This is a genomic window from Aquimarina macrocephali (assembly GCF_051627225.1).
GTDB classification, from domain to species: Bacteria; Bacteroidota; Bacteroidia; order Flavobacteriales; family Flavobacteriaceae; genus Aquimarina; species Aquimarina macrocephali.
The window spans coordinates 230,685-346,027 of the sequence record NZ_CP151795.1 but is presented as its reverse complement, the minus strand read 5'-3'; the positions used below and the strand labels follow the sequence as shown (position 1 = coordinate 346,027).

Annotated in this window: 99 protein-coding genes and 1 other RNA gene (1 of these 100 only partly in view); 57 read left to right on the top strand and 43 right to left on the bottom strand. The window is 32.6% G+C overall.

All coding sequences use genetic code 11. The features are described 5' to 3' along the window. Nucleotides 1–261 precede the first annotated feature (261 nt). From AAFU52_RS01495 to AAFU52_RS01480, 4 genes are all read left to right on the top strand, one after another. Nucleotides 262–753, top strand: a complete 492-nt coding sequence (locus tag AAFU52_RS01495) for a TlpA disulfide reductase family protein (protein WP_241461458.1) — start codon at nucleotides 262–264, stop codon at nucleotides 751–753. A gap of 37 nt (nucleotides 754–790) precedes the next feature. Beyond that, nucleotides 791–1,417, top strand: a complete 627-nt coding sequence (locus AAFU52_RS01490) for a thioredoxin family protein (RefSeq protein ID WP_024772870.1) — start codon at nucleotides 791–793, stop codon at nucleotides 1,415–1,417. Between the two features lie 119 nt (nucleotides 1,418–1,536). Further along, the gene (locus tag AAFU52_RS01485; protein WP_024772869.1) at nucleotides 1,537–1,854 is read left to right on the top strand and encodes a rhodanese-like domain-containing protein; all 318 of its coding nucleotides are present in this window, start codon (nucleotides 1,537–1,539) and stop codon (nucleotides 1,852–1,854) included. Between the two features lie 11 nt (nucleotides 1,855–1,865). Then, nucleotides 1,866–2,261 (top strand): rhodanese-like domain-containing protein, encoded by a 396-nt coding sequence (locus tag AAFU52_RS01480; protein WP_035093614.1) that lies wholly within the window; start codon nucleotides 1,866–1,868, stop codon nucleotides 2,259–2,261. A 47-nt stretch (nucleotides 2,262–2,308) separates the two neighbouring features. Here AAFU52_RS01480 and AAFU52_RS01475 read toward each other — a convergent pair whose 3' ends face one another. The 7 genes from AAFU52_RS01475 to AAFU52_RS01445 form a co-directional block, all read right to left on the bottom strand. Then, nucleotides 2,309–3,220: an ROK family protein gene (locus AAFU52_RS01475; protein WP_024772867.1), complete on the bottom strand. Its 912-nt coding sequence runs from the start codon at nucleotides 3,218–3,220 to the stop codon at nucleotides 2,309–2,311. A 268-nt stretch (nucleotides 3,221–3,488) separates the two neighbouring features. Further along, on the bottom strand, nucleotides 3,489–5,831 hold the full coding sequence (locus tag AAFU52_RS01470; protein WP_438424922.1) for a GH92 family glycosyl hydrolase: 2,343 nt from the start codon (nucleotides 5,829–5,831) through the stop codon (nucleotides 3,489–3,491). Nucleotides 5,832–5,919: 88 nt separating this feature from the next. Further along, nucleotides 5,920–7,218, bottom strand: coding sequence for a sugar MFS transporter (locus tag AAFU52_RS01465; protein WP_438424921.1), 1,299 nt, complete (start codon nucleotides 7,216–7,218; stop codon nucleotides 5,920–5,922). A gap of 99 nt (nucleotides 7,219–7,317) precedes the next feature. Then, nucleotides 7,318–8,232 (bottom strand): ROK family protein, encoded by a 915-nt coding sequence (locus tag AAFU52_RS01460; RefSeq protein ID WP_024772865.1) that lies wholly within the window; start codon nucleotides 8,230–8,232, stop codon nucleotides 7,318–7,320. A 109-nt stretch (nucleotides 8,233–8,341) separates the two neighbouring features. Further along, entirely contained in the window at nucleotides 8,342–11,341 is a 3,000-nt protein-coding gene (locus AAFU52_RS01455; RefSeq protein ID WP_438424920.1) for a GH92 family glycosyl hydrolase, read from the bottom strand. Between the two features lie 160 nt (nucleotides 11,342–11,501). Further along, a complete protein-coding gene (locus AAFU52_RS01450) occupies nucleotides 11,502–13,178 on the bottom strand; it encodes a RagB/SusD family nutrient uptake outer membrane protein (RefSeq protein WP_024772864.1) in 1,677 nt (558 codons plus the stop codon). Nucleotides 13,179–13,287: 109 nt separating this feature from the next. Continuing rightward, complete coding sequence (locus tag AAFU52_RS01445; protein ID WP_438424915.1) at nucleotides 13,288–16,443, bottom strand: SusC/RagA family TonB-linked outer membrane protein; 3,156 nt, start codon at nucleotides 16,441–16,443, stop codon at nucleotides 13,288–13,290. Between the two features lie 484 nt (nucleotides 16,444–16,927). Here AAFU52_RS01445 and AAFU52_RS01440 point away from each other — a divergent pair, with 484 nt between their 5' ends. Continuing rightward, nucleotides 16,928–17,389: an Lrp/AsnC family transcriptional regulator gene (locus AAFU52_RS01440; protein WP_024772862.1), complete on the top strand. Its 462-nt coding sequence runs from the start codon at nucleotides 16,928–16,930 to the stop codon at nucleotides 17,387–17,389. Between the two features lie 87 nt (nucleotides 17,390–17,476). Here AAFU52_RS01440 and AAFU52_RS01435 read toward each other — a convergent pair whose 3' ends face one another. Beyond that, the gene (locus AAFU52_RS01435; protein ID WP_438424913.1) at nucleotides 17,477–20,563 is read right to left on the bottom strand and encodes a basic secretory protein-like protein; all 3,087 of its coding nucleotides are present in this window, start codon (nucleotides 20,561–20,563) and stop codon (nucleotides 17,477–17,479) included. Between the two features lie 1,014 nt (nucleotides 20,564–21,577). Here AAFU52_RS01435 and AAFU52_RS01430 point away from each other — a divergent pair. From AAFU52_RS01430 to AAFU52_RS01405, 6 genes are all read left to right on the top strand, one after another. Further along, entirely contained in the window at nucleotides 21,578–24,787 is a 3,210-nt protein-coding gene (locus AAFU52_RS01430; RefSeq protein WP_438424911.1) for a SusC/RagA family TonB-linked outer membrane protein, read from the top strand. Between the two features lie 4 nt (nucleotides 24,788–24,791). Continuing rightward, the gene (locus tag AAFU52_RS01425; protein WP_438424910.1) at nucleotides 24,792–26,228 is read left to right on the top strand and encodes a SusD/RagB family nutrient-binding outer membrane lipoprotein; all 1,437 of its coding nucleotides are present in this window, start codon (nucleotides 24,792–24,794) and stop codon (nucleotides 26,226–26,228) included. A 258-nt stretch (nucleotides 26,229–26,486) separates the two neighbouring features. Further along, a complete protein-coding gene (locus tag AAFU52_RS01420; protein ID WP_106794818.1) occupies nucleotides 26,487–27,416 on the top strand; it encodes a dihydrodipicolinate synthase family protein in 930 nt (309 codons plus the stop codon). An 81-nt stretch (nucleotides 27,417–27,497) separates the two neighbouring features. Beyond that, complete coding sequence (locus AAFU52_RS01415; protein WP_438424907.1) at nucleotides 27,498–29,081, top strand: aldehyde dehydrogenase (NADP(+)); 1,584 nt, start codon at nucleotides 27,498–27,500, stop codon at nucleotides 29,079–29,081. A 278-nt stretch (nucleotides 29,082–29,359) separates the two neighbouring features. Beyond that, nucleotides 29,360–30,652: an aminopeptidase P N-terminal domain-containing protein gene (locus AAFU52_RS01410; protein WP_438424906.1), complete on the top strand. Its 1,293-nt coding sequence runs from the start codon at nucleotides 29,360–29,362 to the stop codon at nucleotides 30,650–30,652. A 23-nt stretch (nucleotides 30,653–30,675) separates the two neighbouring features. After that, nucleotides 30,676–31,896 (top strand): M24 family metallopeptidase, encoded by a 1,221-nt coding sequence (locus tag AAFU52_RS01405; RefSeq protein WP_438424905.1) that lies wholly within the window; start codon nucleotides 30,676–30,678, stop codon nucleotides 31,894–31,896. 66 nt (nucleotides 31,897–31,962) lie between these two features. Here AAFU52_RS01405 and AAFU52_RS01400 read toward each other — a convergent pair whose 3' ends face one another. Then, on the bottom strand, nucleotides 31,963–33,027 hold the full coding sequence (locus AAFU52_RS01400; protein ID WP_438424903.1) for a proline racemase family protein: 1,065 nt from the start codon (nucleotides 33,025–33,027) through the stop codon (nucleotides 31,963–31,965). Beyond that, the gene (locus tag AAFU52_RS01395; protein ID WP_438424901.1) at nucleotides 33,020–33,979 is read right to left on the bottom strand and encodes an ornithine cyclodeaminase family protein; all 960 of its coding nucleotides are present in this window, start codon (nucleotides 33,977–33,979) and stop codon (nucleotides 33,020–33,022) included. The genes AAFU52_RS01400 and AAFU52_RS01395 overlap by 8 nt, the downstream gene beginning before the upstream one ends. A 143-nt stretch (nucleotides 33,980–34,122) precedes the next feature. On the opposite strand from AAFU52_RS01395, the gene AAFU52_RS01390 reads away from it, so the two are divergent. Continuing rightward, nucleotides 34,123–35,421 carry a S28 family serine protease gene (locus tag AAFU52_RS01390; protein WP_438424899.1) on the top strand — a complete coding sequence of 433 codons (1,299 nt, stop codon included), beginning with the start codon at nucleotides 34,123–34,125 and terminating at the stop codon, nucleotides 35,419–35,421. Between the two features lie 108 nt (nucleotides 35,422–35,529). Here the strand turns inward: AAFU52_RS01390 and AAFU52_RS01385 are convergent, their stop codons facing one another. Both AAFU52_RS01385 and AAFU52_RS01380 read right to left on the bottom strand, forming a co-directional pair. After that, entirely contained in the window at nucleotides 35,530–37,782 is a 2,253-nt protein-coding gene (locus AAFU52_RS01385; RefSeq protein ID WP_438424896.1) for a S9 family peptidase, read from the bottom strand. A 297-nt stretch (nucleotides 37,783–38,079) separates the two neighbouring features. After that, on the bottom strand, nucleotides 38,080–39,522 hold the full coding sequence (locus AAFU52_RS01380) for a glycosyltransferase (RefSeq protein WP_438424893.1): 1,443 nt from the start codon (nucleotides 39,520–39,522) through the stop codon (nucleotides 38,080–38,082). 528 nt (nucleotides 39,523–40,050) lie between these two features. Between AAFU52_RS01380 and AAFU52_RS01375 the strand changes: the two genes are divergently transcribed. From AAFU52_RS01375 to AAFU52_RS01310, 14 genes are all read left to right on the top strand, one after another. Beyond that, nucleotides 40,051–40,752, top strand: a complete 702-nt coding sequence (locus AAFU52_RS01375; protein ID WP_438424891.1) for a DsbA family oxidoreductase — start codon at nucleotides 40,051–40,053, stop codon at nucleotides 40,750–40,752. A gap of 324 nt (nucleotides 40,753–41,076) precedes the next feature. Next, nucleotides 41,077–41,397: a hypothetical protein gene (locus AAFU52_RS01370; protein ID WP_438424888.1), complete on the top strand. Its 321-nt coding sequence runs from the start codon at nucleotides 41,077–41,079 to the stop codon at nucleotides 41,395–41,397. Nucleotides 41,398–41,782: 385 nt separating this feature from the next. After that, nucleotides 41,783–43,027: a tyrosine-type recombinase/integrase gene (locus AAFU52_RS01365; protein ID WP_438424886.1), complete on the top strand. Its 1,245-nt coding sequence runs from the start codon at nucleotides 41,783–41,785 to the stop codon at nucleotides 43,025–43,027. A gap of 4 nt (nucleotides 43,028–43,031) precedes the next feature. Beyond that, nucleotides 43,032–43,910, top strand: coding sequence for a hypothetical protein (locus AAFU52_RS01360; RefSeq protein WP_438424883.1), 879 nt, complete (start codon nucleotides 43,032–43,034; stop codon nucleotides 43,908–43,910). Between the two features lie 73 nt (nucleotides 43,911–43,983). Then, nucleotides 43,984–44,256, top strand: a complete 273-nt coding sequence (locus tag AAFU52_RS01355; RefSeq protein WP_438424881.1) for a helix-turn-helix domain-containing protein — start codon at nucleotides 43,984–43,986, stop codon at nucleotides 44,254–44,256. Nucleotides 44,257–44,341: 85 nt separating this feature from the next. Beyond that, entirely contained in the window at nucleotides 44,342–45,349 is a 1,008-nt protein-coding gene (locus AAFU52_RS01350; RefSeq protein WP_438424879.1) for a replication initiation protein, read from the top strand. A gap of 182 nt (nucleotides 45,350–45,531) precedes the next feature. Beyond that, nucleotides 45,532–46,413: a toprim domain-containing protein gene (locus AAFU52_RS01345; protein ID WP_438424877.1), complete on the top strand. Its 882-nt coding sequence runs from the start codon at nucleotides 45,532–45,534 to the stop codon at nucleotides 46,411–46,413. 170 nt (nucleotides 46,414–46,583) lie between these two features. Continuing rightward, nucleotides 46,584–46,946 (top strand): BfmA/BtgA family mobilization protein, encoded by a 363-nt coding sequence (locus AAFU52_RS01340; protein WP_438424875.1) that lies wholly within the window; start codon nucleotides 46,584–46,586, stop codon nucleotides 46,944–46,946. Beyond that, nucleotides 46,943–47,899 (top strand): DUF5712 family protein, encoded by a 957-nt coding sequence (locus AAFU52_RS01335; protein WP_438424873.1) that lies wholly within the window; start codon nucleotides 46,943–46,945, stop codon nucleotides 47,897–47,899. Before AAFU52_RS01340 ends, AAFU52_RS01335 begins: the two co-directional genes overlap by 4 nt. A 25-nt stretch (nucleotides 47,900–47,924) precedes the next feature. Continuing rightward, nucleotides 47,925–49,631 carry a type IV secretory system conjugative DNA transfer family protein gene (locus AAFU52_RS01330; protein WP_438424871.1) on the top strand — a complete coding sequence of 569 codons (1,707 nt, stop codon included), beginning with the start codon at nucleotides 47,925–47,927 and terminating at the stop codon, nucleotides 49,629–49,631. 22 nt (nucleotides 49,632–49,653) lie between these two features. After that, complete coding sequence (locus tag AAFU52_RS01325) at nucleotides 49,654–50,301, top strand: conjugal transfer protein TraO (RefSeq protein ID WP_438424870.1); 648 nt, start codon at nucleotides 49,654–49,656, stop codon at nucleotides 50,299–50,301. A 12-nt stretch (nucleotides 50,302–50,313) separates the two neighbouring features. Beyond that, nucleotides 50,314–51,396 (top strand): hypothetical protein, encoded by a 1,083-nt coding sequence (locus tag AAFU52_RS01320; RefSeq protein WP_438424868.1) that lies wholly within the window; start codon nucleotides 50,314–50,316, stop codon nucleotides 51,394–51,396. Nucleotides 51,397–51,743: 347 nt separating this feature from the next. Further along, nucleotides 51,744–52,409 carry a hypothetical protein gene (locus AAFU52_RS01315; RefSeq protein ID WP_438424865.1) on the top strand — a complete coding sequence of 222 codons (666 nt, stop codon included), beginning with the start codon at nucleotides 51,744–51,746 and terminating at the stop codon, nucleotides 52,407–52,409. A 5-nt stretch (nucleotides 52,410–52,414) separates the two neighbouring features. After that, on the top strand, nucleotides 52,415–52,945 hold the full coding sequence (locus tag AAFU52_RS01310) for a metallophosphoesterase family protein (protein WP_438424863.1): 531 nt from the start codon (nucleotides 52,415–52,417) through the stop codon (nucleotides 52,943–52,945). A gap of 336 nt (nucleotides 52,946–53,281) precedes the next feature. On the opposite strand, the gene AAFU52_RS01305 is transcribed toward AAFU52_RS01310, so the two are convergent. From AAFU52_RS01305 to ssrA, 12 genes are all read right to left on the bottom strand, one after another. Beyond that, nucleotides 53,282–53,845, bottom strand: coding sequence for a hypothetical protein (locus AAFU52_RS01305; protein ID WP_438424862.1), 564 nt, complete (start codon nucleotides 53,843–53,845; stop codon nucleotides 53,282–53,284). Beyond that, a complete protein-coding gene (locus tag AAFU52_RS01300; RefSeq protein ID WP_438424860.1) occupies nucleotides 53,842–54,687 on the bottom strand; it encodes a hypothetical protein in 846 nt (281 codons plus the stop codon). Before AAFU52_RS01300 ends, AAFU52_RS01305 begins: the two co-directional genes overlap by 4 nt. Before the next feature lie 197 nt (nucleotides 54,688–54,884). Next, nucleotides 54,885–55,160: a hypothetical protein gene (locus AAFU52_RS01295; protein ID WP_438424858.1), complete on the bottom strand. Its 276-nt coding sequence runs from the start codon at nucleotides 55,158–55,160 to the stop codon at nucleotides 54,885–54,887. 48 nt (nucleotides 55,161–55,208) lie between these two features. Then, nucleotides 55,209–55,577: a hypothetical protein gene (locus tag AAFU52_RS01290; RefSeq protein WP_438424856.1), complete on the bottom strand. Its 369-nt coding sequence runs from the start codon at nucleotides 55,575–55,577 to the stop codon at nucleotides 55,209–55,211. Nucleotides 55,578–55,599: 22 nt separating this feature from the next. Beyond that, a complete protein-coding gene (locus AAFU52_RS01285) occupies nucleotides 55,600–55,875 on the bottom strand; it encodes a DUF6166 domain-containing protein (RefSeq protein ID WP_438424854.1) in 276 nt (91 codons plus the stop codon). Between the two features lie 17 nt (nucleotides 55,876–55,892). Next, complete coding sequence (locus tag AAFU52_RS01280) at nucleotides 55,893–56,030, bottom strand: hypothetical protein (protein ID WP_438424852.1); 138 nt, start codon at nucleotides 56,028–56,030, stop codon at nucleotides 55,893–55,895. A 70-nt stretch (nucleotides 56,031–56,100) separates the two neighbouring features. Then, nucleotides 56,101–56,751: a hypothetical protein gene (locus AAFU52_RS01275; protein WP_438424850.1), complete on the bottom strand. Its 651-nt coding sequence runs from the start codon at nucleotides 56,749–56,751 to the stop codon at nucleotides 56,101–56,103. A gap of 44 nt (nucleotides 56,752–56,795) precedes the next feature. Beyond that, nucleotides 56,796–57,491 (bottom strand): competence protein CoiA, encoded by a 696-nt coding sequence (locus tag AAFU52_RS01270; RefSeq protein ID WP_438424848.1) that lies wholly within the window; start codon nucleotides 57,489–57,491, stop codon nucleotides 56,796–56,798. Between the two features lie 633 nt (nucleotides 57,492–58,124). Next, a complete protein-coding gene (locus tag AAFU52_RS01265) occupies nucleotides 58,125–60,050 on the bottom strand; it encodes a UvrD-helicase domain-containing protein (protein WP_438424847.1) in 1,926 nt (641 codons plus the stop codon). 4 nt (nucleotides 60,051–60,054) lie between these two features. Further along, nucleotides 60,055–62,253, bottom strand: coding sequence for an ATP-dependent endonuclease (locus tag AAFU52_RS01260; RefSeq protein WP_438424845.1), 2,199 nt, complete (start codon nucleotides 62,251–62,253; stop codon nucleotides 60,055–60,057). A gap of 161 nt (nucleotides 62,254–62,414) precedes the next feature. Further along, the gene (locus AAFU52_RS01255) at nucleotides 62,415–62,576 is read right to left on the bottom strand and encodes a hypothetical protein (RefSeq protein ID WP_438424844.1); all 162 of its coding nucleotides are present in this window, start codon (nucleotides 62,574–62,576) and stop codon (nucleotides 62,415–62,417) included. A 457-nt stretch (nucleotides 62,577–63,033) separates the two neighbouring features. Beyond that, nucleotides 63,034–63,431, bottom strand: a transfer-messenger RNA (tmRNA) gene (ssrA, locus tag AAFU52_RS01250). Nucleotides 63,432–63,581: 150 nt separating this feature from the next. Here ssrA and AAFU52_RS01245 point away from each other — a divergent pair. The 3 genes from AAFU52_RS01245 (at nucleotide 63,582) to AAFU52_RS01235 (ending at nucleotide 66,721) form a co-directional block, all read left to right on the top strand. Then, nucleotides 63,582–64,790, top strand: a complete 1,209-nt coding sequence (locus tag AAFU52_RS01245) for an NAD(P)-dependent oxidoreductase (protein ID WP_438424842.1) — start codon at nucleotides 63,582–63,584, stop codon at nucleotides 64,788–64,790. 24 nt (nucleotides 64,791–64,814) lie between these two features. After that, nucleotides 64,815–65,627 carry an orotidine-5'-phosphate decarboxylase gene (pyrF, locus tag AAFU52_RS01240; protein WP_024772119.1) on the top strand — a complete coding sequence of 271 codons (813 nt, stop codon included), beginning with the start codon at nucleotides 64,815–64,817 and terminating at the stop codon, nucleotides 65,625–65,627. 308 nt (nucleotides 65,628–65,935) lie between these two features. Further along, entirely contained in the window at nucleotides 65,936–66,721 is a 786-nt protein-coding gene (locus AAFU52_RS01235) for an ABC transporter substrate-binding protein (protein ID WP_438424839.1), read from the top strand. Nucleotides 66,722–66,786: 65 nt separating this feature from the next. Here AAFU52_RS01235 and AAFU52_RS01230 read toward each other — a convergent pair whose 3' ends face one another. Both AAFU52_RS01230 and AAFU52_RS01225 read right to left on the bottom strand, forming a co-directional pair. Then, nucleotides 66,787–66,963: a Lacal_2735 family protein gene (locus AAFU52_RS01230; RefSeq protein WP_152538641.1), complete on the bottom strand. Its 177-nt coding sequence runs from the start codon at nucleotides 66,961–66,963 to the stop codon at nucleotides 66,787–66,789. Nucleotides 66,964–67,100: 137 nt separating this feature from the next. Further along, entirely contained in the window at nucleotides 67,101–67,814 is a 714-nt protein-coding gene (locus tag AAFU52_RS01225) for a DUF4197 domain-containing protein (RefSeq protein ID WP_024772121.1), read from the bottom strand. Between the two features lie 122 nt (nucleotides 67,815–67,936). Between AAFU52_RS01225 and AAFU52_RS01220 the strand changes: the two genes are divergently transcribed. Next, nucleotides 67,937–68,893: an MBL fold metallo-hydrolase gene (locus AAFU52_RS01220; protein WP_024772122.1), complete on the top strand. Its 957-nt coding sequence runs from the start codon at nucleotides 67,937–67,939 to the stop codon at nucleotides 68,891–68,893. A 201-nt stretch (nucleotides 68,894–69,094) separates the two neighbouring features. Then, complete coding sequence (locus tag AAFU52_RS01215) at nucleotides 69,095–70,558, top strand: ankyrin repeat domain-containing protein (protein ID WP_438424836.1); 1,464 nt, start codon at nucleotides 69,095–69,097, stop codon at nucleotides 70,556–70,558. Between the two features lie 71 nt (nucleotides 70,559–70,629). On the opposite strand, the gene purU is transcribed toward AAFU52_RS01215, so the two are convergent. Further along, a complete protein-coding gene (purU, locus tag AAFU52_RS01210; RefSeq protein ID WP_438424835.1) occupies nucleotides 70,630–71,484 on the bottom strand; it encodes a formyltetrahydrofolate deformylase in 855 nt (284 codons plus the stop codon). Nucleotides 71,485–71,768: 284 nt separating this feature from the next. On the opposite strand from purU, the gene AAFU52_RS01205 reads away from it, so the two are divergent. The 3 genes from AAFU52_RS01205 (at nucleotide 71,769) to AAFU52_RS01195 (ending at nucleotide 78,203) form a co-directional block, all read left to right on the top strand. Then, complete coding sequence (locus AAFU52_RS01205; protein WP_438424833.1) at nucleotides 71,769–75,203, top strand: methylmalonyl-CoA mutase family protein; 3,435 nt, start codon at nucleotides 71,769–71,771, stop codon at nucleotides 75,201–75,203. 240 nt (nucleotides 75,204–75,443) lie between these two features. Beyond that, on the top strand, nucleotides 75,444–76,562 hold the full coding sequence (locus AAFU52_RS01200; protein WP_024772126.1) for a helix-turn-helix transcriptional regulator: 1,119 nt from the start codon (nucleotides 75,444–75,446) through the stop codon (nucleotides 76,560–76,562). Nucleotides 76,563–76,655: 93 nt separating this feature from the next. Next, entirely contained in the window at nucleotides 76,656–78,203 is a 1,548-nt protein-coding gene (locus tag AAFU52_RS01195; RefSeq protein ID WP_438424831.1) for an alanine/glycine:cation symporter family protein, read from the top strand. 41 nt (nucleotides 78,204–78,244) lie between these two features. Here AAFU52_RS01195 and AAFU52_RS01190 read toward each other — a convergent pair whose 3' ends face one another. Next, nucleotides 78,245–78,628, bottom strand: a complete 384-nt coding sequence (locus AAFU52_RS01190; RefSeq protein ID WP_024772128.1) for a hypothetical protein — start codon at nucleotides 78,626–78,628, stop codon at nucleotides 78,245–78,247. 250 nt (nucleotides 78,629–78,878) lie between these two features. On the opposite strand from AAFU52_RS01190, the gene AAFU52_RS01185 reads away from it, so the two are divergent. From AAFU52_RS01185 to AAFU52_RS01175, 3 genes are all read left to right on the top strand, one after another. After that, nucleotides 78,879–79,343: an Lrp/AsnC family transcriptional regulator gene (locus AAFU52_RS01185; RefSeq protein ID WP_024772129.1), complete on the top strand. Its 465-nt coding sequence runs from the start codon at nucleotides 78,879–78,881 to the stop codon at nucleotides 79,341–79,343. Nucleotides 79,344–79,733: 390 nt separating this feature from the next. Then, nucleotides 79,734–80,270 (top strand): sigma-70 family RNA polymerase sigma factor, encoded by a 537-nt coding sequence (locus tag AAFU52_RS01180; protein WP_438424829.1) that lies wholly within the window; start codon nucleotides 79,734–79,736, stop codon nucleotides 80,268–80,270. Between the two features lie 75 nt (nucleotides 80,271–80,345). Next, nucleotides 80,346–81,767 carry a hypothetical protein gene (locus tag AAFU52_RS01175; protein ID WP_438424828.1) on the top strand — a complete coding sequence of 474 codons (1,422 nt, stop codon included), beginning with the start codon at nucleotides 80,346–80,348 and terminating at the stop codon, nucleotides 81,765–81,767. Between the two features lie 299 nt (nucleotides 81,768–82,066). Here the strand turns inward: AAFU52_RS01175 and AAFU52_RS01170 are convergent, their stop codons facing one another. Next, entirely contained in the window at nucleotides 82,067–82,828 is a 762-nt protein-coding gene (locus AAFU52_RS01170) for a DJ-1/PfpI family protein (protein ID WP_438424827.1), read from the bottom strand. A 24-nt stretch (nucleotides 82,829–82,852) separates the two neighbouring features. Continuing rightward, nucleotides 82,853–84,067 carry an MFS transporter gene (locus AAFU52_RS01165; protein ID WP_024772133.1) on the bottom strand — a complete coding sequence of 405 codons (1,215 nt, stop codon included), beginning with the start codon at nucleotides 84,065–84,067 and terminating at the stop codon, nucleotides 82,853–82,855. A 133-nt stretch (nucleotides 84,068–84,200) separates the two neighbouring features. Between AAFU52_RS01165 and AAFU52_RS01160 the strand changes: the two genes are divergently transcribed. Further along, complete coding sequence (locus AAFU52_RS01160; RefSeq protein WP_035093047.1) at nucleotides 84,201–84,815, top strand: DUF1684 domain-containing protein; 615 nt, start codon at nucleotides 84,201–84,203, stop codon at nucleotides 84,813–84,815. A gap of 49 nt (nucleotides 84,816–84,864) precedes the next feature. Here AAFU52_RS01160 and AAFU52_RS01155 read toward each other — a convergent pair whose 3' ends face one another. The 5 genes from AAFU52_RS01155 to AAFU52_RS01135 all read right to left on the bottom strand — a co-directional run bounded on the left by AAFU52_RS01155 (nucleotide 84,865) and on the right by AAFU52_RS01135 (nucleotide 89,495). After that, on the bottom strand, nucleotides 84,865–85,977 hold the full coding sequence (locus AAFU52_RS01155; protein WP_438424822.1) for a porin: 1,113 nt from the start codon (nucleotides 85,975–85,977) through the stop codon (nucleotides 84,865–84,867). A 173-nt stretch (nucleotides 85,978–86,150) separates the two neighbouring features. Continuing rightward, nucleotides 86,151–87,263 carry a porin gene (locus tag AAFU52_RS01150; RefSeq protein WP_438424821.1) on the bottom strand — a complete coding sequence of 371 codons (1,113 nt, stop codon included), beginning with the start codon at nucleotides 87,261–87,263 and terminating at the stop codon, nucleotides 86,151–86,153. Nucleotides 87,264–87,584: 321 nt separating this feature from the next. Continuing rightward, nucleotides 87,585–87,923: a P-II family nitrogen regulator gene (locus AAFU52_RS01145; protein ID WP_024772136.1), complete on the bottom strand. Its 339-nt coding sequence runs from the start codon at nucleotides 87,921–87,923 to the stop codon at nucleotides 87,585–87,587. Nucleotides 87,924–87,965: 42 nt separating this feature from the next. After that, nucleotides 87,966–88,331 carry a fluoride efflux transporter CrcB gene (crcB, locus tag AAFU52_RS01140; RefSeq protein WP_024772137.1) on the bottom strand — a complete coding sequence of 122 codons (366 nt, stop codon included), beginning with the start codon at nucleotides 88,329–88,331 and terminating at the stop codon, nucleotides 87,966–87,968. Between the two features lie 129 nt (nucleotides 88,332–88,460). Beyond that, nucleotides 88,461–89,495, bottom strand: a complete 1,035-nt coding sequence (locus tag AAFU52_RS01135; RefSeq protein WP_438424818.1) for an SRPBCC family protein — start codon at nucleotides 89,493–89,495, stop codon at nucleotides 88,461–88,463. A gap of 92 nt (nucleotides 89,496–89,587) precedes the next feature. Between AAFU52_RS01135 and AAFU52_RS01130 the strand changes: the two genes are divergently transcribed. Further along, nucleotides 89,588–91,639, top strand: coding sequence for a dipeptidyl-peptidase 3 family protein (locus tag AAFU52_RS01130; RefSeq protein ID WP_438424815.1), 2,052 nt, complete (start codon nucleotides 89,588–89,590; stop codon nucleotides 91,637–91,639). A gap of 56 nt (nucleotides 91,640–91,695) precedes the next feature. Here AAFU52_RS01130 and AAFU52_RS01125 read toward each other — a convergent pair whose 3' ends face one another. From AAFU52_RS01125 to AAFU52_RS01105, 5 genes are all read right to left on the bottom strand, one after another. After that, entirely contained in the window at nucleotides 91,696–92,130 is a 435-nt protein-coding gene (locus AAFU52_RS01125; protein ID WP_024772140.1) for a hypothetical protein, read from the bottom strand. A gap of 7 nt (nucleotides 92,131–92,137) precedes the next feature. After that, nucleotides 92,138–92,863, bottom strand: coding sequence for a hypothetical protein (locus AAFU52_RS01120; RefSeq protein WP_024772141.1), 726 nt, complete (start codon nucleotides 92,861–92,863; stop codon nucleotides 92,138–92,140). Between the two features lie 145 nt (nucleotides 92,864–93,008). Then, nucleotides 93,009–93,635, bottom strand: a complete 627-nt coding sequence (locus AAFU52_RS01115) for a response regulator transcription factor (protein ID WP_438424811.1) — start codon at nucleotides 93,633–93,635, stop codon at nucleotides 93,009–93,011. Further along, the gene (locus AAFU52_RS01110) at nucleotides 93,632–95,530 is read right to left on the bottom strand and encodes a sensor histidine kinase (protein ID WP_438424809.1); all 1,899 of its coding nucleotides are present in this window, start codon (nucleotides 95,528–95,530) and stop codon (nucleotides 93,632–93,634) included. Before AAFU52_RS01110 ends, AAFU52_RS01115 begins: the two co-directional genes overlap by 4 nt. Then, nucleotides 95,531–96,139, bottom strand: coding sequence for a hypothetical protein (locus AAFU52_RS01105; RefSeq protein ID WP_024772144.1), 609 nt, complete (start codon nucleotides 96,137–96,139; stop codon nucleotides 95,531–95,533). A 120-nt stretch (nucleotides 96,140–96,259) separates the two neighbouring features. On the opposite strand from AAFU52_RS01105, the gene AAFU52_RS01100 reads away from it, so the two are divergent. Then, nucleotides 96,260–97,021, top strand: a complete 762-nt coding sequence (locus AAFU52_RS01100) for a caspase family protein (RefSeq protein WP_024772145.1) — start codon at nucleotides 96,260–96,262, stop codon at nucleotides 97,019–97,021. Nucleotides 97,022–97,030: 9 nt separating this feature from the next. Here the strand turns inward: AAFU52_RS01100 and AAFU52_RS01095 are convergent, their stop codons facing one another. Continuing rightward, a complete protein-coding gene (locus AAFU52_RS01095; protein WP_035096817.1) occupies nucleotides 97,031–97,222 on the bottom strand; it encodes a hypothetical protein in 192 nt (63 codons plus the stop codon). Between the two features lie 44 nt (nucleotides 97,223–97,266). On the opposite strand from AAFU52_RS01095, the gene AAFU52_RS01090 reads away from it, so the two are divergent. After that, the gene (locus AAFU52_RS01090; protein ID WP_024772146.1) at nucleotides 97,267–97,653 is read left to right on the top strand and encodes a nucleoside triphosphate pyrophosphohydrolase family protein; all 387 of its coding nucleotides are present in this window, start codon (nucleotides 97,267–97,269) and stop codon (nucleotides 97,651–97,653) included. Between the two features lie 70 nt (nucleotides 97,654–97,723). Here AAFU52_RS01090 and AAFU52_RS01085 read toward each other — a convergent pair whose 3' ends face one another. Then, the gene (locus AAFU52_RS01085) at nucleotides 97,724–98,791 is read right to left on the bottom strand and encodes a branched-chain amino acid aminotransferase (RefSeq protein ID WP_438424805.1); all 1,068 of its coding nucleotides are present in this window, start codon (nucleotides 98,789–98,791) and stop codon (nucleotides 97,724–97,726) included. 322 nt (nucleotides 98,792–99,113) lie between these two features. Between AAFU52_RS01085 and AAFU52_RS01080 the strand changes: the two genes are divergently transcribed. The 3 genes from AAFU52_RS01080 (at nucleotide 99,114) to AAFU52_RS01070 (ending at nucleotide 101,479) form a co-directional block, all read left to right on the top strand. Further along, nucleotides 99,114–99,620 (top strand): DUF4920 domain-containing protein, encoded by a 507-nt coding sequence (locus AAFU52_RS01080; RefSeq protein WP_438424803.1) that lies wholly within the window; start codon nucleotides 99,114–99,116, stop codon nucleotides 99,618–99,620. An 11-nt stretch (nucleotides 99,621–99,631) separates the two neighbouring features. Next, the gene (gene mnmD, locus AAFU52_RS01075) at nucleotides 99,632–100,312 is read left to right on the top strand and encodes a tRNA (5-methylaminomethyl-2-thiouridine)(34)-methyltransferase MnmD (protein ID WP_438426618.1); all 681 of its coding nucleotides are present in this window, start codon (nucleotides 99,632–99,634) and stop codon (nucleotides 100,310–100,312) included. Nucleotides 100,313–100,561: 249 nt separating this feature from the next. Then, nucleotides 100,562–101,479 (top strand): TIGR01777 family oxidoreductase, encoded by a 918-nt coding sequence (locus AAFU52_RS01070; protein ID WP_438424799.1) that lies wholly within the window; start codon nucleotides 100,562–100,564, stop codon nucleotides 101,477–101,479. Nucleotides 101,480–101,538: 59 nt separating this feature from the next. Here the strand turns inward: AAFU52_RS01070 and AAFU52_RS01065 are convergent, their stop codons facing one another. Then, nucleotides 101,539–102,210 carry a YceI family protein gene (locus tag AAFU52_RS01065; RefSeq protein WP_438424797.1) on the bottom strand — a complete coding sequence of 224 codons (672 nt, stop codon included), beginning with the start codon at nucleotides 102,208–102,210 and terminating at the stop codon, nucleotides 101,539–101,541. A gap of 161 nt (nucleotides 102,211–102,371) precedes the next feature. Here AAFU52_RS01065 and AAFU52_RS01060 point away from each other — a divergent pair, with 161 nt between their 5' ends. The 13 genes from AAFU52_RS01060 to AAFU52_RS01000 all read left to right on the top strand — a co-directional run. Next, entirely contained in the window at nucleotides 102,372–102,917 is a 546-nt protein-coding gene (locus AAFU52_RS01060) for a nucleotide exchange factor GrpE (RefSeq protein ID WP_024772152.1), read from the top strand. A gap of 6 nt (nucleotides 102,918–102,923) precedes the next feature. Further along, nucleotides 102,924–104,036, top strand: a complete 1,113-nt coding sequence (gene dnaJ, locus AAFU52_RS01055; RefSeq protein WP_438424795.1) for a molecular chaperone DnaJ — start codon at nucleotides 102,924–102,926, stop codon at nucleotides 104,034–104,036. Nucleotides 104,037–104,357: 321 nt separating this feature from the next. Then, nucleotides 104,358–105,287, top strand: a complete 930-nt coding sequence (locus AAFU52_RS01050) for an ABC transporter ATP-binding protein (RefSeq protein WP_024772154.1) — start codon at nucleotides 104,358–104,360, stop codon at nucleotides 105,285–105,287. After that, nucleotides 105,280–106,578: an ABC transporter permease gene (locus tag AAFU52_RS01045; protein WP_024772155.1), complete on the top strand. Its 1,299-nt coding sequence runs from the start codon at nucleotides 105,280–105,282 to the stop codon at nucleotides 106,576–106,578. Before AAFU52_RS01050 ends, AAFU52_RS01045 begins: the two co-directional genes overlap by 8 nt. A gap of 4 nt (nucleotides 106,579–106,582) precedes the next feature. Continuing rightward, entirely contained in the window at nucleotides 106,583–107,470 is an 888-nt protein-coding gene (locus AAFU52_RS01040) for a mechanosensitive ion channel family protein (protein WP_438424794.1), read from the top strand. A gap of 39 nt (nucleotides 107,471–107,509) precedes the next feature. After that, the gene (locus AAFU52_RS01035; RefSeq protein WP_024772157.1) at nucleotides 107,510–108,406 is read left to right on the top strand and encodes a hypothetical protein; all 897 of its coding nucleotides are present in this window, start codon (nucleotides 107,510–107,512) and stop codon (nucleotides 108,404–108,406) included. Next, on the top strand, nucleotides 108,406–109,569 hold the full coding sequence (locus AAFU52_RS01030) for a sigma-54-dependent transcriptional regulator (protein WP_438424793.1): 1,164 nt from the start codon (nucleotides 108,406–108,408) through the stop codon (nucleotides 109,567–109,569). The genes AAFU52_RS01035 and AAFU52_RS01030 overlap by 1 nt, the downstream gene beginning before the upstream one ends. A 116-nt stretch (nucleotides 109,570–109,685) precedes the next feature. Next, complete coding sequence (locus AAFU52_RS01025) at nucleotides 109,686–110,207, top strand: hypothetical protein (protein WP_438424791.1); 522 nt, start codon at nucleotides 109,686–109,688, stop codon at nucleotides 110,205–110,207. A 135-nt stretch (nucleotides 110,208–110,342) separates the two neighbouring features. Next, nucleotides 110,343–111,221 carry a PPK2 family polyphosphate kinase gene (locus AAFU52_RS01020; RefSeq protein ID WP_024772160.1) on the top strand — a complete coding sequence of 293 codons (879 nt, stop codon included), beginning with the start codon at nucleotides 110,343–110,345 and terminating at the stop codon, nucleotides 111,219–111,221. Between the two features lie 52 nt (nucleotides 111,222–111,273). After that, nucleotides 111,274–112,629: a M20/M25/M40 family metallo-hydrolase gene (locus AAFU52_RS01015; protein WP_241461444.1), complete on the top strand. Its 1,356-nt coding sequence runs from the start codon at nucleotides 111,274–111,276 to the stop codon at nucleotides 112,627–112,629. A 192-nt stretch (nucleotides 112,630–112,821) separates the two neighbouring features. Next, complete coding sequence (locus tag AAFU52_RS01010; RefSeq protein WP_024772162.1) at nucleotides 112,822–113,370, top strand: hypothetical protein; 549 nt, start codon at nucleotides 112,822–112,824, stop codon at nucleotides 113,368–113,370. A 239-nt stretch (nucleotides 113,371–113,609) separates the two neighbouring features. Then, entirely contained in the window at nucleotides 113,610–114,980 is a 1,371-nt protein-coding gene (locus AAFU52_RS01005; protein WP_438424786.1) for an MATE family efflux transporter, read from the top strand. 150 nt (nucleotides 114,981–115,130) lie between these two features. Continuing rightward, nucleotides 115,131–115,343, top strand: partial view of an OmpA family protein gene (locus tag AAFU52_RS01000; RefSeq protein ID WP_084050528.1) — the 5' portion only. It continues 873 nt past the right edge of the window; only the first 213 of its 1,086 coding nucleotides appear in the window; it begins with the start codon at nucleotides 115,131–115,133; the stop codon falls past the right edge of the window.

Here is a 115,343-nt window from a genome sequence, read left to right as displayed (position 1 = left end):
TATTTGTCTATACAAATGTATGTTAATTTTTATTTCGAAAATTGTAAATTGTTATTAATTCTTTGTTAAATTCGGGTTTTGAGATCAGGTTTAATGGTATTATTGTCATTCAGAAAAGTATCGTTATTGAGTTAAACAATTGTGAAAAATTCTGAAAATATTTAGATAAAATATAGAAACCTTGTTAATTTTCTTTTGCAGAATTAAAGGTTTTGATACATTAGTATGATGTCGAGATTAATTTTATATACCGTATTTATAGTGCTTTTTACTAAATGTAAAGGAGAGCAACAGACTGTAGCTCTTGATGCAACAGATGTTTTCGAAAGTAAAGGTATAGAGATACCTGTATATGATTTTGAGAGCTTTAAGCCATTATTAAATATCAATGACGGAAAAATAAGAGTGATTAATTTCTGGGCTACATGGTGTAAACCATGTGTAGCCGAGTTGCCTTATTTTGAATTGATCAACAGTAGGTATCCTAAGGATAAGGTTGAGGTGATTTTGGTAAGCCTGGATTTACCCAGTCAGGTAGAATCTAAATTAATTCCATTTGTTAAAAAACAAAAGATAGGAAGTAAATTGATTTTATTAGATGATCCAGATGCAAATAGTTGGATTCCAAAAGTTAACAGTGATTGGTCTGGTTCTATACCGGCAACAGTAATATATAAAGATGGTGATAGTAATTTTTATGAAAGATCTTTTACTTATAATGAATTAGAAAAAGAGCTTAAAAAAATGCTGTAAATACTAATTAACAAAAAAGCAATAAAAAATTAAACAGATGAAAACTTTAAAAATTCTGGTAGGAGTAGCCTTTGTGATTGCGATAAGCGCATTTGCATTGGATAAAGTGTCTGGTGCTAAAATTGAAGGAGGATATTCGATTGGAGATGTTGCTACAGATTTTAAACTAAAAAATATTGATGATACTTTAATATCATTGGCAGATTATAAAGATGCCAAAGGGTTTATTGTAATCTTTACATGTAACCACTGCCCATATTCTGTAGCCTACGAAGATAGAATAATAGCATTAGATGTTGCTTTTAAAGAAAAAGGATACCCTGTTGTAGCTATAAATCCTAATAACCCAAAGGCTTATCCAGATGATAGTTTTGATAATATGCAGATAAGAGCAAAAGAAAAAGGATTTACTTTTCCGTATTTATTTGATGACGGACAACAAATATACCCTCAGTATGGAGCTACAAAAACTCCTCATGTCTATGTTCTAGAGAAAACATCTAATGGCAATATCGTTCGATATATAGGTGCAATTGATAATAATTATAAAGATGCATCGGCTGCCGATCAGAAATATGTCGAAGATGCTGTTAATGCCCTACTAAAAGGAGAAAAAGTTCCTGTAGAAATTACAAAAGCTATCGGTTGTAGTATTAAAGCATAGTATTTTTCCAAATTTTTAATAAATTGAAGGCGTAGTTTTAATACAATTAATGAACTACTCTTTATATTTGTAGGGAATATAAAAAACAAAAGTCCAATTTTAGTAGAACACATTTTATAATGGCAGAAGATATCACTCAAGAAGAATGGCAAGAGCAAATTGCTAATGACAATAATGCAGTAATTTTAGATGTAAGAACAGAAGAAGAAGTAGAGGATGGTTATATACCCAATATGCTTAATGTAGATATTCGTCAGGGACAAGGTTTTCTTGATGAGATAGGAAAGCTGGATAAAACCAAAAACTACTATGTATACTGTCGCTCTGGGGCACGTAGTGCTCAAGCGTGTATGTTAATGAATCAAATGGGATTTGGAACTACATATAATTTGGTTGGAGGCTTCATGAATTGGGAAGGCGAAATTGTAGAAGATTAATATACTATCTTATGAAAATCAAATCATTTTTAATAATCATTTTTATTTCTTCAGTATTGCTTAATTGCAAACAGGTTGAAGAAAATTCTGTAGTAGAGTTAATTACAGTTGAAGAAATGGATTCATTATTAGAAATGAGTAAAGTGCAACTTATTGATGTAAGAACACCTGGTGAGTATACTCAAGGATATATCGAAGGAGCTATAAATATCGATTTTAGAAATGAAAATTTTGAAGATCTAATTTCTAAAATTGATAAATCGAAACCCGTAATTGTATATTGTGCCCGAGGTGGAAGAAGTAATAAATGCTCTAGCTATATGAAAAAAGCAGGATTTACTAAAATCTATGATCTCGATGGAGGTATCACAGAATGGAAGTTTAAAAAGAGAAAAGTAATTAAATAAAGCTTATTTTTTTATACTTATTTAATTATATATAAGATATATTTTTATTAAAAAGCCAGCCCTTTATAGAAAGTATCATTAACTAATCTTGCACTACCCAATAATATTGCTTTTTCCTGAAGTTCACTTTTGTGTATTTTCACAAGACAATCTTGAGCATTTATTTTTTTCTCTAGCTCATTAGCAAAAAAAGGCCATGCTTTGGCAATATTACCTCCAATAACTATAGCTTCTGCATTGTAAGATTTTAACCAGGGACTTAAAAATTCGGCTAGATTTTCAGAAAACTCATTAAAAACTTGTTGCACCGCAACATCGTTTTTTAAAGAAGCTTCTGTAAGTTCTTTAACATTATCGATTGTAGTGTCGGTAATCTCTTTATATCTTTTAATAAACCACCGGGTAGAAAAATAATCATCAGCGATTCCATCTTTATATGGGATGTGATATAACTCTCCATCTTTTGGGATTCCATCTCCAGAAAGGATTGGAAGCCCGTGAAAAAGAAAAGAAGCACCAAAACCTGCACCCAATATTATCCCTAGCCCTCTTCGAATTGATTTAAGCTTTCCTTTCCATACTTCACCAATACCAAAGCAAGCAGCATCATTATAAAACCGTATAGGAATATCATCAGATAGTTGTAATTTTTTCTTCAGTATTTCTTTAATATTTATACAAAAAAGAGAAGCATATTTTTGCTGCATTTTGAAGGCAAAAATTCCATTATAATAATCAAATGGTCCAGGTATAGCTATACCAATTCCTTCTAGAGGATCATCTACAAGAGTATCGATAACTTTCTGCAGCGCAAATAACCACCGTTCTAATATTTCATCAGCTTCAGCTGTATTATCTACCGTAATAGAAACTAGATTAGCTTCTGATAATTTGTTTGTTTTGGTGTCTATTCCAGCTACAGTAATATAATTACCTCCAATATCTACTCCTAATATCATTTGTTGTATATAGTCTATTTAAGTAACACTAACTAAAAAAATAGCTAGCCGCTAAAATTACAATTTAAAATAGTTTTTGCTTTGATTATTATTAATTATTCTTCCTGTAAATTGTATCACATAGTAAACCCCAAGTCAAAGCCTTGGGGTCTCTTTTATTCTTTTTCTTAAGATATATTTAAACCTTACGGTATTATATATATGAAATTTAACAATGCATTTTATACACTAGATAAATTTCAATAAGATGAAAAACTTATGATAAGCGTTATTCTGTAATCTTAGGAGTGTTTTGCATTTCAAAAATAATCTCTCCACCATTTATAATATCATTATGCGAAAGAGTAACATTATTTATGACTCTACCATTTACGGTAACTTGATTTACGTAGATGTTATCTTTACTTTGATTTTTTACTATAATCGTTAGATCTTTTCCGTTTTCCAGATGAAGTACCGCTTCTTTAACCAGAGGGCTTCCTATTGCATAATCGGGTGATCCAGGTGTAACGGGATAAAATCCTAAACTACTAAATATATACCATGCGCTCATTTGTCCTGCATCATCATTACCACACAATCCATCTACTGTAGGACCATACATAGTATTCATGATCATACGAACACGCTCTTGGGTTTTATGTGGTTTTCCTGTCCAGTTATATAAATAAGGAATATGATGACCGGGTTCATTGCCATGTACATAATTGCCTATAATTCCGTCTCGAGTAATGTCTTCATGTTTTTCTATAAATTTGTCTTCTAATTTCATAGTAAACAAAGAATCCAGATGTTGACTAAATCGTTCATTTCCTCCCATCATTTTCACCATTTTTTCTAATTGATGAGGTACATATAATCCATAATTCCATGCATTTCCTTCAATAAACCCTTGCCCGTGTGTATCTAAAGGGTCAAATTCTTTTCTAAATTCGCCATTAGATAATTTAGGGCGCATATATCCAATTTTGGGATCATACACATTATTATAATACTCTGATCTTTTTAGAAATTGATCCGTAGCTTTTTTATCTCCCGTACTATTTGCAATCTGTGCAATACACCAATCATTGTAGGCTAATTCTAGTGTTTTAGAAACCGAAGAGTGGCTTTTATCATCAGGTACGTATTGATATCTGATATAATCCCCTAAACCATCAAAATAAGAAACATTGGCAGTACTTACGGATGCTGCAAGAGCTTTATTTTTATCAAAATCTCCAACATCTTTGGCGATAGCATCTGCAATTACCGAAGTCGCATGATAGCCTATCATACACCAGTTTTCATTAGCATAATGACTCCAGATCGGTAACATATGATGTACACTTTGTTCTTGATGAGCCAGCATCGATTTGATCATATCGTTGTTACGACCAGGTTGTGTAATATTAAACAAAGGATGTAAGGCCCTATACGTATCCCAAAGAGAGAAAACCGAGTAGTTTGTGAAATTTTCGGAAACATGAATGTTTTGATCCAGCCCAAGATAACTACCATCTACATCTTCATAAATAATTGGACTAAGCATTGTGTGATATAGTGCAGTGTAGAATGTAGTCTTGTCTGCTTCAGTAATCGTTTTTACTTCTATTTTTGATAATTCATTATTCCATTTGCTTTCGGTTTTCTGTTTCGTTTTCTCAAAATCCCAATTAGGTAATTCGGATTTTAGGTTTTTTAATGCCCCATCGGTACTAACAGAGGATAGTGCAAATTTGATATTGATTTTTTCGTTAGCCTTTGTGTCAAAATTAAAATATGCGCGAATATCTTTTCCTGCCATTTCAGGGAAATTTTCCTGTTGCTCAAAACGACGATAAAACCCATCATATTTTACAGTATCGTACTTTTTGTGACCATAACTACTGAAAGGTTTAGAGAATTGCATAGCAAAAAACACTTTTTTGGTTCTTGCCCATCCTTTGGTTTGACGATAACCGGTTACTAAGGAATCATTTTCTACTCGTAAGAATGTCCATACGTTTTTGTCATCATGATGATAAACATTATAAACTAAATCCAAAATAATGTGTGCGTCTTTTGTTTCTGGAAAAGTATATTGATGAACCCCTACACGTTCTGTCGCAGTAAGTTCTGCAGTGATGTTATAATCTTTTAGTTTTACTTTGTAATATCCAGGTGAAGCATACTCGTTATCATGAGAAAACGTAGAATAAAACCCTTTAGAGCCTTCAGTTGTTTTTATGGGATCGAGCACTAAGCTCCCGGTTGTTGGCATTATTAAAAAATCCCCTAGATCAGAGTGCCCCGTACCACTTAGGTTAGTGTGAGAAAAACCTATTATTGTAGAATCTCTGTATTGATAACCAGCACAATATTCATAAGTTTCTTTATTGTAACTACCATCCTTGTTAAACATTACTTCAAAATTCGTTTGTGGGCTTACTTGTACCATCCCGAAAGGCGCTGTTGCTCCTGGGTAGGTATGTCCCATTTTGCTGGTGCCAATAAATGGATTAACATATTTTGTGAAATCTGTTTTTTTGATAGTTTTTGATACAGGATTCTGGGTTACCGGACCTATAGAATCTTTCTTGCACGAAGAAAAACAAAGTATTACTGTTATTAGAATTGATAGATATTTCATTAATGTATGATTTTTGTTTTCACTTTTTACAAAGAGTTTGATGTTTAAACACTTTTTATATAGAGTGATGTGAGTTTATTTTTATGTTTTAAGAATTAGCCTTTCTTCTACCATAAAAGACTATATAAATATAGCAGATTAAAACTAGGATAAATGCAGTCTTAAATCCTGTTTGATCAGAAAGTAATCCAAATAAAGGAGGAATTATTGCTCCACCTACAATCATAGTGCATAAAACACCGGATGCCTGTGGTTTTAGATCATCTAATCCTTCTATTGATAAGGAAAATATGGTAGGGAACATAATGGAGTTAAATAACCCTACTGCCAGAATACTCCACATAGCTATAAAGCCAGAAGTTGATATAGATATCAAAATCAATATAGTAGCTCCAATAGCAAAGAAGCTTAAAACCTTTGCGGGTTTTATGATTTTGGTTAAATGTGCTCCTATAAACCGGCCAATCATAGCACCACTCCAATAAAAGGTAACAAAAGCACCTACTATTGCTTTATTGTCCAGTGTTTGGCTATCAGCTCCCAGAATCCCTTCAGAAATACTCCTCATGAATGTGCTTTCTTTGATTAGAGTAGCAAGGTTCATATCTAAAAAATAATTGATTAGATAACTGCCTATTGCAACTTCGGCTCCAACATATACAAATATCCCAATAGCTCCCATAACCAAAGACTTATTTTGTAAAACTTTTACGTATCCGCCTTTCGGACTATCTTTTATTAATTTAGGAAGTTTGATAAAAATAAAAGCAAAGGCCAGGATGGCTACAAATATGGCAATTCCTATGAAAGGAGATTGAACTGCAGCAGCTTCAGAAATATAATAGTTTTCTTTATCTAGAGTATTTAAGGCAGCAATTTCCTGAGGGTTTTTAACTTTATCACTTAAAATAAACATAGCTCCGATAGCTGGAGCAATAGTTGTACCTAATGAATTAAAGGCCTGTGACAAATTGAGTCTGCTTGAAGCACTTTCCTCAGGGCCTAATACTGCTACATATGGGTTAGCAGCAACTTGTAGAATAGTAATCCCACTTGCTACTACAAAGTATGCTAACATAAAAATACTAAATTCACGATAAGATGCAGCGGGGTAAAATAATAAACACCCTGTTGCGAGTGTTAACAAGCCTAATATGATTCCTTTTTTATAACCAATTTTAGATAGAATAAATCCAGAAGGTATTGATAATAAAAAGTAAGCTCCAAAAAACGCAAATTGAACTAATCCAGCCTGAAAGTAATTTAAAGTAAAAACTTCGCGAAGTCTAGGAATTAGAGAGTCGACTAGTACTGTTGTAAATCCCCACAAAAAAAATAAGGTGGTTAAAAATATAAAAGCACTTTTATATGTTTTACTGTTTTTCAAAATAGTGTTTTTTTTAGATTATAATATGTTTTATCTTTTAATATTGAGTATTTTAAACTAGAGTTTAATCTTTTGCTGATATGCTCGGTTTATATGATTTCAAAAACAGAGACTTTCATAAAATATATTGTTAACCAAACGTGCCCCACCTAGTAAAATAGCTTTTTCTTTTAATTCACTTTGGTATATTTTTGTATTGCATCCTTGGTTTTTTAATTCTGTGTTAAGATTATCTGCAAAAGAATTCCATGCTTTAGATATATTTCCACCTATAACTACAGCATCTACATTAAATCCTTTTAACCAAGGAGATAGAAAAATGGCTAAATTTCTAGAAAACTCCTCGAATATTTGATCTGTATGTGGGTTGGATTTAAAATCAGTAATTAGATCTTTTACACCACTTATAGTAACCCCTGTTGCCTCCTTGTATTTTTTAATAAACCAGCGGGTAGAGAAATATTCATCTGCTATTCCGTTTTTAAAGGGAATATTGTACAGTTCACCATTTTCGGGAACACCATCTCCAGAAAGCATAGGGAGTCCCTGTGATAAGAAGGTGGCTCCAAAACCAGTACCTAAAGTTATAGCCAATGCTTTTTCTGCAGATTTAAGTTTCCCTTTCCAAAATTCTCCTATACCAAAACAGGCTGCATCATTATAAAACCGTAAAGGTATAGTGTCTGATAAAGCTAATCGTTTGATAATTATTTTCTTGATATTTATACCTAACAGAGAAGTGAATTTATTCTCCATTTTATATGCAAAAATACCCTGGTAATAGTCAAAGGGACCTGGTAATGCAATGCATATTCCTTCTAGAGGTTCTTTATCTTTATTAAGAGAGTCTATACTTTTTTGTAAAACCTGGATCCATTGATCAATAATTTCAATTGCTTGCGCGGTGCTGTCTACCTCTGTCGAAATTAAATTAGAGTCGGGTATTTTATGGTTTTTGGTGTCAACACGGCCTACAGTAATGTGACTACCTCCTATATCTACTCCTAATATCATTGTTTATTCTACAGTTTTTTTATTTAGTTAATTATTAGTTCTTTTTTATTAGCAATCAAGTATAGTTTTGATATTAACTTAAAATATGTGTTTTACTATCTTTTGAAAGTTATGGATTAGATACATCTCCATTTTGATCAACCATATGATAAAGATAAGAAGTGTCAATTTCTGTTTTCTTAAAATCAGGGCCACTCCATAATGCTTTTAGACCGATATTATCCGAACATTGAAAATATCGAATAGTAAATTTATGTAATCCTTTAGATAGAATGATATCATTCTTTTGAGTGAAGCTAAACGATTTCCTTCCATCACTTTCAAACAATTCTTTATTATCAATTAATAATTGAGCGCCATCATTGGCAGAAATTTCAAAATTATATACCCCATTTTTTGGAATATTTATAAATCCATCAAATTCGAAACCTATCCATTCATCTCTTAAGCGGGATTCTATATTGATATTTGATACTTCTCCTTTTTGTATGGGGTCTTCTTGTGAAAAATCATAAACAGATCTAAAAATACCTTCGTAATATTTATACGAAAGCCCGTTTTTAAGTTTGGTTCTTAGTTTCCTCGGATCTATACTCTCTAGTTTTTCTAGGAATAATGTTGTTGTATAACTAGATCTTAAATCTTTTTTGAAAGCTTTGATTTTTAGTTTTGTAGATTTTTTAACCTCGAAAGGAGAATTATATCGTAAACTATTTTCTGTGGGTTCGCTACCATCGATTGTGTAATACATATTGGCATTTTCTGTATCACAATCTAAAACGATTGTTTTGGTATCTAAAAATGTGGTGTGATCAGATTTTAGATACGGTATACTTACTGTTTTTTTAGTGTCTGATAAAGGTCTGTTTGATGGATGAATACCCCAATTTTTATTTGGGATATCTGTCATTTCAAAAACCAATTCACCTCCTTTTACAATGTCTTCGTGTTTTAGATATGTATTAGGGTATTCTTTACCATTAAGTTTCAAGGATGAAAAGTGGATGTTTTTTTCACTGGTATTATTGGCTATTATGGTAAAAGTATTTCCATTATCAAGTTTGATTTCGGCCTTTTCAAACGAAGGGCTTCCAATAACATATTCTGGGGCTCCCGGAGTAACAGAGTAAAATCCTAAACTGCTCAATACGTACCATGCAGACATTTGTCCGCAATCATCATTTCCGCAGAGCCCATCAGGTTCAGAAGTATACATTTCATTTAATATTTTGTGAATGGTTTGTTGTGATTTCCAAGGTTTACCGGCATAGTTGTATAAGTATGCAAGATGATGACTTGGTTCGTTTCCATGAGAATATTGTCCTAATAGCCCCGAGACATCAGAATCTTCACTAATTTCTTCATCAAAATTTTTAGAGAAAAGGTTGTCTAACCATTGGTTAAAGTTTTTATCACCCCCAACCAAGTCAATTACACTTGCAATATCATGAGGGACAAAAAGGCTGTATTGATACGAGTTTCCTTCTGTGAAATTAAAATTATAGGTCTTTTCGACAGATGTAGGGTTAAAGTCTTCATACCATTTTCTGTTAGAATATCGAGGTCTCATAAAGCCTGTTTGTTGATCATATAGATTAACAAAAAATTGAGCTCTTCTCGAATATTCATTATAGATGTCTGTTTTGTTTAAAGCTTTTGCCATTTGAGCAATACACCAGTCGTCGTATGCATATTCTAGTGTTTTGGAAACCGATTGACTACTTTTGTTTGAAGGTACGAAGCCTAATTCGGTATAGTAATTAATACCTCTCTTTTTTACATTGGAACTTTCTATCATTGCATTTAATACTTTTTCGGTATTCACATCTGTTATTCCTTTTAAATATGCATCTGCCATTACCGATACTCCATGGTATCCTATCATACATCTTGTGTCATTTGCTGCCAGTTCCCACATGGGAATTTCGCCATATTGCTCATGTTTTTTTTGTAAAGTAACAACGATATCCCGGGTTACATCTGGCTCTATGATTGTTAACAGTGGGTGCAAACCTCTAAAAGTATCCCAAAGAGAAAAAACTGTGTAATTGTTGAACCCTTGTGCTGTATGTATTTTGTCATCCATCCCTCGATATTGACCATCAATATCATTATATAAGTTAGGAGTCAAAAGACTGTGATATAGTGAGGTATAGAATATTTCTTTTTTATCTTCATTGCTATCGGATATTTCTATTTTACTTAACGAATTATTCCATGTTTTTTTTGCTTTTTTTCTGATTTCATCAAAGCGCCAATGGGATAATTCTTTTTCCAGATTTTTTCTGGCACCATCTATACTTACAGCAGATAATGCCACTTTTGCTGTAATCTGATCTCCAGAACTGTCAAAATTAAGAGCTGCTATTATTTTTTTGCTGCTAAATTTAGTGCCGGTAGTTACTGTTTTTTTTCCGTTAAGAATTTGATACGATATGATTGGTTTTGAAAATCGTGCAACAAAATACTGGCGTTGATTTCCTGCCCATGCTTTTGATCTTCGATATCCGGCAATTTCTGTTTTACTGATGATCTCGAACTCTGCTTCTATTACCGGATCACGATGCTCCAGATCAATAATAATACTGGTTTTTTCTGCTTTAGGGTACGTATATCTGTGTACTCCAACTCGTTTTGTAGTTGTTAGTTCTGTTTTTATATTGTAGTCATCAAGAACTACTGAATAATACCCAGGTTCTGCAAATTCATTGTCGTGGCTATATCTAGAACGATATCCAGAATCAGGATTTTCTGGAGTTCCTGCCTGAAATTGTATTTCTCCTGTTGCTGGCATGAATAGAATATCTCCTAAATCAGGAACTCCTGTTCCTGATAAGTGTGTATGGGTAAAACCTATAATAGAAGTGTCCATATAGTCATACCCTGCACAGGCAGGCCAACTAGTGTGATCATTTCTGGTGTCAGGACTCAATTGTACCATTCCGAAAGGAAGCATAGGACCAGGGAATGTGTGTCCTGGCGATTTTGTTCCAATGAAAACATCTACATAGTCTACCGGTTTTTTTACTTCTTCTTTATTTGTACAGTGTATACCTAATCCTGCAATAAAAAGGGTTAGGAGTATTCTTCTAAACATAAACAATTTCATGATTCATTTATTTTGAACGTTGTGATTGAATTACATAAGGTTTTAAAAAAATGTATGATGAATTAACATATGAAAGACAGAATCTATATAAATGATTCTGTCTTTACAATCTAAAACAAAAAATAACTAATGAAACAAATCTATTAGTGAAACATAGTGGTTAATATCCGGAGTTTTGATTTATTGCTCCTCCAGAAGAATTTATTGCATCCAGAGGAATAGGATAGTATTCACTTTTTCCCTGGGTAAAACTTGCTCCATTAAGGTAAACACGTTTTGAAGATTCTTCATTGATGTATTTATTCAATACTTGTGGAGCTACTCCCCAACGTACCAGGTCAAAAAATCGATGTCCTTCTGAGGCTAATTCTAATCTTCTTTCAAAACGAACCGCTTTAATGGCATATTCCTGATCAGGAAATGATGTGTACTCATTGATTACATAGTTTGCAGCTGGTGTTCCGTCGGGGTTTTTAACAAATCCATCAGGATTTGCAGCTCTAGCTCTTATTCTGTTAACAAGGTTCATGGCTTCATTTAATTGGCCATCCTGAGCATAAATCTCAGCTCTCCATAGTAGAACATCAGAATATCTTATCAAAGGTGTGTTAATGGCATTATATTGTGGTAGTCCGGCTGCAGACATTGAGCCTTCCTGAGATTTTAATATCTCATGTTTCTTACCAACATATGGTCCTCCATTAGATTGATCACGTGTCCATCTCGACCCAGGCATGATTCCCCAACCTAAATATTCTATACCTCTTCTACCTACTGTCCAGTCTAATCTTGGATCTAGGTTTCCTATATGCGGGGTAAAAGGTTGATCAGATGTAATTCCTTGATCGTTAGTAATATCAGAATCATTAAAAGAGTCTAATAGTGGTAAACCATTAGCATCTGTTTTAAATGCATTTACTAAATTTTGACTAGGTTGAAAAAAGCCACAACATCCTCCTCCGGGAGCATCAGGAGCATAAGGATGGTTTAATCTATTACCTCTATTACCATTAATAAATCCATCTCCTCCATCATTTACAGAATTCTGAACAGCAAATACAGATTCTGAATTATTATCTTTTTCTGCATTAAAATTATCATGATAATTAGGAACCAATTGAAATGGCCCTTCATTAATGATATTGTCTAAAATAGGTCTTGCTGCTTCATGATCATTTTGAAACATATGTGCTTTTGCTAGATATGCTTTTGCTATCCATGAGTTAGCTCTTCCGGCATCATCCTGACTTTCAGGAAGGTTATTTATTGCGTATGTTAGATCTTCTTCTATTTGTGGCCAAATATCGGTATCATTGGATGGGGTAGTAGTTAGTCCTTCTTTCATAAAAGGTACATTGTTCCATATTTTTTTTGCATCCATATGGTAATGTGCTCTTAAGAAATGTGCTTCTGCACCTAGAACAGTTAAATCTGTTTCTGGAGTACCTTTTTCTATAGCTTTGGTAATTGATTCTATCGTTTGATTTGTTCTGGAAATACCTTCAAATAAAGATTCCCATTTTCTAGATAAATAAATGTTTGTTGTTCCCGAAGAGAAACGTTCAACATCATTTAGTTGAGGTTGATCATCTATAGACGAACCTTTATGAAAATCATCAGAGGCTACATCTCCAAGAGCCCAGTTAGATGCTGGTGCCCAGAAATAACCAGGATTTCCATCCAAAATAGCATAAGCACTGATAAGTTGTTGGTCGACCCACTCTTTATCAAATTCTATTACTCCTTCAACAAGAGATCCTTGTGGTTCAATGTCTAGTTCTTTCTCGCAAGAAATCACTAGTACTGTAACGAATACAAATAAGATTATTTTTTTCATCTGTTTATATTTGATTTTTTTGATTATTGTGTAAAACGGGCCATAAGGTTATCATTGGTTTCATCTTCATTTACTTGTTTATCAATGCTCATTTTACCTCGTTTTTAATTTATAAAGCAAGATTAACCCCTAGTATAAATGTTCTTGCTACAGGGTATGCACCTCTATCAATACCGATATCCAGATTTACAGAGTCGCCACCATATTGTTGTAAGTTGATTTCGGGATCTAACCCAGAGTATTTTGTCCAGGTATGTAGGTTTTTGGCCTGTATGAAAAACCTTAATCTCGAAATATTTAGTTTAGATATTAACCGTTCTGGAAGGCTATATCCTAATTGAACATTTTTAAGTCGTAAGTATGATCCGTCTTCTATATAATAACTACTGGCGCTAGAATAGTGTTCTGCCGGATTGTTAGATAGTTTAGGTAACCTAGCTCCCGTATTAGAGGGACTCCAGGAGTTTAGGTAATCTCTGCTTTTTGCTCCGGGAAAGCTATTAAAATCGGTAAAGAATTTGGTGAAATTATAAATGTCGTTTCCTTGACTTCCCTGGAAGAATATTCCGAAATCAATATTTTTATATTCTACCCCCATATTAAAGCTATAGGTAAAGTCTGGATGGGGATTCCCTATAAAATCTCTATCGTCATCATTGATCACTCCATCATTATTAATATCTCTGTATTTAAATGTTCCTATCTCTTTTCCTAAGTAATCACCAGTTGCTGCAAGTTCTGCGTCATTTTGGATGATACCATCAATAATAAAACCATGGAAAGAAGCAATAGAATGACCTGCTTGTGTTCTAGAAGGTCTGGTTTCTCGTGCTAAGTTTCCTTCTAAAAAGTAATTAGAATTATCAGATAGTTCTTTTACTGTATTTTTGTATGTAGAAACATTTATAGAAGCGTGGTATTGTAAGTTGTCGTTAATCTGGTCGTTATATCCTAATGAAAAATCGAACCCTTTATTTTCTACAGACCCCGCATTAATATATTTAGCCTGTGCAAGACCTATAAGAGTTACATTGGCTTGATCCTGAACTAATAACTTTTTTGTTAGCGCATTATAATACTCAAAGCTGAATGATAATTTTCGATCAAATAGAACGCCGTCAATTCCAAAGTTTTTTGTTGTTGTTGTTTCCCACTCCAAATCTGGATTTCCGAATATGAACAAACTATATCCCGGCGTTACATTAGAGTTATTTCCTCCTATATCATAATTACTATCATCATTATTAATATATTGGCTAAATATTCTACCTTGAGGGATACTTTCATTCCCTAGTTCTCCGTATCCAGCTTTTATTTTGAGGTCATTTATAAACGATAGGCTTTTCATGAAGTTTTCACCAGATATTCTCCATGCAGCACTATATGAAGGGAAGTAATCTGATCTTTTATTTTGCGAAAATTTTGAAGTGGCATCTCTTCGTAGAGAAAATGATAATAAGTATTTATCGTTATAACTATAATCTAATTTCCCAAAACTAGAGAAGTATCCACTTTTAATTCCGCTACCATTATTATCTCTGGTACCTGTTCCTCTATCTAAGTATCTATAATCTAGATCATCGGTAAAGAAATCAGTTCTTGAAGCACTTAAGAATTTTCTTTGTGTTTTATTAGATTCTGTTCCTAACATAGCATTAATAGTATGTCCTCCTATATTTTTAGAATAGCTAAGGGTATTATACCATGTAGAAGAAATTGTATAGTCGTTATTTTCAGATAATCGATTAACAGAATTAGGTTCTGCAACTTCTGGGTTAAGAAAAGTGTAGAAAGAACTATTATTATTATTGTAATCAAGTCCTATGTTGGTTTTAAAAGTAAAATCATTTAGAAAATCTAATTCTGCATATGCATTTCCAATTGTTCTGTAGCTTCGTTGTAAGTTATTTTTATTCCGAGTTGCGCTGGCTATAGGGTTAATACCATTACCTAACCCCGGACTTTGAGGACCTGCATAATTGCCTGCAATATCATATACAGGAATGATTGGTTGCGCTCTATATAAGAAAGAAATATCTCCTCCGGTGGATTGATTTCCAACAGAGCCAACTCTATCAGAGTAAGAAAGGTTAAAAGATTCTCCTATTCTAAAATTATTGGTTATTTTGAATTCTGAATTTGCTCTTAATACATATCTGTTATAGAAGGTATGTAAGGCTGCACCTTCCTGTTTTAGTGCGCCCATTCCTACATGAAATTTTGCGTTTTCAGATCCTCCAGATAGCCCTAGGTTATAATTTTGAACAAATGCATCATTGAAATATTCATCAAACCAATCTGTACCTTCTTTATTCGCCCTGGTGATCTTATTAGTTTGAGGGTCATATGTGGATAGATCTGCAGAATCTGCTCCAGCTGGGGTTAAGTAGTTTGGTAATACTGGAGTATTTCCGTTACCATATTGAGGATGAGAAGGAGCAAAACCATCATTGTTAAAACGAGTCCAAATGGCATTTGCAGTCTCTTGAGGAGATAATAAATCTGGAAAAGCAGATTTAGGAATGTTATCAATTCCTAGGCTTGTGTTAAATGTAAACTTAGTTTTGCTATTATACTTACCTCCTTTGGTGGTGATAAGAATTACTCCATTGGCAGCTCTAAATCCATAAATAGCAGAAGAAGAAGCATCTTTTAATATCTGCATTGATTCGATATCAGCTGGATTTAATTGGTTAATTCCAGTAGTTGTTGGTGTGCCATCAATTACATAAAGAGGATCGTTATTATTAATTGTTCCAAATCCTCGTATTCTTACCATTGCAGATCCACCTGGTCCTCCTTCAGAACTTACAGTAACACCCGCGGCTAATCCTTGTAAAGATTGTTCGATATCTACAGGTGTGGTAGCGGCTAGATCTTCTGCTTTGATTACAGTAACAGATCCGGTTATGTTTCTTACCGATTGTTTTGAATACCCGGTAACTACAATTTCCTCTAATTGATTAGAGCTCTCTTGCATAGCTATATCATGCACTCCTGAGCCTGATACAGTAATGCTTTGAGTTTCCATTCCCAGATAACTAAATAACAGAGTATCTCCCAACGAAGCTGTTAATGAATAGTTTCCGTCAAAATCGGTTTGTGTTCCTGCAGAAGAGTCTTTTATAATAATATTTACTCCAGGTAGTAACATTCCGGTGTTATCTGTTACTTTTCCAGTAATTGTAATTTCCTGGGCCGTAGCCATATTGGCAAATGACATGAAGGTAAGCACAAAAAATAGATATCCTAATTTATTCTTCATATTAAAATTGGTTTAGTTAATAATTTGACTGCTGATTTCTCTAATAAGCTCTTAATTAATTTGTGTTTCTAAAAGATTAACAAAGTGTTATGCTTAAGAGGATTATTGTTTTCAAATTTATAGTATGAAGATTAATATTTGTATTTTGATATAAATATTAGTGATTTTTATGGCAAAAATAGACTTATAAAGTTTTTTTGTCTTTTTGGAATATCTATATATCTGCTATTAAGTCTTTTTTCTTGTTAAAATAGGAGCTCTTTTTTAATAAAAAGGGCTGAATGCGTCTTTTTATGAGAGTATAATGTGCTTAAAATGTTAATTTGATGTGAAATCAATTTATTTTTATTTTGAATTTTATTTTTAAAACAAAACCATATCTGGTTAAATAAATGGGATAATTGTATGATTGTGGTAAAAAAAACTGTATTATTATAAAATAAAAGTTTTTTTATCTGTATAAAGTAATTTTAGTATTGTTCACATGGAAATGTTAGATAACACAGACAAAACCATTTTACGAATCCTTCAAAGAGATTCTAAAAAAACAGCGAAAGAGATAGCAAATCTTTTAAACTTAACAGTATCTCCTATATATGAAAGGATAAAACGTTTAGAAAGTAAAGGGTATATAGAAAAATATGTTGCAATTGTGAATAAGAATATGATTGGTCTGCCAATTACAGCATTTTGCCAGGTATCTCTTCAATCTCATGGAGAGTCATTTATTGATAAGTTTGAAAATCAAATAAAAAACCTGAAAGAAGTTCAAGAATGTTTTCATATGGCAGGACAGGTAGATTTTCTGTTAAAAATTAACATGAATAGCTTAGAAGAATATCACGAATTTATGCGTTCTAAATTGTCAAAAATTGATAATATCGGAGTTTTAAATACTACTTTTTCATTAAAGGTAATTAAGCATACCTCAGAATATTATCTATAAACAATATGTTTTAAGAAAAAACACCTGTTACGTATAGCACAGGTGTTTTGACAATTCTAATTAACTATGATATAGTATAAACCGATGTTATCGTTTTATAAATCTATTTCTATATATGGTTTTCCCATCTTGTTTAACAATTATAAAATACATTTTGCTTTCTAAATGATCTAGACTTAATTCACTTCTTGAAGTTTTTTCTGTAAAAATTAAAGAACCTTGAGTATCATAGATTTCATAAAGTAAAGATGTACCTTTTAGGTTTTTTGGTTTTGCAAAAAACAATTTATCCTGAATTGGATTAGGGTATGACTTTAACTTGAATGCATCTTCGGGTTTTTTATTTTCCGTAGTAGACGTATTATTTCTATTGTTTTCACCACAATCCAGACTCCATGGGTAATCCCCGTCATAATCAAGAGTGTTGCTACCATTGATATAGTTTTTGTATTCATTCCATACAGTTTCTACACCTTTTCCAAGAATATCTTTAAATGCATTGTCAAATGACCAGGAGTTTCCTAAATCTTTTGCTGCCTTATTAAATTTATAGATAAAATTCTTATCATATTTTTGGGTAACATATTGCAGAAAGAATCCTGTTGTAGTGTATCCACCTAGCCATTTTCTGGAATCATTTACATTTGGAGTTCTGGTCTGATGAAATCCTGCATAAATTCTTACACCATCTGCTATACCTTCAGTATATGCCCAAAAAGGAGAAGACCCGTCATAAGTTCCTCCTGTAGTTGGCGAATAGTTATAACCATGGGTTACTTCGTGAAATAAAATACCATCGATCTCATCTTTTATAACCTGAGAATCATTACCAGAATCTCTATAGATTTTAGCCAGATGTTGTGTGCTTACTTCTATGGTCATTTGATCACCATCTCCAAATTTGTGAGCTACAAAATCTTCATTTTTCAGATTAAAGTTTAATAGTCTGAATTTTGGGGCATCTGCAGAGTTACGGTACAAAATTTTAGCTACATCAAGACAACGTTGTTTCATATAGGATTCTGCATTAGGGATCACTTGTTTAAATATTTGTGATCCAATAGTTGACCCATCAAAATCTTTAAATTCTACTCTTGGAGTAAGAAAATCATTCCCCCATGCACAAGAACCTCCATCCGTAGAACTTTCTTTCCCGAACAATTCGAGTTCAGATACTTGTAGAATAGTTCCACTATTGTTTCTCATCGATAATCGATAATAGTTGTAGGAAGAAGTAGTAGTTACCTGAAAAGTTCTTTTTTGATTTCTATTCGAGAAATCCTGATTGGATCTTTGGTCGATATTTTGCCAGTTGCTTCCGTTTGTGGATCCTTGTAGCGTCCAGCTTTTAGGATCTCTTTCTGGTGCATCATTTCCAGAGGTTATCGTATATGAAGATAATATATAGGATTTTTTTGCTTTATACTGTACCCATGCAGAGGTGTTAAAAGTTAAGAACTTAGAATTAGGATCATTATCAATTAGTTTCGTTATATCCTCAAAAGAGGGAGAATCATTATGTTGATCAGAAATGGCTCCACCGTCATTAGTGATGTCAGTAATATCTCCTCCATCTCCATTTGAAGAAACTTTAATAAATGAAGTTTTAGTTTCTGTATCAGATCCATCCTCGTTTGTTGCTTTAAGAGTTACCGAATAAGTTCCTTCTCTATTATACTTCACTACAGGATTGGTTTGTGTACTACTAGATGGACTACCTCCATCAAATGTCCAATTATATGAAGTAGCATCTGTTGAGGAATTAGTAAAAGACACACTTTCTCCTTCTTTTATATTGGTTTTATTTGCTCTAAAATCAGCTACGGGAAGTTGTTGTGTGTGTTTTTCTTTTCCAAACAATTCGAGTTCAGATAATTGTAGAATAGTTCCACTGTTATTGCTCATCGATAATCGATAATATTGATATGAAGAAGTGGTGCTGACCTGAAAAGTCCTTTTTTGATTTCTATTTGGGAAATCTTGATTGGATTTCTGATCGATATTTTGCCATGAACTTCCGTTTGTTGATCCTTGTAGCGTCCAGTTTTTTGGATCTCTTTCTGCTGCATCATTTGCAGAAGCTATCGTGTAAGAAGATAAAACATAAGATTTACTAGCTTTATACTGCACCCATGCAGATGCATTAAACGTTAGGTACTTAGAGTTGATATTGTTATCGATCAAATTAGAGATGCCTTCATTAGAAGGGGAGTCGTTGTGTTGGCTAGATATGCTACCACCATCATTAGTAATGTCTAAAGCTCCTGTAGGAGGAGGAGTGTCTCCACCACAATCCAGACTCCATGGGTAATCCCCATCATAGTCAAGAGTGTTGCTACCATTGATATAGTTTTTGTACTCATTCCATACGGTTTCTACACCTTTTCCAAGAATATCTTTAAAAGCATTGTCAAATGACCAGGAGTTTCCTAAATCTTTTGCTGCTTTATTAAATTTATAGATAAAATTCTTATCATATTTTTGGGTAACATATTGCAGAAAGAATCCTGTTGTAGTGTATCCACCTAGCCATTTTCTGGAATCATTTACATTTGGAGTTCTGGTCTGATGAAATCCTGCATAAATTCTTACACCATCTGCTATACCTTCAGTATATGCCCAAAAAGGAGAAGACCCGTCATAAGTTCCTCCTGTAGTTGGCGAATAGTTATAACCATGGGTTACTTCGTGAAATAAAATACCATCGATCTCATCTTTTATAACCTGAGAATCATTACCAGAATCTCTATAGATTTTAGCCAGATGTTGTGTGCTTACTTCTATGGTCATTTGATCACCATCTCCAAATTTGTGAGCTACAAAATCTTCATTTTTTAAGTTGAATTTTAATAGTCTGAATTTTGGAGCATCTGCAGAGTTACGGTACAAAATTTTAGCTACATCAAGACAACGTTGTTTCATATAGGATTCTGCATTAGGGATCACTTGTTTAAATATTTGTGATCCAATAGTTGACCCATCAAAATCTTTAAATTCTACTCTTGGAGTAAGAAAATCATTCCCCCATACACATGCTTGTTTACTTTTGGAAATAGAAGAAGTGTTGTTTTTACTACTTGTAATAGGATTTACAGGTCGTGCGCTCATTTTGAGTACAAATACCATTGCTGCTACCATGCTTATCCGAAGCATGTGCTTTTTGTAATTTTTCATTGTGAAGTTTGTGTTTTTTATTAGTATGATTTATAAAAAAACTAATAAATGTTAGTTGCAATAAAATTACAGTATTGGGGTATGTTTTCATTTTTTGGACTTAATTTCAGTGTTTTTTATTCTTTTTTAGTTTTTTTTAGTTTTTTTTCTTTTTAAAAGGAAGTATGTTCATTTTATAAAGTGTTTTTTATGCTAAAAAAATAACATCTCTATAGGATAAGTATAGAATAAAAAAGCGCTTTCTATGGATTATAGATAAGTAGAGCTTTTGGATAGGCTTTTTTTTAGACAGTTTTGATCTATCTAAAAATTGCTTACTATCACATGAGCACATAATTAGGTAGATATACAAAAACCATGTACTACTTTAAACAAGAAGTAAATCACTACTATTTTTTTAATAAAATAGGTAGTAAAAAGAGTAGATGAACATACTTCCTTATATATGTATAAAGCGTATCTCTAACGTTCTAATATGGCAAGGAGTTCTATAGAAATCGCTTGGTTTATCAATTTAGAACAGTATTTTCTTCACTTACTATCCAAAGGAATCTACACTTAATTTCGGTGTTTTAGGAAATTATACAATCTTCATCAGTTTGTTAAAATCAGAAAGAGATATGTAAGAAATAGTACTAAAATATCCATATATGATACTTTATTAATCCAAATGATGGTAATACCATAACTCTAAGATATATTTCGCCTCTAAATAATCAACCTTAAAAACATATGGAAAAAAAAGTAGACACAAATCAGTTCTCAAAGCTTTTTTCGACAAGGGCTTGGAAACTAAACTTTACAAAAATCGTAAACAAAACTAAAATCCCATATCCTTCTTTCTAAAACATTACAAAGGGGATTGATAAGAAAAGACAAATAGAAATATCATCTTAAAAGTTAATCATAGATATACTTCTACGTCTTAAATCTTTCTACAAAATTATGGATCAGGTACTTGGGAAAATACCAAAAGATCCGTCAAGTAATTTTAAAATTTAATAAAACAAACTAATGAACACAAAAATTAATCTTTCGGTTATACTCATGCTGATTTTTTGTACACTAGGTTTTGCACAAGAAAAAACAGTATCCGGTAAAATAACAGAGGATTCTGGGATTCCTCTTCCAGGAGTAAATATTCTAGTCAAAGGAACATCATCTGGTGCACAATCTGATTTTGATGGTAATTACTCTTTGCAGGTAGAAGCAGGTCAAACACTTATTTTTTCTTATCTGGGTTTTAAAACAGAAGAAAAATTAGTAGGAAATGAGACTACAGTAAATATGACGATGTATCAAGATGCTACTTCACTAGATGAAATCGTAGTAACAGCTCTTGGTATAAGTAGGTCTAAAAAATCTTTGGGATATGCAACTCAAAAGATAGAATCAGAAGATATTAGCAAAGCTAAAGGTGTAAACTTTGTGAATTCATTGTCTGGTAAACTTGCCGGTGTTACGGTTTCTAGAAATAATAACTTCGGAGGTTCGACGAATGTGATTATCAGAGGGTATTCTTCCTTGACTGGTAATAACCAACCTTTATTTGTGATTGATGGTACTCCGATTAGTAATAGAATTAACAACTCGAGAAATTCAACAGCCGGTAGAGGAGGATATGATTATGGTAATGCTGCATCAGATATTAATCCAGATGATATAGAAAGTATTAACGTATTAAAAGGAGCTGCTGCTTCTGCCTTATATGGATCTAGAGCAGGAAACGGAGTAATTATAATCACTACAAAAAAAGGATCTAAAAATAAAGGATTAGGGATAACAATTAATTCAAACACTACATTTAGTAAATTTGACCCTAAAACATTTGCGAGATATCAAAAAGAATACGGAGGAGGTTATGGAGCTTCTTTTGTACAAGAAGATGTAAATGGAGATGGTATTTTGGATAATGTTGTAGATACAGGAGGCGATGCTTCTTGGGGACCAAGATTTGACTCTAATCTTTTGGTATACCAATCGGGAGCTTTTTTTCCAGAAAACCCTAATTATCGTACTCCTACACCATGGGTAGCAGCAAAAAATGACCCTACCTCTATCTTTCAGACAGGTTTATTGCAATCAACCAATGTTAGTGTTGATGGGGCTTCAGATAAAGGAAATTTCAGGTTAGGATTTACCAATGTAGAACAAACAGGTATTTTACCAAACAGTTTAATTAAAAGGCAAACGGTAGATTTTGGCGGAAGTTATAAGTTGACCGATAGAGTCACAGCGAGAGCAAAGGTTACGTATACCAAAAATAGCGGACGTGGTAGATTCGCAACAGGATATGACGAAAATAGTGTTTTACCTGGATTGCGACAATGGTATCAAACAAATGTTGACTTAAGAGAGCAAAGAGATGCATATTTTAGGTTAGGAAGAAATGCTACCTGGAATTTAAGATCATCAGCACGTACAGGCGATGATCCTTATGCACCAAGACCACAATATTGGGATAATCCATATTGGACATTATATGAAAATTATCAAACCGATGGTAGAGATCGTGTTTTTGGAAATGTAGCTTTAACCTATAAAGTGAATGATTGGTTTGATGTTTTGGCAAGAGTGACTATGGATAGATTTGATGAAATAAGAGAAGAAAGAGTCAATGTTTCTAGTTTCAACCCATCTGAGTATAACAGATTTAATGGGTTTTTTAGAGAAATGAACTACGACATGATAGGGAACTTTAATTTTGATATTACTGAAAAGCTTAATTTTAAAGGACTACTGGGGATGAATCTTACCAGAACGAATAGAAGTTCTATTTTTGCAGAAACGAATGGAGGACTTAATACTTTTGGATTTTACTCTTTATCCAATTCAGTAAATCCAATAGCACCACCTATAGAAAGAAAGTCTAGCATGGGTGTTAATGGGTATTATGCTAGTGCGTCGTTCGGTTATGATGATATATTATTCTTAGATGCAACATATAGAATAGATCGATCATCAACACTACCAGACGGTAAAAGACAATTTAATTATCCATCAGTTTCTACTAGTTTCCTTTTTTCTAACCTCTTTACAAGTGATTGGTTAAATTTTGGAAAATTGAGATTAAACTATGCCGAAGTGGGTAATAGTGCAGGGGTACTTCTTGTAGATGATGTATATACTTTTGTTAATGGTTTTGCAGGGCAATCTCTTTTCTCATTACCAAATAATAAAAACAACCCTACACTTAAGCATGAAACCGTTGTAAGTTATGAGGCAGGATTAGAAATTAAGCTTTTTAAAAATAGATTTGGATTTGATGTAACAGCATATCAAACAAATAGTAAAGATCAAATTCTTCCATTAGATATATCTACTTCTACAGGATTTAATTCAAAAATTGTAAATGCTGGTGAAATTGAAAATAAAGGATATGAAGTTAGTCTTTTTGGAACTCCAATTAAAACCCAAAACTTTGAATGGAATATCAATGTAAACTGGAGTACATACAAAAGTGAAGTAGTTTCTCTATTGGATGGAATTGATAATTTAAGTTTATCAGGAACATTACAAGAAGACGTTTCTATTAATGCTACTGTAGGAGAACCTTATGGTACGATTAGAGGATCTAGTTTTAAATACCTTAATGGCCAGCGAGTTGTTGATGAAAACGGATACTATGTGACTAACGAAGAAAATGGAGTGATTGGTAATATAATTCCAGATTGGAATGGAGGAATCAACAATACGTTCAGATATAAAAATGCTTCGCTTAGTTTCTTAATTGATATGCAAAAAGGAGGAGATATCTACTCTCTCGATCATACATATGGATATGCTACCGGGATATTTCCTGAAACCGCAGGACTTAATGATTTAGGTAACCCTATAAGAAATGCTGTTACCGATGGAGGAGGAATAATTGCTCCCGGAGTTAGAGAAGATGGGACCCCTAATACAGTAAGAACGCCGGTAAATAGTTTTGATAGTCCATTTATTTATTACAGATCAACAGATGAACAGGATGTTTATGATGCTTCTTTTGTAAAATTAAGAGAAGTAATATTCTCTTATTCACTACCAACGAAGTTATTAGATAACCTACCTATTAATGATGTGGTGATTTCTGTAATTGGTAGAAACTTATGGATTATTGATAAAAACATTCCATATTCTGATCCAGAAGCAGGATTAAGTGCAGGTAACTTACAAGGATTTCAATCTTCTGCATATCCCACATCCAAAGAATATGGTTTTAACCTAAAAGTAAAATTCTAAAAAAATGAAAAATAGTAAAATTTTAGCCATACTATTCTGCTTGTTTACGATCTTTTCCTGTAAGGTAGATGATCTCAACGTGAGCGATAAACAGATTTCTGAAGTTCCTTCGACAACATTATTTACTAATGGGCAACGAAATTTGGTTGACCAAATGGTTACTCAAAGTATTTTTGATAATCATCTGAAATTTTATGCGCAATATTGGGCGGGTACTGGTTTTATAGGTCCTGAAACTAATTTTCAAGATCTTAAGAGTTTTCCACAAAATTATTGGAATACACTGTATAGAGATGTTCTAAGTGATCTTAACGAAGCAGCTCGATTAATTCCAGAAGAAGAAGTATTTGGTTTTACTGAAATAGATAAGCAAAATAGATTAGCAATTATCGAAATTTTGAAAGTATATACTTTTCATGTTTTGGTAGATCTTTTTGGAGATGTTCCTTACTCTGAAGCTCTGTCTTTGGATGACAATATTTTGAATCCAGCATATGATGATGATCAGAGTATATATACTAATATCATAAATCAGTTAAATACTGCGATTAGTAACCTTAATACTTCTGGAAAATCATTTGGTGATTCAGATTTGATTTATCAAGGAGATGTCTCTAAATGGGCAAAATTTGCAAATTCCTTAAAGCTAAGATTAGCACTAAGAATTGCTGATGTGGATTCTAATCAAGCAGGAACATTAGCAACAGAGGCAGTTAATTCTGGAGTATTTACTGCTAATGCAGACAATGCATCATTAGAATATGAGACAACAACACCTAATACAAATCCAATATGGGAAACTCTTGTAAATAGCGGTAGAGAAGATTATGTTGTTGCAGAGGCAATAGTAGATATTATGCAACCTATTAATGACCCAAGGCAATCTGGTTATTTTGATAATAACCTAACTCCTTATGTAGGAGGGATACTAGGAAACCTTAATGTATTTGATAATTTTACCCACATTGGTACTGCTTTTCATCAACCAGATTTAGAAGGATTATTATTCGACTATGCAGAAGTAGAGTTTTTATTGGCAGAAGCTGCAGAACGTTCTTTGGTTGGATCTCCGGCAGATGCAGAAAATCATTATAATAATGCGATTACAGCATCTATTACATATTGGGGAGGTTCATCAGGTGATGCAACAACCTATCTGGGACAAGCAAGTGTGGCATACACAACTGCAACTGGAAACTATAGACAAAAGATAGGAACTCAGCAGTGGATCGCTTTTTATAATAGAGGTTTTGAAGGATGGTCAAGTTATAGAAGATTAGGTTTCCCTAATTTAAACGATAGCTCAGAAGGTAATCCTGTCCCAAGGCGAATAAAATACCCTATTAGAGAATACAATACTAATGGTACAAATGTAACAAACGCTGCTTCAAATATTGGAGGAGATGAATTGAGTACCAAAATATTCTGGGATGTGAATTAAGAGATATAGAACTCATTTTTAATTTGTGATAGTCCTTTCCCTCTTAATAGACAGTATAATCTGATCAATTAAGAGGGAATTTTGATTTATAAAACAAAATTAGAATTTGACCTACTTTTTTTTAACCTGAATGAATATTAATCAAAAAATCAATATTTACCGTTATGTAGGTTAATTTAATACCACATATGGATAATTTCTAGGTACTTTACACTTTAAATTCATGGTATATTTGACCCGAAATATTAAACCACAATTATGGCTATAAATTGGAAAGGCGTAATGCCAGCAGTAACAACTAAATTCACTAATGAGGATACTTTGGACCTAGATATGTTTGAAGTTAATATTAATGCTCAACTAGAAGCAGGAGTTCACGGAATTATTCTGGGAGGAACGTTGGGAGAGGCTAGTACCTTAAGTGATACAGAAAAGAGAATATTGGTAAAAAAGACGGTTGAAATTGTTAATGGCAGAGTTCCTGTAATCATGAACATTGCAGAACAAACGACCAAAAATGCAATCGATGCAGCTGCAAAAGCTAAAGAAGATGGTGCTCAGGGATTAATGATGCTACCTCCAATGCGTTACAAAGCTGGAGATCGTGAAACAGTAGTGTATTTTAAAGAAGTAGCTAAGAGTACAGAGCTACCGATTATGGTGTATAATAATCCTGTAGATTATAAGATTGAAGTAACTCTGGATATGTTTGAAGAGTTATTAGAAATGGATAATATACAAGCTGTAAAAGAATCTACAAGAGATATATCTAATATTACACGAATCAAAAATAAATTCGGAAATCGTCTAAAAATCCTTTCTGGTGTGGATACCTTAGCTTTAGAAAGTCTTTTGATGGGAGCAGATGGCTGGGTTGCCGGACTTGTAGATGCTTTTCCTGCAGAAACTGTTGCTATTTACGAATTACAAAAAGCAGGAAGACTTCAGGAAGCACTTGAGATATACAGATGGTTTTTACCTTTGTTAGAGTTAGATATAAATGCAAAACTAGTACAAAATATTAAGCTTGCAGAAGTAGCTACAGGAATCGGTACAGAAAATGTACGTGCACCAAGACTACCACTTATTGGTGAGGAACGTAAAAATGTACTTAGAATTATTGAAAATGGATTAAAAACAAGACCTGCCTTACCAGAGTATAAAGAACTAAATGCTGTAGTGAGTTAGATTTTTGCCCCTCAAGATCTTGTTTTTATTTTAAACAATTTTATTATTAATTCATTTTACATTAAAACCATTAACCAATATATGATAACTGGAAAAAATTATATAGGAAATAGATTATCGGCCGCAGGTTCAGTTTCTCGTAAAACATTCAATCCAAAACTAAATATTGAGAACGAGTACGAATTTTACGAGGCTACTATAGAAGAAGTAGATGAAGCTACAGAACTAGCACATCAGGCTTTTAAAGAATATAGAAACGTTACAGGAGCTAAAAGAGCAGAATTCTTAAATGCTATTGCAGATGAGATTCTGGCTTTAGATGATGAACTGATTCAGGCATATACTTCAGAAACAGGATTGCCAGAAGGAAGAGCAATAGGAGAAAGAGGCCGCACAATTTTCCAATTACGTTCTTTTGCAGAGTTGGTCTCTAATGAAGAGTGGCGAGAAAATACAATCGATTTGGCAGATACCAAACGAACACCTGCTCCTAAACCAGATATTAGAAAAACTAATATTCCTTTGGGACCGGTAGTAGTATTTGCAGCCAGTAATTTTCCTTTAGCATTTTCTACTGCAGGAGGAGATACAGCTAGCGCATTGGCTTCAGGATGCCCTGTAATTGTTAAATCACATGCTATGCACTCTGGAACAGGAGAGCTGGTTTCATCTGCTATCATAAAAGCAGCCGAAAAAACAGGAATGCCAAATGGAGTTTTTTCAAATATTACCGGAAGCGGAAGAGTAGTGGGAGCTGCCCTGGTAAAACATTCAAAAGTAAAAGCCGTTGGTTTTACCGGAAGTATCTCGGGAGGAAGAGCTTTATTTAATCTGGCAGCAAATAGAGAAGAACCAATTCCTGTTTTTGCAGAAATGGGAAGTGTTAATCCTGTAATTATTACACCCGAAGCAATTACCAAAAGAGCAGACGAAATTGCAACTACCTACGCTAATTCTATTACAGTGGGTACAGGTCAGTTTTGCACAAATCCTGGATTGATCTTAACTATTGATAACGATAAAACAAGAAATTTTATCAAGGACTTAGCAGAAAAAAGTACTGCAATAGCTCCTCAGTGTATGCTTCACCCTAATATAAAAAGAGATTTTGTAGAGAATAGAACAACAATATCTTCTCAATCAGGCGTAGAAGTTGTAGCTTCTTTAGCCGATGAGGTAGAACCTAATTTTGCCCCTACTCAAATTTCTGCTGTTTCTGGAGCCGATTTTTTAACTAACCCAAAAATGCACCAGGAAGTCTTTGGTCCTTTTTCATTAGTAGTTAGATGTAAGGATGAAGCAGAACTTGTAGAAATCATTAATAGTCTCGAAGGACAATTAACAGGAACTATCCTGGCAGAAGAGTCAGATTATCAAAACTTAGGTAACATCGTTGATGCACTTCAAGACAGAGTTGGACGTGTAATTTTTAATGGAGTACCTACAGGAGTAGAAGTTTGTCCTTCTATGACACACGGAGGTCCATATCCTGCATCGTCTGATTCCAGATTTTCTGCTGTAGGAACAAATGCTATAAAACGATGGGTAAGACCATTTAGCTATCAGGATTGGCCAAATGAATTGCTCCCAAATGCACTTAAGAATGAAAACCCTTATGAAATAACCAGAGCTGTAGATGGAACTCATTCTAATGAGAAAGTATAAGTTTTGATTCTAGAAAAGTATTTTGATAACAATCTGTTTAAATGTTTGTATTGTTGAGTTTATAATCAAGAGGGTATGGTTCTTTATCATATCCTTTTGGTCTAAACTTATGAGAGAATAGGGCGTAGAAATGCATTTTGTTTACAAAAAAAACAGGAAATAGAATGAAATGAGTAAAACAACTTATAAATTGACGGCTGTTCCTTTAACAACCAAATGAGAAGAGGGGGCAACTGGAAAATAACTATTAATCATTTTATTCTGATAGAATTTCTAATATGCGTTACGAAAACTTACCAAATACCGTTTTTATACAGAACCGAAATAATTTTGCTTCCAAAACCAGGGAGAATACGATAACTATTCTCACGTCTAATGATATCAAGCATACCAATGCAGATGATGTCATGGGGTTTGCTCAAAACAATGATTTATTTTATTTGTCAGGAATAGATCAGGAAGAAACAATATTGGTATTATATCCAGATGCTTATAAGCCAGAAAACAGAGAAATTTTGTTCATAAAAGAAACTAATGAACATATTAAGATCTGGGATGGTGAAAAATTAACCAAAGAAGAAGCGTATCAGATTTCTGGGATAAAACGTATAGAATGGCTACACGATTTTGAAAAAACACTTCAATTAATGGCCTTCGAAGCAGATGGTTTTTATTTAGGACATAACGAGCACATAAAGCGAATTACATATAACAAACAAACACAACAGGATCGAATGATTAACTGGTGTAAAGAAAAATATCCTTTGCATCAGTATCATCGAGCCGCCAAAATTACAAGAGCCTTACGTCCTATTAAATCAAATGAAGAAGTAGCACTGATACAAAAAGCTGCAGATATTAGTATCGAAGGTTTTTACAGGGTGCTCAAAACAGTAAAGCCAAACTGCAAAGAGTATGAATTAGAAGCAGAATTAACATATGCACTTCTTAAAAATGGAGGAACAAGACATGCTTTTAAACCTATTGTAGCTTCAGGAAAAAATGCTTGTGCATTACATTATAATACCAATGATAATACCTGCCAGGATGGTGATATGATACTGCTGGATTTTGGAGTTTGCTATGGTAATTATAATAGTGATACGACACGTTGTATTCCTGTAAATGGTAAATTTTCAGATCGACAAAAAGAAGTATATTCTGCGGTTCTTTATTGTTTAAAAGAAGGAAGTAAGTTACTTAAGCCGGGAGTTACACCAGCAGATTATGAAAAACAAATGGCCAGTTTAGTCGAAGAGCAACTTATTAAAATCAGATTACTTGATGCTTCTGAAATTGCTGCTCAAAACCCGGATAAACCTTTGTATAAAAAGTATTTTATGCATGGTACAGCACATCATCTTGGATTAGATGTTCACGATGTAGGTTTGTACTCTAGAGCCTTAGAATCAGGGATGGTACTTACTTGCGAGCCCGGCATCTATATTCCTGAAGAAGGAATAGGTTGTCGCCTCGAGAATGATTACCTCATTACAGAAACCGGAAACATAAATCTCACACAAGCTATGCCTATAGAAATTGAAGAAATTGAAAAGTTGATGACGGTATAGTATTAATTACAAAATTATAAATTATGAATGCATTAGGAATAGGTGGTTCTACTATCGAAAAAGAATTAAATGCTATACAGCCAAAAGCTCATCTTGCCAAACCCATTCAAAAAGAAGAATTTCAAGCCAGAATACATAAAGCTTGTAATCTTATGGAAAAGCAGGAAATTCCTGTAGTATATCTGCATGCAGGAACAAATCTATTTTACTTTACAGGAATGCGATGGAATCCGAGTGAGCGAATGGTCGGAGCATTACTATTTCCTGATGGTGAAGTACATTATATAGGTCCTAAGTTTGAAGAAGGAACTATTTTGGATTTCATGTCAATAAAAGGCCCTGTTCATTGCTGGGAAGAACATGAAAGTCCATATACCTTATTTGTGAATATTCTTAAAAAGAAAAATATTAGTGGTAAGGATGTGGCTATGGATGAAGCAACACCCTTTTTTATTATTGATGGAATCCTAAAAGAACAATCCATTTATCATTTGATTAATGCAAAACCGATTACAGCAGGTTGTAGAATGATAAAATCTGAAGCAGAAATTGCCATCATGCAAACTGCTATGGATATTACTATGGAAGTGCAAAAAGCTGCAGCAAGAATATTGAAACCTGGAATTAGTGCTAAAGAAGTTACTGGTTTTATTAATGAAGCTCATAAACGATACGGTATTCCTTCGGGATCATACTTTTGTATCGTATTATTTGGTGTAGATTCCTCTTTCCCCCATGGCGTAAAAACACCAAAAAACCTTGAGCAAAACGAAGTAGTACTTGTAGATACAGGATGTGTCTTGCATGATTATATTTCAGATATTACCCGAACATATGTGTATGGTGAAATCAATGAGTTACAGCGTAAGATATGGAATCTTGAGAAAGAAACTCAACTCTCTGCGTTTGCTGCTGCTCAATTAGGAAAACCATGTTCTGTAATAGATGATGCTTCAAGAAAAACATTAGAAACCAAAGGTCTAGGGCCTGATTATAAATTACCGGGATTGCCTCACCGCACCGGCCACGGAATCGGATTAGATATCCATGAATGGCCATATATAGCGAGACATGAAGAGGCGATTCTTACATCTGGAATGTGTTTTAGTAATGAACCTATGATCTGTGTACCGGATGAGTTTGGTATTAGATTAGAAGATCATATCTATATGACCAACGAAGGGCCAAAATGGTTTACGCAACCTGCGCATTCAATTGAAGATCCTTTTGGTATATCTCTGTAAACAGATACAGGACAAACAAAACTATCCCAAAGTATTATCGATGATACTTTGGGATAGTTTTGTTTGTTACCTAAAAATGAATCCGTTTTTCATAGGATCATCGGGATCAATCATAAAAGTATGCATTCCTGTAATGTGCGCTGTTCCTTCAACCTGTGGTATTACCGCTTTATAAGGGCCGTACTCTTCTTCAGAAATAACAGAACCCTTAAATACAGAATCTGTGATACTTTCTATAGTCATCGTATCTCCATACTGTATTTCATTTCTCATTTTGTGTATTGCCATTCTACCAGAAACCCCTGATCCCGTAGGACACCGATCGACTTCTCCTTCAGCAAAAATGCATACATTTCTACTGTCAATATTTTCTTTTGTAGAATCTCCAATAAAAATGGTACCGTATAAAAAACTAAGATCTTCTTCGTAAGGATGTAAAATATTAGAATCTTGCTCCATTACGGCATGTTTTATATCCATTCCTTTGGAAATCAATATTCTATATGAATTTGAAGTCAAATCAAAATCAAAGTTGTTTTTAGCCATATCTACATATGCATAAAAAGCTCCTCCGTATGCTAGATCATAAATTACTTCTCCTATACCATCTACCTTTACTTTTCTATCCAATCCAACTACAAAACTGGGAACGCAATGAAAACGAACCCCAGTCACTTTTCCATTTTTTACTTGTGCATACGAAATGATTCGACCACAAGGAGCATCAATTTTTATGGTATTATCTCCTTCATTATAATCGATCCAGTTCATCTCTACAGCCAATGTAGAAATCGCAATAATAGCATGACCGCACATGGTGCTATATCCTTCATTGTGTATAAACATGATACCAAAATCCCCATCATCATCATTAGGCGGTAGTAAGATACATCCATACATATCGGCATGACCACGAGGTTCAAACATAAGTGAGGTACGCAAATGATCATAATGCTCTTTACAATATCTTCTGTATTCTAATACCGAATTTCCTTTCAGTTCGGGAAAACCATCAACAATAACCCTAAGGGGTTCTCCTCCTGTATGCATATCAATTGTTTTGATTTGCAACCAATCTTCTTTTGGATCAAAATCAATATTTCTTAGGATATTTTGATATGTTTTACTCATGTGTGTATTTATTATAGTAATAAGTAGCTGCTGCTAAATCTTCGAGGGCATGTCCTACAGATTTAAAAATAGTTATTTCACTATCACTGGTTCTTCCTTGCTTAGCCTTAGAGCAGAGTTCGAATAAATCAGCTGCGATATCATCTTCTTTTAGGATACCTTCTTTAAGAGGGATAACAATGTCTCCACTTTCTTTAAGTCCTCCCTGAAAAGTATCCACAAAGACAGTCGCTTTTTTTATACTTTCATTATCAGCTTCACGCATATCTTTTTTGTAAGCTCCAACCAAATCTACATGCTGTCCGGTTTTTAAGTATTTACCCAAAACCAAAGGAGTTTTGGATAATGTTGCGCAGGATATAATATCTACTTCAGAAATTTTTTCTTCTATTGCATGTATAGCATGAATTTCAAAATCTTCTTCTTCTAATTCGGTTGATATTTTTTTAGCTTTTTCATAATTCCTTCCCCAGATATAAACTGTTTTAATGGGCCTTACACTGGCGTGGGCTTTAATTAGATTCGTAGAGAGTGCTCCAGTTCCAATCATTAATAAGGAAGAAGCATCAGTTTTAGATAAATACGATGATGCCAAGGCAGATGCAGAAGCTGTTCGTTTTACGGTTAAACTTTTTGCTTCCATTATAGCTTTTATGGTACCCTTGATGGCATCCATATATAAATATGTCCCTTGGATCGAAGGTAGATCAAACTGACCATTTTCTGGACTTACCGTTACAACCTTAACTCCTGCCTCTTTACCAGGATTCCAGGCTGGCATCAATAGTAAAGTAGAGTCTTCCTGAACCACTGGATTCGGAAAATCATGATGATGACGCATGGGCACCAGAATAGAATTTGACGCAAATTTGTCTTTTAATTCGGCAATTAGCTCATTAAAATTAGTGTTGTTTTCAATAAAATCGGTATTGACCTGAACAATTGTATCCATAGATTATAAATGTAAACAAATCCCAATTCGTAATGACATACTAACTCAAATGTTATTAAAATGATATTATTCTTAGGTAATATAGTATCACTAAGTCAATACTCTTTTAGGCTATCTTTAAAATATTAAAAACTATTCATTTTATGAATCGAGCTAAGTATATAGTATTACTACTTCTTGTTAGTCTTTCTCTTTTTTCTTGTAAAAGTTCATTGCCATCTGCTACCGAGATATCCTTTGAACAAAAATTAAAGAATGTATTCCCTACTGCAGAGATAAGTGAAATAAAGGTGAATGATCATTTTACAGAATCGTATCGGTTGATATTAAAACAGCCATTAGATCATAATAATCCAGATGCAGGAACTTTTGATCATTATGTATATGTATCACATTCTGATTATTCGCAACCCACAGTATTAGTTACCGAAGGATATTCTGCAAAACACAGAACATATGAATTGAGCACCTTGCTAAAAGCAAACCAGGTTATGGTAGAATATCGATTTTATGGAAAATCAAGGCCTAATCCAATTCCATGGGAGTACCTGACCAATGATCAGGCAATTCAGGATTATCATCTTCTGGTTATGAAGCTAAAAAAAATATATACAAACAAATGGATTTCTACAGGGATAAGTAAAGGAGGAGAGACGGTATTGATCTATAAATCGCAGTACCCAAAAGATATGGATGTTGCTGTTTCTTATGTTGCTCCTTTGATCAATACTCGTGAAGATCCAAGAACACAACAACATATTAATACTGTTGGAACCAAAGAGTGCAGAACTAAGGTCACTAATTTTCAACGATTATTGTTGACTCGAAGAGAGGCTCTTTTGAAGGAAATTGATCAGCATTCCAGAAAAAAGAAAATGAGTTTTACAAAAGTATCACCAGAGGAGGCTCTTGAATATGCAGTATTAGAATTTCCTTTTTCATTTTGGCAATGGGGAGGAAAGTGTGATGAAATTCCTGATGGGCATGCCGACGCTGCCACCTTGTTTACCTATCTTAATAAAGTGGTAGGAATCAGCTTCTATAATGATAAAACATATCATGATTTATTACCTTCTTATTATCAACATATGGTAGAACTTGGATATTATGGATTTGATAGTGCTCCTGTACAGGATTTAATTAGAGTAGTAAAACAGCCAACTAATATGAGATTTGCTCCAAAAAATATTCCTATGACTTATGATCAAAATTATATTAAAAAAGTTAGAGATTATGTAGAGAATGAAGGCGATCATATCATTTATATTTATGGAGAATATGACCCGTGGGGAGCTTGTTCACCTAGTCCAAAATCTCATGTAAATGCTTTAAAAATGGTATTTCCTATGGGGAGTCATAGTACTAGAATTAAAAATTTCTCAAAAGAAGATCAGAGAAAAATCTATGAGAAGTTACAAGCATGGTTGTCAAAAGGTAACTAAGCTATTTTTGCAACAAATTTTAAGCCTGTAATATATTTTATACTACAGGCTTAAAATTAATAACTGATGATGGATTTAATACATTTTTAAAATCTGAAATTCAAAGCTCTATTTTCCTCCGCCTGGTAAATTTGTCTTAAGATAATGGGTTAGTGTTTCTCGTAAATGTCTAGAGGTGTTTTTTCCTTCATATATACCATGAGATCGATTAGGATACGATACCATAGAGAATATTTTATTATGACGAATAAGCTCATTAGCCAGTACTTCTATACTTTGATAATGAACATTATCATCTCCTGTGCCGTGTATCAATAATAAATCTCCTTTAAGATTTTTGGCAAAATTAACCGGGGATCCTTTTTCATAACTTTCGGGCATGAGTTGTGGGATTCCCGAGTATCGTTCCTGATAGATATTGTCATATAATCTTTGATCGGATACCGGAGCTACTGCCATTCCCATTTTATAAATTTCGGGATACCTAAATAAAGCATTAAGGGTCATAGAACCACCACCGCTCCATCCCCAGATACCAATACGATCTGGATCTACAAAATCAAACATTTCAATGATTTTTTTTGTTCCTTGAGCTTGATCTGAAGAGGAAAGAACACCAATTTGTCCATACACACATTTTCTCCATTCTCTTCCCTTAGGACCAGGAGTCCCTCGGTTATCAATACTCATTACAATATACCCTTGCTGGGATAACATTGTATGCCATAAATAGTTACTTCCACCCCAGGAATCTAATACAGTTTGTGACCAAGGCTCACCATATACATGAAATAACACAGGATATTTTTTTGATGGATCAAACCCTATAGGTTTGATCATATAGGCATCTAGTGATGTGCCATCATCTAATGAGATCTTAAAAAACTCTTGTGGATTGCGATCTATAGCTGCTATTTGTTTTTTTAGTTTTTGGTTAGAAACTAAAGTTTTAATCACTTTGTGATCGGGTAAAGAAATAATATCTGTAGTAGGAGGAAGGCCAGATTTAGAATAGGTATGCTGAGCAAATTTTCCGTTTGGAGCAATACGATATCGATGCGTTCCCGGTTGATCTTTTGGCGATAATCTTTCTGCTTTTCCTTTTTTATTAAGCTTAGTTCTATACAGATATCTTTGTGTAGCATTTTCTGGACTTGCCATATAGTATAACCATCCGTTTTTTTCATCGATTAATTCAATATTAATCATATCTGAATCGGTAGGAGATACTTGGGTTTCATTACCATTTTTAACAAGGTAAAGAGCTTTCCATCCACTTTTTTCACTTACCCAGGTAAATGTACTGGCATCGTCTAGATATTTAAAATCATCTACTGCTTCTAACCAAGCAGTCTCTTTATCTTCATAAATTATCTGAGTATTCCCATCCAGAGCATTGCAGAGTGTTACTTTATTATGATTTTGTGCTCTGTTGAGGTGTTGCAGAAGCAATGATTTAGAATCTGGTTTCCAAATCATCCTGGGAATATATTGATTGCCGGCATCTCCTGATAGTTTCATCCAGGTTGTGGATCCTCCAGATGCATTAACTACTCCAACTTTTGCTTCAGACGGTTTTTCTCCTGCTTTAGGATATTGTACTGGTATCGTATACGAATAGATAGAATCTGTAGTATTGATCATAAGAAAATTCTTAATCTTACTGGCGTTGATTCTCCAGTATGCAATCTTACTACCATCGGGACTCCACTTAAAACCATCTCTACATGAGAATTCTTCTTCATATGCCCAATCAAAAGTTCCGTTAATGATCTTATCTGTTCCGTCTGTTGTTAATGCAGTGACATTTCCATCGGTTAGTGATTCGATATAAATATTGTGCTCTCTTACATACCCTACCTTATTTCCATCTGGTGAAAACTTGGCAAACATAAGCGAAGATGATTTTGCCTTTGCACCGCCCAGTTTGGTCAGTTTTTTTGTTTTTAAGTGTAATACCCAATAATCTCCTTTGGTGTTATATCTCCATACTCTCGAAGAGTTTGTGAATAATAAGACTTTACTTTTATCGGTAGACCAGATATAATTCTCTATAGATAATGGAGTGTTTTTTCCTTCAGGAATCATCCATTTAGCTGGGATTAAAATACTTTGCTCTCCTGTTTTGGTATCTGTTTTAATAATATCATAATAGCCTTTGTTTTCTGAAGAAGCTACCAAAGTAGTATATGAATCTCCTCCTTCGAACCATTTTAAGGTTTTTGATCGCTCTAAAGAAAAAGTATTACTACTGAAGATTTGTTCTAGTGAAAGTTTTGATTGTTGAGCAGGTAAGATGCTTACATTTAGTATAACAAAGAATATGCAGCAAATCTTTTTGATCGTATTATAATGTATCATTAACCGGAAGTTTAATTTTAAAGAGATATCTAATTTGGTGATTTCTCAAAGATATAGTGATATCTAATTGATTTGATACAATAAGTTAGCTAAATGTGATACTATATTACCTTTTTTGATGCTGTTTTGTTAAAAAATATGAGAAAATAATACTCTGTTTTTTGATTCAACTTAACTTCAGCATATAAGAATCCTTTTAAAAAATCACTTTGACTTAAGTCAAAAGGATAATTACTAAGTGTTACTGTAGCTTTGTTAAAGGTTTGATTCTATTATAGATACGTTACCTAAAATAGATTAAGATGATGCAACAACGATCTGTTGTTTCTTTAATTCCTCTTCGTTTAAGTCTCGTGTCAACCAACCACTTCTACCAGCTGTAGCTATTGCATAAGGGGTAATCCAAAATAAAGTAAAGGCATAAAAAACACTATATGGATACGCCCAGAAAGACTCTGATATAGTATGCTTTCTGGCATAAAATAAAGCTTGTATACTCGAAAAAACTAGTATGCTTACCAATGTAGAACTAAAGAATAATAATGGATATGTACCTATGAAAAATAACATTAACAGCATAGCTGGATATGCAGCTATCATTTTTAACCATTGGTTTAAGAGTAGTACTCTGGTACCAATTTTAGTCCCTTTTCTAAAATTTGTAAAGGCAAATTTACTCATAGCAATATTCTCTCGAATGTTACTTCTCTCCCAGCGGATAAACATTTTAGATAGGTTTTTGTAGCGCTCTGGAGTGTTGGTATAAACGTATGCTTCACGTTGAAAAAATACTTTATACCCTTGCTTCAAAATCATATTAGTCATAGCTCGATCCTCACCGATTTTCGAAACTTCTCCCATAAAAGTTTGATTAATCCAGTCTTGAAGACAATTGAAGACCGCCTCTCTACGATAAGCAGATAAAGCGCCTGGTGTGCATAATACCGAACCTAATCTACTTTGTGCAGAACGTATAAATTCGAAACTAAAGGCGAAACTTACATTTAGCATACGTGGAATTACAGCTTTTTCTCTGTTCAATACGCGTACATTTCCGGCTACAGCTCCACACTCTTTATTTACAACAAAAGGACTTGCCATAAGACGCAATGTATCTTTTTTAACTATAGAATCACTATCAACAGTTATGAATACTTCTCCTGTGGCTAAATTGAATCCACGGTATAATGCATGCCTTTTTCCTTTGTTTTTGGGTTGTTGGTATATTGAAACACGATCGCCTAATACTTCTTTAGCTTTTTGCATCCATTGCCAGGTATTATCCTGACTTCCATCATCAATAGAAATTAACTGTAATTTTTCTTTCGGATAATCACTTTCGGCAAGACTAATTAAAGTTTTATAAACCAATTCTCCTTCATTATAAGCGGGTACTATAACTGTACACGAGGGTAATTTTTCATACGATACTGGTTTAATGGCCTTGTAACGTAGATATAAAAACAGCAAATAAATTAAAAAACTAATCTTAACTGTAAGTAGCATGATACCAGTGATCATCAAGGGGATTCCCCAGGCAGTATTCATTCTTTCTAAATACACTTTTTCAAAATAAGGTTGTAGAAAGTAAAATAAGGATACACCACCAAATATCAATAGAAATGTTGCTATTAGAATGAGAGGTGATGATACATTTGAAATAAATTTTTCTAGAATATTAGGGGATTTATTTATAGATATTGATGTTTCCAAAGATTCGCAAGATGTTGATTGCTTCATGAATGTTTCCTTAAATTACTCGTGAGAGAAAACAACATTGATGCCATTTTGGATAGGGTTTGAATAACAAGTGTTTAGGCGGTTGTTCTAATTTTTTGGATGTGGAAATCTTACACACAAGTGTGTATTTATACGTCATTATTGCATAAAATTAAATGTGATATGTGTGCTTTTATCAGCAAAAAGGCATCCGGCCCCACTTATATAAGTACCAGAGGGGACTTGTATAAGTGGGGGTAGAAAGTGTCTTGTCCTGAAATAGGTTTACACAAACAGTGTAAAAAATGGAAAGATATTTAAAGCTTACTTCTGTCCAACAAGGCAAAAGATACAGTGAAGATTTTAAGCTATATTTTGTCACAAGTTTATATATAATTATTTCTTTTACTATTATATCTTTGTTTATTAAGTGTTAGGTATAGTGTTGGTTTTGATTGTTTTATGCGTTATAAAATGGTTAATTCGATTTATTACTGTATTAAATAAAGTCAAAATGACTTTATTCTATGAAATTAAATTAGAAACATAATGAAAATTAGTATTTGGTCGGATATTAGATGTCCTTTTTGTTATATCGGAAAAAAGAAATTCGAAACAGCATTGGAGCGTTTTGCTCATAAAGATAATGTAATAGTGGAATGGAAAAGCTTTGAGTTAGATCCAGATTTAAAAACACAACCTCATATAGGTACTATAGATTATTATGCAGATATAAAGGGGATGGGGAGACAAAGCGCAGAGCAATTATTTGGCAATGCAACACAAATGGCAAAAGAAGTAGGGTTAGATTTTCATATAGAAAACGCGATAACTGCAAATTCTCTTAATGCGCATAGGTTGATTCACTTTGCAAAAACCAAAGGTTATGCAGAAACTATAGGCGAGGCCTTGTTGAGTGCATATTTGGTAGAAGGTAAAAATATAGACGATATAATATATCTGGCAGATTTGGCAGGTTCTATAGGAATGGATAAAGAAGAAACAGCAAAAATGTTGGCTTCTGACGAATATATATACCATGTAAGACAAGATCAGATGGAGGCTAAGAATATTGGAGTAAACGGAGTGCCGTTTTTTGTTTTGAATAATAAATATGGGATTTCTGGGGCTCAATCTCCAGAAGCATTTTTACAAGTAATGGAAAAAGCATGGAGTGAGTATCAAAAAGAAAATCCAGCTTTAGAAATAACAAAAGGAGATACGTGTGATCTAGACGGTAATTGTAATTAATGTTATTTATTCATCAAAAAAATGGAAGCAAAAAATTTAGAAAAAGCAATAAAAGTAATTTGAGATTCTGATAAAGATACACAGGTTAAAATTGATGGATCTATGCTGTATCAGGAAGAAGCAAAACCACAAATGATTAATGATTTAATAGGAAAGGGTTTTGAGATTCCACTTTTATGAGGGAGAAACGCAGGTATTAGAAAAAAATGAGAAGGGACCGAATAAAACTATAATAAATGAATCAGAATTATGGGATTTTTTATATTTTCATGATTGAGTAGAAATTTATAGAAAAAAATTAAAAAACTAAAGTTCAATAAACAAATGAGAAACCTAATTATAGTATTTATTCTTTTAATATCCTTATGTGGTTATAGCCAAGAGGGAAAGACACAGGTAAATGTATCTAAATTTTATAGAGAAGGTGATTTATCGTTCTTACATATAGAGAAAGAAAAATACATTATAATGCAGATGACTCATTTTGAAAATGAAAAAAGTAATGAAAAAGAAATGATACTAAACGGAGTAGAGTATCGATTAAAAAAGGTATTTAAAATTAAAAACCTGAATTCAACTTCATCTATTCATTCCTTAGAGTACTGGTCTAGTTTAAATAATGACATTATACTAATGGATAAGTAGAAAGTATATTTGTTTGAATTTAAAAAAATAATGAAACAATAATTACTTTCCTATTTACTTTTGGGTTAAAAAAGAAACCTCTTTAAAAAAAGAGGCTTCAGGTGTTTCTGTGGAGTCTGAGAGGGCTGTAGCGATTAGTAAATGTCCTCAGGACATTTGCAGCGAAAGAGCCAGCTGATGCATTGGCCGAATCCCCCGGATACACAAAAACCTGCCGTTTGGCAGGTTTGTAGTGGAGTCGGAGGGATTCGAACCTATTTGTTAATATTTTACTTAAAGATACCGATAAGCTATAGAATACAGTTATTAGGATAATTCATATAGTTCATTTATATTTGATAATAGTATTTAAATATAACAAAACTAGCACCTAAAATAGCACCTGTTGAAATCCACCTTCAAACTTAAGCATCCTAAATCGGATAAACCAACCTTGATTTATTTCAGGACGTATTTCAAAGATTTGAAAAAATCATTTATATATTCTACAGGTGAATCTATAAACCCTGATGATTGGGATTTTAAAAACCATCAGCCTCTAAAGCTAAATGGTAAGGGTACTGTTGCTGAGATAAAGAGATCAATAAATAAACAGTTAAATCGGTATAAGGACACATTTAATTCTGTTTATGCTAGGTACAAAACTATTGGTGAAGAATTGACGATAGATATTTTAAGGAATGAGTTTAATAAGGAGTTTGAGAAATCAAGTCAAACAGAATCAGACTTTATAAAAGTTTATGATTTATTCCTGAAAAGTAAAACTGAAGACCAGGGAGATAAAGCTATTAGTAATTCAACTTTGAAGCGGTACAAGTGTAATAAAAACTTACTCATAGAATTTCAAGAACACACTAAAGCGGTATTATCATTTTCAAAAATCAACGATGATTTTTATAATCGATTTTTGAAATTTTGTACAGAGATAAAAAAACATTCTGCAAATACATTAAGTAGGAATGTTGGTTTGTTTAAAACATTTATGTTTTGGTCTGTTAAGAATAACTACACTTATAATTTGAATTTTCAAGATTTCGCCAAAGTAAAAAGATATAATACTCAAGAGATTTCTTTAACAAAAAAACAAATTGAGGAGATATATAATTTCGACCTCAAAAATAATCCCAAGTTGGCAAAAATACGAGATCTATTTGTTCTCGGTGCTACTACGGGTTTTCGGTTTGGGAATTACTCTAGAATAAGAAAAGAAGATATCTATAATGATTCAATAAATGTTGTTGACGTAAAGGATAGTAGCAAAAGTTTATCTGTTCCTTTAAATAAATATTCTAACTCAATTCTAGAGAAGTATAATTACGATCTCCCTAAGATTTCCAATCAAAAATTTAACGACTATATAAAGGATCTTTTTAAGCTTATGGAATATGACGAGCCTATCAAAAAGACAATGCGTTACGGAAAGAATATAGTAGAAACTACGGATCTTTTGTATAATCGAATTACGAGCCATACAGCCAGAAGATCCTTTATTACAATTCTGAAAAATGAAGGTATTCCTGATAAGGTAATTATGAGTTATACAGGGCATTCTAGTATCGAAATGCTAAACTTATATTATAAACCTACAGATGAGGATAAAATAACGTATATGAATAATGTATTTAACTAAGAATATGAACTTAGAGACAGAAATATTTAAAAAGGTTACGACAGATACATTCTTTATCTCGGTGAAGAATGTGTTTGAACTAAACAGTGTATCCAGTCTTCAAAAACTATTTGATAAATACTATTCATTCTATCAGGAACATTATGATTTAACAATAGATTATGCTTCTGGAAAATATCTAAACAATGATGTGAAAAACCTAAGCGACGAGGAACTAAAAAGAAACATCGAAGAATTAATTAATTCTTTTAACGATAGTGAGGTCACAAAACTAGGTGCTTTAGTATACCAAAAAACACATGCTTTTACTCAAGAGTTTCCATTTTCTAAAATTATTAAACTGTTGTATGAAGAAAGGTTTAGAACTGAAAAATCAAAAATCAAAAAGAAACTTATTGAGAATTTTCCAGATAATCTAAGAACAGATATACCTAAGTTTGTGCTAATCTCGCATCTGAAAAAAGTCTTAAAAGAGATGCCTAATTGTACTGATGAAAAAGAGGTATGCAATGAAAAAAATACTTCTAATGATTTCAACCAAAAAAGGAAATTAAAGCCTGGAAGGAAAAAAAAAGGAGAACTGGCTATTCTTAGAGTAATAGCTATTAAATGGTTATCTATTAGATTAAAAAATCATGATAAACTATTCGATTATAAGGATGAGGAAGATTTTTATATTAAAATTGCAGAATTGGAAAATTTGCCAACACCAAAATCTTTTGGAACAGAATTTAGAAGAGTTAATGCTTGTTTTCAAATCGACGAAGTGTACCTAAAAATGCATGTTAAGGAAATAATTAAAGCAAAAGAATCAATTCCTTTAGAATATGATAAAGCTCGGTCATATTTAGAGAAACTTATAACAGAATATAAAGAAAAGTAATATTACAGTAATATTACTCACCAAAACCTTACCATTCATTTGCACTGTTGAACTATAAAAAAAACAGTGTAATATGGAAAACCCATTTGATACGTTACTCGGAGAACTAGGAAAAATTAATAACTCCCTCAATTATTTAATTAATCGTCCTAAAGAAGATAAATCCGATAACTTATATACAGTAAAAGAAGCTGCTGAAATCTTCAAAGTAGACACCCAAACTATTCGAAATCATATCGAAAAAGGAACTATTCAGGCTAGGAAAATAGGTTCTAGGATCCTCATTGCTCATACAGAACTTTACAACTCGTTAGATGAAGTGAAATCACTTCGATATAAACGATAACCTAATTTTTATTCAAAAGAAAACTTCTCCAATACGGTGAAAATAACCGAGACTTTGGCAAACCAAACAATAGATAATAAGCAGCTTGAAGAAAAAGGTTTACATAAAACAACCAAATCATGTATCAACAGCTCGATATGAGCTTTCTGCACTAGAAAAGAACATCCTTTATAATATTATTGATGAGCTTCAAAAAAATATGTCTATGAATCGATTTCAGGAATATAAAGAACAAGAAATTACTATTGAGTTAAAAAAAATAGATAAAAACAATAATTACTCAAGAGTAAAAAAAGCGATCAAAGGTTTAATTTCAAAACCTGTCGATTATAATTATAACATTTCGATTAAAGGAAAAGATTCTGAGCAGATTGCAGAAAGTATAACTGCATTAGTAGCAAGTGCTGATTTTATTCCAAAATCTCAATATATAACTTTTTTCATCCCTCCATCAGCCTGTAGGTTCTTTTGTTATTTAGGCGGAGGATTTACTTCATTTCAAAAAACAATAGCAATTAGCCTAAGCTCTACCTATTCAAAGTCTCTATATGAATTATGCTGTAGATGGAGTGATAAAGGAGGATATTCATGCACCATTAAAGAGTTGAAAAAATATTTATCCATTTCAGATAAATATAAACAAATTGCTCACTTAAGAAACAAGGTATTAAATGTTGCAGAAAAAGAATTAAAACAAAAAGCAGACTTATTTTTCACATATTCTTTAAAAAAAGCAGGAGCAAGCAGAAGCTACACAGATATATCAATTAAAATTCATCGGAATACTTCTTCTAAAAATGAATACTACGGAGTTAGAGAAGAACATTATGCAAGTGTGTATAGTTTTTTGAATAGATGCTTCCCTAATTATATAGATGATAAAGCACTAATCTATTCCGAATCATTAGCTACTTCTGGAAATCTAGATAAAGCATATTCACGATTCATAAGATTAGATGATGAGTTTGCATCTGGATCTAAAACCAAAGCAGATATCTGCAACTTATTATTGAAAGTGATACTCCCAGAAATGGGAGTAATAACAAAGGTGAAAAACAAAAATCACACTCAGTTAAAGGTAAGTGTGAATTAGAGCGCTCATTTAGTCATTTGGTGTGATTTGTTTAGTCAATTGGTGTGAATAAGAAAAATATGTTTAGTCAATTGGTGTGATTTAAGTCTGGAAACACCTGTAAACATAAGGGGTGTAGCAACAGTACAATAAGGTTAACCTATAATAAATATAACAAGTAGTAACAAAAAATAAAAATGCTGATGAAAAAAGAAAAATTAAATTGCCAAAACGCACGTAATGTGTCAATAATTGACACGATGACGAGACTAGCATATAAGCCTGCAAAAATAAACGCAAAATCAGCTTTATACTTTTCGCCTTTCAGAAACGAGAAGACACTGTCTTTTAAAGTTGATATAAAACTCAACAGGTGGTATGATCATAGCGAAGGATCTGGTGGTAACGTGATCGACTTAGTTTCCAAAATAAAAAACTGTTCTGTTGTTGAAGCCTTAACTTTTTTGAGTGACGAAAAAGCTCTTTTTTCTTTTCAGCAGCCAAACCCTTTTCATCCCGTAGTTGGAGAAAAGGAAGCTTCCTCTTATAAAATTTTGAAAATCGGAGAACTCCAAAATGAAGCCCTTTTAGATTATTTAAAAACTCGAAAAATAAACTTGAAAGCAGCTATTCAATATTGTTATGAAATTTATTACAAAATGAATGGCAAGCCATTTTTTTCTATAGCTTTTAGAAATGATCATAAAGGTTATGAATTGAGGAACAAATATTTTAAAGGTTGTATTGGAAATAAGAATATTACAACCATAAAAAATGGCTCTAATATAGTATTCGTATTCGAAGGTTTTATTGATTTCCTTTCTCATCTCACTTTGTTTGATTCTGGAAATTTTGTTAAGGATTACATCATCTTAAACTCAGTTTCTTTAGCAAAAGAAATAGTGCCATTAATCAAAGAGTATTCTTCTGTATATACCTTTTTGGATAATGACGATGCAGGTAAAAAAGCGACAACTTTGTTAATGAAAAACCATGTAAAAGTTATGGTTTGTAATCTACTTTTTCATGAGCATAATGACCTGAATGATTATCTAGTATATAAAGAAAAAAATAAGGTTACGTAGTAAGCAAGGTGGGACGGTATCAGAGATCCGTCCAACCTTGCTCTGCGAGGCTAAAAAACTGATTTTCAGATATTTACTTAAGATTGGTTTATTTGGAATTATGCGATCGAATTGCATAATCACCTAGAGACCCTATGAATAGTAATGATTAATGCATAAAGTATAGCATAATGAAGTATAAAACAATAAGAATATATGAAAGTGATTTTAATGATCTAAATGTCTTTTGTAAACGATATAACTTATCAAAAACAGAACTGATAGAGGCTTTTATTTTATACTTTAAAAAAACAGATTTAGATCCAAGAGAGCCTACAAACGCAACTAAAGAAATTGTCAAACTTAAGTCACAATTAATATCATTTATCAAGACACAGGAAAAGGATAAACTGAACCCTTTAATTAGAAAACAAGATCTACTAATAGAGAGCTTTTCAAAGCTTATAAATGAAGATTTAGTTACTAAAAATTTTATGATTGAACTAGCAACAAAACTGGGGAATTCAATTGTAAATAAAATTAATGAAAAATGATAATTAAAATTCAAACATCAGAAAAGTCTAATGGTAATAAAGGGTCTAGTACTGCTTTTGCAAATTATCTAGAAAAAGAGGATTTAGCAATGGAAAGGGAAGCCTTTGATAAAGGAGAACTTCCTATGCCAAGAGCAGGTTTTTTTTCACAAGAAAATGATGGGATTATGAGGAATGATGTAATACAAGCTATAGATACTAATAAGAAAGGCTTAGGACGAAATGCTTCAAAGTTTTATGGGATAAGTATTGCGCCGTCACAAAAAGAACAACAGCATATTTTGAAGAATATGACAGGTAGAAATATCAAATCTATACAGGAATTAACAAACAAAGAACAAAAACAATATGAAGCTGTTTTAAAAGAATATTCAAAACTAGTTATGACAGAATACGCAATGCATTTAAAAAGACCTGGTCTAAATGATGGAAGTCAATTAGTCTATTTTGGTAAAGTAGAGCATTCAAGAACATATCGAGGATCTGATCAAGAAGTAAAAAGTGGTTTAGCTAAATCTAACTCTATTAAACCCGGACTTAATTCTCACGTGCATGTAATAGTTAGTAGAAAGGATAAGGATATGAAATTAAAATTATCTCCTATGACCGAGGATAAAGGAAAAGAGAAAAAATGTATTACCAATGGTGTACCAACCCAAAGAGGGTTTGATAGAAATCTTTTCAATATCAAAGCAGAAGCGATATTCGATAAAGCATTCAATTATAAAAGGGAGCTTAATGAAAAAGTTGAATATCGAATTGAAGCTACTAAAGACCCTATTAAAAATTCCCAAATAAAACTTACATCAGACAATAATCGAAAACAACAATTGCAGCAAGAACTTATCAATCAATATGATTCTAGAAACTCATATTTAAAAGATGATAAAAACCTCTCACAAAATATAAAACCAGTTATAGAAAAACAGAAAAACAACGAATTGAGCATATAATTATAACTCTAAAACAACAGAAAACATGATGCACATATTCTTAAAAATCCACTCTGGAATTGAAGTGGTAATCATACTAATAAACTTATTAGCAATGATTCAAATTTATCAATGGTTAAGAACAGAAGTCGGAATGATTCATAGTATTATTTTAAGTTTTATTCTTTCTTTGGTTATATTATTAATGATAGCCCCTGCATTAATATTTATTGGTATTGTATTTATAGTTATCAATTCTATTAAAGCATATAAATACTTCAAAAAAAATAAAGGAAAAAAGGTTATTGAAGAAATCAAGCAAGATAATCCAGATAGTATTTATTTGGATAGTGAAAAAGGAATAATTGAAATAGGGAACCCTTATACTGGGATTCTTATTCAAGGATCTGCAGGGTCAGGGAAATCAAGATCTTTATTTTATCCTATTATAAAACAGTTTGTTGAAAATGATTTTTCAGGAATCATTTATGACTTCAAAGCGCCTGAATTATCTGAATTTGCGTATTCGTTTTACAATCCTGACAGCAAGGTGAAATTTGCATTCTTGAATTTTAAAGATGCTTCGAATTCCGTAAGAGTTAATCCTTTGTCTCCAAAGTATCTTACAAAACAAGCCGTTGCCTTTGAAATGGCTACAATTTTGATTAACAACCTACTCCCTGAGAGTATAAAAAAGAAAGATTATTGGACTAGAAGCTCTATTTCCGTGATTGCAGGAGCTATATGGTACTTGCGGAACAATCATCCTGATCTATGCACCCTACCACACCTAATTGCAATGATTCTTTTTTTTCCTTCTGTTCAATTAATCAGTATGCTAAGTTCTGATATTGAAACTGCAGGAATGATATCCAGTTTAAAAGAAGCGCACGAAATGAATGCAGAAAAACAGATTGCTGGTGTAGTTGGAACAATCAAAAATGCGTTGGCACAATTAAATATTCCAGAAATATTCTATTTGCTTTCTGATGATGAGATAAATTTAGATTTGAATAACAAAGAAACTCCTACTTTTTTGGCTATTGGTAATGACAGTACTTTATCAAACACCTATGCGCCCGTTATCTCTCTAATTATAGGAACTTGCGTTCGCCAAATGAACCAGCCTAATAAGCATAGGAGTACAGTTATTCTTGATGAAATTAGCACTTTGTATATACCAGATTTCGAACAAATACCAGCAACTGCAAGGAGTAACCGGGTTGCAAGTGTAGTAGGACTGCAAGATCATAGCCAGATGTTAGATAAATATGGAGCAGAAAAAGCTCAAGTATTGATTAGCAATTTAAGTAATCAATTCTATGGGCGAACAGTAAATGAAAAAACTGCGGATATGATTGTAAAATTATTTGGGAAACACGATGTTACTTACAATTCAACTTCCTCAAGTTCAGGATCTAGTTCTGGAGGTTTTTTAAGTGGGAATTTTTCAGAAAGTAATAACACTTCGGTATCTCAATCTATTCAACAAAGAGAGCGCGTAAAAGTTTCTGATATCATCAATCTGTCTGCAGGAAAGTTTTATGGAACTATAGCCGAAGGAAATATGACAGAATTAATAGGAGTTCAGTTGAAGCAAGTTCCTGATTCAAAAAAAGAGTTTGAAAATATAGAACAAACCATACTTCCTGATCAGGTTTTCAAAAACATTTACGAAGATGTGAAATCATTAAGCAAAGAAAAAACTACTGATTTAGATGATTCACAAGATTTCAAGATAGAACTTAATTAGTTTAATCCTTAATATTTTTACAATGAAAAACACAATTCGCCTACTGGCAGTAATGCTCTATTGCCTAAATCTAACGGGGCAAACATCAGAAGAAACTCTTAGTCTTTTTGATACTCTCAATGAGAAAATAGAAACACTTTCTTCTCAACTGAAAAAAAGAAACGAGAAATTTTCAAAAAATCATCAATTAAGAAACGGTATTTCTATGATTGGCGGTTACTCCGAAAATGGCTATGGAATAATGGCTAATCTTCATTATTACCCTAACAAAAACATTAACCGACATTTTGAAATAGGAGGTTATGCTGGTTTTATGGAAGAAAGGAAAACAGGATATAATATTCCTGTTGAATTATATTCTTTGAATATCGGTTACTTTATTGGAATTCCCTTTTTAAGCAGTAAAAATGATGCTTTTCGATTTTCCATCGGAGCAGGTGGAACCATAGGAAATGAATCAATCGACGTTTCAGAAATCCAATTAGATGCTCTAGAGTCTATTTCAACAGAAGATGGTGCTGTATATGGTTTTTATGGAGCAGTGGAATCTGATATAAAAATCTTCACATATCTATCTGGAGTAGTTCGGTATACTCATTTCCATCATCCAAAAAGCGATATAGGTAAAACAAAATTCTTAATAGGCTTAGGTCTCAATTTTAAATTTTAAAACACTCACACAATGAAAAAAATAATCATATTTATCAGTTTAGTAGTATCTATCTTATCCTGTGAAGAAATCGAAGTAGATACCCAAAAGGCAAACCCTACTGATTTTAGTATCACTGCAAGTGTAAACCAAGAATCCTTACTCGTAAATGAAAAATTTGAATTCAACCTTTTTATTGAGGCTGTCACTCCAATTACCGAAGAACTTAACTATTCTCTAAAGTTCTTTGATACAGGTGTAAATGGAAAACTTTCAATAAATGGGATCGTATATCAAGAAGGTGAGAGTATTCCAGGTATATCACAAGGCACTACAGTTATTGATTACATAGGAAACGAAGTGGGGTCTGGAAATATTACTTTCCAAGTCATAGCTTCAAATGATTTAGTAAAAAGTATTCCTGTTTCCATTTCTATACAAAAAACAGATTTTGATTTTGAAGTTCTTTTTGATCAAAGTGAAAACTATATTAATGAAAAAACCTCATTTAATATTAATCTTAAAAAAAGAGGTTCAGAATCTTTAACCTTTAAGGCTTATTTTAAAAATATTGAAGGAGAAGTAACTTTAGATAATCAAGGAGAATCAATCCTTCAGAACAGAATGTTTGATATAGCCGAAGGTGTGACTTTTGGAAATTTCAGAGGTATAGTTCCAGAAGAATCAGAAATTGAATTTGTTGTCGAAGCATCAAATGGCATTACAAAATCTCAATCAGTTAGTTATAAAACTTTATTGACTAATTTTACTGTATTAGTTACACCAACTCCATTAAGAGATGGTTACTTATCTGGGATTGATTTTGGTATTTTAATTTTGCCTCCTGAAAACCTTACTCAAGAATTAAACTATTCTTTATTTTTTACTTCTGAAGGTTTAGGAGATCTTCGTCTTACCATACGTAATTTTGGAGACGATACCATAACTTCTTCTGGATACGAAGTGGGCTTAGATACTCCTGTTAGCTATTCTTTAAACGGTTTTTTGCAAGAAATGGGCGTTGGTTCTGCTAGACAAGGAAATATGACACTGTATTTTAAAGATTCTAATGGTGCGACTTATGAAACTACAGTTGATGTTGAATTCTTAGATTAAGCCTTTCTCATATTAACATTGAATAGAGAAATAGGAATCTAAATTTCACTTATCTCGAAAAAACTCCCAAAATCCCTGTTAAGGCCTATGCAGGCACTTACCAGAAATCTTTGCTCGTTTTTTCTTCACTAAGCAAAATTTAGAGCATTGATGTTTTCAATCAACACTTTGCATTAACTCGTACCTCAGTAATACAAAGAGTTAATTGAAAGAGGAGCAGAGTTAGCGGATTTCTCCATACTTCCGAAAAACGCTAACACTGCATTCTGAACAAAAGGGAAAAAACGAAAACCTAAAAAAACATGATCGCAAAATTTCTAAACTCTTTAGAGGCAATTTTGATCCCAATGCTCATACTTCTCATCGCATTTATAGTAGATGCAGGTGTTTTGTTTTATCGAGTATTACCTGAATATATGGACAAGGATCTAAAACTCTTTGCTTCTATAATGCTTGGAATTGCGGTTGCTTTTCCTTTATTATTAACTAGCGTTAATTCCGACCTCCTGAAGCATAAATATAAAATTGGATTTCCTGAGATCTTCGGTTTCTGCAGCTTCTTTATGACCTTGTTGTTTTTTGATGTGTTTTCTGCAGAGATAAAATCATTTAATTGGTATTTGACCAGTGTATTTATGTGTTTGCTTTTGGGGCTGATCGATTATCTATATGCTGATCTATTTGTGAAAAAGTGCAATCAGATTCATAATCTGGCGCAATGGCAATTGGACTATGAAAAATTAATAGACGAAAACCAGAGTCTAACAAAAGAACTGGATAAGTCTGATTTAGTCCTGCAGCAGTCTGAAGAGGAACTATTAAAGACTAAAGAAAGCCTAAAAGGGACTATAGAAAGTCTAGAAGAAGCTAATGAAAAACTTACATGTCCTTACTGCAAACAATTACAGAAATCCATCAGTGCCTATCGAAACCATATAGGAAGCTGCAAGGACAACCCTAAGAACAAGTTAAACGGAAAGGTTAAATCAATATCCATTACAAAAGAATCTTAATTATTATGAGTACCATGTTTTTCACATCAGATCATCATTTTGGGCATAAAGGAATAATCAAACACGCCAAAAGACCTTTCGATTCAGTAGAAGAAATGAATGAAACCATGATCTTAAGATGGAATGAAAAGGTAAAAAAGAATGATATCGTATATCATTTAGGTGATATCGGGTTAATGGCATCTAGTAAGCTAGTCGAGATCCTAGAACGTCTAAACGGAAAAATTCATTTGATTAAAGGAAATCACGATGATTTAAACCGGAATTGTAAAGATCGGTTTGAATGGATCAAAGATTATTACGAATTAAAACTGCCTGATCCAGGTTCGGTAAATAATCAATTAATAGTTATGATGCATTATCCTTTAATGACCTGGAAAGGAAAATATAGTGGTTCTTATCATTTATTTGGACACTCCCATGGAAAACTAACAAACTTCAATAGAAATACTGCCTTAGATGTAGGAGTAGACTGTCATGATTTTTATCCTATTTCTTATGAGGAAATGAAAACAATAATGCAAAATAAAGTTTGAAACTTTACAAGCCTAGTATTCGTAATTACACACCCCTTATTAAAAAAATCCCAACCTGAACACAGCGTAAAGCAAATTATCCCAAGTTTAACATGTCGTAAGTGTTTATTGATAACAGCTAAAAACAATAATTCGGATAATATGCTCTTGTTTGTTTCATTCTTTATTTGAATTTTACTAGCGGTTTAGTTATGAGCAGTAGTGTTTTGAAGGGTGTAATTGCTTATATGTTTTGTTAGCAAATGTTCTTTTTTCAATAGTTGTTTCATTACCGATTTCGCCCTTATCAAATTCACTATAGACCAGTTTTATTTTATGTAGGATAATAGATGTTACTTATGTCAACCTAATTCTAGTTGCTTTTAATTTAATGGAAGCCAAAATGGAACTAAAAACTAATAAACATATATTTAATATCAAGAAGAAGTATAAAACTATATAACTATAAAACACGGCGCCTTTAATATCTTTATGTTTATTGAAATATTCGTAAACAGTAATTGAGTCAGTTTCATGAAAAAAATTAAAAATACTGCCATACAATTCTATTTTTTCGGATAATTTAGGAGTTTGATATAAAGGAAGAACGACAGCACCATAGTCATCCTCTAACACTAACCTGTTCAAATAGTGGAAATAACAAAAAAGAGAAATTAGGAATAATGTTGCAATTCCAATTATAATAAGATTAATTTTTTTAATTGACAACTTTGATAACATTACCCTATTAATTAGAGTTAATACAACAACCATGAATGCAGTAAATTGAGCAACAACTAATAATAATGACTTAAAGTCATCAGTTGGGGGAAGTAATTTACTTTCGGTTAAAATTAAATAACTTGGTAGTAGACTTACCAATCCGGTTATTCCTAATATCAATTTACTTAGTTTTTTCATTTATTTAGATTAATAAACATGGTGTTTTTACGATTCTTTAGAATAACAAATTTCTTTTTAAATATTTTTCCATTAAAGATAATTATTGCCATATACTTCCTTGCAATAGCTCTAAATGAAACATTATCATTACATATCCAAAAATCATCACTAGACTCTAAGAATTTGATTAGATTTTCACCATTAAATTTAGAAATATAAGAATTCCAATCATCAATTTTCACTAAATACTTATCGGCATTTTTGGGTTCTGTTAAAATAAATATGTTGTCAACGTAATCATAGCCAAGTGGCTCCCACATACCTGACAATTCAGCATCCATTATTGGAGTAAGTACTATTTGTATTAAGCCTTCACGATTATCAATAGAACCCAATGAGATATTTCCTAAAGTATTTTTAGTGTTTAAGATCAATTCTTTTGAGATTAATAAGGCATTTGAAATGCACTTATCATAAACTTTTTCAGGATAGTTATTTAATCTATATCCTGAATTTATCTTAAGACTATAATCTAATTTGACCGTTTCTAATGATATATTTAACACCTTTAGTAGTAACTTCCCATTTTTTGAAATTCTTCTTTCGGACTTATTAAATAAATTTTTATTAGGTATTTCTAAAAGTATCCTTCCACGATCAATCCTTAAATATTCGACTCCAAGTTGACGAAGACGTCCAGATAGATTCCTCATATCTAATCTTAAAAGAGAATCGTTAGTTTTTACTTCCTCATGAAGTTCATCAAAGAAATATGAATGATTTTTATTAACGATTGTATCTTGGGAAGATAGATTTTTAGTTATAAACAAAAAGAAAAAAAATATTTTATAAAATTTCATATCAAATCGTTATTGATAAGTATTTAGAACAATTTCTAGAGTGAATATCAACGGATCAAAGTAAGTTTTCGACTGATCTCTACTAATTTAATAAATAAATAGAGACTAACTGATTGATTATTAATACTTTTTTTAGATTTTCAATTTTTACTTGCAGAAATTCTTTTTCTTTAATCATCTTATCGGTTATTTGAACTTTAAATTATAGTAGGGTCTCCACCCCAACCTTTAAGATTTTCGTTCTTTATTTCTTGTTCAGTTTGAAATCGTATAGTGTTTGAATGCAAAGGAAATTCATTAATGCTACCATCTTCTAATTCTACTATCGCAACTTGTTCTGGACTCTTACTCCATTTATTTATTCCATCGAACCATTTGTGAAAAAATCCAACATATTCTTTTAACGGTTTTTCGATATCTCTAGATTCAGTTTCTTTTTCCTTTATGAAGACTTTTCTTAATTCGTTATTCATAATAATGTATTAGTTTTAAGAGTTAGTATTTAATAGGTTTATTGAACTTTATTTTCTTACAAATTCATCTTCTTCAACTTTATACTCATTTTCAGAAATAGTGGAATTAAAGCTTAAATAATTTCGAGCATATGACTTTGTTATTGGTCTTTTATCATAGACCACATTAAGAACTTCTTCTAATGTCACCTTCTCTTCTATATTCAATTTATCAAAATTATTTTTTACGTATTTAATAAAATCATCTTTCAAATGATTAATTTCTCTAATCAAATAGTTAGGATAATTCTCTTTTAAAAAGTACTCTCTTCCAGATTTTTTACAATATGCATAACCAAGTTCATTTTGTAAGATTTTGAAAACCTCTAACTGTAGATTATCTATTACCAATTTTAGTCCTTTTCTATAAGTTTTCATTAGCCTAACGGTTGATAAGAATTTAGTATGATATATTTTTTTCAAATGGTTCGCCAAAAGGGATCTTAGAAATTTCCTTATTTAAAAAATCCAAATATTCCGACAATGCAATCTCCTTAGAATAAAATACCAATAAAATAGCTAAGGATAATTGTTTCGGCCCTGATCCGTCATACCCCCAAGAAAACCCAGTAGGAGAATGACACTTTAGTTTTAAGGACTTTTCTAAATTTAATTCTTTTCCATTGACCCAGATTTTGCTTGTTCTTGGATCTCCTTTTAATTTGAATCTTGCCATTGGTTTATTGAACTTTATTAAGATATTCTTTTATAACTCCAGTTTTCTTTAATAATGGATAAGCTACCTATTTTAATCTGATACTTGTGTTCTACAGTTCTCTTAATCTCATCTGAAGATGGTTCTTCAACTTCACTAATAACTTCTAGATTCATTCCTTTAAGAATTTTTCCTGAAGTTTTTAAACAAACTAATCATATAATATCATATTATCTATTTGTTACTTTAGTTATCAGGATTCTTTGATTTTTGATCTTCAAAAATTACTTTGTCATTTTCTAATATTGAACTGCGTAACTTAAACCATTCAGCAGCTTTAATCAATGTTAATGTTTCAGATGGTATACTATCATAATTTTTCATTAAATCCCTCAATTCAGTAACATCCTCATTTCGCAAAATAAAACTGCATGATTGATTAATTTTATTTGGTAATGCCCCTGATTTCCCTGCGACCATACTAAATTTTTGCATTTTTTTATAACTAATCGAATTTCCGTATTCTAAAACAATTCCCTTTAGGGCATATGAAAATAGTTTTTCTTCTTTTTTAGTACTAAACACAATATTGTAATCCGTAAGTTTCCCTGAGTTATGATCTATTAAATTAACATCTAAAATGTACTTGTTAGAACTTTTATAAGAATTACTTACAACTAATGATACCTCATTTAACTTATGAATTTCTTCCAATGCAAGATATTTATGCATTTTCGGTAATTGATCATAAAAATTATCAAAACGCTTTTCAAGGTTAGAACTTTTTTCTATCGATGTATGAATCGAACCATTCATATTAAAAAGAGTCACTCCAATACCAGTTAATCCCGCAAGAATTAAACCGTTAAAAATATTTTTCCTCACTTTTTTATTCATCAGTTTATTGAATTTTTAATTTCATTTTTTTTTTAAAATTGCGTTTAAAAATGTTTACTGTAGTAATCATAATCTCCTCCATAATATTTAATGAAAGTCTCTTTGGAATAATAAATCCCTCTTATCTGTGATGTACCCATTCCTTCTTTTATCATAAAGAGTGAATTACCTGTAAAGTCAATAAAAACTGGTCTTTCCACGTCCTTCCAGCTTTTACGCGGATTTTTCCACTTGAAGAACTCTCCATTTTTTTCTTTTGTTATTTTTGGCCCCATTATCAATCGTACTAGTTCTTCTGTATTATCAATGAATTCTTCATAGCGCTTATCGTCCCAGTATCTTTTAGGTGTAAGGTTGTTTTTAAGTTTCTCTCCATTAATTAACCATAACATTTGTTCACCGTAGAAATTTTCTCTCTCTTTGATTGTATATTTTTTTATTGGGGAATTCTGTAACTCAATAACAATACCTTTTTTAGTCTTAATATCCGCAATATGCTTTTTACCTTCTTTAGTAATTATTTTTTCGGTATTTTCTTTTCCAAAAGACATTTTCCAATGAAAGTGCCAATTTGTCTCTGGTTCGTACCAGGAATCACAGTTTTCTTTTTTAGAGTGTGCCCAATGCCAAACATTAATATCACCACATTTTGAAAATACCTTTTCATTACAAAAAGGACATATTCCTTCTGTATTTGGGATTGCTTCCTTCTTTTCATTTTTTACTATGGCCCAAATCATATTTAACTAATTTTATCCAATTGTAACTTTTATCGGTTTATTGAACTTTTAATTCACAAGTTAAATTTCTACATTGTAATATGGACAATCTTGTGTGGTCACCAGTTTATTATACCAATAACAACATTTTGGACCAGAACAGGCATAACCTAACTTTGACTGATTTTCAACATCTCGTTCTTCCGCAACTCGGCTAAATTCAGTATTTATCGTTACAGCTATCTCTGGATTATATCTACTGCCATCAGGTAGTCTTGATTTAAGAACACATGTTTGTTCATTATTTAAATTTATACACATAAGTTATTTATAGTTTATTTTCAGATAAAAGTTATCGGTTTATTGAACTTTTAAGATTCTATTTGTTTGTATTCAGGAAAACCTACTAATTCAGCATGTCTACTGTTTGTAAAACAACAGTTATACGGATTAGAAGATACTCCAAGTTTTGGTTTATCATTAACATGAGAATTATTATAAGTTTCATAAAAGGAGTTATTTATTTAGCCTCTTGCCTTAGGATCAATGATTTTAAGATTACAATTTCTACCTTTTAATAAATGAACGTACATAATTTTATCGATTTATTGAATTTTTATAAAGAGTATACCATAAAAGGGATTTATATTTTTTTCATTTTAAAATTTCTATTTCGCTCTCATCAAACCAGCCATATTTTAAAGCACTGTTTTTTATGATTCTTGGATTATCTGTATAAGCAATAATGGCAAGGCTTTCTTTGGCCCGGCTACATGCAACATAAAAAAGTCGCTTTGTTCTATCAATTCCTGTTTCCTGTCCTTCGGTGATATTTTTTTTATCTCTATCTGTAAGTTCCTTTGATCCAAATAATTTATCATAACTAAACATAAAACCTCTTGCTTCTTCATCATCAATAACTACCATTACTCTAGGATATTCTAATCCTTTCACTCCTTGATGAGTCGCAAAAGCTGAATCTTGAGAAAGATAGATGTTATAATTTTCAATTTGTGAAAAAGGAGTTTGAAGTACAACATCCCAAGCATTTATAACATCATCTTGATACTCATCTTCTTGACCCTCTTTTTTGATGTTAACATCGATATTTGTCTTTTCCTCTTCAGTTCTTGCTAAAATCAGATTGAGAACACCAGGTATAGGAAATAAGCCTGTTTTTTTAATTACTTCTAGTACCCTTATAAGTTGTGGATCTGCTTTTTCATTCCAAAGTCCTAGTAATTCATTAACACCTTCATTAATTGATGAGATATATTTAATTTGATCTTTTGAGGCCTCGATTGCTTTATTTTGGAATAAAGGTGATGAACGTTTTATAATCTTAGCCATAGAAAATTTATCATCGTTTCTATAGGCTTCTAAAAGTGGAAGTATCGTTTTGCCAAACAAGTTTAGCCCAGAAAGGGAACCATCTAGCAAACTTGTTTTTATTTTATCTACTTTATATAATGGTTCAAATAGCTCGAAAAACCCCATTCTATTAGCGGCCATATGATGCTCTAGTATCAGAGTCTTAAAATTTACAATATCTACATTACTCTTTTCTGCTTCATTATTTCCCAAAATCCATTGAACGTCCTTTGTGATTTCTGACATTTTTTGAGCTACCTTGCTCTCAACTAATGCTTTGTCAAGAGTTCTGTCGCTTACAAATAGTCTAACCGTTCCGTCTGCTTTTTCTATTCTTGGTATTTGTTTCTGACCGTCAACATCTTTACGAATTTCATTAATTAGTTTTATGATACGTTTGTTTGAACGATGATTCATTTTCTTTGCAGGTTGCAGCCAATCAGAAGGTAGATTATTTCCTAAATCTTGTTTTCCGTCTGCATAAATACGTTGCATTGTATCACCAAAAAGCCCTAGAGAGAATGACTCTTTTTTATTTTTCTGAAGTTCAAAAAAGGCATCAATCAATTCTTTCTTAGTATCCTGGCTTTCATCAATGAATAATACAGGGAATTTTGACACAATAATATCTTGCATTAAGGCTTTGGACTCCACAAAATGTGCTGTGATGTTTATAACCTCACTATGATTTAGAGAAGCCTTTGAAATATTATCTCCATTTGGATTATAGATAAATTGATGAATTTGCGAGAGGGTACTCAGCCTTTTTTCTTTTGATTCAATTTTCCGCGCCCTATCTATCGAAGTTTTATTAGCTAAGTTTCTACTCTTTGATTGAGCTTCTTTCAAATCATTTAAGTCATTTTGTAACTCTATTTTAAGCCATTCCTTAATATCAATAGTCAATGGTTTAATTAATTCCCAGGCGAAGCTATGTATAGTACTTACATAAAATATAGGATCAAATTCCAATCTGTGCTTGATTTCGTCTGCTGCAGCATTGGTATAAGTTATGATAGCTATTTTTTGGTTGAATAACTTGTATTCATGACCAAATTCAATTTTAAATCGAGACAACACATTAACCAATGAACGTGTTTTACCAGATCCGGCACCTGCAAAAAGGAAGAAACTTTTTGGACTTGAAGGGTTAATACATTGAAATATTTCAGTATCGACGGAATCATCAATGGTGTTACCTTTTTTCATATTACTATATCTTTGGATTAATTAATCCTGTTTTCTGAGAGATAAGTTTTGTTTCAAGCCAGCGCAGACCTTCTTCGATATATTTTGGGGTTTTTAGTTTATTAGGTTCTTCAAAAAAGAAAAGCTCTAAAGCAAATTCAGCTTTTTTTGCATTCTTGTCAGTTATGTGATCATACATAGCTTGTGCAGAAATATTTACATCTTTTTCTAAAGCGGCACTTACCATTTTCTTTAATAGACCAGTCGTTTTTTTTAATGCTTCGAAAATCACCTTGTTTTCCAAAACTAAAGCGTCTTCAAATGTATAAGGATGAACAGTAACATCTGTTTTACCGTCATTTATAATAACTGCTGTTTGATAAGCTACTTTAATAGGAAGCTTACTATCTTCTTTTTTCTTGTTATGTAATGCAAGTAATTTGTCTAAATCTTTCTCTCTCGGAATCCACGTTTTTAAGGTGCTATTGCCTGTTTCGTAACCTTTGCTTAATTCTGGTCGAACTTTTGACCGATTGGTGCTTGGGTTAATCGAATCAAGATCAGTCACAATTAATGTAATAACACCTAGGTTTTTAATAAATTCCTTTAGTCTATGAGCGTGACTTCCACCTATCTCTATAATAGATATATAGCAGTTATTGAGTTTTGTATGGTGCTTGATGAAATAGGGTAGTAGCATTCTTTCTGCTGGTCCTTCTACCAAAATAACTGCATCTGCAAAAAACAAATTACTGTGAGTAGTTTTTAAATATCTAATAGCAAATCTAGTTGTGTCATCGTCAGTGCCAAAGGTTGTTGAAAGGTTGACCACCGTAGAAGTATTGATAGTTTTACTATCTGTTATGTTTCTTTTGAAATATCGTAATGATGTAAAATCAATCTCGTGAGCCACGTGATTAGAATGAGTACTTATTATAAGTTGTGTTGAAAAATTATTTTTATCTTTCAGTTCTTTGTGATTTCTTAATACTTTATAAGCTTCTTTAATGAAAACCTGCTGTACTTGGGCGTGCAGATGTGCTTCCGGTTCTTCAATTAATACAAGATGAATTGGTTCAAAATGTATTTCAGTATCTGTTTCATTTAAACTTTTACCTACTTTCATCCATTCATCTCTAAATCTTATAATTTTGAAAATCATTGAAATAAGATTCTGGTATCCTAATCCATTATATTTCTCCGGTAAGGACAAGCTAGAAAATCCATCATCTAAAGAGTATTGAACAGAAGAATCATGTTGAAGACTATTTACTGTATTAATCTCACTACTTAATTTTATATTTGGATTACCAAAACCAGGGTAATTGAGCAGTCCAAGTTCATCCAAGGCTGGTTTAAAACTCTTCCCCAGATTTTCATCAAAAGTTTTCTTAGCCTCGTGTACTTGTTTTAAAGCAGCAACATCAGCTTTTGTAGGATTCACATTAGGGTTTAGATGCTTATCATAGTAACTACGAAGTTGATTTGATAGGTTTTTAGAGTTACCAGTTTCTGGAGTGTCAGAATTTGCGTCGGTAAAACCTCGTTGTGCATTGATAATATCAACCTTGATTAATTTATTAAGTGTTTCGCCTTCTATAGCTAGGTCCACTTCACTTAGGTGTTGAGGACTATCTTTAAGATCTGGATCTAACAAATATGTTTTTACAGTGAAAAATTTACTTAATTTTCTATCTAAAAAATCCCACATATTTTTTGGCCATAATTTGAAAGTTGACTTTGAGTCAACGGGATTTTTTTTTCCGAAAATATCTTTAGCGTTTTTACAGACTGTTGAAAATTCTTTATATAGCTCTTCAATATTAGAGGGCTCAAGCCTTAATCTCACGCCTAACAATCCACCTTTCCAATCTAAAGTGGGAATGATATGACTTATGTGTTGTAATTCGTTATTTTCAATATGTAACCATAGATCTAACGTAGGGAGTTCAGGTTCCCAGTCTTTTATTGTTAAATCAATTTTAGTTAGATCTTTTTCCTTTAACCACTTTTCGCCAATAGCATTAATAGTATTCCAATTAGACAATGTAAAATCTCTGGTATTGAACTTTTGTTTTGTTTTAAGAAACAAAATCAAGGCATCCATAGCAGATGTTTTACCACTATTATTGGCACCTACAAAAACAGTCTCTTGTTTTGAAACGTCAATTCTACAATTTTTAAGTTTTCTGAAATTTTGAATATGGAGAAAGTCTATAACCATTTTAAAATCATTATATAGTTTTACAAAACTTTAATACTTCCCGCGACTTTATATTATGCATAACCTATAAACTCCGGATATATTTTTTGTTTTTAATAATTGTTTTACCAGTCAGAGCGTTTATCGATTATTGTACTTTTAATTTTGCAATTACAACTAATTTATAATTGTGATATGATTGTATTAACCCGTCCTTCTAAATCATCAAAAATATCAATGTAATCTTTATTTATCGAATCTTTTCTGCTAACTTCAAATACAGGAATAAGCATAAGAGCTCTTTCTTTCATCATAACAACAGATTCTTTATTTGTTTTATTCATCTTATTAAAGTCCGTTTCCAAATTTTCGACAATATTTATTATTTGTTTAATACTTTCTTTCATTTTAAGAGTAATTATTTAGTCGTTTTATTAAACTTTTTAATATTTGTTATAATCAACAGTGTTAACAAAGCCACACATATTACATTCAATTAAAGGCCCTTCTTCTATTTTATAAACAAAAACCCCATACCCAGAATTGATCTGGATATAGGGTAATTAACATTTTTACGTTGCTTCTAAATTAGTGAAATTTATTTAATTCTAGTTATTTTTTTTCTTTATTCAGCTTTTCTATATAGTCAGTTTACTAAATTTAGTTTTCGAAACTACCTCTGTGTTTTTTCAATTAATCTATAAAAGATTAAGCTAAGTGTTTTAAAAACATAAAAAAAAGGCACCTAAACTAGCACCCATAAATAGAAAACCCCATAATCATTAATGATTTGGGATTATTCTGTGGAGTCGGAGGGATTCGAACCCTCGTCCAAACAAGTAATACAATAGCTTTCTACACGTTTAGTTTTTGTTTAATTTTCGTCGATAGGAAAGACCAAAAACCGCCAACTTATCGCTTATTCTCAATTAAGTTTCGAAATTATATCAAGATCCTATAATTTCTAGGCCTATTTTTACGATACTCAAAACCAAACGCCATAAACCAAGGCTTTTGAAGAGTATCCTGCTTGTCTACCTTGTAGACCGAGGCATTATCCTACTAAAATTCAGATTATGCAGCTAGGGCGTAGTTATTCTCGCCGTTTAAAAAAGTGAAATATGATATTTACGAGCTATATCTCAGCGCTCGACGTGCTTACTACTTTATTAATCTCGCTGTCAAAACCAGTCGACCCCAGTAGTATTTTCCGAAATTTGATCATTATATTTCTTTTTAAAACAGAATCTGTTTTCAATTTGATCAAAAATACTTTCGGGCAGCAAATATAATCATAATTATCATATATTTACCCTCGTTTTTTTAGTACAAAATTTATACCAATTCATATGACTAAGTTCGGTGTCATTAAAGAACGAAAAAACCCGCCAGATCGTCGTGTAGTTTTTTCGCCAGATGGCCTAAAATCAGTAATGACCAAATTTCCTAAAGCTTCTTTTATTGTAGAACCTTCTAGTGTTAGAGTTTTTAATGACTCTGAATATGAAAAAGCTGGCTTTGCAGTTTCTGATGATTTATCAGATTGTGATGTGTTACTTGGTGTAAAAGAAGTACCTATTGCTGCTTTATTGCCTAATAAAAAGTATTTTTTCTTCTCTCATACAATCAAAAAGCAAACGTATAATAGAGATTTACTTAATGCTATCCTTAAAAATAATATAGAATTGTATGATCACGAAGTTATCGTTGGTCAGAGTGGTTTTAGATTAATTGGATTTGGGAGATATGCAGGGATCGTTGGGACATACAATGGGTTTAGAGCGTGGGGAATTAAGTATGATACTTTTGCCTTGCCTAAGGCCGAAACACTTAACGATCAAAAAGCGTTAGAGTCTGAATTATCTAAAATCAAACTACCAAATATAAAGATTGTACTTACAGGAAATGGAAAAGTAGGAAGCGGGGCCAAAGAAATTCTGGATGCCATGAATATTAGAGAAGTTTCTGTAAATGAATATTTGAATACTACATTTGATGAACCCGTTTATGTTCAAATCGATGTGTTGGATTATAATAAACGCAAAGATGGTCGTACTATAGATAAGGGTGATTTTTATACAAACCCACAAGAATATGAAGGAGATTTTATGCGATTTGCAAAAGTGAGTGATATGTATATTGCTGGTCACTTTTTTGGAGATGGGGCACCTTTTATTTTTACAAGAGAGGAAGCAAAATCCGAAGATTTTAATATCAAATTAGTGGCAGATGTTTCGTGTGATATTGATGGGCCTGTTGCTAGTACAACTCGATCTTCTACAATTGCAGATCCGGTTTATGGATATGATCCGCAGAGCGAAACAGAGGTGGATTTTAAAGATCCAAAAGCAATAGGAGTTATGGCTGTTGATAATTTGCCCTGCGAATTGCCTAAAGATGCAAGCGAAGGATTTGGAGAAATGTTTTTAGAACATGTAATCCCTGCTTTTTTTAACGATGATAAAGATGGTATTCTCGAAAGAGCAAGAATGACCAAAGACGGAAAACTGACAGAAAGATATAGTTATCTTCAGGATTATGTAGAGGGTAAAGAATAATTTTAATAAATAGATCAATACAATATGACAACTCAAGAGCTGGTTGCCCAAATACATGCAAAACAATCATTTTTATGTATAGGATTAGATGTGGATTTAAATAAAATCCCTAAGCATTTATTGGATAAAGAAGACCCTATTTTTGAGTTTAATAAAGCAATTATAGACGCAACACACCATCTCGCTGTGGCCTATAAACCTAATACTGCTTTTTATGAAGCGTATGGTATTAAAGGATGGAAGTCTCTGGAAAAAACGATTATCTATTTAAATGCAAATTACCCCGAGATTTTTACGATTGCAGATGCCAAACGTGGTGATATTGGTAATACAAGTACAATGTATGCCAAAGCTTTTTTTGAAGACTTAGCGTTTGATTCGGTTACTATTGCTCCTTATATGGGTAAGGATTCTGTAGAACCATTTTTGGCATTCGAAAATAAACATACGATACTTCTTGCGCTAACCTCTAATCAGGGAGCTTTTGATTTTCAAACAAAAGATGTAGAAGGAAAAGAACTGTACAAGCAGGTATTAGAAGTTTCTAAATCATATAAGAACTCTGAAAACTTAATGTATGTGGTTGGAGCAACGAAAGCTGAGTTTATTGGACAAATTAGAAAAATTATACCGGATAGTTTTCTTTTGGTTCCTGGTGTAGGAGCACAAGGCGGAAATTTACAAGAAGTATGTAAATATGGATTGAATGATCAGGTAGGATTGTTAATCAACTCTTCAAGAGGTATTATATATGCTTCAGACGGAACCGATTATGCCGAAGCAGCAGCAAACAAAGCATTAGAACTTCAAAAGCAAATGGAAAATATCCTGAAATAAAAAAAAGGAACAAGAATAGTGTATACTCTTGTTCCTTTCCAAAAGGATAGAATTAACGCCAATTGGCGTTAAAAACGTGTTTTGCATACCCATAAAGTCCGTATGCAATAAAAATAATGAAAAATGGCATTATGCCATAAAAGATGATGTTTGGTAATATTGAATTCATAGCCCCAAAAATTTTAATATTAATGTCTCCTAAGGTAAGAAGATGTTTTCTAAAATCCTATTTTTAAATATCTAATTACTAAGTATTTATGATTTTTTTATGATTTTTGAAAATTATTAAAAGTAACACAACCAGCGTTATGATATGTATAGATCAATTAGGTAGGAGAATAGAATTTTTAAAACCTCTAAGACGTATTATTTCTTTGGTACCTTCGCAAACCGAGTTATTAGTTTCGTTAGGATTATCGGATAATATTGTTGGAGTGACTAAATTTTGCGTTCACCCAAAAGCGATAAGAAGTCAAAAAGTTATTGTAGGGGGTACCAAGAAAGTCAATTATGAAAAAATTAAAAAACTAAACCCAGATATTATCCTTTGTAATAAGGAAGAAAATACAAAAGAGATCGTAGCGCACTTGCAAGAAGAATATCCTGTGCATGTTTCAGATATTTATTCTATCTCTGAAGCTTTAGAAATGATTAAGCAATACGGAGAGATTTTTAACAAAAAAACTGAAGCAACTACGCTTATATCTAAAATAAGATTAGAAAAAGAATCTTTTGATGATTTTGTGTCTACAATGCCCCAAAAACGAGTGGCATATTTTATCTGGAAGGACCCCTGGATGGTAACCGGTAAAGATACATTTGTAGATCATCTGCTAAAAGCAAATCGTTTCATAAACGTTTTTGATGATAAAGATCGTTATCCAGAAATATCAAAAGAGGAACTTAGCTCAATACAAGATTTGGATTTGATCATGTTATCTTCAGAACCATATCCTTTTTCAGAAAAGCATATTGATGAACTAACAAGTATATCCAATGCAAAGGTCATTTTGGTTGATGGAGAGTATTTTTCGTGGTACGGATCTCGCTTAGCCCAGGCTTTTTCATACTTCAAAACACTGCATGAAGTTTAAAATAAACCTATACTTTTTTATGAGAATAAATAATAAACTTCAGTAGGTAATTAGACAGATATCAATTAGATAGATTGTCCCTCGATTTCTTTTATCTGGATTAAGATTTTATCAGCTTTTTGATGAAGTTGATCACTTTTGTTTTTATCTGTAAGTGCTAATTTATAAGCACTCTTCATTAATTTACAGTAGGTGTACTGTAATTTTTGCAATTCAGTTTTGTTCTTTAACCAGACAAACATTTCTCTTCTCTTATATTTATAATGCAAAGATACTGGATAATAGAAAGGAGGTTTCTTAAGGATCAGTTAAGGTAGCCTAAAATTGTGATAAATGTAATAAACCTCTTAACTATTGATTAAGAGGCTTATTTAAGATTTTATCGATCTTGTAGAGCAAATACTCGTCGCAATAAATCGGTTGTTCTGGAGCTAAGCTTAGTCCGAATGTCTTTTTCTTCTACTGCAATCATTGCATACACTCCTTTAAGAGCTTCACCCGTTACATAATCTGTTAGATCCGGGTTTACATTATTGGTGAGCGGTATTGAATTGTATTTTGTGATAATATTAGACCAAATTTTATCTGCACCTACTTTAGAAAACGATTTGTTAATTACAGGATTAAACTTTTGGTATAGTTGGCTTCGCGTTTTACTCTCAAGATATTGAGTAGCTGCCCTGTTATTACCTAGCAGTATTTGTTTGGCATCATTAAATGTTATTTGTTTTACAGCACCTACGAATATAGGTGTTGCTTCTTTTACAGCATCTTCTGCAGCACGATTAATTGCTTTTAGTCCTTCATCTGCAAGTTTGCTTAATCCAATATCTCTTAACGTCTTATCTACTTTTCGTAACTCTTGCGGAAGAAGAATTTTAACAAGTTGGTTTCTATAAAAACCATCTTTTTGGGTAAGTTTTGTGACTTGCTTATCAATACCATTATCTAAAGCTTCTCTTAATCCATTAGAGATATCAATATTGCTTAATCCAAAACCTCCGGTGGTCTGCGGAAGGTTATTTACAACTTGTTGTAACTCTGCACAACTTGATAATAAAAAGATAGCGAGTATAATAAAAATTTGTTTCATGATTTCTTATTAGATTTGAGATTGTAATTATATGTAATGCACTATTATAATTAAGTTGATATTCAATCATAATTATGTATTGCGAATTTTATCTAACCTTTAAAATTAATAAATGTAGCCAGATGAAATCAAATTTAATTTTTTTAATACTATCTACTCTAATTATTTCATGTAAAAATGAAAAAGTATCGATAAAAAACCAATCTGTTCTACAAAATGAATTTGATCAGTATATTACTATATTAGGAATTGCACAGGACGGAGGGTTTCCTCATATTAATAATACAAATGAATACGTAGCAGTTCAAAAAGGCGAGGTTGATAAAGAATTGGTTACTGCATTGGGCGTGATTGATAAGAAACACCATAAAAAATTTATATTCGAAGCAACACCAGATATGCCAGAACAATTAGCAGTTTTGGATAATGAACATCTAAAAAATGATGCTATTATTGATGGCGTATTTTTAACGCATGCTCATATAGGACACTATACTGGATTGATGCATTTTGGCAGAGAAGCAATGGGAGCAAATAAAATACCTGTGTATGCAATGCCAAGAATGCAATCTTTTTTAGAAACTAATGGCCCATGGTCGCAATTGGTCTCTTTGAAGAATATAACCATTAAACCTATACAGGCAGATTCTACAATTGCGTTAACAAATGCGATACAGGTAATTCCTTTTTTGGTACCTCATAGAGATGAATATTCTGAAACGGTAGGATATAAAATTATCGGAAATAGTAAAAAAGCATTATTTATCCCAGATATTAATAAGTGGTCTCTTTGGAAGAAAAATATTGTAGATCAGGTTAAACAAGTAGATTATGCCTTTATTGATGCTACTTTCTTTCAAAATGGAGAAATCCCAAGACCAATGTCCGAGGTGCCACATCCTTTTATCGAAGAAACTATTGCTTTATTTAAAAATGAGTCAAAAGAAGTAAGATCAAAAATAATATTTATTCATTTTAATCATTCGAATCCCGTACTTCAAAAAGATTATAAAGGAAGAACAGCTCTGGAAAAACAAGGGTATCATTTTGCAAATACCAAGGATGTTTTTCCGCTATAAAAACTACAGTATTATTGTTATAAGTGATTGCTTATTTTGTTCTATTAGATCTTCATTGATTAGGAAAACACATTCTTTCTAAATATAAAAGCTATAAATATTAGTATTAAAATTTGAAACATAAAATCACTGAAAATGGGGGATGCTACTACTAAGTATCGTTTTATCTTTATAGATGATTTATAAAGTGAAAAACTATATATGTTTTGGAAAAATAACTTGAAATTGCCTATTACTTCAGAAGATAAAAAGTGGGTAGAAGAAAGTATTGCGTTTCTTGATGATAAGTTAAAAGGGCGAGAGGCGAAAATGGAAACCGTATTGCCAACTCATCCTTATTTTAGCAAGAAGTTTGAAGGTACGCTATCAGATGCAAAGTTTGTATTAAATCAGGTTATACAACTAATGGGGATAGAGGATATAAGTATCCAGTTGAAATTATTTAATGATGGGGCAGTAAAAATGGAAGATGGTAGTATTCTTACAACACCAGCCGATATCAATGGGAGATGGAAAGGTGCGGCAGGAATGTATCAAAATTTAAATGATGTTACTACGATTTTTATAGCCACCGATCAGCTTAACAACTTAGAAACTCTAGTTGCTACATTAGCTCACGAGTTATCGCATCAACTGCTTTTAGGAGAACAATGGATTAAGGATAATGACGAGTATCTCACAGATCTTCTGGCCATAGTATGTGGTTTTGGGATTTTTATTGGAAACTCTAAATTTAATTTTTCTTCAGAACAAATAGGAATTAGGAGTAACTGGAAAATGAGTGAACAAGGGTATTTACCAGAACAAGTTATTGCCTATGCGATGGCATATTTATCAATTAAACGAGGAGAATCTATTGACTATGCTAAATTTCTAAATAAAACTATAGCAAAATATTTCAAGCAAAGTATAAAGTATCTTAAAAAGAATGGTGTAACAGATTCTGTTTCGAATTCTGTAAAAGAAATTGAAACTTCACAAGAAGTTATAAAAACATCTACCGAGCATAAGGAAGATTTTTTGGAAGAGACACAACAGGAAACACCCGAAAATGCTAAAGAATTCAAAATAGATACTATTGAGGGAATAGAGAAGGTGTCTTTGGTAGAGGCTTGCGCTCAAGAAGATATTCTGTTAGTGAAGCATTTACTACAAATAGGAGTAGATGTAAATACTACTTCTAAATTAGGTTTTTCTGCGTTGAATATGGCAGTCATTAAGAATAATATCAAGTTAATACATATACTTCTTGATGCTGGAGCAGATATCAATCTTCAGAACACAGATGTGTTTGGTTTAGGTGAAACACCACTTATATCAGCGGTTAAGGAAAATAATGCAACTGTTATAGAATTAATATTAGATCATGGTGCAAATCCTAACACACCAAATTACTTTCATAAAACACCTTTGATGATAGCGGCACAAGAAAATGCTCTGGAAGCAGCAAAAGTATTATTAGAACATAAGGTGCCGATTGAACATGGAACCCACACCGGTTTATATACAGAAACACCACTATGTATTGCGGTTTTAAATAATCATACAGAGATGGTTACCCTTCTTGTACAGAACCGGGCAAAGACCAAACCACTTAGAAAATTACCACGACATAAGATTAATCCTAAAATGGTAAAGTGGCTAAAACAACGTAAATATTTATAAAAACCAGTATCTCTCGTTTTAAAGCGCTATATTTTGAAACAGAAATACATTTAAATAAGGGAGTTTTTCCTTTATGAAAAAACAACAGTTTTGTTATTATAGACCAGTAATTTTCTTTCAAGATGATGTTTAATAGCTCGAGATAATACAATTTTTTCGAGATCACGACCTTTAAGAACAAAATCATGAGCATTATGAATGTGCGATACACGCGCAATCTCTTGCTCAATAATAGGTCCGCCTTCTGGATCAGAAGTCACATAATGACTTGTTGCGCCAATGATTTTTACACCTCTTTCATAAGCAGAGTGATATGGCTTTGTTCCAGGAAAAGCAGGTAAAAAAGAACGGTGTATGTTTATGATTTTATAAGGAAATTGATCTATAAAATCAGAAGAAATAATTTGCATATATCTCGCCAGAACTACAAAATCAATGCTATGTTCTTTTAGAAGTTCTATTTGCTGTGTTTCAGCTTGCTTTTTGGTGTCTTTTGTTACCGGAATATGCTTAAATGGGATGCCAAAAGCATCAGCAATAGGCTTAAGATCTTCATGATTACTTATAATAATAGGGATGTATACTTTTAATTCTCCAGAGGCATATCTTCCCAAAATATCATAAAGACAATGATTGTATTTAGAAACAAAAAGAGCCATTCGAGGCTTCTTTTCTGTATTATACATTTCCCAATGCATGTTATAATTTTCTGCAACGTGTGTAGTAAAGGACTCTTTAAATAGCGCTAGTTTTTCTTCGTCTTCATCAAATTCGCATTCTAATCTCATAAAGAATTCCTTTAGTTCACGGTCTACATGCTGTTCTATGTATATGGTATTCCCTTTTTTGGCCAAAATGAAATTGGTGACTGTTGCTATAATTCCTTTTCTGTCGGGGCAATTAATTAATAGGGTTGTTTTTTTCATTATGACTTGTGTTTTCTCAAGACATAAACTTACTATTATTGAACTGATTTTAGTAATTGTTTTTTCTTAAGTTTTATGAATCAACCTTATTCTTTTATTGATTTTGGACTGTATTGCTTTGATCAATGTATGATTTTTAGAAAACTAACATAATAAGTATTAAATTTGAACTATAAATAATGAAAGCATTTGATAGGTTAAATAAATTATATAATTCTAAAAAAATAGTCCTTTTTGATGCGTATTTCGTAAATTAGCAGCACTAAAACCACTTTTTATTATCAATGGAACAAAAAGCACCATATACACCCAAGAATAAAGTAAGAATAGTTACCGCAGCTTCATTATTTGATGGACACGATGCGGCTATTAATATTATGCGCCGTATTATCCAATCTACAGGAGTAGAAGTCATTCACTTAGGTCACGATCGTAGTGTAGAAGAGGTTGTGAATTGTGCCATACAAGAAGATGCTAATGCTATAGCTATGACTTCCTATCAAGGAGGGCATAACGAATATTTTAAGTATATGTATGATTTGCTAAAAGAAAAAGGAGCAACTCACATTAAAATATTTGGTGGTGGTGGTGGAGTAATCCTTCCCGAAGAGATTAAAGAACTGATGGATTATGGGATTACTCGTATATACTCTCCTGATGATGGAAGAGAATTAGGGTTACAAGGGATGATCAATGACCTTGTAGAAAGGTCGGATTTTCCTATAGGAGATCAACTTAATGGAGAAGTAGAGCACTTAGTAGAAAAAGAAATTGGTTCTATTGCCCGAGTTATTTCTGCAGCAGAAAATTTTCCTGAAATAGCTAAGGATACCTTAGATCAAATACATATAAAAAATAAAACGTCAAAAACACCCGTGCTTGGTATTACGGGTACTGGTGGAGCTGGTAAATCATCATTAGTTGATGAGTTGGTTCGCCGGTTTTTAATTGATTTTCCTGAAAAAACAATCGGATTAATTTCTGTAGACCCATCTAAACGTAAAACAGGAGGAGCATTATTAGGAGATAGAATTAGAATGAATGCTATTAATTCTCCAAGAGTATATATGCGTTCTCTAGCCACACGTCAATCTAATCTGGCATTGTCTAAGTATGTGGCAGAAGCTATAGAAGTGCTTAAAGCTGCTGAGTTTGATCTTATCATTCTCGAAACTTCCGGAATCGGCCAGTCTGATACCGAAATCTTAGAGCATAGTGATACCTCTTTATATGTAATGACACCAGAATTTGGTGCAGCAACGCAATTAGAGAAAATAGATATGTTGGATTTTGCAGACCTGGTAGCCATCAATAAATTTGATAAAAGAGGCTCTTTGGATGCATTACGAGATGTAAAAAAACAATATATGCGTAATCATCAATTATGGGATATTCCACAAGATGAGTTACCAGTATATGGGACTATTGCTTCGCAGTTTAATGATCCGGGAATGAATACACTCTACAAGGCAATTATGGATAAGATTGTAGAGAAAACCGGAGTTGAGTTGAAATCTGATTTTCATATTTCTAAAGAAATGTCTGAAAAGATATTTGTTATTCCACCAAGTAGAACTCGATATTTATCAGAAATCTCAGAGAATAACAGAGCATATGATAAAACTGCAAACACCCAGGTAGAGGTTGCACAAAAATTATATGGTATTTATAAAACTATCTGTAGCGTTGCTAATGTCGATTCTATTGCTTTATCTAAGAATGGTATTGAAGAAGAGAGTCTTCAGAATATAAAAACCGAGGATAATGCATCATTTTTGAAGTTACTTTTAGCAGAGTTTGATAGAGTAAAACTTAATCTTGATCCTCATAATTGGGAAATTATTACAGGATGGGCTGTTAAGATCAAAAAATATAAAGATCCTATTTATTCTTTTAAGGTAAGAGATAAAGAAATTAAAATAGAAACACATACAGAATCTCTGTCGCATAGTCAGATTCCTAAGGTGGCATTACCAAAATATGAAGCTTGGGGTGATATCTTGAAATGGTGTTTACAAGAAAATGTACCAGGTGAGTTTCCTTATGCTTCGGGCTTATATCCTTTTAAACGTACCGGAGAAGATCCAACACGTATGTTTGCTGGAGAAGGTGGACCCGAACGTACCAATCGTCGTTTTCACTATGTGAGTTTAGGAATGCCCGCTAAGCGACTTTCTACTGCCTTTGATTCGGTAACACTTTATGGAAATGATCCTGATCAAAGACCAGATATTTATGGTAAAATTGGTAATGCAGGAGTATCGATTTGCTGTCTTGATGATGCAAAGAAATTATACTCTGGATTTGATTTAACACACGCCATGACTTCGGTAAGTATGACCATTAATGGTCCTGCACCAATGTTACTAGGTTTCTTTATGAATGCGGCGATCGATCAAAACTGTGAGAAGTATATTAAAGAAAATAACCTTGAAACCGAAGTAGCATCGAAAATCAAAAAAATATATACCGAAAAAGGAGTAGAACGTCCAGAATATCAAGGTGAACTCCCTGAAGGTAATGATGGATTAGGATTAATGCTTCTTGGTGTTACAGGAGATCAGGTATTACCCGCAGATGTATATAATGACATTAAAGCTAGAACTTTAAATACTGTTCGTGGTACAGTACAAGCAGATATACTTAAAGAAGACCAGGCACAAAACACTTGTATTTTCTCTACAGAATTCGCACTGCGTTTGATGGGAGATGTACAAGAATATTTTATTGATAAACAAGTACGTAACTTCTATTCGGTATCCATTTCTGGATATCATATAGCAGAAGCAGGAGCAAATCCGATCACACAGTTAGCATTAACATTGGCAAATGGTTTTACGTATGTAGAATATTACCTAAGCCGTGGAATGGATATTAACAAATTTGGCCCCAACTTATCCTTCTTCTTCTCTAATGGTATTGATCCGGAATATGCAGTTATTGGCCGTGTAGCACGTAAAATATGGGCAAAAGCATTAAGAAATAAATATGGAGCAAATTCTAGAGCTCAGATGTTGAAATATCATATCCAAACCTCGGGTCGATCATTACATGCTCAGGAAATTGATTTTAATGATATTCGTACAACACTTCAAGCTTTATATGCAATTTATGACAACTGTAACTCATTGCATACCAATGCTTATGATGAAGCGATTACCACGCCAACAGAAGAGTCTGTGCGTAGAGCAATGGCAATACAATTGATCATTAATAAAGAATTAGGATTGGCTAAAAATGAAAACCCAATTCAGGGATCTTTTATTATAGAAGAACTAACAGATCTTGTTGAAGATGCAGTATTGGCAGAGTTTGACAGAATCACAGAACGAGGAGGAGTGCTTGGAGCTATGGAAACCATGTATCAACGTAGTAAAATACAAGAAGAAAGCTTGTATTATGAAACGTTGAAACATAATGGAGAGTTTCCGATTATTGGAGTGAATACATTTTTAAGCTCTAAAGGGTCACCAACGGTAACACCTGGAGAAGTAATTCGTGCAACAGAAGAAGAAAAGGAGTACCAGATCACAATGCTAAACGAATTGCATAAAGGAAATGCTGACACTACTACAGAACTACTAAAAAACTTACAACAAAAAGCGATCAGTAATCAGAACATTTTTGAAGCTTTAATGGATGTATGTAAAAAATGTTCTTTAGGCCAGATTACATCAGCACTGTTTGAAGTAGGAGGGCAGTATAGACGAAATATGTAAGTTGCTTAACTCGTAAGAGCGAAGCATAATATAGAATCCTTTTAATAAAACCTCACAGGGATACTGAAACAAGTTCAGTATCCCTGTGAGGTTTTATTGTTTGTAGCATTAGACGAACTCAATTCAATACTCGATTTATTTAGGGTTTATCTAAGAAAGATTAATAATGATCAAAATTTCAATATCTTTAGACATGAGTAATACCATTTTAACTTTGAAATTGGTATAAAAATCTAATTCGTGTTTAGTACCATAGAATATACAGTAACTGCAATTGTGTGCCTTATTTCGGCAATAGTGATTCAACGTATTTTTAGCAAAGAAAAACTTCGTGGAGCTGATAAAAAAGCTATTCATGGAATCAAGTGGTTTGGACTGGCAATATTTGTTTGGGGTCTTGGAGCCTTGGTTAATTTGATTATGGTTGAAGGATTACAATGGCCTTCGACCAATAAAATCCTGATTTATTTTGGAGTACTGGTTTCTTTAGCAAACTCGTTGTTTATTTTATTATCTCTTCCTTCAATAGAACATCCTCAAAAACCTGGGATTGTAGTGCGACTGGTACAACGTTTTAGTGTTCGCGAATTTATAGGACTCTTTTGTGGTGTTTTAGGAATGATCACTTTTGTTTTTATCGCATCTTCCTATGGTAATCCCGAGATTAGTAATAATTTTATTTGGTTGATTGATATCCCTATTTCTATTTTGGTGGCTATTTCATTGCTGTATGAACTTAATAAAGCTTTTGTAGGAAGGCAAATGAGATTTATGTATTTGCCCACGTTTGCATTATTTGCCTTAATTGTAATCGCTGTTTCTCATCGTATGATACCGCAGGATAGAGTTTTACAATTTATTGATCAGCAATTCTGGGGAGTATTAGGTAGTATTACTGCTATTTCATTCAAATTTCTTTTTATTCTTTTATTTTCTATTCTTTTATACAGTTGGAAATTTCTTTCAGAAAAAGAACAACAGCAAAGCCTGGCTCAAAAACTGGAAATTCAAAAAGCTAAACTCGAAAAAGAAAAAGAACAATTACTATTGGCAAACGAAAGCCATTTGGATACGATCAAGACATTAAAAAATAACCTAAAAACGATAAAAGCAACATCAAAAATAGAACTTTCCGAAAGGCAAAAAGAAGTTTTAGGATATCTGGCGTATTATGGAAGCTATAAATCATATACCGAAATTGCCCAGGAAATGCACATTAGTACAGATGGATTTCAGACCCATATTCATCAAATAAAAAAGATGCTTAACATAAGCGGGACAGGGGGAAAAGAACAGTTGATTGCTTTTGCAAAGGCTAATAGTTTTCTTCAATATACTTCACTAAAAGATGATACGTAACCGTATGCTTAACCATTCTGGTCATAAATTTTGAATACTACTTAACCTTTTGTGGTGTGAGTTTTTAGAGCAATTTGCTTTAAAAATTTCACTATGTTATTTCTTTGTATTATTTCAGAACAAAATTTAGATGAAAATATCAATCGTGTTTTTGGTGATGCTACCAGTTGGTTTGTCGATGCAATTCTAGCCGAAATCCCAATCACAGAGACTGTAGGGATTCCTTGGGTGGTTGTAGTATTGATATTAGGAGCTGGATATTTTACACTGTATTTTAAGTTTATTAACGTAAGAAGCTTTTATACCGCAATACAAGTAGTTCGGGGAAAATATGATGCTGTAGAAAATTTGGATCACGATGGTTCTAGTGATTTATCTTCTGAAAGTGCTTTAGTAAAAGAAAAAAATACTGATGATGATGTAAATGGAGAAGTTAGCCATTTTCAGGCATTAACTACAGCTGTTTCGGCTACAGTAGGACTGGGTAATATTGCTGGTGTAGCAATTGCCTTATCTATTGGTGGTGCCGGAGCAACACTCTGGATGATCATTATAGGAGTGTTGGGGATGTCTTCAAAATTTGTAGAATGTACATTGGGAGTTAAATACCGGGAGGTGGATAGTGACGGAAAAGTTTTTGGCGGTCCTATGTATTATTTAACCAAAGGGTTAGGAGAAAAAGGCTACGCTAAATTAGGAAAAGTTCTATCTGTACTTTTTGCTATTATGTGTATAGGTGGATCGTTTGGTGGTGGTAATATGTTTCAGGTAAATCAGGCATTTAAATTGTTTGACCATGTGATAATTTCGGATAACTCAATGTTACATGGACAAGGTTGGGTGTTTGGAGTTATCATGGCAATATTGGTTGGTGTTGTTATCATTGGCGGAATCAAAAAAATAGCAAGTGTCACGGATAAAATTGTACCCTTTATGGTATTGATTTATATCGTCGCAGTTTTGATTGTTTTGGTATTGTACAGCTCTGCTATTCCGGCAGCATTTAGAGCGATTTGGGAAGGTGCTTTTCATCCTGAAGGAGTGATGGGAGGTTTTGTAGGAGTATTGGTTCAAGGGTTTAGGCGAGGAGCTTTTAGTAATGAAGCAGGAGTTGGTAGTGCTTCAATAGCCCACAGTGCTGTAAAAACACGTTTTCCTGCAAGTGAAGGACTAGTGGCATTGCTCGAACCTTTTATCGATACCGTAGTTGTGTGTACAATGACTGCTTTGGTGTTAATTATAACCGGGCAGGTAGATACAAGTACCGAAATTGATTTTGAACAAGGTGTTCTCCTTACTGCTTCTGCATTAGAGAGTGGTGTTTCATGGTTTCCGTATCTCCTCACAATTGCAGTATTACTTTTTGCTTTCTCTTCTATGATTTCATGGTCATATTATGGATACCAGGCCTGGAGTTATCTTTTTGGAAGAAGCAAACGCACAGAATACTTGTATAAGTTTATTTTTTGCTGTTTTACAGTAATAGGCGCTGCAGCTACATTAAATGCAGTTACAGATTTTAGTGATGCAATGATTTTTGCTATGATGGTACCTAATATGATAGGTTTATTTTTATTAAGCCCTAAAGTAAAAGATGAATTAATACGCTACAAAAAAAGTATTGCCGGAAGGATGAAATAATCAAAAAATATCATGAAATAAAAACCTATAAAAAGGACACTTTATAAACTCATCATCCAGGAACGTTGCAGATGTTTAAATTTTCTAAGCTCTTTACGCAATAGAATTAAGAATTCTTTTCCGTTACTTTCCGATTGTTCGAGACGCTCACAATTTTTATAAAGCCTATTGGTGATGTGTATTAGAGAAGTAGCATGCCTTATACGCTCATCTTGAAAGACTTGGTTTTCGGCTTTAATTATTTTAGGAGCCAGCGCATCTGATTGTCTTATGATGTCACCCGTAAAATAAATATGAGGATTCTCACTCCCGTTATTTTGTAATGTAGCCAAGTCATGAACAAGATAATTTGAAATGCTTCTCGAGAGTGTAAATATCTCAAGAGCTTTCTTGTATAATCTTTTATTTCGGGGCTGTAATCTCATATTAGTTTGTTACCTCAAAAATAATGTTATTTTCAGTATTTTTTCTTTATTATTTAAAGTTAAATGATTAATTTACATTAGTAATTAAGGACTTTTGTTCTTTTTTGCTTAAAAATGAAATTTTTGTAAATGGAATAATAATTAGAAGATATAGCTATATAAAATATAGAGTATAAAAGTATAGATAAGGATAGAAAAAAGACTCTTATGCAAATTCTAAATGATCATTAAAAAAATGAAAAATACACCAATGAAAATAGATGCCATAAACTGGGATATTCTAAAATGTTTGCAACAAAATGCAAGATTATCTAATACTGAGATAGGAAGAAAAGTAGGTTTAAGTTCTCCTGCAGTTGCAGAAAGGATAAAGAAGATGGAAGATTATGGAGTTTTAAAAGGATATATTGCCGATGTTTCATATACCAAAACGGGGTATCAATTAAAGGCAATAATCACGCTGCGAGCATTTATGGGAAGATTAAAACCATTTTTGATAAAAGTATCAGAATTTAAGGAAGTTATGAATTGTTACCGAATCACAGGTAATGAAAATATAGTTATGGAAGTAGTATTAAGAGATCAGATACATTTGCAAGAATTTATAGATAGACTTATTACTTATGGAGAAGTTAAAACACATATTATACTTTCTAATCTTATTGAGAATAATCCAATTACTGGTCATGCCGAATTTAGAGAATTAGATATCTAATTTATGGCATGAGATTTGATTATATCTATACAAAGAACAATCTTTATCTTGTGTGAGGACATTAGTATGGGGAACTAAAGAGAGTACAGGGAAAAGATGAAAAACGTCTGAAAGCATTCAGACGTTTTTTTATTGCTCTTATCCAGATTTCATTAAATTTATAGAATAATTATGCATCTTTTTGTGCTCGTTTTAGTCCTATAGATATATAATTATATTAAATCATAGCATTATGAAAAATAAAGAATGTACCTGCACGTGTTCAAGTTGCGCAGAAGGACAATGTTCTAACTGCTCCAGCATAGGATGCGAATGCACTGGATGTAGCTGTTAACAATAACTTCCCTATTTCTATTAAAAATAAAAATAGGGATATTTCTGTTTTGATTTATGGAAACTTCGGATCTTTGGAAAGCCTATCATAAAGACATTAGATTGTTTATAAAAAGTAAAGTGAAAAATGATCAAATTGTTGATGATTTAATACAAGAGACTTTTATAAAGGTACATGGTAATAAAAATAAACTTAGAGATCATTCTAAAATCAAATCCTGGCTATTTACAATTGCAAGAAATATAGTATATGATTATTTTAAAGAAAATAAACAAACTACAGATTTTATAAATGAACAAATATGTGAAGAGACCTATGCTGATCATTCTGAAAAAGATTGTCTCCCAGAATTAATAAATAGATTGCCAGAAAAATATCGAAACCCATTACTTCTTTCTGATGTGAAAGGTCTTAAGCAAAAACAAATTGCAGAACAATTAGAAATACCTTTGTCTACTGTTAAATCACAAATACAACGTGCCCGAAAAATGATCATACAAGGATATATGGATTGCTGTGACTATAAACTTAATGATAAAGGAAAATTAGTAGGAGAGACTAAAGGGAAGGAAAATTGTAAAATATGTAGATAAAAAGATATTAAAATACTGCTAAAAGCTATTAAGTGGTATTTTTTTTGTGTTATTTAGTTATAAAATCATTGTATTGTGTCAATATTATTTCTTAAAAAACATCTCTTTTTTGTTATACTTTGCATAAGCTTCATAAACTATGGGCAAAATACACTTACACTCAAAAAGGGCGTTGTTGTAGATTCTTTGATTATTCCTTCTACAGGTAATCATTTTAGTATTTATTTACCCAAATCTTTTGATTTAGATAAAAGTTGGCCCTTACTCTTGGGGTTTGATAGTTCGGGAAATACAGGGAAAACTGCGCAATTATATAGAGAAGCAGCTGAAGAGCAAGGATATATTGTAGCTATTAGTAATTTTCAGGAAGATCAAGAAGCGCAAAAAAGGGTAGAGTATGTATCTGATTTTATGAGCTATATTTTTTCTCTTTTTCAGATTCAAAAAGGAAGAGTCTACATTGCGGGGATACAGGAAGATGCAAAACAGGCAAGTTTACTAGCTGCTTTATATCCTAATGAAGTGTTTGGGGTAATTGCAATAGAAGATACTTACTTCTATGATTCGAGAATAAGAATTAAAAAAAACTTCTCTTATCGAGGTATTGTAAGTATCGACAATTATAGGTACCAGGATTTTTTCAATATTAAAAAATACTTAAAAAGCAGAGCAGTTCCGGCTGATGTCTATGTATGTGAGAAAGATTCTGGATTACTACTCAATAAACATATTAAAAAAACACTATCTGATTTTACATTGCACGCAATGAATAAAGGAAGGATGCCAATAGATTCTATTTGGGTTCGAGGTTTATTTCAGAAAGAAATGAAACAAGTAGAATCTTATCAGGATAAAGGTAGATTCTTAAATGCTTTTAATGAAGTAAAACGTATACGGCTCAAATATGGCGTTTTTTTTAATACTAATTATCTAAAAGAAAAACAGAAAGAAATTAAAAAAACTAAAGCGTATAAACAACAGAAACGACTAGAGACAAAATACCTGAACATGGAAAGTTTTCTTAGAGAAGCATATTTACTTTCTATGGAGGAAGATATAGGAGTAAAAGAGTTCGAAAACCTGGGGTGGTGGAAATATCAAATGTCAGAATTAGATACCTTGATTTTAGGGAAAGAAAAACATGCCCGTCATATGGGATATAGAATGAAAGGTTATGTGAGATATCTGGTTGATAGTTATAAAAATGAACTTCCTGAAAAAGAAGAAAACCTGGAAGAAAATTTATTCCTTAATATATTGAGTACCATAGTAGATAAAAATGATTTTGAATCTTATCGAAAAATAATTTCATTGAGTGCCCAAGATCAGGATAATGAAACAGCTTTGTTTTATTTAGAGCAAATGCTGAAGAATGGTTATAAAGATCTAAATGCATTGTATACTATAGAAGGTACATTAGCCTTGAGACTATCTAAAAAGTATAATGAATTAGTGAAAAAATACCTCGGAAATTCTAAATACTTCTTTTCAAAATAAATTGAAATCATAAAATTTTGTGTATTTCATCGAATTTATGTGTTTTTTATCGTCATTTTTTTGGTTTGTATGATTTTTTTACATTATATTTACAATAGTAAAAAATACTTGATGTGTCATCCAGAATTAACATTTTAAACTGTATGACGATATGGATTTAAAATATTAGTTTGGAATACATCAGGGATAAATTAAGTGTGAGGACATTAGTCTAAAGACCCCGAATCTTGAAGCTAAAGAGAGTACGTAATTTTCCCTAAATACTGAAAGCGATCTGAATAAGATCGCTTTTATTATTTTTATTTATTAACTACAAGATGAGGTACATTTTCCAGGTTCCAGTCAATCACTAATCCTCCTGCAAGTGATCTTGCAATTTCTGCACCATATAGATATTCACATAAGTATAATGCGGCTTCAAAACTTTTGGCACCTCCGGCAGAAGTTATATACTTTTTGTCATGTACAAACAACACTTCTTTTCTGATATCCAAGTTAGGGAATGTACTGCGCATTTGATCTATATCACTTGGGAAAGTAGTAGACACCACATCATCAAGAACTCCAGCTTTAGCGAGAACAAATGCTCCGTCACAGTGCGAAGTCATAAATGAGGCAGTTTTATCAACTTGTTTTATAAAATCAATCATTACTTTATCATCTAAATCGGTATCTAAATGGTGCTCGGCACTGGGGACTACTAAAATATCTATTTTAGGTAAAGAATCTTTTACATAATTATAATCAGGTATAATTTTTATACCTTCAAATGTTATTATATGGTGATCTGTATTTGCAACAGTAAAAACATTCATTTGTTTTATGTTCTTACGATATTGGGTATGTTGAAAAATATCAAAAGGTGCAGTAAATTCAGTATTATAGGTTCCATCCATAATGAGGAAAGCAACATTATATCGGTTAGGCTCTAATTTGGGAAAGCTCTTTTTCTTTTCTACTGTTTCTATTTTTGTTTCTACAGTGCTAGATTGTTTCTCCTGTTGTACTTGAGTACAACCATAAATTAATATAATACAAAAGGTGAAAAAGAAATTTTTCATTGCTATGAGTTTTATAAATGATGGTTAGCCAGATACTTTTTCCTGGCTAAGTTTTCGTTTTACGATATATAATAAAAATGTTCCTAAGGCAGCAATCAGTGTCATAAAAATCCAGGTATTTTCATACCCAAAATTATTTATGAATTGCATTCCAGAGTTATGGCCAAAGATATGAGCAAGAGAAAAAGACATACTATACAGTGCCATATAGGCTCCTTGTCTTCCCTTTTTTGATCTATCTAAAGCAAAAGCATTTCCAAAGGGAAATGCGACCATCTCTCCAAGTGTGGCGATAATCATTCCGATAACCAAAACTCCTGCCCAGGGAGTAACCAATAGTAGTAGAAAACTTATACCTGTTAGAACAAAACCTCCAATAACATTGCCTATTCTAGATAGTTTGGTTTTTTCTAGGTATGCTATGAGTGGCATTTCTAAGAAAAATATTAAAGCACCATTTAGCGCAAGTAATAATCCGATTTTCTGTTCTGATAATTGGTGAATTTCTTTATAATACAACGGGATTGTAGAAAAGTACTGAACAAATATAAAACCAAATAAAGCTAATGCAATTAGAAACAAGACATAAGTACCGTCACTATGAGCATTTACTGGGTTTTCGACAACAACTTCTTTGTCTAATACTTTTGCTTTTTTAGGGTGAAGGGTTTGTATCATCACTAATCCAGCTATAATACAAGTAATCCCGTCTATCCAAAATAAGCCGTAATAGCCTATAGATGCTATAATTAATCCACCGACTGCAGGGCCAGCAGAAAATCCTAGATTGATAGCAAGTCGAATAAAAGTTAATGATCTGGTTTTATTCTCTGGTTTGCTATAGGCGCTTAATGCCACAAAAAAAGCAGGCCTTGCCATATCTGCAATTGCAATTAGAATAAAGAAACCGGCACAAATACTCCAAAAACTAGTAAAATATTGAATAGTTATAAATGAAACACCTGTTAATAACAAAGAAATAAGTATGACTTTATAGTAGCCAATTTGATCACATAATTTGCCTCCTAACCAAGCACCTAAAAAAGAACCTAATCCATAACTGGTCATAATCCATCCTACTTGTTGTAGCGAAAAATCCAGGTCATCAGTTAAGTATAGAGATAAAAAGGGGATTACCATTGCCCCGGCTCTATTGATTAGCGTGATCAAAGCTAACCACCATACCTCTTTTGATAATCCAGAAAAAGAGTTGAAATAATGAAGGAAAAGTTTTAGCAATGTACTTGTGATTTGTATTAGACTTCCAATTAATAGATAAAAGTAGTTTTTTATCTATTATTTAAGCATAATTTTATTGAAATTAATTAGTTAACTAATTGTAAATTGTACTTTTGCAAAAAATAAAGGGGAAGTGTTCAGAATATCAATTTTATTTGTGTTTTTTATTGGGAATATAATTGCTCAGGATTCTATAGCGATAAAAAAAGTATTATCTTTTCAGGAAGAGCTTAATAAAGATTTTTCTTCTGAAGAAACGTCACCTTTAATTCCAAAAGATTTAGAACGTTTTAAAACACTCGATTTTTTTGAAATTGATACTTCTTTTTGTATTCGTGCAAAATTTGTTCGTACACCATATGAGACGCCTTTTGTTATGAAAACCACAACGGGTAGAGAGCCATTATATGTTAAATATGGAGAAGCCCATTTTATATTTCGGCAAAAGTCTTATGTATTACAGATATATCAAAATCAAGGATTAAAGACTCAACCAGAGTTTGAAAATTATTTATTTCTTCCTTTTACAGATTTAACTAATGGAGAATTAAGTTATGCAGGAGGACGTTTTATAGATCTCAAAATTCCTGAAGGAGACTATATTGTTATTGATTTTAATACTTCTTATAATCCGTATTGTGCTTATAACGATAGATATTCTTGCCCAATACCTCCAGAAGAAAACCATCTGGATATAAAGATTCCTGTGGGCGTTAAGGTATATAAAAAGTATCCAGAGAATGAATAAAAAAAGCGCTCTGATAATTCAGAACGCTTTTACTTTATAAAAAGATATACTAGAATTTATATACAGCCCCAAGTACAAAAGAAGAAAGACTTTTTGTTGCCTCTCTATCATTATCGATAAAGAAATCTTCAGAAGTTGTATCTATTCTTAATTCTGGTTTGAGAGTTAATTCTCCAATAGTATAATTTCCTGTAAGTGTAGCTGTGATAACATCTCCATCACCTTGTGTATCTAAGCCAATTACATCTGTTAACCCTCCATTGTAAACCGAGAAATATTCTCCTCTTATTCCTATAGCGAATTTTTCAGATGTTCTGTATTGAGGATATAATGCTGCTCCGTAAAACCCAGAAGCATCTCCGTTTTCTTGTGGTTCTGTAGATACATAAGTTGTGTTTACTCCAAGGTAGAAATCTTGTGTCAGGTCCCATCCGGTAGTAAGATCTACCTGAAAAGTAGGGCCTACTTCTCCGGGCTCTCCTTCATTACCATATCTAAAGTTAAGAAAAGCACTACCCTTATCGAGGGTATATCCTATTTGTGCTCCAGCAATGTAGGTGTCAAACGGGTTATTATCTGTATAATCACTAGGATTCATTATAGCAAGCATAGCAGACCATTTTTCACTTATTGCAATATCTGCCTTCAAACCAGTATGAGATAAAGGACCATAAGTGAACATATATGAAGTAGAATAATTGAAATTTTCTGTCGGCGAAATCATTTCATACCCAATAAAAGTATTAAAATTACCGAAGGTAAGTTTAACACTTTCAGTTACATTCCAATAGACATATAGCTGGTTTATAATTTGAGCAGAATCATCAGAATTAAATACAGCATCTTCACCTCTGGGTCCAAAGACAAGATCGGCTACAAATCCAGCTTTTTCGCCTTCATACCCCAAAATAGCATTAGCCATACCCAGTGCAAAGCCGCTTTCGTCTGCAAAAAATGTTTGTGGGGCTACCGAGTTATCATTAGGGGCTGCAAAATTATATCTGTAATATCCATCAACTGATCCTGATAAGCTTATTTTGGACAATAATTTATCGAGTGTCGATTTTGGTTTTTCTTCCTGGCTAATGGCATTGAAACTCAAAAAAAATAAAGTAAAGAGAGCTACTTTTTTTAAAAATTTTGTGATGACCTTTGCTTTCATAGTTAGTTTTAATTGTTGTAATTATTTTTGATTAGGGGTGTAAAACTATGTAAAAGAATTTGAACCCGAAAGGATAAAGTTGTAAGGTGTTTTTAATGACAAAAAGTATTTAGAGAATGAATAAAAAAAGCGCTCTGATAATTCAGAACGCTTTTACTTTATAAAAAGATATACTAGAATTTATATACAGCCCCAAGTACAAAAGAAGAAAGACTTTTTGTTGCCTCTCTGTCATTATCGATAAAGAAATCTTCAGAAGTTGTATCTATTCTTAATTCTGGTTTAAGAGTTAACTCTCCAATAGTATAATTTCCTGTAAGTGTAGCTGTGATAACATCTCCATCACCTTGTGTATCTAAACCAATTACATCTGTTAACCCTCCATTATAAACCGAGAAATATTCTCCTCTTATTCCTATAGCGAATTTTTCAGATGTTTTGTATTGAGGATATAATGCTACTCCATAAAATCCAGAAGCATCTCCGTTTTCTTGTGGTTCTGTAGATACATAAGTTGTGTTTACTCCAAGATAAAAATCTTGTGTTAGATCCCATCCGGTAGTAAGGTCTACCTGAAAAGTAGGGCCTACTTCTCCGGGCTCTCCTTCATTACCATATCTAAAGTTAAGAAAAGCACTACCATTATCGAGGGTATATCCTATTTGTGCCCCTGCAATGTAGGTGTCAAACGGATTATTATCTGTATAATCACTAGGATTCATTATAGCAAACATAGCAGACCATTTTTTACTTATTGCAATATCTGCTTTCAAACCAGTGTGAGAGAAGGGGCCGTATGAGAACATATACGAAGTAGAGTGATTGAAATTCCCTGTTGGTGAAATTACTTCATATCCAATAAAAGTATTAAAATTACCGAAGGTAAGTTTAACACTTTTGGTTACATTCCAATAGACGTATAGCTGGTTTATAATTTGAGCAGAATCATCAGAATTAAATACAGCATCTTCGCCTCTGGATCCAAAGACAAGATCAGCTACAAATCCAACTTTTTCGCCTTCATACCCCAAAATAGCATTAGCCATACCTAGCGCAAAACCATTTTCGTTTGCAAAAGATGTTTGTGGGGCTACCGAGTTGTCATTAGGGGCTGCAAAATTGTACCTGTAATAGCCATCAACTGATCCTGATAAGTTTATTTTGGATACTAATTTATCGAGTGTTGATTTTGGTTTTTCTTCTTGGCTAATGACATTTAAACTCAAAAAGATTAATGTAAAAAAAGTTACTTTTCTTAAAAAAAATGTGATGGTTTTTGTTTTCATAATTAACATTGATTACCGTTATAATTAGTTTTTAATTGGCACGGTAAATCTATATAAAAACAATTTTAACCCTAAAAAATATAGGGTATGAATGCTAATTTTTATGTATATTGTATTTTATACCCTAATAAAATTAGGGTATAACTTTTATTTTTATATATTTTAAGAATTTGAAAGTGCTTTTTTAGGCTTTTCTTATGATATTGTGTTTGTTTTATTTAAAAAGGCCTTAATAAACACATTAGAAAGTGGGATTAGCTAAAAGCTTAATGTGAGTTTATTTAAATAGAGAATATTGGAAATGATAAGTACGGCAGAAATTTAGAGTAATGCCTGATTACCTTTTTCTTCGGTTCTGATTCTGTAAGTGTCCTGGATGTTTGATACAAATATTTTTCCATCACCAACTTCTCCGGTTTTAGCAGAATCTATTAATGCTCGAATTGTTTTTTTCTCAAATTCATCAGAGACAACTATAGATAAGTATCTACGTGGTATATCAGATGTATTATAGGTGATCCCTCTGTATACATGGCCTTTCTTTTCATTGCCAACACCTGTTACATCCCAATAGGTAAAGAAATTTACTTCAATTTTATGTAGAGCTTCTTTTACAGCTTCGAATTTTGATTTGCGTATAATTGCTTCGATTTTTTTCATAAGCCTTTACTTAAATTAATCTCCGGCACAATTTTTATTGGATTATTTTACAATAAACATCCCTAAAAATATGAAAAGAACTCCAACCACAAATGATCCGGCAGCATAGATGATAAAGTTGATAAAATCTCCGGATTTTAGTAATACATGATTTTCGTAGGCAAATGTAGAAAAAGTGGTAAATCCTCCACAAAAACCTGTTGCCAAAAGGGTAACTGTATTTTGTGATATTACATTGTTTTTAAGTGCTAGACCTAGAATAATCCCAATAAAAAGACTGCCTAAAATATTAGCTGTAAAGGTACCATATGGGATTCCTGTAGAAGAACTATTGAGGTATTTACTTATAAGATAACGTGCGATGCTACCTGTGCCGCCTCCAATAAACACCAAAAGTATTTGTTTCATCTGTTTTTATCTATTGTTTCTTAAAGGTCAGGCTGGTATTGATTGATGTTCGTATCAACTTGGTTACTATGTGTCCCATAAATTAATAAACTACATTCTATCATTCTATAGAATGTAGTTTATATAGTATTATTTTATTGGAATATATATTTCTGTAACCCACTCAGCAGGGTTTGGTTGTAATCTTGGCTCTACACGATACACTTCAAAAGCTGCAGATTCCATATTTGGCTCTAGATTGTTCTCTGCAATATATTTGTAACCAGCTTCCCACGCTTCTTTTAGGTTGATATAGTCTCCTTTAAGCGTCGTCTTTACTACTTTCTGTCTTGGTAAAAAATCACAAAGAATAGAACTTTCTTTAGGAGTAATTACTTTATCTCTGGTTGGAATTGCTGTAGAGAAAATTGCTGTTCCTTGTTCTTCATTATACTCATTATATAATGTAAAGGGCATACCTGTTTGAGGAAGATTGTTTTGTTTCATATATGTATCCACTGCAGGGATCATATCTTTCATTTTTTCAGGGATTATAGCTATTGAAGAAGCAGTAGCACTGTACATATAAAACCCACCTCCATGTTCCGTAACTCCATCTACATGAACAGCATATTTTTTCATTTTTTCATCAGTGAATGCATCAAGTTTTTCGAGTCCGCGAGCATACATAGGCTTTATCATTTGAGATATAGTACTATCTTGAGTAGCCCAAAATGCCTTTTCCATAAAAGATTGTTCGCCTTTCATTCCCCAAGTCACTTTGGTTTTTTTACCTTCTATTTTTTCAAATTTCCAGTACACATCACTTTTACTTTCTCCCATTGGAGTGACAAATGTGATATTTTGATCTATGCTAGTAAACGGAGAAGCCTTTATGGTCTCCATTTTACCATCTCCTTGTGTTTCGCTTTTCCAACTATAAGAAGCACCTTCGCCACTTGTTTTTTCGGGATATTCCATAATAAAATCATCAGATTCATCCATCCAGGGGCCCCATTTATCCCAAGTCTTATACTCATTGATTGTAGCAAATAATAACTCATCGGGAGCATCTATTACTCTACTTTCTTCTACTTGAAACTCACCGTCTATGGTAGCAACATAAACAGCTCCGCCAATTATTACTAATAATAATAGAAAAAATAAATATTTCACTATTTTCATGTTAGTTAGTTTAGATTGTTTGGTCAGCTAATATAAACAATTTTAACATCCTTTTATTTTGTTACATTTGTCAAAACAATAAAATAAAACAAATGAAACTCGACAGAATATTATTTTTTATAGCGATCACTAGTTTAATGATTGCATGTAAAAAGGATCCAAGCGTTAAGGATCAAATTAACCAACAGGAAGAAAAACAGGAGGTAGCAGAGGAAAAGTTTGATTATGTTGTAGAGCAATTTGCTGATCTTAAAATTTTAAGATACCAAATACCGGGTTGGGATAATCTTACTTTGAAAGAACAAAAATTAGTGTATTATCTTACTCAAGCAGGATTAAGTGGAAGAGATATTATGTGGGATCAGAATTACCGTCATAATCTTACTATCCGAAAAGCATTAGAAAAAGTTCACACTTCTTATGAAGGAAATAAGAGTGATGCAAACTGGAAAGCTTTTGAAACGTATCTAAAACGAGTTTGGTTTTCTAACGGGATTCATCATCACTATAGTAATGATAAAATTAAACCAGAATTTAGTCGAGATTACTTTAGCTCTCTTCTTGCTGCTACAGGAACCGAAGTGTCTAAAGAAGTATATGAAGTGATCTTTAATGATCAAGATGATAAAAAAGTAAATCAAGCAAAAGGAGTTGATAATGTAGCACTATCTGCGGTTAACTTTTATGGCCCTGGAGTTACTAATACCGATGTTACATCATTCTATAGTAAAATGAAATCTCCAAATGCAGAGAAACCTTTATCCTTTGGTTTAAACTCTCAATTGGTAAAAGAAAATGGAAAATTAAAAGAGCGAGTATATAAATCAGGAGGATTGTATGGATCTGCAATCGACGAAATCATCAAATGGTTAGAAAAAGCAAAAGGTGTAGCAGAAAATGAAGCACAAGGAGATGCTTTAGGGTTATTGATCGAATATTATAAGACAGGAAATTTACAAACCTGGGATGATTATAATGTAGCATGGACGGCAGCTACTGATGGTAATATCGATTACATTAATAGTTTTATTGAAGTATATAATGATCCATTAGGATATAGAGGTTCTTATGAAACTATTGTACAGATCAAGGATTTTGATATGTCTAAAAAAATGTCTGTACTATCAGAAAATGCGCAGTGGTTTGAAGATAATTCTCCATTAATGGATGCTCATAAAAAAGATAGTGTTGTAGGGGTTTCGTATAAAGTAGTAGCTGTTGCCGGAGAGGCAGGAGATGCATCACCAAGTACACCGATAGGTGTAAATCTTCCTAATGCAAACTGGATTAGAGCTGCTGTAGGTTCTAAGTCTGTATCCTTAGGAAATATTATCGGTGCTTATAATAATGCCGGTGGTTCAGGACGTTTAAAAGAGTTTGTACATGATGATGAAGAGTTTGAACTAGAAGAAAAATATGGACAATTAGGAGATAAGTTACATACAGCATTACATGAAGTAGTTGGTCATGCATCTGGAAAATTAAACCCGGGAGTAGGAGAAACTAAAGAAACATTAAAGAACTATGCTTCTACTATGGAAGAAGGTCGTGCTGATTTAGTTGGATTATACTATTTAATGGATCCAAAATTACAAGAACTAGGATTAGTTGAAGATTGGGAAAAGACAGGTAAAGCTGCTTATGATGGATATATTAGAAATGGATTAATGACACAATTGATTCGTTTAAATCTTGGTGATGATGTAGAAGAAGCTCATATGCGTAACCGCCAGTGGGTTAGTGGTTGGGCTTTTGAGCAAGGAAAGAAAGATAATGTAATCGAAAAAGTAAGTAGAGAAGGAAAAACTTACTTTAATATTAATGACTACACTAAACTACGTGAAATCTTTGGTCGTTTATTAAAAGAAACACAACGTATCAAATCTGAAGGAGATTATAAGGCGGCAGAAGCTTTGGTAGAAGGATATGGTGTAAAAGTTGATCAAGCTGTACATGCAGAAGTATTAGAGCGTAATAAGCAATTTACATCAGCACCATATAGTGGTTTTGTAAATCCTGTTTTAGTACCAAAAACTAATGATGCAGATGAGATTATAGGTTTTGAAATATTTCAACCTAAAACCTTTGAAGAGCAAATGTTATGGTACAGTAAGAATTATAACTTCTTACCAGAGGTGAATTAATCATATTACATAAAAATTTTATAAAGAGCCTCATAATATTTTTTTGAGGCTCTTTTTTATTTCTTTTTGAATTCAAAAATTTGCTCTAAAATTGGAGTTGTTAAAGTAAATGTAGCTAAGATTAGTGAAGCATAAAATGGATTGTAATTGACTATCTGCACTTCATTGAAATCTCCTAAAGCAAGTACCCAAATAGTAAATGCTATAATAGATATAATGATTTGAAACCATGGTGTTTTTAGTTTTTTAGACTGATCTTTAAGCCCAAAGTATTTATAAAAAGGAGTAAGTGTTAATCCAATAAAAAATAAAACTAAAAACCCAGTTTTTCCTTCTTCAATTGCAAACTTATTGAATACCAAATAAAAGGCAATGATTTCTCCAGGGATGTATTTTATAACTTTTTGAAAATAACTATCTACATTTATATTAGGTTCGATTAATGTATCCTTTTCTGTAAATACGCGAGGTAGTAGTGTTTTTGTTTTCATTGTAAATCTATTTTGTTAGTTTATAAATAAATTTGAAAGAAACTGTTCCTAAATATTTATCATAGAAGTATTCATTATTTGTAATGTCGAGAGCAGTAACAGTTTCTCCGTTTTCCTGAATTTCTTTACCAGATGATTGGATAAGAAAATCTTTTGGGCTTCTGCTGGATATTAATTCATAGGTCAGACCAATAGAAAAATCTTCGGTGAAATTATATGAAACACCTAAACCTCCACTAATCTTTTGATTAAAAACATTACCCGATTGAGCTCCTTGTAATGTTATCAGATTTACCGAAGCAATAAAACTCCAATCCGATATTTTATGAATCTGCCCGATTTGGTTACCATCTTTGTCTGTAAAGCGATAGGTTAAATTCTTCTTGAAAGAAATAGGTATTGAGACTACTGTAGATAAAACAAAACTTGTTTTTTGGCCTTTGTTTAGAATAACGGTATTGTCTATTGGCGATATTTGTACGGTTTTAATATTTTCTGTACTTCCATTAAATCCTAAACTTAATCCGAAAGATATATTTTCACCAATACTTCCATTTTCTTTTTCAGAGTCTTCTAGTGTTTTAAATTCTTCTTGATTATTATCTCCTCCTGATGTGTTTAAAGTCTTGAATTCTTTAGAAGTTTTATCTTTTTTATATTTTGTGTAGGCTTTTTGTTGCCCAAACGAAAAATTAAATGCGATCAATAGACTTAATGTAATTAGTGTTTTCATATCAGATTGTTTGTATAATGAATGATAAAACATTGTGGTTTCTAGGTTCGGTTTTTTTATAATTCATGTCAAAACTACCTAACAATCAAGCACAAAAAAATACCCATAGCTGGGTATATTTATCTTTTGAAGAAGGGAGGATTACTTAAAAATCATACTTTTTTTCGATTGCATAGCGCAATAATTCTCCTTTACCATGAAGGCCCAGTTTGCGTATGATATTTTTACGGTGAGTTTCTACAGTAGATACCGAATTAAAACGAATGGCAGCTATCTCTGATGAGGTTTTTCCTTGTCCGATAAGTTTTAAGATTTCCCGTTCACTTTTTGATAAGAGCTGTTTTTTAGATGGTTGTTTGGCATCTTTAGAAAAGAGTGATGGGTCAATAGCGGCATCAAAATAGGTTTCTCCTTTTGCTATTTGTTGTATTGCTGTTAATACTTCTTCCAGAGGTGAATTTTTAAGTAAGTATCCAGAAGCTCCAGCTTCGATCATTTGCCGAACAGCATCTTCCTGGTCAAACATAGAGAAGGCAATAATTTTGGTATGGGGAAATTCTTTTTTAATGATTTTGCAAGCTGCAATACCATCAATTTTAGGCATTCTGATATCGGTAAGTACAACTTTAGGTTGTTTTCTTCTTACAATATTGAGTAGCTCTTCTCCATCATTAGCCATACCAACTATACTAATTTCTTCTTCATACCGGAGAAGAAGTTCTACACCATCAATAAGAGATTGGTGATCTTCTGCAATAGCTATAGTGATCATATGGGGATATTTATAATAATATTAGTTCCTTTTCCTATAGTAGAATCAATCTCGAAGGTACCTTCGAGATGTTCTACTCTTTTTTCGATATTTCTTAGCCCCATACCTTCTTTTTTGGGGAGTATTTTGGCATCAAATCCTCTACCATTATCCTCTATAATGATATTTAAAAGAGAATCATGATTGGTTAAAGAGATGTGTATTTCTGAAGCTTCGGCATGCTTGATAGCATTGGTAATAAGCTCCTGTATCATTCTGAAAATTGATATTTCTAATGCATTGTCTAATCGTTCCTCTAATCCATAATCTTGTATCTCGATGTGCAAGCCATCTCCATTAGATACTTGCTTAGCTAAGTTTTTTATAGCAGGGAGCAACCCTTGATTAGCCATAACCCCACTATTTTTTTCGTGGGCTATGGTGCGTACTTTTTGATAAGCTTCATCTAGCAAGGTATTTGTTTTGGTGTACAACTCTTCAATATGTTCGATTTTAGGGTTGTCTTTATTGTTTTGCAAATGTTGAAAATGAAGTTTGACCGTTGCGAGTGTACTTCCCAGGTTATCATGCAGTTCATTGGCCAAACGTTGTCGTTCTTTCTCTTGTCCAGAGATCATAGCATCAATAGCAGTAAGCTCTTGCTCTTTAAGAAGCTTTTCTGTTTTTTGGATTTCGATCTCACGTTCTTGTTTTGCAATGCGTTGTTTGCGTTTGGTGTTTTTGTATACAAGAAATACAAATATTGAACCCACAAGGATAAGAGAAAGCGACCCTATTAGTAGATTCCTGTTTTGTACTCTGCTAGCTTCGGTTTTAAGGTTAGTGTTTAATAGTTGAACTATTTCTTTTTCTTTTTCTGCTGTTCTAAGTTTAATTTCCATAGCAGAATTTTGTAAAGTATTTTTTTGGATACTAAGTTGCTGTTCGAGTATTGTCGAGCTATCTCGTTGCTTCAGTGCCAAGAAATAGTTACCAAGACCTTCATTGTTTAAAGAAGCATAGTTATAAATGTAAATTTTTGATCTAAGAGAATCAGAAATGTCAACAAATTTTTTTGCAATATCAATATGTTTTAAACCAGTTGAATATTTCTTTTGTTTTCGATAAATTTCTGATAAACGAATATGTGTTCTGAATTTTAAGTATTTTAAAAAAGGAACATCACTTGTTTCGATTAAAACTTTTTGATGTAGCTTGGTGGCTTCTAGTGTTTTTTTTTCTAATTCTAATTGAATAGCTTTTAAAGAATAAAACAGAGGACGAAATCTGTGATTTTTATTGAGCAGTTGTACTTGTTCCTCTAGTTCATTAGTGAGTAAAAAAGAATCATCATCGTCATTAGGAATAGCTTGGTAATCAAAATAAATTTCATACTTAAAAGCCCAGCATTTTTCTATAGGTGTTTTTGCTAGTCTTTTATATTCAAGTAGATAGTTTTCGAATTGTTTGTTGGTTTGTGAGTACTCATAATGATATAATTCCAAGATGCTTAGCAAGCAAAACTTTATTAAATAAGGCCTTTTTGTTTCTTTGGCAAAGGTGTAAGCATTATAAAAAGATTCAATAACCGTAGTTCTGTCTTTATTGTGATATAATCTGTCATAGCCTATATTAAGATAGTTAATGCATTTTTGAAAGGGATCTGATATTTGATCTCTATATGAAATCTTAGGTTTTATTTTTTCCTGTCCGTTATAGAAAAGAAGATTTGATAATATTATCAAATCTTCTTTAAGTATGCCAGAAGTTATATCATTAGCTTTGATTTTTGCTTTTTCATATTCTAAGTTTATTATTAAATCAAAATAAGTTTGTAAATGATTAATGTCTTTTGCAGAAGATCTAACAAAAGAAAGAAATAATAAGCAAATACATAAAAGCGGATATTTTTTCATTTAGAATATTATTTTGGCAAACCCACGTGGGCATATTTTTCCGGTGCCCTTATCAATTATTTTTGCAGACCCAGTTAATTGGGTTTTTTCTGGACGCCCTTGTCTATAGGTTTGAAAATTATTTCCAAATTCGTATTCAGACCTTAGACCGTCTCTATAATAAAATTCACTGTCAAAAATTCCTCCTTCAATTGCAGAAGAACCAATTTTCTCAAACTTTCTTCGTACAGATAGATAGTGATCATTTTGAAGATCGGTTAAATTACAATTAATAAGTTGTTCAGGATCGGTTTTCGGGGGAAAAGTCACCTCAGGATGTAATGCTTGTAGAGTTAAATCAAAAGCCATACAGTTAATGATAGGGCCAGTAATATCATCTTTTTCAGGTTCAAGTTGTTCTTCTATTAGTCCTAAGAAATCAACATGTTTAAGGCCTATGTTAAGTGGTCCTTTATAATTAATTAACTTAAATCTAACACTTTCTACAGTCGTTTTAGAAACCGTGAAACATGCGTAAACCCCAAAAAAAGTACCATACATCTGGCTGCTATAGACGAGTTGATACCGTTCATCTTTTTCCTTAAAAAATACATTTGTAGAATAATTCATTTTTTTGTTTTTATAATTTATATGGCAAATTAGCAAAACAATTGGTTTATAAGATATACCCAATACAAGGTATATCTATTCTTAAATCAAACTTTTAGATTTACAAAAAACTAAATAATTATGAAAAAATCAATTTTAATTGGGATAAATAAATATCCAGTAAACTATACACTAGAAGGATGTCAAAATGATGTTACATTATGGGAAGATGTTTTGAGAATCAAATTTGGATTTATAACAAAGAAAAAATACGACCTGCTAAAACAAGAAGTGTTGGACCAGCTTCAATTATTAGTCTCTTCTTTGGAAAAAGGAGATATAGGCGTTTTCTTTTTCTCTGGACACGGAGTTCGAAGACATGATGATAGTGATAAATATAACGAAGGTATTGTAGCAACTGATAAGGTTATTTGGGACTATGAAATTGACAAATTTAAAAAAAGAGTAAAAAAAGATAGAAAATTGATTTTGATTTTTGATACATGCCACTCTGAAGGTGTTTTTGAACCGCATAAATTTTTAGATTTTGAGCGAATTGGTTTAAATTATATGGTAAAATCTATTCCTGTAGAAGATATGGAATTCCCTTCAGTAGAATCTAATGAAGATGAAGGATTGGTTATGAGAGAAGTGAATGGCGATAGCGTTATTACATTGGCTGCTTGTGGAAAATATAAACAAGCATATGAGAAGCAGTTTGGTGAAATGTACAATGGCGTATTCTCCCATTATGCAACTCAAATACTTCTAAGAGGAAACGAAAATATAAATTTTGGCAATTTTTTAGATCTAGTAAATACAGAAATTAAAGACAAAGAAAATGTCGAACAAGTATCGGTAATTTCAGATTATGATTTAAAAATGGAACATAAGATGTTCTAAGAGTGTGTTTTACTCGGGTTGTAAATACGTTTTTAAGGCAAAAAGCAACAAAATAAAGATAATAAAACCAATGAGAATAAAAAGGCTACCCTTGTAATATTTGCGATGTAGTTTGATATCTTTTCGATAGCTAAATATCATTAAAATGATAAATGCTACGACAAAAAATCCTGCAAATATTAACTGGCCCTGACTAAACATAAATTGTTATTTTTACGGCAAAGATAATCTATAAAAATATACTGATGAAAGATAAAATTGCTGCAGTACAAGAATTTCACACTTCATTTAAACTTGGATATAAAAACGAACCCATAGCCGATCTGGGAGCCGCTAAAAACACACTTCGGTTTAACCTGATGAAAGAGGAGAATGAAGAATATTTAGAGGCTGCTCAAGACAATGATTTGATAGAAGTAGCTGATGCATTAGGAGATATGCTATATATCTTATGTGGGACTATTATCGAGCATGGTATGCAGCACAAGATAGAGGAAGTGTTTAACGAGATCCAGCGTAGTAATATGAGTAAGCTAGGCGAAGATGGGCAACCTATTTATAGAGAGGATGGCAAAGTGCTTAAAGGACCTAATTATTTTAAACCTAATATCAAAGAAATCTTAGATCGATAAAACAAAAAACTCCGGAAGAACATTCCGGAGTTTTTTTTATTGTATAAGAATTATATTTTCTAGTATATAACTACACTTTATATCTCCAGCCAAAAGTATCTTCGGCTTTGTTATATTGAATATCCATTAGTGCTTTTTTGAAATAAGAAGCATAAGAATTTTCTTGCTTTTCGATTTCATAATGCTCTCCTTTATATCCAAAAGCTTTTACCGGGCTTACCACAGCAGCAGTTCCTGCACCAAAAACTTCTTTTAGACTTCCGTTTTTTGCAGCTTCTACAATTTCGCTAACCGTAACGGGTCGTACATCTACTTTAATACCTTCTTTTTCGGCAATAGTAATTAAACTTTTACGAGTGACCCCATCAAGAATTCTATCACTCACAGGAGCAGTAAGTAAGGTGTCATTAACTCTAAAGAATACATTCATCGTTCCTGCCTCTTCCATAAATTCATGAGCATTAGCATCGGTCCAGATGATTTGTTGGTATCCTTGTTCTTGTGCAAGTTTTGTTGGGTAAAATTGCCCAGCATAGTTTCCGGCAGCTTTTGCGTATCCAAAACCTCCGTTAGCAGAACGACTAAATTTTTCTGCAACCAATACACTCACATCACCACTGTAATAGGATTGTGCAGGTGAGCATATGATCATAAATTTATATTCATCTGCTTCAGAAGCAGAAACACTTGCCTGAGTTGCGATAACAAAAGGACGTATGTACAATGAATTTCCGTAACCAGGTTTGATCCATTCATCATCTAATTTTAGCAGGGCATTTAAACCTTCAAAAAAGTAATCTTCAGGAAATTCTGGTATAGCTAAACGTTCAGCAGATATGTTGATACGCTTAAAATTTTCATCAGGTCTGAATAAAAAAGTATCTCCATTATCATCTTTATACGCTTTCATTCCTTCAAAAACTGCTTGGCCATAATGAAAAACACGAGCTGAAGGCTCCATGGTGAGTGGTCCGTAAGGAACAATTTCTGGTGTTTGCCATTCTCCATTCACATAATCACAGACAAACATATGATCTGTAAAAATTTTCCCGAAATTAAGGTTTTCAAAATCTACTTGTCCGATTTTAGACTCACTTACTTCACTAATTTTCAAGGCTTGAGAAATTGTGTTTTTCATTTGTTTCAGTCGTTTTAATTATTTTACATTACATTAATTAAAAGATTAAGAATGAGTGAGGTCACTACATCCTATGGTAAGAGATTTAAATAGTTACTTTGAAGAAAAGAGTATCTAAATTTCTTAATGCTCGTTTCGCTTGGTTTATCTTTTAAAAGTTAATGACAGTAGTAGGCTTTTCTATAGCTTGTTATCATATTCTTAGTCTCAAAACCAAAGAAATACTAACATTCTTCTAATTCACTACAAAAATACCCTTTTCTTGTAAAATAAGAATTTTAAAAATGTTTAATTTTGCAAAACATATAGATAATAAAGGATTATGAAAAAAAATGTATTGTTTTTTGTAGGATTGTTAGTACTAGTAGGTTGTAATTCATCGATTAAAACAGAAAACTTCTTTTCTGTTAAAGATATTTCAAGTGAAAATTATAAAAGTTTTGGCGATAAAATATCTTCAGATCATATTTACAATAGAGATGCAATAGCAGAAGAATATAAAAATTTAAAAGAAGGAGATACTGTAGCAGTTGCTTTTTCGAGTACTGTAAATGCTGTTTGTAAAGCTAAAGGTTGTTGGATGAAAGTAGCTTTGGATGAAGGTAAAGAAACAATGGTGAAGTTTAAAGACTATGGTTTTTTTGTGCCAAAGGATATAGAAAATGATACTATCATTGTTCAGGGAAAAGCATTTGTGAGCGAGATGTCTGTAGATGAACAACGTCATTTTGCCAGTGATGCAGGAAAAACTGAAGAAGAAATTGCTAGTATTACAACTCCTAAGACAACGTATTCTTTTGTAGCAGAAGGTGTTTTGATAAAAGAATAATGCAAGAAGAAATAGAGCGTAAAATTATTACCACTGCAGATGGTTCAAAAACCATTCACTTGCCAGAATTGAATGAACATTACCATTCTAAACATGGAGCAATTAATGAGGCTAAACATGTATTTATTAAAAGTGGATTCGATTATATTTTAAGCAAAAACAAGCTTAGTGCGTTGGATATTATGGAGATAGGTTTTGGGACCGGTCTAAATGCTTTTATAACATTTCTTGAAGCCGAAAAAATTAATTTACCAATTCACTATGTTGGAGTAGAAGCATATCCCGTTGCTTTATCAGAGGCCAAACTCATGAATTATCCAGAGGTACTTGCTGTAAAAGAAAAACAACAGGTTTTTGATACAATGCACCAATCTTTGTGGGAGTTACCAGTAGAAATCACTTCGAATTTTAAACTCTTTAAGCGTAAACAGTTTTTTGCCGATATACAGGATAAAAGCCGTTTTGATTTAATCTATTTTGATGCTTTTGGAGCAAGAGTACAGCCCGAACTTTGGACAATAGAAATTTTTAGGAAGATGTATGAGGTACTTCGGTTCAAAGGAGTTTTGGTTACTTATGCGGCCAAAGGAAGCGTAAGGCGTGCTATGCAAGAGGTAGGTTTTGTAGTAGAAAGACTTCCCGGCCCACCGGGAAAACGAGAAATGCTTAGAGCCACAAAAGTAGAATCATAAATACACTATTTGTTAGGAGGTTAGAAGAATACTAAACGTATGTTAAAGCTATAATAAAGAGATAGGTTTTATTATAAGGTGGTAGTATTTTGCAATAGATTATAGTGAAATGAGACAAACATTAAGAAGTTTTAAAAATATTTTCACAAAAGGAAATGTTTAAAATTTTTAATGAGAGAACGTAGTGACTATACACGTTTTTGGTTTTTTTATTAATTTATAATCATATAATTACTAAAATTTAAACATGTGAAAGTTTTAATTACTGGTGCAACAGGTTTGGTAGGTCAGGAAATAGTTAACCTGTGCCATCAATCTGGAATTGAAGTAAACTACCTCACTACAAGTAAAAATAAACTTAGTTCTAAAGCGAACTATACAGGCTACTTTTGGGATCCCAAAAGAGGCGAAATCGATACCGATTGTTTTAATGATGTCGAAGTGATTGTTAATCTTGTTGGCGCTACGGTTGCAAAACGATGGACATCTTCCTACAGAAAAGAAATACTAGAAAGCAGGACACGTACTGCTTCTCTTATTTTAGAATCATTAAGAAATATCAAACATTCGGTTCGTCATATTGTTTCAGCAAGTGCTATTGGTATATATCCGGATTCTTTTCAGAATTATTATATGGAAGATGCTCCCGAGCGTGATACCGGATTTTTAGGAGAAGTAGTTACTCAATGGGAGAATGCTGTCATACAGTTCAAAACATTAGATATCGAAGTCAGTTTACTTCGTATTGGATTAGTTTTATCTGAGAAAGGAGGAGCTTTTCCTAAAATGGTAAAACCTATTCGATTTGGGATGGGAGCTTTTTTCGGAAACGGGAAACAATGGCAAAGCTGGATACATGTTCAAGATCTGGCTCGCATATTTATGTTTGTAATAGAAGAAGAGTTAACAGGAGTTTTTAATGCAGTAGCACCTAATCCTGTTTCTAATAAAAAGCTAATGAATACAATAGCAGAGAAATTAAATAAAAAAATAGTTTTGCCTAATGTGCCAAGACTAACGATGAAGTTGTTTCTAGGAGAAATGCATAGCCTTTTATTTTCTAGCCAGCGTGTTTGTAGTAGTAGGATTTCTACCACAGGGTTTAATTTTAATTTTGACAATATTGCTTCGGCAGTAGATGTGCTTATTGATGAGGAATCTAGATAAAAAAACCGATACTTTCATAAGTACCGGTTTGTAATTACTTCAAAAGATAAAAAGCTATTCTAAGACTTATTTGCTTTTATACTTATCTTTATTTCAATTTCATCATTAATAAATTTATCTCCCAGATCTCCAAAAACTGATTTAGAAGCATAATTTACACTCCAATCGGTACGGTTAATGGTAAAAACTTCAGTGTTTAATGTCATTACATCACCTTCAACAGAGGTTGTGGCAGGAAATGAAATGTTTTTCTTGATATCTTTTAAGGTTAGGTTACCTTCGATATAAGTTTTTCCTTCTTTTTCACTAATTCCAGTAACTTCAAAAACTCCTTTCGGGAATTTAGCAACATTAAAAAAGTGATCTTCTGTTCCTTCTTTCTCTCCTTTAAGATGCCCTTCTAAGTCAGTTTTATCATCACCTTCAAGATCGGTGACATTAATAGAAGTCATATCGATAATAAAAGAGCCACTCATAACGGTTCCCTCTTTAGCCTCAAAAGTACCACTAGCCAAACTTAATGTCCCTGAGTGTTTTCCTGTTAGTTTTGATCCAGTCCAGTTTATGGAGCTTGATGCTACATCAACATTGTACATGATAGCTTCTACAGGAGCTTCTTTTACTTCTTCTGCAGAACTTGCTTCGGTTTCGTTCTGTTTTTCTCCTTTACAGGAATAGGCGGTTATTAAAAGCGCAGTAATAATTAATGTGCTGGCAAATCTAATTTTCATAAGTATTAGTTTTTAGTTAAAAATGATGTCAAAATTATTTTTTTATAGAAAGATAACTCTTAAATATATACTAAAAAATTCCTGTGACATTATGACATTAATTCAAAAATGGCAGTACTTTTGCTAATTCAAAATGAAAACGTATAAAAGGTACGAGTTACATGAGTAAGAAAAATAAAAACACTGAAGATGTAAAAGATCAAGTAGAGGAAGTGCTTGATACTCCTGTTGGAGAAACAGAGACAGAAGAAGTAGTAGATGCAGAAGCAGTACTAAAAGAAGAGCTTGGAAAGGAAAAAGATAAGTTTTTAAGACTTTTTGCCGAGTTTGAAAACTATAAAAAAAGAACCTCTAAAGAGCGTTTAGAATTGTTTAAAACTGCAAGTCAGGATGTTATACAATCTATGTTGCCTGTATTAGATGATTTTGATCGAGCAATAAAAGAAATTGAGAAATCAGAAGATACTGGAGTTATTGAAGGTGTAGAGCTAATTCATAACAAATTGAAGGAAACTTTAAAAAGTAAAGGTTTGTCTGAAGTAGAAGTGTCTGCGGGAGATGTTTTTAATGCTGATGATCATGAAGCGATTACCCAAATACCTGCTCCAAATGATGATCTAAAAGGAAAGATTGTAGACGTAATAGAAAAAGGTTATAAGTTGGGAGATAAAGTGATTCGTTTTCCAAAAGTTGTGACTGGTCAATAAGAAATTATGAAGGAAGATTTTTACGACATATTAGGCATTAGCAAAAATGCTACAGGAGCCGAAATAAAAAAAGCGTATCGAAAAAAAGCTATAGAATATCACCCCGATAAAAACCCCGGTGATAAAACTGCTGAAGAAAAATTTAAAAAAGCAGCAGAGGCATATGAGATTTTGAGCGATCCTGATAAAAAGGCACGTTATGATCAGTATGGACATCAGGCTTTTGAAGGTGGCGGATTTGGCGGTGGCGGAATGAATATGGATGACATATTCAGTCAGTTTGGTGATATTTTTGGCGGTGGATTTGGAGGCTTTAGTGGTTTTGGCGGCGGAGGCGGCGGAAGACAACGAAGAGCTAAAGGAAGCAATCTTCGTATTCGTGTTAAACTTACATTAGAGGAGATTGCCAATGGTGTTGAAAAGAAAATTAAGGTAAAACGAAAAATTCAAGCACCAGGAACCACTTATAAAACATGTAGTACATGTAACGGTGCAGGACAAGTAACAAGAATCACTAATACTATATTAGGAAGAATGCAAACATCTTCCCCTTGCCCTGCTTGTGGGGGAGCTGGTCAGACAATAGACCATAGGCCTAACGACGCAGATGCTCAGGGTTTAAAAGCTATAGAAGAAACAGTTAGTATAAAAATACCTGCTGGAGTAGAAGATGGGATGCAACTTAAAGTTACAGGAAAAGGTAATGAAGCTCCTGGTAATGGGGTTGCAGGAGATCTTTTGGTAGCTATAGAAGAACAGGAACATTTAGAATTGCAAAGAGAAGGAAATAATTTGCATTATGACTTATATATTAGTTTCTCTGAAGCCGTTTTAGGAGCATCTAGAGAAATTGATACTGTATCTGGTAAAGTGAGAATTAAGATAGAAGATGGAGTCCAAAGTGGTAAGATTTTGAGATTGAGAGGAAAAGGAATTCCAAGTCTTAACGGGTACGGGAAAGGCGATCTTTTGGTACATGTTAATGTGTGGACACCAAAAGCCTTGAGTAAAGAACAACGAGAATTTTTTGAAAAAATGGCTAAGGATGATCACTTTAAACCCAGCCCTGATAGTGGGGATAAGTCATTTTTTGAAAAAGTAAAAGATATGTTTTCGTAGTTAAATTAGATGATTTGAACGACTTCTAATCATTATAATTCTATTAACGTTTGATTAAGAAAAATTCGTATATTTGAGACATCACTAGCGCATTTAGTGATAATTTTTCTTTTTCATAGCAATTTTTTTCCCATCCTTAATACTTGTATTTAGGGTGGGTTTTGTTTTTATGATTAGACGACTTTTATAATCCGGGCTAAAAGAAGAGAAACCATTTTATATGCTATTTTATCACATTAATCATTAACATAATTAGCATAAGTTTTTAAGTTTTCGTATCATTCGGCTTTCATATTAAACTACAATTATATTTTACTATCTATGGCTAATCTTTTAGAGGTACAACAAGCCACAAAACAATTTGGAAACTTTACTGCATTGCAAGATGTATCAATTCAGGTACCTAAAGGAAGTATATTTGGATTACTTGGCCCTAACGGAGCTGGTAAAACCACACTAATTAGAATCATTAATCAAATTACCTTGCCTGATAAAGGAAGTGTATATCTGGATAATGAACTGCTAAAACCACAACATATTAGAGATATTGGTTATCTGCCGGAAGAAAGAGGACTGTATAAATCTATGAAGGTAGGCGAACAAGCATTGTATCTGGCGCAACTTAAAGGCCTTAGTAAAACAGAAGCCAAAGAACGCTTAAAGTATTGGTTTGATAAATTTGACATCTCACATTGGTGGAACAAAAAAATACAAGAACTCTCTAAAGGAATGGCACAAAAAGTACAGTTTATTGTGACTGTACTTCATAAACCTAAACTTTTGATTTTTGATGAGCCATTTAGTGGTTTTGACCCCATAAATGCAAATGTCATTAAAGATGAAATTCTACAACTACGGGATGAAGGAGCAACGGTTATATTTTCTACTCACCGAATGGAAAGTGTAGAAGAATTATGTGATCATATTGCTCTAATTAATAAGTCTAAAAAAATACTCGAAGGTAAACTTACCGATATAAAGAGAGCTTATAAATCTAATACTTTTGAAGTAGGTCTTTTAACCGAAAATAATACTGATTTGTATACTACATTACAAGATAAATTTAATGTAGCCCCTGCAGATTTTAAAACAATTGATGATCAATTGAAAATGAAAATAACTTTGGATAATAATACATCCTCAAATGAGCTACTACAGTACTTATCAGATAAAGGGCAAGTAATGAGATTTAATGAAGTGATCCCAGGAGTTAACGAGATATTTATTAAAACCATTACAGAGAATGAGTAACCTAAAATTAATTATTAAAAGAGAATTTATAGCTCGAGTTCGTAATAGGACCTTTGTAGTGATGACTTTTTTAAGTCCTTTGATCATGGTAGGTATGATTTCTTTAATTGCCTGGCTCGCAACTTTGAACAATGATGAAATTCGTAAAGTAGCATTCTATGATGAAACGGGATTGTTTAGTACAGACTTTAAAGATTCTAGTGATATAGACTACATAGATTATAGTGATTTACCCTTAAACGATGCAAAAGACTCTGTGGTTATCAAAAAACTCGATGGGCTATTGTATGTACCAAAGAAAAGTAGCAATAGTGAACTTGCTAAATCAATACAATTTTATGCAGATGAAGCACCAAGTATTTCAATACTTAATAGAATTGAAGAAATTATAGCAAGTAAATTAACTAACCAAAACTTTAAAGAAAAAGGATTGGATCTGGATGTTATAGAGAACTCAAAAGCTAAAGTAAATATTTTGATAGAAAACTTTTCTGGAGAAAAAACATCAAAGATGTCTAGTTATATAAAGATGATTTTTGGTGGTGTAGCAGGATATTTCTTGATGATGTTTATTATCATTTATGGTAATATGGTAATGCGATCTGTTATCGAAGAAAAATCTAATCGAATTATAGAGATTATTATTTCTTCTGTAAAACCATTACAGCTTATGATGGGTAAAATTCTGGGAACTTCTTTTGCAGGGATTCTTCAGTTTCTTATCTGGGTGATTTTAGGAGGAGTGTTACTTGCCGTGGTATCTTCAGTTTTTGGTATAGATCCGCAACCAGCGGGTATAGATCAATCGCTGATTATGCAAGAAGATGGTCAACAAGAAATACAATTAATACTTCAGGATATCATGAAGCTTCCGCTAGGAACTCTAGTATTGTCTTTTTTCATTTATTTTATAGGAGGATACTTTTTATACAGTTCAATTTATGCTGCTATAGGCGCTGCTGTGGATAGCGAAACCGATTCGCAACAATTTATGTTACCCATTATTTTGCCGTTAATGTTGGGGATTTATGTTGGATTCTTTTCAGTAATAGAAAATCCTCACGGCACGGTATCTACAGTGTTTTCTATGATTCCTTTAACTTCTCCAATAGTTATGCTAATGCGTATACCTTTTGGGGTGCCTTGGTGGGAAGTATTAATCTCTATGCTTCTATTGGTAGGAAGTATTATCTTTATCACATGGATGGCAGGAAAAATATACAGGGTAGGAATACTTATGTATGGTAAAAAACCAAGTTATAAAGAGCTATTTAAGTGGATGAAATATTAACATTATGATGCAGGAAGAAATTACAGAACAAGTAAAAGAAGTTATTCCTAAAAATATTTGGGATACCATGCAAGACTTTTTTAGTTATGAAATTTTTCACTTTGGAGAAGAACATCAGATTAAATTGACTGTTGGATTGTTATTTTTTGTACTTCTTATTCTTGTTATTACTTCTGTTTTTCTTAAGTTTTTTAAGAGAATTGTTACCAGAAAATTAAATAGAGGAGACAAACAAAAATTCGAATCAGTATTCTCGTTTTCAAAATATTTTGTTTATCTCATAGTCATCTTTTTTACATTAGATAGTATTGGGTTTAATATCACAGCAATATTTGCTGCTTCTGCGGCACTATTAGTTGGGGTTGGTCTTGCGTTGCAAACTTTTTTTCAAGATATTTTATCAGGCATTTTTATTTTTATTGATCAAACAGTACATGTGGGTGATATTATAGAATTAGATGGTAAAGTAGGAAGAGTAGAAGAAATTAAATTAAGAACTACAAGAGCAGTAACCATAGATAATAAAGTATTGATTATTCCTAATCATAAATATTTAACATCCATACTATATAACTGGACTCAAAATGGAAAAGTTACGAGAGAATCTATAACAGTGGGTGTTGCGTATGGTAGCGATACAGAGTTGATTAAAGAATTGCTAACCAAAGCAGCACTATCTAATACATATGTCTTAAAAGAACCAGCTCCATTAGTTTTATTTACCGACTTTGCAGATAGTTCATTAAATTTTAAATTAATATTTAGTATTAACGATAGTTTTCAAGCGGTAGTACCACAGAGTGAGATACGATTTGAAATAGATCGTTTGTTTAGAGAACATAATATTAGTATTCCTTTCCCGCAACGTGTGGTTACCATGGTAAAAGAATGAAGAAAAACAGATAGGAAAGCATAACATACGCCCCCAAAAATGAGAAAGAGCCTGATTTTTATATGTATACTATTATATAGCTTAAACGGCGTACGTTGTCAGAGTACTGATTTAGCAAGAATCGAATATACATACATCCCACAAGCCGATAGTGATAATATTTATAGTCGTTTTAGAGTTTCGGCTAATTATCCTATTAAAATGGATGATAAAGGAACTTACTTGGTAATCGGTGCACAATATAGATTTAATAACATACAGATAGATGATGAGTTGGGATTTGATGATCAGGGAGACCTAAATAGTTTTCATACTGCAGCTATAGAGTTAGGGTATACATTTAAGATGAAAAATAATTGGAGATTTGGCACTAAATTCGGAGTTGGAATTTCATCTAATTTTGAAGGATCTGGTGTAGAAAGAGATGATTTTAGATATAGAGTGTCTTTGTATTTTGTAAAGACGTATAAAAATGTACAAGAACCAAAAACGGCTCGTTTAATTGTAGGAGTACAGTATACTAATCCCGCTAGTCTTAATTTTCCGCTTCCTATCATTAATTATTATAAAAGATTTCATCAAAGTTGGTCGTACGCTATTGGGACTCCTAAAACAAATATTAAATATTTTTTTAATGAAAAAAGTACACTCCAGGCTTTTGTGGGGTTAGATCGTTTTTATGGTAATTTGCAAAATAACAAAGCATATGTAAATGAGAACGGAGAGACAAAAGTAATAGAAAATGTATCAATGTTTAATGTTATGGGAGCATTGGGGTATGAATATTATTTTACGGAACACTTATTGTTCTACACATATGCGGGATATACATTAAGTAATGAAATTCGTTTGCGAGATGGTAATCAAGAAAATGTATTGGCAATCAATGATAAAAATACATTCTATTTTCGTAGCGGAATAAAATTTAAAATATAATGGCAAAAATATTAGTAATTGAGGACGAAGCAGCAATTCGTAGGGTTCTGGTAAAAATTTTATCTGAAGAAAACAATAAATATGAAGTTTTCGAAGCCGAAGACGGACTTTCTGGTATAGAAAAAATCAAAGCAGATGATTATGATCTTGTACTCTGTGATATCAAAATGCCAAAAATGGATGGAGTAGAAGTGCTAGAAGCTATAAAAAAGATAAAACCCGAAATTCCTATTGTCATGATTTCTGGTCATGGGGATCTGGACACTGCTGTAAACACAATGAGGTTAGGTGCTTTTGATTATATTTCTAAACCACCAGATCTTAACCGTTTGCTAAATACAGTACGCAATGCTTTGGACCGTAAAGAACTGGTCGTGGAGAACAAAATGCTAAAGAAAAAGGTCTCCAAAAATTATGAGATGATTGGAGAGTCAAAGGCTATTTCTGATATCAAGAACATAATCGAAAAAGTTTCAGCAACGGATGCAAGAGTTTTAATTACAGGCCCCAATGGTACGGGTAAAGAATTAGTTGCACATTGGATTCATCAAAAAAGTGATCGTTCCAAAGGACCAATGATAGAGGTAAACTGTGCAGCAATACCTGGAGAGTTAATAGAAAGTGAACTTTTTGGGCATGTAAAAGGAGCTTTTACGTCAGCCAATAAAGACCGCGCCGGTAAGTTTGAAGCTGCTAATGGAGGAACGATATTTCTTGATGAAATTGGAGATATGAGCCTTTCTGCACAAGCCAAAGTACTTAGAGCACTACAAGAAAATAAAATACAAAGAGTTGGTAGTGATAGAGATATCAAAGTAGATGTTCGTGTAGTTGCTGCAACAAATAAAGACCTAAAAAAAGAAATAGCAGAAAATAAATTTAGAGAGGATCTATATCATAGATTGGCAGTGATTTTGGTAAAAGTTCCGGCACTAAATGATAGAAGAGATGATATTCCTTTATTGGTAGAGTATTTTACCAAAAAAATATCAGGAGAACAAGGATCACCTACTAAATCATTTTCAGCCAAAGCTATAAAACAATTACAGCAATATGATTGGACAGGTAATATCAGAGAGCTACGCAATGTAGTTGAGCGTCTGATTATTCTTGGTGGTAACGAAGTAAGTGAAGAAGATGTAAAACTTTTTGCAGCTAAATAAGTATTAATATTTATTCCAGTTCATAGTCTATAGTGATTGATTGTGTTTTTTAGTAAAAAGATTATTGTAATTAATGCTTCTTGTATTACGACCAATTATTGCATATGCCCTAAATAATGAGAAGAGTTTTATTTTTGATTTTGTTGTTGTGTATACCATATATGTCTTCTGCTCAATATGATCCAGGAGCAACCAATTATGGATTTGCAGCTGCAAAAAGTTTCGGACTCGAAAATGAATTAGCATTAGGAGCCAGAATAGAATATGCTTTTAATTGTTACACTACTTTTTTGGGAGAATACAATCGTTCATTTGCTATAGGTGCCGATGAAGAGTATGAAGGATATAATGAATTGGCAATTGGAGTAAATTTGATTTTATTTAATTGGTATCCTACTACAATAACAGCTGGTATAGGGTATGTAGGTAATGATTCGGTTGAATTTGAGGCAATTGAAGATGATGCTTTTCTGGGGTTTAGAACAGGAAGCTTTAACCATGGAGCACAAATTAAAATAAGAGCATTACATCAAATTTCTATACCTGTACATATTTTTGCAGAACTTAATGTTAAGAGTCTAGGACGAAGGTATGATACTTTTATGATTGGATTTAGTTATGATTTCTATGCTAGATAAATCTTTTTACCTTTTCAAATGTTCTGATTGGCCCTTTTTTTTGTTAAAAAATATATTAAAAAGAGTGTATTGGTAAACTATTTTCCTACAAACCCAAAACTTTAGTATCTTTCGGGTGATAACACAAATCATAGTATGAAGAAGATAAACCACGAAGATTTTATGGTGTCTAATACCATAGAATTATCTAAAATCCCAACCACTTTTGATCTTAATGAAAGCGAAAAAAAAATCGAGAAAGAACTCGAAGAAACACGTGAGAAATTAGGAGAGCTTCAGGATACTTTATATGCACATGGTAAATATGCTGTACTGGTTTGTCTTCAGGGTATGGATACCTCTGGTAAAGATAGTTTGATCAGAGAAGTATTTAAAGATTTCAATACTCGCGGTATTATCGTTCATAGTTTTAAGGTCCCTACAGCATTAGAATTAGGTCATGATTATTTATGGAGACACTATATCGCTTTGCCACAACGAGGAAAGTTTGGAGTCTTCAATAGAACACATTATGAAAATGTTTTGGTAACACGAGTGCATCCAGAATATATAATGGGAGAACATATTCCTCATATCAATACAGTTGAGGATATTAACGATGCTTTTTGGGATAAACGTTTTGAACAAATTCGAAATTTTGAAAAACACATTGCCGAAAACGGTACTTTGATTTATAAATTCTATTTGCATTTATCAAAAGAAGAGCAAAAGAATAGATTACTTCGCAGGCTAGAGAAAAAAGAAAAAAACTGGAAGTTTTCTGCAGGAGATTTAAAAGAGCGCAAACTTTGGGACCAATATCAGAATTGTTATCAGGATGCCATAAATAGAACTTCTTTGCCTCATGCCCCATGGTATGTAATTCCTGCAGATAATAAGCCCGTAGCAAGATATATTGTAGCAAAAACTTTATATACTACATTAAAAGAATATGACGATATACAAGAGCCAGAATTAGACAACAAAACAAAAGCCAATCTGGATTTGTATAAACAAGAATTAGAGAACGAATAAAAAGGTTTAAGATAAAACTATGGTAAGAACTATAATCCCCATCATTTTTGCAATGTTATCAATTAGTAGTTTTGCGCAAAATGAAGCAAAAGAAGATGTTACTACATTAAAAAAAATATACGATACCTCACTCCTTAATGGAAAAAGTTATGCATGGCTCGATTATCTTTCCAACCAGATTGGAGGAAGACTTTCGGGTTCTGTAAATGCACAACTAGCTGTAGAGTGGGGTGAAAAAGAGTTAAAAGAGTTAGGCTTGGATAAAGTATGGTTACAACCAGTAATGGTACCAAAATGGACTCGCGGTGTAACAGAATTTGCTTATATCGAAACAGAACCAGGCGTAACGACTAATGTGCCAATTTGTGCATTAGGAGGTTCTGTACCAACACCAATAGGTGGTATTAAAGCCCGTATTATAGAAGTTAAAGGGTTAGAAGAACTTAAAGAAATGGGTACTGCTCAGATTGAAGGAAAAATAGTGTTTTTTAACAGGCCTATGCAAGCAGATCTTATAGAAACATTTAGAGCATATGGTGGATGTGTAGATCAACGATATTCTGGAGCAGCAGAAGCTGCTAAATTTGGTGCTGTAGGAGTAATTGTACGTTCTATGAATCTTAGATTAGACGATTTCCCACATACAGGAGCAATGAGCTACGGCAAACTTGGAGATATGGATAAGATTCCTGCCGCCGCAATAAGTACTAATGGAGCAGACTTGTTAAGCTCTATGTTAACATTAAACCCAAAAATTAAATTTCATGTTAATATGAACTGCCGTACATGGAAAGATGTACAATCATATAATGTAATTGGCGAAATTACAGGAAGCGAATTTCCTAAAGAATATATGGTAGTCGGTGGACATTTAGATTCTTGGGATCTGGGAGACGGTTCTCATGATGATGGAGCAGGAATAGTACAATCTATGGAAGTACTTCGATTATTTAAAGAAATAGGATATAAACCTAAACGATCTATTCGAGTAGTATTATTTATGAATGAAGAGAATGGATTACGCGGAGGTAGAAAATATGCAGAGGTAGCTAAAAATAAAGGAGAAAACCATGTCTTTGCTCTGGAAAGCGATTCAGGAGGATTTACTCCCAGAGGTTTTTCATTTGATTGCAATGATGCTAATTTTGCCCAGGTACAAGGCTGGAAACCCCTTTTTGAGCCCTATCTTATACATTCTTTCACTCAAGGTGGAAGCGGCGCCGATATAGGTCCACTTAAAAAAGAGGGAATTGTACTCGCAGGATTACGACCAGATTCACAACGCTACTTTGATTATCACCACGCTAAGAACGATACTTTTGATGCCGTTAATAGGAGAGAACTCGAACTAGGCGCTGCCACAATGACTAGCTTAATGTATCTTTTTGATAAGTATGGCATAAAGTAGTTTTTACAATACATCAAAAGAACTTATGTTGTAGATAGTATATAGAGGTGATCAGTATGTTGCATGATTTAGGTTTTTAACAATTTCTCTTTGTGTTTTAAGAAAGAAGACTTGACATGATATTTCACTAAAAACAGCGCGCCCAGCCCATTGTGTATTGATTCACATTTGCATTCAAACAGAAAGAATAAAATGAAGGATATAGTATGTAGAGTAATGTTTTTAGTGTTCCTTGTTGGTGTATGTTGTACTTGTACTTCAGAAACTGAAAAACAAGTAGATAAGACAAATAAATTATTAGGCAATGGTAAACGTTTAGTTGTTGAAAAAACAAACAAAACAACCCATAAGACTGGATATTTTACAAAACACTATTATGGAGCAACTCACAGTTATGCTTATGAATTTGAAGTAGATGGAGGAGATGTTAATTGGGGTGGAGGCAGCGGAGAACCAAAACATATTCTTTTTTGTGAGAATGCAGTTTATGTTCATTATCTTAAAAATAAATATGTACCTATCCAACATAATGATACTACCACTTCTAAAATAGAGAATAGTGGTTATTATAGTGTACAAGATGTATTTGAGTTATATATAGATAATCGGTATTTCTTTAATCTCTTTGGAGATGATTATTGGGTAGAAATCACACCCGAATCATATGCAAATAAAAAGATAACCTGTGATGAATATAGCATACCAAATGATAATGAGTTGTCATTAATTAGGGAAGATTAATGTGCTCTCGTTTTAGAATAAAATTGATATAACAACTGTATTAAAAATACAAGAGATAAATCTATATGAGTTCTTATGTAATGCCATAAATTATCTTTATAAAGATAGTTATCTACCCAAAATTTAATAAGAAAATGACACAGGTGATAATAATGTAAATTCTAAATAACGTTAAATAAACAATAAGAATTGCTTAGTTCATTTCGGTTCTAATACCTTTGCGTCTTCAAAATTGTAAAATGCTACAACAGTACACCAAAGAATTTCGATATAATCTAAAGTTGGCCACACCCGTAATGCTGGGTATGCTGGGGCATACTTTTGTAGGATTAGTCGATAATATTATGGTGGGACAGCTGGGTACGGCAGAATTAGCAGCAGTATCTCTGGGAAATAGTTTTATGTTTATTGCCATGTCTTTGGGGATTGGGTTTTCTACAGCAATTACACCATTGGTAGCAGAAGCAGATGGAGAAAACAATTTTGAAAATGGTAAATCAGCGTTTAAACATGGATTATTTTTATGTACCACTTTAGGAATAGTACTGTTTTTAATGATATTGGCTGCAAAGCCATTAATGTATCTAATGAAACAACCTCCCGAAGTGGTTGAACTGGCAATACCATATCTGGATCTGGTCGCTTTTTCTTTGATTCCATTAGTGAGTTTTCAGGCATTAAAGCAATTCTCAGATGGATTGTCTATGACCAAATACCCAATGTATGCAACTTTAGTTGCGAATCTGGTTAATATAGTTCTGAATTACGTATTGATTTTTGGAAAATTTGGTTTTCCGCAAATGGGAATAGTTGGCGCAGCTGTCGGGACACTAGCTTCAAGATTTGTGATGGTTATCTTTTTATGGGTTTTTCTTAAGAATAAGCAAAAATCTAGACCTTATGTTACCCATATCAAATTTTTTACTTTAGAACGCAGAATGATAAATAAGATAGTGGCATTAGGGTTTCCTTCTTCATTACAAATGTTTTTTGAAGTAGCCATTTTTACCGCTGCTATATGGCTATCTGGGATTTTAGGTAAAAATCCACAAGCAGCAAATCAAATAGCATTGAATCTGGCTTCTATGACCTTTATGGTAGCTATGGGGTTAAGTGTCGCTGCTATGGTACGTGTTGGTAATCAAAAAGGGCTTCAGCATTTTAGAGATTTAAGAAGAATTGCGATTTCGATATTTTTACTAACATTTTTAATAGAAGCTGTTTTTGCCTTGTTTTTTATTCTCTTTAATGAGTTGTTACCACAAATATATCTGGATGTAAATGATGTTGAAAATATAGCAGATAATACCGAGGTGATTTCTATTGCAGCAAAACTATTGATTATCGCAGCATTATTTCAGATTTCTGATGGAATACAAGTTACAGTACTTGGCGCTTTGAGAGGTTTGCAGGATGTTAAGATCCCTACCTTAATTACATTTATTGCATATTGGGTAGTAGGATTTCCTATTAGTTATTACTTAGGATTATATACCGAATATAAAAGCTCTGGAATATGGATTGGATTGCTAGCAGGTCTTTCTGTTTCTGCATTACTATTATATCTTAGATTTAATGCTTTGACCAAAGGTTTAATTCAGAAAAATTAAAATTATTCTCTCTTTTTTGTCTTGCAAATCAGGGATTTAGAGCTGTTTTTTTAAATAAAAATAAAGATCAAATACCATTTTTATACTTATTACGTTTATTTGGTATTAACGAATAATTAACTATCTTTCCAAAAAAAGAGAATACAAAATATGAGAGTCCCAAATTCTAGATTTTGTCTACTGCTTGTAGTTCTTGCCATAATGGTTACCCAAAGTAGTATAAGTCAAAACTTTATCCATAGTAAAAATCAAAACCTTATTCCTAATCCTAGTTTCGAAGCTACAAATACAGCGATTGCACGATTAGATATGGAAATGCAAAATTTTGGAATTATTAAGGATTGGAAAGCTTCAATTAATTCT

What these genes read in the sequence shown, in the direction of transcription:
- AAFU52_RS01490 (WP_024772870.1), top strand. Translation starts at nt 791, where the DNA reads ATGAAAACTTTAAAAATTCTGGTAGGAGTAGCCTTTGTGATTGCGATA.
- AAFU52_RS01485 (WP_024772869.1), top strand. Translation starts at nt 1,537, where the DNA reads ATGGCAGAAGATATCACTCAAGAAGAATGGCAAGAGCAAATTGCTAAT.
- AAFU52_RS01480 (WP_035093614.1), top strand. Translation starts at nt 1,866, where the DNA reads ATGAAAATCAAATCATTTTTAATAATCATTTTTATTTCTTCAGTATTG.
- AAFU52_RS01475 (WP_024772867.1), bottom strand. Translation starts at nt 3,220, where the DNA reads ATGATATTAGGAGTAGATATTGGAGGTAATTATATTACTGTAGCTGGA.
- AAFU52_RS01470 (WP_438424922.1), bottom strand. Translation starts at nt 5,831, where the DNA reads ATGAAATATCTATCAATTCTAATAACAGTAATACTTTGTTTTTCTTCG.
- AAFU52_RS01460 (WP_024772865.1), bottom strand. Translation starts at nt 8,232, where the DNA reads ATGATATTAGGAGTAGATATAGGAGGTAGTCACATTACTGTAGGCCGT.
- AAFU52_RS01455 (WP_438424920.1), bottom strand. Translation starts at nt 11,341, where the DNA reads ATGAAATTGTTTATGTTTAGAAGAATACTCCTAACCCTTTTTATTGCA.
- AAFU52_RS01450 (WP_024772864.1), bottom strand. Translation starts at nt 13,178, where the DNA reads ATGAAAAAAATAATCTTATTTGTATTCGTTACAGTACTAGTGATTTCT.
- AAFU52_RS01445 (WP_438424915.1), bottom strand. Translation starts at nt 16,443, where the DNA reads ATGAAGAATAAATTAGGATATCTATTTTTTGTGCTTACCTTCATGTCA.
- AAFU52_RS01440 (WP_024772862.1), top strand. Translation starts at nt 16,928, where the DNA reads ATGGAAATGTTAGATAACACAGACAAAACCATTTTACGAATCCTTCAA.
- AAFU52_RS01435 (WP_438424913.1), bottom strand. Translation starts at nt 20,563, where the DNA reads ATGAAAAATTACAAAAAGCACATGCTTCGGATAAGCATGGTAGCAGCA.
- AAFU52_RS01430 (WP_438424911.1), top strand. Translation starts at nt 21,578, where the DNA reads ATGAACACAAAAATTAATCTTTCGGTTATACTCATGCTGATTTTTTGT.
- AAFU52_RS01425 (WP_438424910.1), top strand. Translation starts at nt 24,792, where the DNA reads ATGAAAAATAGTAAAATTTTAGCCATACTATTCTGCTTGTTTACGATC.
- AAFU52_RS01420 (WP_106794818.1), top strand. Translation starts at nt 26,487, where the DNA reads ATGGCTATAAATTGGAAAGGCGTAATGCCAGCAGTAACAACTAAATTC.
- AAFU52_RS01415 (WP_438424907.1), top strand. Translation starts at nt 27,498, where the DNA reads ATGATAACTGGAAAAAATTATATAGGAAATAGATTATCGGCCGCAGGT.
- AAFU52_RS01410 (WP_438424906.1), top strand. Translation starts at nt 29,360, where the DNA reads ATGCGTTACGAAAACTTACCAAATACCGTTTTTATACAGAACCGAAAT.
- AAFU52_RS01405 (WP_438424905.1), top strand. Translation starts at nt 30,676, where the DNA reads ATGAATGCATTAGGAATAGGTGGTTCTACTATCGAAAAAGAATTAAAT.
- AAFU52_RS01400 (WP_438424903.1), bottom strand. Translation starts at nt 33,027, where the DNA reads ATGAGTAAAACATATCAAAATATCCTAAGAAATATTGATTTTGATCCA.
- AAFU52_RS01395 (WP_438424901.1), bottom strand. Translation starts at nt 33,979, where the DNA reads ATGGATACAATTGTTCAGGTCAATACCGATTTTATTGAAAACAACACT.
- AAFU52_RS01390 (WP_438424899.1), top strand. Translation starts at nt 34,123, where the DNA reads ATGAATCGAGCTAAGTATATAGTATTACTACTTCTTGTTAGTCTTTCT.
- AAFU52_RS01385 (WP_438424896.1), bottom strand. Translation starts at nt 37,782, where the DNA reads ATGATACATTATAATACGATCAAAAAGATTTGCTGCATATTCTTTGTT.
- AAFU52_RS01380 (WP_438424893.1), bottom strand. Translation starts at nt 39,522, where the DNA reads ATGAAGCAATCAACATCTTGCGAATCTTTGGAAACATCAATATCTATA.
- AAFU52_RS01375 (WP_438424891.1), top strand. Translation starts at nt 40,051, where the DNA reads ATGAAAATTAGTATTTGGTCGGATATTAGATGTCCTTTTTGTTATATC.
- AAFU52_RS01370 (WP_438424888.1), top strand. Translation starts at nt 41,077, where the DNA reads ATGAGAAACCTAATTATAGTATTTATTCTTTTAATATCCTTATGTGGT.
- AAFU52_RS01360 (WP_438424883.1), top strand. Translation starts at nt 43,032, where the DNA reads ATGAACTTAGAGACAGAAATATTTAAAAAGGTTACGACAGATACATTC.
- AAFU52_RS01355 (WP_438424881.1), top strand. Translation starts at nt 43,984, where the DNA reads ATGGAAAACCCATTTGATACGTTACTCGGAGAACTAGGAAAAATTAAT.
- AAFU52_RS01345 (WP_438424877.1), top strand. Translation starts at nt 45,532, where the DNA reads ATGAAAAAAGAAAAATTAAATTGCCAAAACGCACGTAATGTGTCAATA.
- AAFU52_RS01340 (WP_438424875.1), top strand. Translation starts at nt 46,584, where the DNA reads ATGAAGTATAAAACAATAAGAATATATGAAAGTGATTTTAATGATCTA.
- AAFU52_RS01335 (WP_438424873.1), top strand. Translation starts at nt 46,943, where the DNA reads ATGATAATTAAAATTCAAACATCAGAAAAGTCTAATGGTAATAAAGGG.
- AAFU52_RS01330 (WP_438424871.1), top strand. Translation starts at nt 47,925, where the DNA reads ATGATGCACATATTCTTAAAAATCCACTCTGGAATTGAAGTGGTAATC.
- AAFU52_RS01325 (WP_438424870.1), top strand. Translation starts at nt 49,654, where the DNA reads ATGAAAAACACAATTCGCCTACTGGCAGTAATGCTCTATTGCCTAAAT.
- AAFU52_RS01320 (WP_438424868.1), top strand. Translation starts at nt 50,314, where the DNA reads ATGAAAAAAATAATCATATTTATCAGTTTAGTAGTATCTATCTTATCC.
- AAFU52_RS01315 (WP_438424865.1), top strand. Translation starts at nt 51,744, where the DNA reads ATGCTCATACTTCTCATCGCATTTATAGTAGATGCAGGTGTTTTGTTT.
- AAFU52_RS01310 (WP_438424863.1), top strand. Translation starts at nt 52,415, where the DNA reads ATGAGTACCATGTTTTTCACATCAGATCATCATTTTGGGCATAAAGGA.
- AAFU52_RS01305 (WP_438424862.1), bottom strand. Translation starts at nt 53,845, where the DNA reads ATGAAAAAACTAAGTAAATTGATATTAGGAATAACCGGATTGGTAAGT.
- AAFU52_RS01300 (WP_438424860.1), bottom strand. Translation starts at nt 54,687, where the DNA reads ATGAAATTTTATAAAATATTTTTTTTCTTTTTGTTTATAACTAAAAAT.
- AAFU52_RS01295 (WP_438424858.1), bottom strand. Translation starts at nt 55,160, where the DNA reads ATGAATAACGAATTAAGAAAAGTCTTCATAAAGGAAAAAGAAACTGAA.
- AAFU52_RS01290 (WP_438424856.1), bottom strand. Translation starts at nt 55,577, where the DNA reads ATGAAAACTTATAGAAAAGGACTAAAATTGGTAATAGATAATCTACAG.
- AAFU52_RS01285 (WP_438424854.1), bottom strand. Translation starts at nt 55,875, where the DNA reads ATGGCAAGATTCAAATTAAAAGGAGATCCAAGAACAAGCAAAATCTGG.
- AAFU52_RS01280 (WP_438424852.1), bottom strand. Translation starts at nt 56,030, where the DNA reads ATGAATCTAGAAGTTATTAGTGAAGTTGAAGAACCATCTTCAGATGAG.
- AAFU52_RS01275 (WP_438424850.1), bottom strand. Translation starts at nt 56,751, where the DNA reads ATGAATAAAAAAGTGAGGAAAAATATTTTTAACGGTTTAATTCTTGCG.
- AAFU52_RS01270 (WP_438424848.1), bottom strand. Translation starts at nt 57,491, where the DNA reads ATGATTTGGGCCATAGTAAAAAATGAAAAGAAGGAAGCAATCCCAAAT.
- AAFU52_RS01265 (WP_438424847.1), bottom strand. Translation starts at nt 60,050, where the DNA reads ATGAAAAAAGGTAACACCATTGATGATTCCGTCGATACTGAAATATTT.
- AAFU52_RS01260 (WP_438424845.1), bottom strand. Translation starts at nt 62,253, where the DNA reads ATGGTTATAGACTTTCTCCATATTCAAAATTTCAGAAAACTTAAAAAT.
- AAFU52_RS01255 (WP_438424844.1), bottom strand. Translation starts at nt 62,576, where the DNA reads ATGAATAAAACAAATAAAGAATCTGTTGTTATGATGAAAGAAAGAGCT.
- AAFU52_RS01245 (WP_438424842.1), top strand. Translation starts at nt 63,582, where the DNA reads ATGACTAAGTTCGGTGTCATTAAAGAACGAAAAAACCCGCCAGATCGT.
- pyrF (WP_024772119.1), top strand. Translation starts at nt 64,815, where the DNA reads ATGACAACTCAAGAGCTGGTTGCCCAAATACATGCAAAACAATCATTT.
- AAFU52_RS01235 (WP_438424839.1), top strand. Translation starts at nt 65,936, where the DNA reads ATGATATGTATAGATCAATTAGGTAGGAGAATAGAATTTTTAAAACCT.
- AAFU52_RS01230 (WP_152538641.1), bottom strand. Translation starts at nt 66,963, where the DNA reads ATGTTTGTCTGGTTAAAGAACAAAACTGAATTGCAAAAATTACAGTAC.
- AAFU52_RS01225 (WP_024772121.1), bottom strand. Translation starts at nt 67,814, where the DNA reads ATGAAACAAATTTTTATTATACTCGCTATCTTTTTATTATCAAGTTGT.
- AAFU52_RS01220 (WP_024772122.1), top strand. Translation starts at nt 67,937, where the DNA reads ATGAAATCAAATTTAATTTTTTTAATACTATCTACTCTAATTATTTCA.
- AAFU52_RS01215 (WP_438424836.1), top strand. Translation starts at nt 69,095, where the DNA reads ATGTTTTGGAAAAATAACTTGAAATTGCCTATTACTTCAGAAGATAAA.
- purU (WP_438424835.1), bottom strand. Translation starts at nt 71,484, where the DNA reads ATGAAAAAAACAACCCTATTAATTAATTGCCCCGACAGAAAAGGAATT.
- AAFU52_RS01205 (WP_438424833.1), top strand. Translation starts at nt 71,769, where the DNA reads ATGGAACAAAAAGCACCATATACACCCAAGAATAAAGTAAGAATAGTT.
- AAFU52_RS01195 (WP_438424831.1), top strand. Translation starts at nt 76,656, where the DNA reads ATGTTATTTCTTTGTATTATTTCAGAACAAAATTTAGATGAAAATATC.
- AAFU52_RS01190 (WP_024772128.1), bottom strand. Translation starts at nt 78,628, where the DNA reads ATGAGATTACAGCCCCGAAATAAAAGATTATACAAGAAAGCTCTTGAG.
- AAFU52_RS01185 (WP_024772129.1), top strand. Translation starts at nt 78,879, where the DNA reads ATGAAAATAGATGCCATAAACTGGGATATTCTAAAATGTTTGCAACAA.
- AAFU52_RS01180 (WP_438424829.1), top strand. Translation starts at nt 79,734, where the DNA reads ATGGAAACTTCGGATCTTTGGAAAGCCTATCATAAAGACATTAGATTG.
- AAFU52_RS01170 (WP_438424827.1), bottom strand. Translation starts at nt 82,828, where the DNA reads ATGAAAAATTTCTTTTTCACCTTTTGTATTATATTAATTTATGGTTGT.
- AAFU52_RS01155 (WP_438424822.1), bottom strand. Translation starts at nt 85,977, where the DNA reads ATGAAAGCAAAGGTCATCACAAAATTTTTAAAAAAAGTAGCTCTCTTT.
- AAFU52_RS01150 (WP_438424821.1), bottom strand. Translation starts at nt 87,263, where the DNA reads ATGAAAACAAAAACCATCACATTTTTTTTAAGAAAAGTAACTTTTTTT.
- AAFU52_RS01145 (WP_024772136.1), bottom strand. Translation starts at nt 87,923, where the DNA reads ATGAAAAAAATCGAAGCAATTATACGCAAATCAAAATTCGAAGCTGTA.
- crcB (WP_024772137.1), bottom strand. Translation starts at nt 88,331, where the DNA reads ATGAAACAAATACTTTTGGTGTTTATTGGAGGCGGCACAGGTAGCATC.
- AAFU52_RS01135 (WP_438424818.1), bottom strand. Translation starts at nt 89,495, where the DNA reads ATGAAAATAGTGAAATATTTATTTTTTCTATTATTATTAGTAATAATT.
- AAFU52_RS01130 (WP_438424815.1), top strand. Translation starts at nt 89,588, where the DNA reads ATGAAACTCGACAGAATATTATTTTTTATAGCGATCACTAGTTTAATG.
- AAFU52_RS01125 (WP_024772140.1), bottom strand. Translation starts at nt 92,130, where the DNA reads ATGAAAACAAAAACACTACTACCTCGCGTATTTACAGAAAAGGATACA.
- AAFU52_RS01120 (WP_024772141.1), bottom strand. Translation starts at nt 92,863, where the DNA reads ATGAAAACACTAATTACATTAAGTCTATTGATCGCATTTAATTTTTCG.
- AAFU52_RS01115 (WP_438424811.1), bottom strand. Translation starts at nt 93,635, where the DNA reads ATGATCACTATAGCTATTGCAGAAGATCACCAATCTCTTATTGATGGT.
- AAFU52_RS01110 (WP_438424809.1), bottom strand. Translation starts at nt 95,530, where the DNA reads ATGAAAAAATATCCGCTTTTATGTATTTGCTTATTATTTCTTTCTTTT.
- AAFU52_RS01105 (WP_024772144.1), bottom strand. Translation starts at nt 96,139, where the DNA reads ATGAATTATTCTACAAATGTATTTTTTAAGGAAAAAGATGAACGGTAT.
- AAFU52_RS01100 (WP_024772145.1), top strand. Translation starts at nt 96,260, where the DNA reads ATGAAAAAATCAATTTTAATTGGGATAAATAAATATCCAGTAAACTAT.
- AAFU52_RS01095 (WP_035096817.1), bottom strand. Translation starts at nt 97,222, where the DNA reads ATGTTTAGTCAGGGCCAGTTAATATTTGCAGGATTTTTTGTCGTAGCA.
- AAFU52_RS01090 (WP_024772146.1), top strand. Translation starts at nt 97,267, where the DNA reads ATGAAAGATAAAATTGCTGCAGTACAAGAATTTCACACTTCATTTAAA.
- AAFU52_RS01085 (WP_438424805.1), bottom strand. Translation starts at nt 98,791, where the DNA reads ATGAAAAACACAATTTCTCAAGCCTTGAAAATTAGTGAAGTAAGTGAG.
- AAFU52_RS01080 (WP_438424803.1), top strand. Translation starts at nt 99,114, where the DNA reads ATGAAAAAAAATGTATTGTTTTTTGTAGGATTGTTAGTACTAGTAGGT.
- AAFU52_RS01065 (WP_438424797.1), bottom strand. Translation starts at nt 102,210, where the DNA reads ATGAAAATTAGATTTGCCAGCACATTAATTATTACTGCGCTTTTAATA.
- AAFU52_RS01060 (WP_024772152.1), top strand. Translation starts at nt 102,372, where the DNA reads ATGAGTAAGAAAAATAAAAACACTGAAGATGTAAAAGATCAAGTAGAG.
- dnaJ (WP_438424795.1), top strand. Translation starts at nt 102,924, where the DNA reads ATGAAGGAAGATTTTTACGACATATTAGGCATTAGCAAAAATGCTACA.
- AAFU52_RS01050 (WP_024772154.1), top strand. Translation starts at nt 104,358, where the DNA reads ATGGCTAATCTTTTAGAGGTACAACAAGCCACAAAACAATTTGGAAAC.
- AAFU52_RS01045 (WP_024772155.1), top strand. Translation starts at nt 105,280, where the DNA reads ATGAGTAACCTAAAATTAATTATTAAAAGAGAATTTATAGCTCGAGTT.
- AAFU52_RS01040 (WP_438424794.1), top strand. Translation starts at nt 106,583, where the DNA reads ATGATGCAGGAAGAAATTACAGAACAAGTAAAAGAAGTTATTCCTAAA.
- AAFU52_RS01035 (WP_024772157.1), top strand. Translation starts at nt 107,510, where the DNA reads ATGAGAAAGAGCCTGATTTTTATATGTATACTATTATATAGCTTAAAC.
- AAFU52_RS01030 (WP_438424793.1), top strand. Translation starts at nt 108,406, where the DNA reads ATGGCAAAAATATTAGTAATTGAGGACGAAGCAGCAATTCGTAGGGTT.
- AAFU52_RS01025 (WP_438424791.1), top strand. Translation starts at nt 109,686, where the DNA reads ATGAGAAGAGTTTTATTTTTGATTTTGTTGTTGTGTATACCATATATG.
- AAFU52_RS01020 (WP_024772160.1), top strand. Translation starts at nt 110,343, where the DNA reads ATGAAGAAGATAAACCACGAAGATTTTATGGTGTCTAATACCATAGAA.
- AAFU52_RS01015 (WP_241461444.1), top strand. Translation starts at nt 111,274, where the DNA reads ATGTTATCAATTAGTAGTTTTGCGCAAAATGAAGCAAAAGAAGATGTT.
- AAFU52_RS01010 (WP_024772162.1), top strand. Translation starts at nt 112,822, where the DNA reads ATGAAGGATATAGTATGTAGAGTAATGTTTTTAGTGTTCCTTGTTGGT.
- AAFU52_RS01005 (WP_438424786.1), top strand. Translation starts at nt 113,610, where the DNA reads ATGCTACAACAGTACACCAAAGAATTTCGATATAATCTAAAGTTGGCC.